Annotated in this window: 134 protein-coding genes (2 of these 134 running past the window's edge); 22 read left to right on the top strand and 112 right to left on the bottom strand. The window is 44.2% G+C overall.

Features of this window, described 5'->3' with window-relative positions; translation table 11 throughout:
• From thrS to citZ, 20 genes are all read right to left on the bottom strand, one after another.
• Positions 1-514, bottom strand: partial view of a threonine--tRNA ligase gene (thrS, locus tag ACQCV8_RS06065; RefSeq protein WP_426843665.1) — the start only. It extends 1418 nt beyond the left edge of the window; only the first 514 of its 1932 coding nucleotides appear in the window; its start codon is at positions 512-514; the stop codon falls past the left edge of the window.
• A 429-nt stretch (positions 515-943) separates the two neighbouring features.
• Positions 944-1786 carry a putative sporulation protein YtxC gene (ytxC, locus tag ACQCV8_RS06060; protein ID WP_426843664.1) on the bottom strand — a complete coding sequence of 281 codons (843 nt, stop codon included), beginning with the start codon at positions 1784-1786 and terminating at the stop codon, positions 944-946.
• Positions 1787-1957: 171 nt separating this feature from the next.
• Positions 1958-2890 (bottom strand): primosomal protein DnaI, encoded by a 933-nt coding sequence (dnaI, locus tag ACQCV8_RS06055; protein ID WP_426843663.1) that lies wholly within the window; start codon positions 2888-2890, stop codon positions 1958-1960.
• Positions 2891-2912: 22 nt separating this feature from the next.
• Positions 2913-4328, bottom strand: a complete 1416-nt coding sequence (locus ACQCV8_RS06050) for a replication initiation and membrane attachment family protein (RefSeq protein WP_426843662.1) — start codon at positions 4326-4328, stop codon at positions 2913-2915.
• A 72-nt stretch (positions 4329-4400) separates the two neighbouring features.
• Entirely contained in the window at positions 4401-4862 is a 462-nt protein-coding gene (gene nrdR / locus ACQCV8_RS06045; protein WP_426843661.1) for a transcriptional regulator NrdR, read from the bottom strand.
• A gap of 64 nt (positions 4863-4926) precedes the next feature.
• Entirely contained in the window at positions 4927-5328 is a 402-nt protein-coding gene (locus tag ACQCV8_RS06040; RefSeq protein ID WP_426843660.1) for a cytosolic protein, read from the bottom strand.
• A 144-nt stretch (positions 5329-5472) separates the two neighbouring features.
• Positions 5473-5853 (bottom strand): adenosylmethionine decarboxylase, encoded by a 381-nt coding sequence (gene speD, locus ACQCV8_RS06035; RefSeq protein WP_035410928.1) that lies wholly within the window; start codon positions 5851-5853, stop codon positions 5473-5475.
• 459 nt (positions 5854-6312) lie between these two features.
• Entirely contained in the window at positions 6313-7332 is a 1020-nt protein-coding gene (locus tag ACQCV8_RS06030) for a glyceraldehyde-3-phosphate dehydrogenase (protein ID WP_426843659.1), read from the bottom strand.
• A gap of 296 nt (positions 7333-7628) precedes the next feature.
• The gene (gene coaE / locus ACQCV8_RS06025) at positions 7629-8228 is read right to left on the bottom strand and encodes a dephospho-CoA kinase (RefSeq protein WP_426843658.1); all 600 of its coding nucleotides are present in this window, start codon (positions 8226-8228) and stop codon (positions 7629-7631) included.
• 14 nt (positions 8229-8242) lie between these two features.
• Positions 8243-8875, bottom strand: a complete 633-nt coding sequence (ytaF, locus tag ACQCV8_RS06020; protein ID WP_426843808.1) for a sporulation membrane protein YtaF — start codon at positions 8873-8875, stop codon at positions 8243-8245.
• Positions 8876-8950: 75 nt separating this feature from the next.
• Entirely contained in the window at positions 8951-9802 is an 852-nt protein-coding gene (gene mutM / locus ACQCV8_RS06015; protein ID WP_426843657.1) for a DNA-formamidopyrimidine glycosylase, read from the bottom strand.
• Between the two features lie 17 nt (positions 9803-9819).
• Positions 9820-12459 (bottom strand): DNA polymerase I, encoded by a 2640-nt coding sequence (gene polA, locus ACQCV8_RS06010; protein ID WP_426843656.1) that lies wholly within the window; start codon positions 12457-12459, stop codon positions 9820-9822.
• 211 nt (positions 12460-12670) lie between these two features.
• Positions 12671-13600, bottom strand: coding sequence for a protease modulator HflC (hflC, locus tag ACQCV8_RS06005; RefSeq protein WP_426843654.1), 930 nt, complete (start codon positions 13598-13600; stop codon positions 12671-12673).
• A complete protein-coding gene (hflK, locus tag ACQCV8_RS06000; protein WP_426843653.1) occupies positions 13590-14567 on the bottom strand; it encodes an FtsH protease activity modulator HflK in 978 nt (325 codons plus the stop codon). The genes hflC and hflK overlap by 11 nt, the downstream gene beginning before the upstream one ends.
• 446 nt (positions 14568-15013) lie before the next feature.
• Complete coding sequence (gene pnpS / locus ACQCV8_RS05995) at positions 15014-16774, bottom strand: two-component system histidine kinase PnpS (RefSeq protein ID WP_426843652.1); 1761 nt, start codon at positions 16772-16774, stop codon at positions 15014-15016.
• The gene (locus ACQCV8_RS05990; protein ID WP_426843651.1) at positions 16767-17489 is read right to left on the bottom strand and encodes a response regulator; all 723 of its coding nucleotides are present in this window, start codon (positions 17487-17489) and stop codon (positions 16767-16769) included. Before ACQCV8_RS05990 ends, pnpS begins: the two co-directional genes overlap by 8 nt.
• 507 nt (positions 17490-17996) lie before the next feature.
• Positions 17997-18470, bottom strand: coding sequence for a MaoC/PaaZ C-terminal domain-containing protein (locus ACQCV8_RS05985; protein WP_426843650.1), 474 nt, complete (start codon positions 18468-18470; stop codon positions 17997-17999).
• Positions 18471-18647: 177 nt separating this feature from the next.
• Positions 18648-19586, bottom strand: a complete 939-nt coding sequence (gene mdh, locus ACQCV8_RS05980) for a malate dehydrogenase (protein ID WP_426843649.1) — start codon at positions 19584-19586, stop codon at positions 18648-18650.
• Positions 19587-19661: 75 nt separating this feature from the next.
• Positions 19662-20933 carry an NADP-dependent isocitrate dehydrogenase gene (gene icd, locus ACQCV8_RS05975; RefSeq protein ID WP_426843648.1) on the bottom strand — a complete coding sequence of 424 codons (1272 nt, stop codon included), beginning with the start codon at positions 20931-20933 and terminating at the stop codon, positions 19662-19664.
• Positions 20934-21080: 147 nt separating this feature from the next.
• Entirely contained in the window at positions 21081-22199 is a 1119-nt protein-coding gene (gene citZ / locus ACQCV8_RS05970; RefSeq protein ID WP_426843647.1) for a citrate synthase, read from the bottom strand.
• Positions 22200-23045: 846 nt separating this feature from the next.
• Between citZ and ACQCV8_RS05965 the strand changes: the two genes are divergently transcribed.
• From ACQCV8_RS05965 to ACQCV8_RS05925, 9 genes are all read left to right on the top strand, one after another.
• Positions 23046-23243: a hypothetical protein gene (locus ACQCV8_RS05965; RefSeq protein WP_426843646.1), complete on the top strand. Its 198-nt coding sequence runs from the start codon at positions 23046-23048 to the stop codon at positions 23241-23243.
• Between the two features lie 14 nt (positions 23244-23257).
• Positions 23258-24427 (top strand): FtsK/SpoIIIE domain-containing protein, encoded by a 1170-nt coding sequence (locus ACQCV8_RS05960; protein ID WP_426843645.1) that lies wholly within the window; start codon positions 23258-23260, stop codon positions 24425-24427.
• The gene (locus tag ACQCV8_RS05955) at positions 24396-24995 is read left to right on the top strand and encodes a replication-relaxation family protein (RefSeq protein ID WP_426843644.1); all 600 of its coding nucleotides are present in this window, start codon (positions 24396-24398) and stop codon (positions 24993-24995) included. Before ACQCV8_RS05960 ends, ACQCV8_RS05955 begins: the two co-directional genes overlap by 32 nt.
• A 5-nt stretch (positions 24996-25000) precedes the next feature.
• Positions 25001-25204 carry a hypothetical protein gene (locus tag ACQCV8_RS05950; RefSeq protein WP_426843643.1) on the top strand — a complete coding sequence of 68 codons (204 nt, stop codon included), beginning with the start codon at positions 25001-25003 and terminating at the stop codon, positions 25202-25204.
• Positions 25205-25224: 20 nt separating this feature from the next.
• Positions 25225-25995: a hypothetical protein gene (locus tag ACQCV8_RS05945; RefSeq protein ID WP_426843642.1), complete on the top strand. Its 771-nt coding sequence runs from the start codon at positions 25225-25227 to the stop codon at positions 25993-25995.
• A gap of 196 nt (positions 25996-26191) precedes the next feature.
• Positions 26192-26374 (top strand): hypothetical protein, encoded by a 183-nt coding sequence (locus ACQCV8_RS05940; RefSeq protein ID WP_426843641.1) that lies wholly within the window; start codon positions 26192-26194, stop codon positions 26372-26374.
• The gene (locus tag ACQCV8_RS05935) at positions 26371-26823 is read left to right on the top strand and encodes a hypothetical protein (RefSeq protein WP_426843640.1); all 453 of its coding nucleotides are present in this window, start codon (positions 26371-26373) and stop codon (positions 26821-26823) included. The genes ACQCV8_RS05940 and ACQCV8_RS05935 overlap by 4 nt, the downstream gene beginning before the upstream one ends.
• A gap of 281 nt (positions 26824-27104) precedes the next feature.
• A complete protein-coding gene (locus ACQCV8_RS05930; protein WP_426843638.1) occupies positions 27105-27551 on the top strand; it encodes a hypothetical protein in 447 nt (148 codons plus the stop codon).
• Positions 27552-27562: 11 nt separating this feature from the next.
• Positions 27563-27961 carry a helix-turn-helix domain-containing protein gene (locus tag ACQCV8_RS05925; RefSeq protein ID WP_426843637.1) on the top strand — a complete coding sequence of 133 codons (399 nt, stop codon included), beginning with the start codon at positions 27563-27565 and terminating at the stop codon, positions 27959-27961.
• A 38-nt stretch (positions 27962-27999) separates the two neighbouring features.
• Here ACQCV8_RS05925 and ACQCV8_RS05920 read toward each other — a convergent pair whose 3' ends face one another.
• From ACQCV8_RS05920 to ACQCV8_RS05705, 44 genes are all read right to left on the bottom strand, one after another.
• Entirely contained in the window at positions 28000-28749 is a 750-nt protein-coding gene (locus tag ACQCV8_RS05920) for an N-acetylmuramoyl-L-alanine amidase (RefSeq protein WP_426843636.1), read from the bottom strand.
• Positions 28750-28763: 14 nt separating this feature from the next.
• Complete coding sequence (locus ACQCV8_RS05915; RefSeq protein ID WP_426843635.1) at positions 28764-29000, bottom strand: phage holin; 237 nt, start codon at positions 28998-29000, stop codon at positions 28764-28766.
• 14 nt (positions 29001-29014) lie between these two features.
• Entirely contained in the window at positions 29015-29281 is a 267-nt protein-coding gene (locus tag ACQCV8_RS05910; protein WP_426843634.1) for a hemolysin XhlA family protein, read from the bottom strand.
• Positions 29282-29347: 66 nt separating this feature from the next.
• Positions 29348-29542, bottom strand: coding sequence for a hypothetical protein (locus ACQCV8_RS05905; RefSeq protein ID WP_426843633.1), 195 nt, complete (start codon positions 29540-29542; stop codon positions 29348-29350).
• A gap of 12 nt (positions 29543-29554) precedes the next feature.
• Positions 29555-31414 carry a phage tail protein gene (locus ACQCV8_RS05900; protein ID WP_426843807.1) on the bottom strand — a complete coding sequence of 620 codons (1860 nt, stop codon included), beginning with the start codon at positions 31412-31414 and terminating at the stop codon, positions 29555-29557.
• A gap of 88 nt (positions 31415-31502) precedes the next feature.
• Positions 31503-32894, bottom strand: coding sequence for a hypothetical protein (locus ACQCV8_RS05895; protein ID WP_426843632.1), 1392 nt, complete (start codon positions 32892-32894; stop codon positions 31503-31505).
• Between the two features lie 11 nt (positions 32895-32905).
• Positions 32906-33718 carry a phage tail family protein gene (locus ACQCV8_RS05890; RefSeq protein WP_426843631.1) on the bottom strand — a complete coding sequence of 271 codons (813 nt, stop codon included), beginning with the start codon at positions 33716-33718 and terminating at the stop codon, positions 32906-32908.
• Complete coding sequence (locus tag ACQCV8_RS05885; protein ID WP_426843630.1) at positions 33715-38247, bottom strand: phage tail tape measure protein; 4533 nt, start codon at positions 38245-38247, stop codon at positions 33715-33717. Before ACQCV8_RS05885 ends, ACQCV8_RS05890 begins: the two co-directional genes overlap by 4 nt.
• Positions 38248-38283: 36 nt before the next feature.
• The gene (gene gpGT / locus ACQCV8_RS05880) at positions 38284-38415 is read right to left on the bottom strand and encodes a phage tail assembly chaperone GT (RefSeq protein ID WP_426843629.1); all 132 of its coding nucleotides are present in this window, start codon (positions 38413-38415) and stop codon (positions 38284-38286) included.
• A gap of 53 nt (positions 38416-38468) precedes the next feature.
• Positions 38469-38822 (bottom strand): phage tail assembly chaperone G, encoded by a 354-nt coding sequence (gene gpG, locus ACQCV8_RS05875; RefSeq protein WP_426843628.1) that lies wholly within the window; start codon positions 38820-38822, stop codon positions 38469-38471.
• A gap of 60 nt (positions 38823-38882) precedes the next feature.
• A complete protein-coding gene (locus tag ACQCV8_RS05870) occupies positions 38883-39062 on the bottom strand; it encodes a hypothetical protein (protein WP_426843627.1) in 180 nt (59 codons plus the stop codon).
• Positions 39063-39076: 14 nt separating this feature from the next.
• On the bottom strand, positions 39077-39685 hold the full coding sequence (locus tag ACQCV8_RS05865) for a major tail protein (RefSeq protein WP_426843626.1): 609 nt from the start codon (positions 39683-39685) through the stop codon (positions 39077-39079).
• Positions 39686-39697: 12 nt separating this feature from the next.
• Positions 39698-40072: a hypothetical protein gene (locus tag ACQCV8_RS05860; RefSeq protein WP_426843625.1), complete on the bottom strand. Its 375-nt coding sequence runs from the start codon at positions 40070-40072 to the stop codon at positions 39698-39700.
• Between the two features lies 1 nt (position 40073).
• A complete protein-coding gene (locus tag ACQCV8_RS05855; protein WP_426843624.1) occupies positions 40074-40466 on the bottom strand; it encodes an HK97-gp10 family putative phage morphogenesis protein in 393 nt (130 codons plus the stop codon).
• A complete protein-coding gene (locus ACQCV8_RS05850; protein ID WP_426843623.1) occupies positions 40463-40837 on the bottom strand; it encodes a phage head completion protein in 375 nt (124 codons plus the stop codon). The genes ACQCV8_RS05855 and ACQCV8_RS05850 overlap by 4 nt, the downstream gene beginning before the upstream one ends.
• Entirely contained in the window at positions 40818-41114 is a 297-nt protein-coding gene (locus ACQCV8_RS05845) for a phage head-tail connector protein (protein WP_426843622.1), read from the bottom strand. The genes ACQCV8_RS05850 and ACQCV8_RS05845 overlap by 20 nt, the downstream gene beginning before the upstream one ends.
• A 16-nt stretch (positions 41115-41130) precedes the next feature.
• Positions 41131-42273, bottom strand: coding sequence for a phage major capsid protein (locus tag ACQCV8_RS05840; protein WP_426843621.1), 1143 nt, complete (start codon positions 42271-42273; stop codon positions 41131-41133).
• Positions 42274-42285: 12 nt separating this feature from the next.
• The gene (locus ACQCV8_RS05835) at positions 42286-43035 is read right to left on the bottom strand and encodes a head maturation protease, ClpP-related (RefSeq protein WP_426843620.1); all 750 of its coding nucleotides are present in this window, start codon (positions 43033-43035) and stop codon (positions 42286-42288) included.
• Positions 43032-44165 carry a phage portal protein gene (locus tag ACQCV8_RS05830; protein WP_426843619.1) on the bottom strand — a complete coding sequence of 378 codons (1134 nt, stop codon included), beginning with the start codon at positions 44163-44165 and terminating at the stop codon, positions 43032-43034. Before ACQCV8_RS05830 ends, ACQCV8_RS05835 begins: the two co-directional genes overlap by 4 nt.
• An 80-nt stretch (positions 44166-44245) precedes the next feature.
• The gene (locus ACQCV8_RS05825; protein WP_426843618.1) at positions 44246-45880 is read right to left on the bottom strand and encodes a terminase TerL endonuclease subunit; all 1635 of its coding nucleotides are present in this window, start codon (positions 45878-45880) and stop codon (positions 44246-44248) included.
• Positions 45877-46236: a P27 family phage terminase small subunit gene (locus tag ACQCV8_RS05820; RefSeq protein WP_426843617.1), complete on the bottom strand. Its 360-nt coding sequence runs from the start codon at positions 46234-46236 to the stop codon at positions 45877-45879. Before ACQCV8_RS05820 ends, ACQCV8_RS05825 begins: the two co-directional genes overlap by 4 nt.
• A gap of 96 nt (positions 46237-46332) precedes the next feature.
• Positions 46333-46590, bottom strand: coding sequence for an HNH endonuclease (locus ACQCV8_RS05815; RefSeq protein WP_426843806.1), 258 nt, complete (start codon positions 46588-46590; stop codon positions 46333-46335).
• A gap of 31 nt (positions 46591-46621) precedes the next feature.
• Positions 46622-46759 (bottom strand): hypothetical protein, encoded by a 138-nt coding sequence (locus ACQCV8_RS05810; RefSeq protein ID WP_426843817.1) that lies wholly within the window; start codon positions 46757-46759, stop codon positions 46622-46624.
• A gap of 82 nt (positions 46760-46841) precedes the next feature.
• Positions 46842-47105, bottom strand: a complete 264-nt coding sequence (locus ACQCV8_RS05805) for an HNH endonuclease (RefSeq protein ID WP_426843805.1) — start codon at positions 47103-47105, stop codon at positions 46842-46844.
• A gap of 110 nt (positions 47106-47215) precedes the next feature.
• Positions 47216-47455: a hypothetical protein gene (locus ACQCV8_RS05800; protein ID WP_426843616.1), complete on the bottom strand. Its 240-nt coding sequence runs from the start codon at positions 47453-47455 to the stop codon at positions 47216-47218.
• A gap of 161 nt (positions 47456-47616) precedes the next feature.
• On the bottom strand, positions 47617-48801 hold the full coding sequence (locus ACQCV8_RS05795; RefSeq protein ID WP_426843615.1) for a hypothetical protein: 1185 nt from the start codon (positions 48799-48801) through the stop codon (positions 47617-47619).
• Positions 48802-49097: 296 nt separating this feature from the next.
• Complete coding sequence (locus tag ACQCV8_RS05790; protein ID WP_426843614.1) at positions 49098-49862, bottom strand: phosphoadenosine phosphosulfate reductase family protein; 765 nt, start codon at positions 49860-49862, stop codon at positions 49098-49100.
• Positions 49863-49893: 31 nt separating this feature from the next.
• The gene (locus ACQCV8_RS05785) at positions 49894-50208 is read right to left on the bottom strand and encodes a hypothetical protein (RefSeq protein ID WP_426843613.1); all 315 of its coding nucleotides are present in this window, start codon (positions 50206-50208) and stop codon (positions 49894-49896) included.
• Positions 50199-50627 carry a transcriptional regulator gene (locus ACQCV8_RS05780; protein WP_426843612.1) on the bottom strand — a complete coding sequence of 143 codons (429 nt, stop codon included), beginning with the start codon at positions 50625-50627 and terminating at the stop codon, positions 50199-50201. The genes ACQCV8_RS05785 and ACQCV8_RS05780 overlap by 10 nt, the downstream gene beginning before the upstream one ends.
• On the bottom strand, positions 50627-51049 hold the full coding sequence (locus tag ACQCV8_RS05775; RefSeq protein WP_426843611.1) for a hypothetical protein: 423 nt from the start codon (positions 51047-51049) through the stop codon (positions 50627-50629). Before ACQCV8_RS05775 ends, ACQCV8_RS05780 begins: the two co-directional genes overlap by 1 nt.
• The gene (locus tag ACQCV8_RS05770) at positions 51042-51218 is read right to left on the bottom strand and encodes a hypothetical protein (protein WP_426843610.1); all 177 of its coding nucleotides are present in this window, start codon (positions 51216-51218) and stop codon (positions 51042-51044) included. Before ACQCV8_RS05770 ends, ACQCV8_RS05775 begins: the two co-directional genes overlap by 8 nt.
• On the bottom strand, positions 51196-51420 hold the full coding sequence (locus ACQCV8_RS05765) for a hypothetical protein (RefSeq protein ID WP_426843609.1): 225 nt from the start codon (positions 51418-51420) through the stop codon (positions 51196-51198). Before ACQCV8_RS05765 ends, ACQCV8_RS05770 begins: the two co-directional genes overlap by 23 nt.
• On the bottom strand, positions 51410-51706 hold the full coding sequence (locus ACQCV8_RS05760) for a hypothetical protein (RefSeq protein WP_426843804.1): 297 nt from the start codon (positions 51704-51706) through the stop codon (positions 51410-51412). The genes ACQCV8_RS05765 and ACQCV8_RS05760 overlap by 11 nt, the downstream gene beginning before the upstream one ends.
• Positions 51685-52002: a nucleoside triphosphate pyrophosphohydrolase family protein gene (locus ACQCV8_RS05755; RefSeq protein ID WP_426843608.1), complete on the bottom strand. Its 318-nt coding sequence runs from the start codon at positions 52000-52002 to the stop codon at positions 51685-51687. Before ACQCV8_RS05755 ends, ACQCV8_RS05760 begins: the two co-directional genes overlap by 22 nt.
• A complete protein-coding gene (locus ACQCV8_RS05750) occupies positions 51999-52688 on the bottom strand; it encodes a sigma-70 family RNA polymerase sigma factor (protein WP_426843607.1) in 690 nt (229 codons plus the stop codon). The genes ACQCV8_RS05755 and ACQCV8_RS05750 overlap by 4 nt, the downstream gene beginning before the upstream one ends.
• Positions 52688-53128: a single-stranded DNA-binding protein gene (gene ssb, locus ACQCV8_RS05745; RefSeq protein ID WP_426843606.1), complete on the bottom strand. Its 441-nt coding sequence runs from the start codon at positions 53126-53128 to the stop codon at positions 52688-52690. Before ssb ends, ACQCV8_RS05750 begins: the two co-directional genes overlap by 1 nt.
• Before the next feature lie 11 nt (positions 53129-53139).
• Positions 53140-53316 (bottom strand): hypothetical protein, encoded by a 177-nt coding sequence (locus ACQCV8_RS05740; protein ID WP_426843605.1) that lies wholly within the window; start codon positions 53314-53316, stop codon positions 53140-53142.
• Positions 53297-53794: an HNH endonuclease signature motif containing protein gene (locus tag ACQCV8_RS05735; RefSeq protein ID WP_426843604.1), complete on the bottom strand. Its 498-nt coding sequence runs from the start codon at positions 53792-53794 to the stop codon at positions 53297-53299. The genes ACQCV8_RS05740 and ACQCV8_RS05735 overlap by 20 nt, the downstream gene beginning before the upstream one ends.
• Positions 53795-54253 (bottom strand): hypothetical protein, encoded by a 459-nt coding sequence (locus tag ACQCV8_RS05730; RefSeq protein ID WP_426843603.1) that lies wholly within the window; start codon positions 54251-54253, stop codon positions 53795-53797.
• A gap of 98 nt (positions 54254-54351) precedes the next feature.
• The gene (locus ACQCV8_RS05725; RefSeq protein WP_426843602.1) at positions 54352-54516 is read right to left on the bottom strand and encodes a hypothetical protein; all 165 of its coding nucleotides are present in this window, start codon (positions 54514-54516) and stop codon (positions 54352-54354) included.
• Positions 54506-54712 (bottom strand): hypothetical protein, encoded by a 207-nt coding sequence (locus ACQCV8_RS05720; protein WP_426843601.1) that lies wholly within the window; start codon positions 54710-54712, stop codon positions 54506-54508. Before ACQCV8_RS05720 ends, ACQCV8_RS05725 begins: the two co-directional genes overlap by 11 nt.
• On the bottom strand, positions 54709-55998 hold the full coding sequence (locus tag ACQCV8_RS05715; RefSeq protein ID WP_426843600.1) for a replicative DNA helicase: 1290 nt from the start codon (positions 55996-55998) through the stop codon (positions 54709-54711). The genes ACQCV8_RS05720 and ACQCV8_RS05715 overlap by 4 nt, the downstream gene beginning before the upstream one ends.
• Before the next feature lie 13 nt (positions 55999-56011).
• Positions 56012-56719, bottom strand: coding sequence for a conserved phage C-terminal domain-containing protein (locus ACQCV8_RS05710; RefSeq protein ID WP_426843803.1), 708 nt, complete (start codon positions 56717-56719; stop codon positions 56012-56014).
• Between the two features lie 149 nt (positions 56720-56868).
• Positions 56869-57075 (bottom strand): helix-turn-helix domain-containing protein, encoded by a 207-nt coding sequence (locus tag ACQCV8_RS05705; protein WP_426843599.1) that lies wholly within the window; start codon positions 57073-57075, stop codon positions 56869-56871.
• Between the two features lie 202 nt (positions 57076-57277).
• Between ACQCV8_RS05705 and ACQCV8_RS05700 the strand changes: the two genes are divergently transcribed.
• Positions 57278-57517, top strand: coding sequence for a helix-turn-helix domain-containing protein (locus ACQCV8_RS05700; RefSeq protein WP_426843597.1), 240 nt, complete (start codon positions 57278-57280; stop codon positions 57515-57517).
• A 47-nt stretch (positions 57518-57564) separates the two neighbouring features.
• Positions 57565-57765 carry a hypothetical protein gene (locus ACQCV8_RS05695; RefSeq protein ID WP_426843596.1) on the top strand — a complete coding sequence of 67 codons (201 nt, stop codon included), beginning with the start codon at positions 57565-57567 and terminating at the stop codon, positions 57763-57765.
• A 26-nt stretch (positions 57766-57791) separates the two neighbouring features.
• On the opposite strand, the gene ACQCV8_RS05690 is transcribed toward ACQCV8_RS05695, so the two are convergent.
• The 11 genes from ACQCV8_RS05690 to ACQCV8_RS05640 all read right to left on the bottom strand — a co-directional run bounded on the left by ACQCV8_RS05690 (position 57792) and on the right by ACQCV8_RS05640 (position 61420).
• Positions 57792-58001, bottom strand: coding sequence for a hypothetical protein (locus tag ACQCV8_RS05690; RefSeq protein WP_426843595.1), 210 nt, complete (start codon positions 57999-58001; stop codon positions 57792-57794).
• Entirely contained in the window at positions 57998-58216 is a 219-nt protein-coding gene (locus tag ACQCV8_RS05685; protein WP_426843594.1) for a helix-turn-helix domain-containing protein, read from the bottom strand. Before ACQCV8_RS05685 ends, ACQCV8_RS05690 begins: the two co-directional genes overlap by 4 nt.
• Positions 58213-58605, bottom strand: a complete 393-nt coding sequence (locus tag ACQCV8_RS05680) for a DUF1642 domain-containing protein (RefSeq protein ID WP_426843593.1) — start codon at positions 58603-58605, stop codon at positions 58213-58215. The genes ACQCV8_RS05685 and ACQCV8_RS05680 overlap by 4 nt, the downstream gene beginning before the upstream one ends.
• A 15-nt stretch (positions 58606-58620) precedes the next feature.
• Positions 58621-58827 (bottom strand): hypothetical protein, encoded by a 207-nt coding sequence (locus ACQCV8_RS05675; protein WP_426843592.1) that lies wholly within the window; start codon positions 58825-58827, stop codon positions 58621-58623.
• A 112-nt stretch (positions 58828-58939) separates the two neighbouring features.
• Complete coding sequence (locus tag ACQCV8_RS05670; protein WP_426843591.1) at positions 58940-59233, bottom strand: hypothetical protein; 294 nt, start codon at positions 59231-59233, stop codon at positions 58940-58942.
• Between the two features lie 119 nt (positions 59234-59352).
• Positions 59353-59997 (bottom strand): ERF family protein, encoded by a 645-nt coding sequence (locus ACQCV8_RS05665; RefSeq protein WP_426843590.1) that lies wholly within the window; start codon positions 59995-59997, stop codon positions 59353-59355.
• Positions 59990-60136 carry a hypothetical protein gene (locus ACQCV8_RS05660; RefSeq protein WP_426843589.1) on the bottom strand — a complete coding sequence of 49 codons (147 nt, stop codon included), beginning with the start codon at positions 60134-60136 and terminating at the stop codon, positions 59990-59992. Before ACQCV8_RS05660 ends, ACQCV8_RS05665 begins: the two co-directional genes overlap by 8 nt.
• Positions 60133-60609, bottom strand: a complete 477-nt coding sequence (locus ACQCV8_RS05655; protein ID WP_426843588.1) for a siphovirus Gp157 family protein — start codon at positions 60607-60609, stop codon at positions 60133-60135. The genes ACQCV8_RS05660 and ACQCV8_RS05655 overlap by 4 nt, the downstream gene beginning before the upstream one ends.
• 64 nt (positions 60610-60673) lie before the next feature.
• Positions 60674-60952, bottom strand: a complete 279-nt coding sequence (locus tag ACQCV8_RS05650; protein WP_426843587.1) for a hypothetical protein — start codon at positions 60950-60952, stop codon at positions 60674-60676.
• Positions 60953-61010: 58 nt separating this feature from the next.
• Positions 61011-61184, bottom strand: a complete 174-nt coding sequence (locus tag ACQCV8_RS05645) for a helix-turn-helix domain-containing protein (protein WP_426843586.1) — start codon at positions 61182-61184, stop codon at positions 61011-61013.
• Between the two features lie 41 nt (positions 61185-61225).
• Entirely contained in the window at positions 61226-61420 is a 195-nt protein-coding gene (locus tag ACQCV8_RS05640; RefSeq protein ID WP_426843585.1) for a helix-turn-helix domain-containing protein, read from the bottom strand.
• Between the two features lie 154 nt (positions 61421-61574).
• Between ACQCV8_RS05640 and ACQCV8_RS05635 the strand changes: the two genes are divergently transcribed.
• Positions 61575-61913, top strand: coding sequence for a helix-turn-helix domain-containing protein (locus tag ACQCV8_RS05635; protein WP_426843584.1), 339 nt, complete (start codon positions 61575-61577; stop codon positions 61911-61913).
• Here the strand turns inward: ACQCV8_RS05635 and ACQCV8_RS05630 are convergent.
• Positions 61903-62037, bottom strand: a complete 135-nt coding sequence (locus ACQCV8_RS05630) for a hypothetical protein (protein ID WP_426843583.1) — start codon at positions 62035-62037, stop codon at positions 61903-61905. The genes ACQCV8_RS05635 and ACQCV8_RS05630 overlap by 11 nt on opposite strands.
• A gap of 406 nt (positions 62038-62443) precedes the next feature.
• On the opposite strand from ACQCV8_RS05630, the gene ACQCV8_RS05625 reads away from it, so the two are divergent.
• Positions 62444-63514 (top strand): tyrosine-type recombinase/integrase, encoded by a 1071-nt coding sequence (locus ACQCV8_RS05625; protein ID WP_426843582.1) that lies wholly within the window; start codon positions 62444-62446, stop codon positions 63512-63514.
• Positions 63515-63693: 179 nt separating this feature from the next.
• Here ACQCV8_RS05625 and ACQCV8_RS05620 read toward each other — a convergent pair whose 3' ends face one another.
• Together ACQCV8_RS05620 and ACQCV8_RS05615 are read right to left on the bottom strand one after the other, a co-directional pair.
• Positions 63694-64011 carry a hypothetical protein gene (locus ACQCV8_RS05620; RefSeq protein ID WP_426843581.1) on the bottom strand — a complete coding sequence of 106 codons (318 nt, stop codon included), beginning with the start codon at positions 64009-64011 and terminating at the stop codon, positions 63694-63696.
• 7 nt (positions 64012-64018) lie between these two features.
• Positions 64019-64483, bottom strand: a complete 465-nt coding sequence (locus tag ACQCV8_RS05615) for a DUF441 domain-containing protein (protein ID WP_426843580.1) — start codon at positions 64481-64483, stop codon at positions 64019-64021.
• 86 nt (positions 64484-64569) lie between these two features.
• Here ACQCV8_RS05615 and ytvI point away from each other — a divergent pair, with 86 nt between their 5' ends.
• Positions 64570-65676 (top strand): sporulation integral membrane protein YtvI, encoded by a 1107-nt coding sequence (gene ytvI / locus ACQCV8_RS05610; RefSeq protein WP_426843579.1) that lies wholly within the window; start codon positions 64570-64572, stop codon positions 65674-65676.
• A gap of 46 nt (positions 65677-65722) precedes the next feature.
• Here ytvI and ACQCV8_RS05605 read toward each other — a convergent pair whose 3' ends face one another.
• The 8 genes from ACQCV8_RS05605 to dnaE all read right to left on the bottom strand — a co-directional run bounded on the left by ACQCV8_RS05605 (position 65723) and on the right by dnaE (position 76542).
• A complete protein-coding gene (locus tag ACQCV8_RS05605) occupies positions 65723-66109 on the bottom strand; it encodes an FxsA family protein (RefSeq protein WP_426843578.1) in 387 nt (128 codons plus the stop codon).
• A gap of 81 nt (positions 66110-66190) precedes the next feature.
• Positions 66191-67951: a pyruvate kinase gene (pyk, locus tag ACQCV8_RS05600; protein ID WP_426843577.1), complete on the bottom strand. Its 1761-nt coding sequence runs from the start codon at positions 67949-67951 to the stop codon at positions 66191-66193.
• A gap of 51 nt (positions 67952-68002) precedes the next feature.
• Entirely contained in the window at positions 68003-68962 is a 960-nt protein-coding gene (gene pfkA / locus ACQCV8_RS05595; protein WP_426843576.1) for a 6-phosphofructokinase, read from the bottom strand.
• A gap of 240 nt (positions 68963-69202) precedes the next feature.
• Positions 69203-70180, bottom strand: coding sequence for an acetyl-CoA carboxylase carboxyl transferase subunit alpha (accA, locus tag ACQCV8_RS05590; protein ID WP_426843575.1), 978 nt, complete (start codon positions 70178-70180; stop codon positions 69203-69205).
• A complete protein-coding gene (gene accD, locus ACQCV8_RS05585; protein ID WP_426843574.1) occupies positions 70180-71040 on the bottom strand; it encodes an acetyl-CoA carboxylase, carboxyltransferase subunit beta in 861 nt (286 codons plus the stop codon). Before accD ends, accA begins: the two co-directional genes overlap by 1 nt.
• 103 nt (positions 71041-71143) lie before the next feature.
• Complete coding sequence (locus tag ACQCV8_RS05580) at positions 71144-71767, bottom strand: FadR/GntR family transcriptional regulator (protein WP_426843573.1); 624 nt, start codon at positions 71765-71767, stop codon at positions 71144-71146.
• 14 nt (positions 71768-71781) lie between these two features.
• Positions 71782-73017, bottom strand: coding sequence for an NAD(P)-dependent malic enzyme (locus ACQCV8_RS05575; protein WP_426843572.1), 1236 nt, complete (start codon positions 73015-73017; stop codon positions 71782-71784).
• 162 nt (positions 73018-73179) lie between these two features.
• Positions 73180-76542: a DNA polymerase III subunit alpha gene (gene dnaE / locus ACQCV8_RS05570; protein ID WP_426843571.1), complete on the bottom strand. Its 3363-nt coding sequence runs from the start codon at positions 76540-76542 to the stop codon at positions 73180-73182.
• Positions 76543-76755: 213 nt separating this feature from the next.
• Between dnaE and ACQCV8_RS05565 the strand changes: the two genes are divergently transcribed.
• The 3 genes from ACQCV8_RS05565 to ACQCV8_RS05555 all read left to right on the top strand — a co-directional run bounded on the left by ACQCV8_RS05565 (position 76756) and on the right by ACQCV8_RS05555 (position 77907).
• Positions 76756-77088, top strand: a complete 333-nt coding sequence (locus ACQCV8_RS05565; protein ID WP_426843570.1) for a YtrH family sporulation protein — start codon at positions 76756-76758, stop codon at positions 77086-77088.
• Positions 77085-77588 (top strand): sporulation membrane protein YtrI, encoded by a 504-nt coding sequence (gene ytrI / locus ACQCV8_RS05560; protein ID WP_426843569.1) that lies wholly within the window; start codon positions 77085-77087, stop codon positions 77586-77588. The genes ACQCV8_RS05565 and ytrI overlap by 4 nt, the downstream gene beginning before the upstream one ends.
• 94 nt (positions 77589-77682) lie before the next feature.
• A complete protein-coding gene (locus ACQCV8_RS05555) occupies positions 77683-77907 on the top strand; it encodes a hypothetical protein (protein ID WP_426843568.1) in 225 nt (74 codons plus the stop codon).
• 2 nt (positions 77908-77909) lie between these two features.
• On the opposite strand, the gene ACQCV8_RS05550 is transcribed toward ACQCV8_RS05555, so the two are convergent.
• The gene (locus ACQCV8_RS05550) at positions 77910-78857 is read right to left on the bottom strand and encodes a DHH family phosphoesterase (RefSeq protein WP_426843567.1); all 948 of its coding nucleotides are present in this window, start codon (positions 78855-78857) and stop codon (positions 77910-77912) included.
• Between the two features lie 149 nt (positions 78858-79006).
• Here ACQCV8_RS05550 and ACQCV8_RS05545 point away from each other — a divergent pair, with 149 nt between their 5' ends.
• Positions 79007-79321, top strand: a complete 315-nt coding sequence (locus tag ACQCV8_RS05545; RefSeq protein ID WP_426843566.1) for a YtpI family protein — start codon at positions 79007-79009, stop codon at positions 79319-79321.
• 19 nt (positions 79322-79340) lie between these two features.
• Here the strand turns inward: ACQCV8_RS05545 and ACQCV8_RS05540 are convergent, their stop codons facing one another.
• The 4 genes from ACQCV8_RS05540 to ACQCV8_RS05525 form a co-directional block, all read right to left on the bottom strand.
• A complete protein-coding gene (locus ACQCV8_RS05540) occupies positions 79341-80657 on the bottom strand; it encodes a DRTGG domain-containing protein (protein ID WP_426843565.1) in 1317 nt (438 codons plus the stop codon).
• 234 nt (positions 80658-80891) lie between these two features.
• Positions 80892-81572, bottom strand: a complete 681-nt coding sequence (locus ACQCV8_RS05535) for a metal-dependent hydrolase (RefSeq protein ID WP_426843564.1) — start codon at positions 81570-81572, stop codon at positions 80892-80894.
• A gap of 148 nt (positions 81573-81720) precedes the next feature.
• Positions 81721-82836 carry an alanine dehydrogenase gene (gene ald / locus ACQCV8_RS05530; protein ID WP_426843563.1) on the bottom strand — a complete coding sequence of 372 codons (1116 nt, stop codon included), beginning with the start codon at positions 82834-82836 and terminating at the stop codon, positions 81721-81723.
• A 225-nt stretch (positions 82837-83061) separates the two neighbouring features.
• Complete coding sequence (locus tag ACQCV8_RS05525) at positions 83062-83829, bottom strand: SDR family oxidoreductase (RefSeq protein ID WP_426843562.1); 768 nt, start codon at positions 83827-83829, stop codon at positions 83062-83064.
• Between the two features lie 102 nt (positions 83830-83931).
• On the opposite strand from ACQCV8_RS05525, the gene ACQCV8_RS05520 reads away from it, so the two are divergent.
• Positions 83932-85248 (top strand): cytosine permease, encoded by a 1317-nt coding sequence (locus ACQCV8_RS05520; RefSeq protein ID WP_426843561.1) that lies wholly within the window; start codon positions 83932-83934, stop codon positions 85246-85248.
• Between the two features lie 278 nt (positions 85249-85526).
• Here the strand turns inward: ACQCV8_RS05520 and ACQCV8_RS05515 are convergent, their stop codons facing one another.
• From ACQCV8_RS05515 to sppA, 14 genes are all read right to left on the bottom strand, one after another.
• A complete protein-coding gene (locus ACQCV8_RS05515; protein ID WP_426843560.1) occupies positions 85527-85688 on the bottom strand; it encodes a hypothetical protein in 162 nt (53 codons plus the stop codon).
• A 48-nt stretch (positions 85689-85736) separates the two neighbouring features.
• Positions 85737-87143, bottom strand: coding sequence for an argininosuccinate lyase (gene argH / locus ACQCV8_RS05510; RefSeq protein ID WP_426843558.1), 1407 nt, complete (start codon positions 87141-87143; stop codon positions 85737-85739).
• Positions 87140-88345 (bottom strand): argininosuccinate synthase, encoded by a 1206-nt coding sequence (locus ACQCV8_RS05505; RefSeq protein ID WP_426843557.1) that lies wholly within the window; start codon positions 88343-88345, stop codon positions 87140-87142. The genes argH and ACQCV8_RS05505 overlap by 4 nt, the downstream gene beginning before the upstream one ends.
• A 366-nt stretch (positions 88346-88711) precedes the next feature.
• Positions 88712-89899 carry an acetate kinase gene (locus ACQCV8_RS05500; RefSeq protein WP_426843556.1) on the bottom strand — a complete coding sequence of 396 codons (1188 nt, stop codon included), beginning with the start codon at positions 89897-89899 and terminating at the stop codon, positions 88712-88714.
• A gap of 236 nt (positions 89900-90135) precedes the next feature.
• Positions 90136-91326: an NRAMP family divalent metal transporter gene (locus ACQCV8_RS05495; RefSeq protein WP_426843555.1), complete on the bottom strand. Its 1191-nt coding sequence runs from the start codon at positions 91324-91326 to the stop codon at positions 90136-90138.
• A 68-nt stretch (positions 91327-91394) separates the two neighbouring features.
• Complete coding sequence (locus ACQCV8_RS05490; protein ID WP_426843553.1) at positions 91395-92147, bottom strand: 5-oxoprolinase subunit PxpA; 753 nt, start codon at positions 92145-92147, stop codon at positions 91395-91397.
• A gap of 1 nt (position 92148) precedes the next feature.
• Entirely contained in the window at positions 92149-93141 is a 993-nt protein-coding gene (locus tag ACQCV8_RS05485) for a biotin-dependent carboxyltransferase family protein (RefSeq protein ID WP_426843552.1), read from the bottom strand.
• A 1-nt stretch (position 93142) separates the two neighbouring features.
• Positions 93143-93850 (bottom strand): 5-oxoprolinase subunit PxpB, encoded by a 708-nt coding sequence (pxpB, locus tag ACQCV8_RS05480; RefSeq protein ID WP_426843551.1) that lies wholly within the window; start codon positions 93848-93850, stop codon positions 93143-93145.
• Between the two features lie 507 nt (positions 93851-94357).
• Positions 94358-95329 (bottom strand): class I SAM-dependent methyltransferase, encoded by a 972-nt coding sequence (locus ACQCV8_RS05475; protein WP_426843802.1) that lies wholly within the window; start codon positions 95327-95329, stop codon positions 94358-94360.
• 275 nt (positions 95330-95604) lie between these two features.
• Positions 95605-96105, bottom strand: coding sequence for a thiol peroxidase (gene tpx, locus ACQCV8_RS05470; RefSeq protein WP_426843550.1), 501 nt, complete (start codon positions 96103-96105; stop codon positions 95605-95607).
• A 199-nt stretch (positions 96106-96304) separates the two neighbouring features.
• Complete coding sequence (ytfJ, locus tag ACQCV8_RS05465; protein WP_426843549.1) at positions 96305-96781, bottom strand: GerW family sporulation protein; 477 nt, start codon at positions 96779-96781, stop codon at positions 96305-96307.
• Between the two features lie 12 nt (positions 96782-96793).
• Entirely contained in the window at positions 96794-97489 is a 696-nt protein-coding gene (locus ACQCV8_RS05460; RefSeq protein WP_426843548.1) for a DUF2953 domain-containing protein, read from the bottom strand.
• Positions 97490-97588: 99 nt separating this feature from the next.
• Positions 97589-98083, bottom strand: a complete 495-nt coding sequence (locus ACQCV8_RS05455; RefSeq protein ID WP_426843547.1) for an RDD family protein — start codon at positions 98081-98083, stop codon at positions 97589-97591.
• Positions 98084-98099: 16 nt separating this feature from the next.
• Entirely contained in the window at positions 98100-99095 is a 996-nt protein-coding gene (gene sppA, locus ACQCV8_RS05450) for a signal peptide peptidase SppA (RefSeq protein ID WP_426843546.1), read from the bottom strand.
• A gap of 280 nt (positions 99096-99375) precedes the next feature.
• Between sppA and ACQCV8_RS05445 the strand changes: the two genes are divergently transcribed.
• The gene (locus tag ACQCV8_RS05445) at positions 99376-100176 is read left to right on the top strand and encodes an NAD kinase (protein ID WP_426843545.1); all 801 of its coding nucleotides are present in this window, start codon (positions 99376-99378) and stop codon (positions 100174-100176) included.
• A gap of 80 nt (positions 100177-100256) precedes the next feature.
• On the opposite strand, the gene ACQCV8_RS05440 is transcribed toward ACQCV8_RS05445, so the two are convergent.
• The 5 genes from ACQCV8_RS05440 to ACQCV8_RS05420 form a co-directional block, all read right to left on the bottom strand.
• Positions 100257-101852 (bottom strand): amidohydrolase, encoded by a 1596-nt coding sequence (locus ACQCV8_RS05440; RefSeq protein WP_426843544.1) that lies wholly within the window; start codon positions 101850-101852, stop codon positions 100257-100259.
• 286 nt (positions 101853-102138) lie between these two features.
• The gene (mbcS, locus tag ACQCV8_RS05435; RefSeq protein WP_426843801.1) at positions 102139-103716 is read right to left on the bottom strand and encodes an acyl-CoA synthetase MbcS; all 1578 of its coding nucleotides are present in this window, start codon (positions 103714-103716) and stop codon (positions 102139-102141) included.
• Positions 103717-104074: 358 nt separating this feature from the next.
• Positions 104075-104284 (bottom strand): alpha/beta-type small acid-soluble spore protein, encoded by a 210-nt coding sequence (locus ACQCV8_RS05430; protein ID WP_123918434.1) that lies wholly within the window; start codon positions 104282-104284, stop codon positions 104075-104077.
• Positions 104285-104373: 89 nt separating this feature from the next.
• On the bottom strand, positions 104374-105582 hold the full coding sequence (thiI, locus tag ACQCV8_RS05425; protein ID WP_426843543.1) for a tRNA uracil 4-sulfurtransferase ThiI: 1209 nt from the start codon (positions 105580-105582) through the stop codon (positions 104374-104376).
• A gap of 3 nt (positions 105583-105585) precedes the next feature.
• Complete coding sequence (locus ACQCV8_RS05420; protein WP_426843542.1) at positions 105586-106731, bottom strand: cysteine desulfurase family protein; 1146 nt, start codon at positions 106729-106731, stop codon at positions 105586-105588.
• Between the two features lie 202 nt (positions 106732-106933).
• Between ACQCV8_RS05420 and brnQ the strand changes: the two genes are divergently transcribed.
• Entirely contained in the window at positions 106934-108283 is a 1350-nt protein-coding gene (brnQ, locus tag ACQCV8_RS05415) for a branched-chain amino acid transport system II carrier protein (protein ID WP_426843800.1), read from the top strand.
• Positions 108284-108570: 287 nt separating this feature from the next.
• Here brnQ and ezrA read toward each other — a convergent pair whose 3' ends face one another.
• Positions 108571-110280 carry a septation ring formation regulator EzrA gene (gene ezrA, locus ACQCV8_RS05410; protein ID WP_426843541.1) on the bottom strand — a complete coding sequence of 570 codons (1710 nt, stop codon included), beginning with the start codon at positions 110278-110280 and terminating at the stop codon, positions 108571-108573.
• A gap of 332 nt (positions 110281-110612) precedes the next feature.
• On the opposite strand from ezrA, the gene hisJ reads away from it, so the two are divergent.
• On the top strand, positions 110613-111419 hold the full coding sequence (gene hisJ, locus ACQCV8_RS05405) for a histidinol-phosphatase HisJ (RefSeq protein ID WP_426843540.1): 807 nt from the start codon (positions 110613-110615) through the stop codon (positions 111417-111419).
• On the opposite strand, the gene refZ is transcribed toward hisJ, so the two are convergent.
• Positions 111409-111730, bottom strand: the 3' portion of a protein-coding gene (gene refZ, locus ACQCV8_RS05400) for a forespore capture DNA-binding protein RefZ (RefSeq protein ID WP_426843799.1). Its footprint extends 290 nt past the window's final position; 322 of the gene's 612 nt are visible here — the last part of the coding sequence; the start codon falls outside the window, past its right edge — the gene reads right to left on this strand; the stop codon is at positions 111409-111411. The genes hisJ and refZ overlap by 11 nt on opposite strands.

Genomic DNA, 111730 nt, shown 5'->3' with positions numbered 1-111730 from the left:
CCGTTTCATTCTCTGGAATGGCTTCAAGCAGCTCGAGCTTCAGGCTGTCTCCGATTTCCTCAAAACGCTTTTGCGCTTCGCTTCTGGAAACCTCGATCCGGACGATTTCCAGATTCTCGTTGATGATCTTCTGCATTTCTTTTTCAATTTTCGGCAGATCCTCGGAAGAAATGGATTCTTCCATATCAATATCGTAGTAAAATCCGTTTTCGATAACCGGCCCCACCCCGAGCTTAACATCTCCATATAGCCGTTTAACGGCCTGTGCAAGCAAGTGGGCTGAGCTGTGGCGCATGATTTCAAGCGCATCCGGAGAATCCTGTGTAACGATTTCTATGGACCCGTCATCAGTAATGGGTGTGCGCAAGTCCACCAGCTCACCATTAAGTTTTCCAGCGAGGGATTTTTTCTTAAGACCGGGGCTTATGGATGCCGCTATGTCTTCGGTTGTGGTTCCTTTTGCAAACTCCTTGACGGCTCCGTCCGGAAATGTAATGTGTACGGCTTCAGACATCCTGATCACTCCTTTTGGTTTTTAAGCTTTTTTATACAGCACTGCTTCATGCGGAGGTTCGACCGTTAGTAAATCGATCCCTCTTCAGCAGGCAAAATAAAAACCCGTCCCTGTAAAAGGGACGGGTTATGTATATAGATTCATACAAACCTTCATCGTGGTTCCACCCTAGTTCCCGGCAAGGTGCTCTTTCTCCTGTGCTCGGCTCTAAATTCTGTAACGGGAACACCCGTCAGTCATTAGAAGGGGGTAAGCCCGTTCACGACCGAAGTTCAAAGGGGGTAAGGTGTGCCTTTCCGGTTAAAAAGGTTTCAGCCAGCGCCTTTTTTCTCTGGGAACCATTCACGCATCCTCATGTCCTTATCAAAACTGATTGTGGTTGAATTTGATTCGATTATAGACTGTTTCCAGCAGGAAATCAAGACAGGATTAAGGGATTTTCTTGGATTTTAAATAAAACGAAACTTCGGGGTGAAGCAGGACCCTCTCCTGAAAGACATTTTGAATGGTTTGAATCATCCCGTGGCCGGGGTCATCTGTATAGACGAATATTCTTTTTGGAGCAATGCTTACAAGTGGTGCAAGAAGCGCGGTATCAATGTATACAGGATGATGATACAGAAGAGCACGGTCCGTCATGCGCCGCAGCTGCACGTCTGTCAATTCGCTGTAGTCATCGCCGTAAAGAAGAAAATGGCGGCGGTGGAAGATGTGAATTTCCGGCAGAACCGGGTGCTTTTGCAGGAGATAGTCACGGAGCAGCTGAATAAAGTTCTGGTATTCCTGTTCGAGCTTATATTCCTCAATGGCTGCTTCAGCGTATTTATGCAGTTTCTGCTTATACGTGTGAAGGCGGAAAAGAAGAAATGACTCGAACGAAAAACTGATTCCAGGCTTAATAAAATGGCTGAGAGCTTCTTCAATACAGGATCTTTTATTTGAAAACTTCTCGATGTTCGGAATCTCCGACCGTTCTCCCTCCATAATGGAGTGAGCGATGCTCAAAATCTGCTGCTGTTCATCCTCATCCGTAAAATAGTATTGACTTGAAAGAATCTCGATCATGAATACATTCTCCCATTTTTCAGCTATATATTCCGCGAGTGCAGGAATGAGAAAGAGTGCAAACCCATTCTCAGAGGGATCCCGGGCAATCCTAATTTTTTCAGGTTGAGCCTGCTGGACGGACATCCCCGTATACTCTGGCCTGCTTGTGAGCCAAGCATATAAAGAATGAGCAATTTTTTCAGATTCAAAGGAAATTTCAAGCAAAGTTTGTCCCCCCTCATAGCGAACATCTGCTTTATGTATATGGAAGCAGATGTTTGTTTAGAAGAAGTTTTTAAAGGAATTTTCAATAGGGCCCCCTTCCTTTTGCTCCCCCCAAAAACAGCAGTACGCTCTAACCATGGAAAACAAAAAACTGCCCTTATTTAAGGACAGCTACTGACGCCGGTTGGATCCTTCAAGTTTGACGGGATCCGCCAAATATTTCATTCGTTCGATTATGCGGGCTGCCTTCACTTTTTCTTCCTCTCCCCTCTGGGTGTAGGAAAGATGATGTTCAAGCTCCTTCAAATCAAAATTAGAAGTGAAAAACGTAGGCAGATTTTCGGTCATGCGGTATTGCAGGATTACTCCGAGAATTTCATCCCGTGTCCAGCTGGACATGGATTCCGCCCCAATATCATCAAGCATCAGCACCTTCACTTTTTTGACCGCATCCATTTTTTCTTCAAGCGTCGAGTCCTGGATGGAGTTTTTCAGTTCCCTCATAAATTCAGGAAGATAGACGAGCATGGATGGCACGCCCTGATGAGCGAGCTCATTTGCGATTGCTCCCATAATGTACGTTTTCCCAACTCCGAAAGCTCCATGCAGATAAATTCCTTTCTGCCGGCTGTTTTGATTTACTGCTTCCATGAATTCTTTTATAAGCCCGAACACTTTAACCCGGCTGTGATCATCAAATTCAATATCCTGGAACTGTGCCTGAAGGACATCCTTAGGAATGTAGAGGCTTTTAATAAGAGATTCGTGCTTTTTTCTCTGATCCGACATGATTTTCGAAGGGCACTGATCATATTGCAAATCGATGGTTTTGCCCTGCAGAATCAGCTCTGGATGGTAGCCGGGGATGATGTTTTTGCATTGCTGCAAACTCGGACAGTCTCGGCATTCCTTGCTTTGCTGTATATACTCATATAATTTATTTAAGCTCCGTTCAATGACTTCTTCGTCTATTGAGCTGCTGTGAGACGAAATGAAGGCTTGAATTTCAGAGTTGGCGAGCACCTCTTCCTTTAGAGAAGAAAGCCGGCTTTTAAAATCAGGACGGTTCGTTACATTCTTCATTGATTTTCCGATTGGCTCCATTTACGTTCACCTCTTATCCGGTTCAGGATTCTGAATTAGGGGGTTTTTTATAATTTTTAATCCATTCGGCCATTTTTTGCTTTTCTTTTTCCAGATCAGAATCCTGACTGGATTTGGCTTGTGCCTCATGGGTAGTTTGAGCGGGTTCCTTCTCCTTCATCCAGTCAGGCAAAAGCTCGCTCCGGACCGGTTTGCGCTTGCCTGCTGAAGGCTTGTTTTTGCCTTCTGCCCATTCAAGGTATTTCTTATGTTCTTTTTTCGCAAGCTGCATGGCACCTTCTACTGTCGTTACTTTTTTCCGTGCCCAATGTCCCGCAATCGTCTGAACAAATCCTTTTGAAAGCTTCATATCCGCACGGAGCATGACATAATTAATGAGAACGTTGGCCACACCCGGCTGGAGTTTTTGCTGGAGCATGACTTCTTCAATAATCTGCAGATCTGCAAGCGTCGGCTCTGCACCTTCATATAAGTCCTTCATGTACTGATAAGGCGTCATAGACTCCAGCTGACGGATCATGATTTGCTCCTGCGTCGGTTCGCTTTGATCAGATACGGTCCGGTCTGCAGCAGGCTGCACCTTATTGATTTCAGCAAGTTTAGGTGTTTTCTTCCCATATTGAAAGCCGTACCAGTCGCGCGCATATCTTCTGAGAAGTTCACGGTCAATCGTTTCATCCGGCTGCAGTGCATCCATCAGCAGGTTTTTCATGTTAACAGGATCGATTCCATAAACATAGGCAAGCTTGATGATGGTCTCCTTTACTGGTCCGGTAACGGATTTTCTCGAAACAACCGACTCAGACAAGCCATCCAAAAGCAAATCAAAATCAAAAACCGAAGAGGACAGGCTTGGTTCACGGCCATTTGCTTCTCCGATAAATTGCCTGTCCGGCTGGGACTCTGCCTCATTCAGCATGCTCAGCTCACTCGGCTGAAGAGATTGAAACACTTCATCAAAAGAGCGGGTTACATTTTCAGCCTGCTCAGGGGGCTCATCGGAAAAGAAATTTTTCAGCTGCATATACGTTGTGTTTCCTACCCGGTTATACAAATAAATGTTCAGCATGCCATCCGTGAAAAATTCATCCGGCTTCAAAGGAGGCTGCAGCTCATAATAAAACGTTCTGTTCCCATCTTCCTGACGCAGAAATGATGTAAGCAGACCGATCCCTTCAAGTTTGATTCTTTCAGCATAAAAGCTTTTCAGATTCATTTGGGTCAAAGTCATAAGACGGTGATGGCTATGCTCTTCTCCCCAAAGCCGATCCTGCTCAAGCTCTGCCCATAATGTCATATAAAGCCCAAGAGCAGCGGTCCCGATCAGGGGCTGGTAAAGCAAGGTCACTAGCTTCCGGTCAAATTCATGCAGGATGCCGCTGCACCTTGCACGGTACCGGTCTCCGGGTATTAATTCTGTCCAATGATAATCCTTCACTCCGTATGCCTCCCCATTTTGCAAAAGAATAAAGATGGGGAAAAGGAGCCGGATTATCCGTGTTCCGTACTCCTACTTGCTTTCCCTCTTAATTAAATCCTTTAACTCATCTATAAAAACATTAATATCTTTAAACTGCCTGTAAACCGAGGCGAAACGGACATAGGCTACTTCATCCACAAGGGCGAGCCGGTCCATCACCATTTCTCCCACGCTCCCGCTTTTCACTTCCGATACTCCATTGTTGCGCAATTCCTTTTCGATATCCTGGACGATCTCTTCCAGTTTTGTCAAAGGTACAGGCCGCTTTTCACAAGCCTTAATGAGGCCGCGCAGCATTTTTTCCCTGCTGAATTCCTCCCGGGTCCCTTCTTTTTTTACCACAATGAGCGGGATTTCCTCGACCTTCTCAAAGGTCGTAAACCGGTATTGGCATTCCTCGCATTCCCTGCGTCTCCGAATGGCTTTGCCTTCCTCAACCGGGCGGGAATCAAGCACCCTTGTCCCCTGATTGTGACAAGTTGGACACTTCATTTTTATACAGCTCCAATCCATATACATGGTAACCGGGCTTAGCCCTTTATGAACTATCGTTTGATTATTTGCCGGAATTCAGTCCTGATCCAACAAATTTTAATTCACTGTCCAGTTTTTGATAAAACTCCAAGATGACTTTCTTGCTGTAGCCAAAGTCAGTTGGGAGGACTGTATCTGTTGAGACCGAAAAATCCACCGCTGTTTCAAAAGGCCTTACGGAAATAACCGTGGCGACAAGCAGCGCTGATTTCGGCTTCTTCACCTGGACGCTGATTTCTCCGCGCTCCTCTGATACAGAGGTAACCGTGCATCCTTCTCTTGAAGCGGCTGCCGACTTTACAGCCTCTAAAGCTTTTTTTGCGGTCGTTTTATAATAACGGCTTCTCAGATCGTTAATCATATGTGCTTCAGATGTTTCACTGTGTGATGAAAGAAACGCTTGAATTTTTTTAAATAGGCTCATGGAAGGCTTCTTCTCCTCTGCTACACCCGCAGCCCGGGCATCGATATGTATTTACCTCTATCATACTGTTTTTTCCGGATAATCAAAAGAGGTGTGAAAGAATCTTCACACCTCTTAAACCAATGACTTTATCAAACTTTGAAATTACTGAGCTTTAGCTTGAGACTGTTTCACTTGAACAGGTCCCATTCCGCGCGGGATTTCAATATTCTCGCGTGTTTGGGCGCTAAGCGCTTCAGCAATGTAATCGGCAGCAATATTCGGATTTAAATCTCCGCATGTATATACATCGATGCTTGCATAGCCATGCTCAGGAAAGCTGTGAATGGTTAGGTGGGATTCAGAAATAATAACAACCCCGCTCACACCTTGTGGAGCAAATTTATGAAAAGCTACCTCTCTAACTTCGGCACCAGACTTTAAAGCAGCATTTACAAACGTTTTTTCAATATAATCCATGTCGTTCAACTTATCGAAATCACAGCCCCATAGTTCTGAGATTACGTGTCGTCCCATTGTTTCCATAGTCATGGATCCCCCTTATTCATATTTGGCAATGAATGAAATTCTCCGCACATTGGCATGCCATACTACCACGGGGGAAAGTTAGTCCTAAGAGGTCCTAACCCTTTAAGTAGCCACATTACCTTGCTCTCAAGAAGTTCACGAAAAATAGTATACTTCCTTTGAAATCATTTTGCAACAGACTTTCGCAAAAAATATTTTCCTCATTTTAAGAACATCCTGCAAGTTTCAGAAACTTTGAGAGTCTGATCGTAAAGCGGCCTCATGGTGTATGAACTGATGATCCTTATCATTCTTTTGAATTCGCCGGACTTCAAAGCGGATCCCGGTTTTTTCCCGGCCGCTTAATCCTGAGGCAGGAAATCATTTTTCTGCCGCCTTTCATCCTGCAAAACGGTCAGCATAATTCCTGCATAGAAAAAGCTTAGCGAAAAATCGCTAAGCCTTCAAGGATGCTGTTTATACATTCAGAGGCTTCCTCAGGCGGGCAGCGGCCAAGTTCACTAAATCGACCACCCTGCAGGAATAGCCCCACTCATTATCATACCAGGCCAAAACTTTCACTTTTCTTCCTTCCAAAACAATCGTGGATAGTCCGTCAATAATTGCCGAATGAGGATCCGTATTAAAATCCACAGAAACGAGGGGCTCGGCGGTAAAACGGATGATGCCCTTCATAGAGCCTGCAGCGGCTGTTGAAAAGGCCTCATTGATTTCGCTTGCCGTTGCATCCCGCTTCAAGTCAACAACGAGATCAACTAAAGAAACGTTTGGCGTTGGAACCCTTAATGCCATTCCGTGCAGTCTCCCTTTTAAATGCGGAAGGACGAGAGCCAAAGCTTTTGCTGCCCCAGTTGTTGTCGGGATGATGGATTGCGCGCATGAACGGGCGCGTCTCAAATCTGTATGGGGATTATCAATGTTCTTCTGATCATTTGTATAAGCGTGAACGGTAGTCATCAGTCCATTGTCAATGCCGAACTGCTCATCCAGAATCTTCACTACCGGTGCAAGGCAATTCGTTGTACAGGACGCATTTGAAATGATTTGGTGCTCATCCTCCAGCATATCCTCGTTTACACCCATTACAATTGTTACATCTTCATTTTTACCGGGAGCGGTTAGGATGACTTTCTTTGCCCCGGCGTGGATATGGTCCATCGCCTTTTCTTTAGAGTTGAATTTCCCGGTCGCTTCAATGACGATATCAACTTTTAGTTCTTCCCACGGAAGCATTTTAGGGTCGCGGTTATTAAGCAAGAGAATTTTGTGACCGTTTACAATTAAGTGGTCGCCGGCAGGAATGACTTCCCCGTCAAACTTCCCGTGATTTGTATCATATTTTATCAAATGAGCCAGTGTTTCAGCCGGATAGCTGGCATTGATCGCAGCGATTCGAAAGTGCTCTCCCATGACCGCTTTGCGGAACACCATTCTCCCAATTCGTCCAAACCCGTTGATGGCTACATTTACGTTCATATAAATGACCCCTTCCGCTTTTGTGTTATACTAGTAGTGTTAATTATGTAATTAGTATATCATATTTGTGTTTTTTGGAAAGATGAAAACAACCAATTCCAGCTTTTTTTTAATTGATCCTGTAAAGCATCCTTAAGAGTATGATCCTTCCATCATAGTCTGCGTCAAATGGGCCGTAAGTCAGTACAGAAATCCCGGTAACTGCGCCTCCAATCTTTCAAGAGTCATTTAAAACTTCTCCATTAGGTCCTTTTAGAAAACAAAAAACCCGCCGATAGCTCAAGGCGGGGTTCATGTCATTGGATGTTCCATTTTCTGAGAATTTCATCCAGCTGATAAAAGCTGTTCTCCATCGTTCCATTGTTGTCAATCGTTTCATCGGCCAGAGCTCTTTTTTCCTCGAGGGGCATCTGCGAGTTTATCCGCTGTCTGGCTTCAGCCTGACTGTAGCCGTTTCTATTCATAAGGCGCTCCAGCTGGACCTCAGGGCTTACATAAACGAGCAGACTCTTATCTGCATGATGCGCCAGTTTGCTTTCAAATAAAAGCGGGATATCCAGAATGACGGCTTTATGGCCTTCTTCCAAAAATTGATCTCTTTGACGAAGCATTTCTTTTCGAACCTCAGGATGGACAATGGCGTTGAGCTGCCCACGTTTTTCCCGGTCCTTGAATATCAGGCTCCCAAGCTTTTCCCTGTTAATGGCCCCGTCTGCATGCAGCACAGTTTCTCCAAAAACTTCTAAAATGCCTTTGTATGCTGGCATTCCGGGACCCACTGCTTCTTTCGCTATAATATCCGCGTCGACTATCGGATAGCCAAGCTTTTTGAGATAAGCGGAAATGGTGCTTTTCCCGCTGGCAATTCCTCCAGTTAGACCTATCACCATGTTCATTAAATATCGTCTCCTTAAAGCTTCCAAACCCCTATAATAATCAGCAGAATCCCCGGCAGGCAGCTGAATTTTTCAATCCAGGACCATCTGGAAAAGATATGGCCGGATTGTATCCCGGCAAGCAGAAAAGCCGAGCTCATGACAGCAGCGGTAATGCTCATGACGAAAGGCGAAAAACCGAGCAATGCTGCGCCAAAGCCTGCACCGAACGCATCAAAGGATAAGGCTGCTCCCAGCAGCAGAGCCTCTATGCCTGTTATATGGCCAGAACCGTCAAGATCGGCTGTCGATGGCCGTTTTAAGATATGGATGACAATTCCAAGGGACTTGATCTCAAGATTAAATAAGGTTTTTTCTCTTTCTTCTTTTGAAAGATCTTTGGACGGCTTAATAAATTGGTATAAAACCCAGGCTCCAATCGCAATCAAAATGATCCCGCCCATCCTTTTCGTCCATTCCGGATCGATAAATGAACTGATCAGGTGGCCAAGAAGCATAGCCGCAAGCAAACTGAATGCCGAGCACAAAGCGATGATCAGCAGAGATTTTACAGGAATCTTCATTTTCTTCAACCCATAGCTGAACCCTACAGAAAAACTGTCCAAACTAACCGCGAAAGCCACGATCATAAGCGAAATGGATGTCATATAAAACACAGACCCCTTCCTTCGGTTCTCGTGCATTATATGACATATGCCCATCAGAGGTGCCGTACAGGCCTGCTACACATCCGCACTGATGCCTGGTTCCATCGGCTGGCAAACCGGGCAATAGTGGGTTCCTCTGCCGCCTGTTGTTTTCTTCTCAATTAACGTTCCGCATTTTTTGCACGGTTCGTTTTTTCTGCCATAGACGAAAAGCTGCAGCTGAAACATCCCGATTTTCCCTTGAGAGTTGATGTACGAGCGGATTGTGCTTCCCCCTTGCTCAACTGCCTCATGCAAGGTGGATATGACGCTCTCCTTTAACCGGGATATTTCATCAATGGACAATTCCTTTGCAGGCTTGTCCGGATGAAGACCGGCCCGGAATAATGCTTCATCCACATAGATGTTCCCCAGTCCGGTTACAATCCGCTGATCTAAGAGGACGACTTTTATCATCCGATTGGTACGGGAAAGCTTTTCTGCTAAATAGTCAGCAGAAAACTCTTCTGAAAATGGTTCGGGCCCAAGCTGGGACAGCGGCAGATTCTGCTGTTCCATGCCTTTTTCAAAAAGATGCATCGTCCCGAACTTCCTGACATCATCGTATCTCAGGTGAGAACCATCCTTGAAACGGAAAATGACATGGGTATGCTTTCCCGGTTCATCCTGTGATTCATAAAGGCTGTATTTTCCTTCCATCCGGAGGTGGGATACGAGCACGTAATCATCTAGTGAAAACATAAGGAATTTTCCGCGTCTTCCAATATCCCTGATCGTCTGGCCTTTCAGTGCATCCTGAAATTGCAGAACATCATCCGGCCGTTTGATCATTTTTGGCCATCTTACTTCAATCGCTTCAATTTCCTTTCCTTTCACCAGTTCGGATAGGGTTCTTCTGACTGTTTCAACTTCCGGAAGCTCCGGCATTATCATCACTTCCTTTATTACTTGGCGTCATACCAGGAATCGCCGTATGCATAATCTACTTTAAGCGGCACGTCCAGTTCAACCGCATGCTCCATCACTTGAGGAACAAGTTTTTTCAGTGTCTCAATTTCTTCCGGCGGAGCCTCAAAAATCAGTTCATCGTGCACCTGCAAAAGGAGGTTGGCTTGAAGTCCCTGTTCCTTGAGCTCTTTAGCCATATCAATCATCGCTTTCTTAATGATATCCGCAGCACTGCCCTGGATTGGGGTGTTCATCGCCGTCCGTTCTGCAAAGCTTCTCAGGTTAAAATTGCGGCTTGTAATTTCAGGCAGATAGCGTCTGCGCTGAAGCAAGGTGGCTACGTACCCTTTCTGCTTCGCTTCTCTAACGATATCATCCATGTAATCTTTTACCCCGTCAAAGCTTTCGAGGTAGCGGCTGATAAAATCCGCAGCTTCTTTCCTTGTGATTCCAAGGCTTTGGGACAGGCCGTAATCACTGATTCCATAGACAATACCAAAGTTGACGGCTTTTGCCTGCCTTCTCATATTCGGAGTGACCTCATCCATGTTTACATGAAAAACATCCATGGCTGTTTTTGTATGAACATCCATATCGTTTTTGAAGGCCTCCATCAAATTCTCATCCCGGGCAATATGAGCAAGCACCCGAAGCTCGATTTGGGAGTAATCGGCAGCGAAAATGACCCAGCCCTCTTTTGAAGGGATAAAGGCTTGCCTGATTTTCCGGCCCTCTTCAAGCCGGATTGGAATGTTCTGCAGGTTCGGATCGGTTGAACTGAGCCGCCCTGTCTGGGTCAGAGCCTGATTAAACCTCGTATGAACTTTGTGTGTATCTTCATGTACAACCTTCAGCAAACCCTCGATATAAGTGGACTGAAGCTTGCCAAGCTGGCGGTAAATCAAAATTTGTTCGACGATTTCATGACGGTCTGCAAGCTTTTCAAGAACGTCTGCTGAAGTCGAATAACCCGTTTTGGTCTTTTTCACAGGAGGCAGCTCCAGCTTTTCAAATAAAATGACTCCCAGCTGCTTCGGTGAATTAATGTTAAATGCTTCTCCCGCAAGCCCGTGAATTTTATTTTCAAGAGCCTGGAGCTTGCTCGTTAAATCAGCGCCCATCTCCTGCAGTTTACCGACGTCTACTTTTACTCCGAGTGCTTCCATCTGAGCGAGAATGATTGCAAGCGGCAGCTCAAGATCATGGTACAATTCATATTGTCCGTTCTCACGAAGGCTTTGCTCCAGCTTGCCGCTTAGCTGCTTCAGCGCCTCCCCTTTCCGCACTAAATGATCGGCAAGCACTTCCTCTGCAGGAAGCTTCCGCTTTGCCCCTTTGCCGTAAACAGATTCATCTGATCTTGCACCGCTGATCCCATTCATTTTTGCAAGACCGGCAACATCCTCCACCGTTTGGGAAGCGTCTAGGATGTAGGATGCAAGGAGTACATCAAAGTCCACTCCAGCAAGCTCGATGCCTTTCCATTTGAGGGCAACGATGGAGCGCTTTGCATCGAATACGATCTTCCTTTTGTCCGGATCCTCTGCCCAGTTTTTAAAAGCATCCGACTCCATGGCCAGATCATACGAAAGGAAGAAGCGCCCTGCATCATTGATGATGGAAAATCCTGCAATGCCGCTCCGGTGATAATTCTCATTCCAGACCTCCACTGTCAAAATCGAATCATCTGAGAGCATCTCCTCTGTTACTTCTTTTGCTGCAGCAAAGGAAAGGTCCTCCATTTCTTCCGATTCTTCTGTTTCAGATCCTGTATCAAACTTATCAATGAGTGTTTTAAAACCTAGCTCTCTGAAAATGGGGAGAACATCCTGCGGACTGTACCCGCTGTAAAGCAAATCATCCAATGTAACGGTTATGGGAGACGTTCGGTTAATGGTTGCAAGCTCTTTGCTCATTACGGCATCTTCTTTATGCATTTCCAAGCGCTCCTTCAGTTTTTTCCCTGAAACCTGGTCAATGGAAGCAAGCACGTTTTCAATGGTTCCAAACTCTTTGAGCAGCTTGATCGCGGTTTTTTCTCCAACACCTTCTACACCTGGTATATTATCTGAACTGTCGCCCATCAAACCTTTCATGTCCACGATTTGGTCCGGGGTCAGGCCGTATTTTTCTTCTACGAAAGCAGGAGTATAAGAGTCGACCTCCGTAATGCCTTTTTTCGTAATGGCAACGGTCACATTGGAACTGGCGAGCTGCGTCAGGTCTTTGTCTCCTGAAATGACTTTCACCTCAAAGCCGTCTTCCTCAGCCTGCTTTGAGAGCGTGCCGATAATATCATCCGCCTCATAGTTTTCCAGCTGGTAGCGGGGAATTTTGTAGGCATCCAGCAGCTCATGAATGAATGGAAATTGTTCAGAGAGCTCAGAAGGGGTCTTTTGCCTTCCGCCTTTATATTCGGAGTACGTTTTGTGTCTGAATGTGGTTTTGCCCGCATCAAAAGCAACGAGGATATGTGTCGGCTGCTCCTCCTCTAAAATTCTGCTCAAAATCATGGTGAAGCCGTAAACGGCATTCGTATGTATCCCTTTATCGTTATTCAGCAGCGGCAAAGCGAAAAACGCGCGGTATGCGATGCTGTTTCCGTCAATCAGAACCAATTTTTTCCCGGCCAACATGTTTCCTCCTTAAAGCGCAAGCGCTTTGAAATAATCGTTCGATCAAACCAGTCTGCTGCTTGGCGTTGAGCTTTCTGAACTCTGCGCCTTCTGCTCCATCCAGCAGGTGTTCGATCATCCTGAACTAAACAAAACAAAAGCAAAAAGCCGCCCTATTCTTCCTCATATTCTATCATGAGATGACAGAGAAAGAAAAACGGCGGCTCTATTTTCAGTCCGTCTGCCCGAGCAGCGTCTGAGCATATGGAGAATCCAAAGGAATGATTAAAACAGTTTCTCCATCAATTGTCTTTTTATAGGATTCAAGCGTCCGGTACAGGCTGTAAAAACCTGCATCGGCTGAGTAAGCTTCGTTATAGATTTTTGCTGCTTCCTGCTCCCCCTGGCCTCTGATGATGTCTGCCTCTGATTCCGCTTTGGCCAGTGTTTCCTTCACCAGCTTATCGGAATTGGCCGTGATCCGGTTCTTCTCTGCATCGCCTTTAGATAAGTATTCCTGAGCAGTGGAATCCCGTTCTGAAACCATCCTCGTATAGACGGATTTTTCATTTTCCTCCGGCAGATCTGTTCTTTTGATTCGGACATCCGTTACGGTAATTCCGTATTGGTCTCTCTCAAGCAGATTATTGACTATATCCGTCACTTTATCATTCAAGCTTCCTCTTGAAGATTTTTCATCATTGATGATTTCATCATAGTTCAGCTGTCCGAGCTCGGACCGGATGGAGGAGAATACAAATTCAGCCATTTTCGCTTCGGCATTCACGATTGTACGGGCATTTGAAATCAGCTTTTTCGGGTCATCAATTTTCCAGACCGCATAGTTATCAATAATCATCCGTTTTTTATCGCGGGTATTAATTTCCGCTTCTTCCACATCATAGGTCATTTGATATTTGGGGAGCGAAGTCACGGACTGTACTAGCGGAATTTTCATGTGCAGGCCCGGCTCTTCTATAATCTGCACCACTTCCCCAAACTGTCTTACGACTTTGTATTCGTTCTCCTTAACGATAAACACGTTGGTTAAAAGAAGAATTAAAATGGCCGCAATGACAACAAGGAAGAGCCCAAAACGAATGTATTTTGTATAGATGGGAGGCATTTTTTCCTTAAAATTGACTACATTTTTACTTTCCATCTTTACCGCTCCCTTCCTCTGCTGCAGGAGGCACTTCACTTGCCTTCGCTTTTGACGGATCGGTTATAGGCAGATATTTCATCGTGCTGCCGTCGTCCTTCATGAAATAAATTTGTGCGTCTGGCAAAACCTGATCAACGGTTTCCAGAATCAGACGCTTTTGCGTAACTTCTTTTGAATTCTTATATTCCGTGTACAATGCTGTGTATTTAGAGGCTTCTCCAATTGCTTTCTGAATTCTGGCTGTCTTGTCCCCTTCAGCCTTAGAAATGATGGCATCCTTCTCTCCAAGGGCCTCTTCTCTTTTCTGATTTTCATATTTCTTTGCTTCGTTTATTTTCGTATTCATTGTTTCTCTGGCATCGGTTACATTTGTAAAGGACTTCCGCACTTCTTCGTTAGGCAGATCTACATCCTGAAGCTTGACGGCAAGGATTGAAATACCGATATCGTATTTTTTTATCAGTTCTCCAAGCAGCTGCTGAACGTCCTTTTCAATAGCGGTTTTCCCGGATGTAAGAGCGTCATCAATTTTCGAGCTGCCGATGATGCTCCTTAAGGAAGCTGAAGTAGAGTCATATAAGATTTCTTCCGGTTTTTCTGATGAAAAAAGAAACTTTTCAGGATCGGAAATTTTCCATTGTACGACCATATCCGCCAGCACAATGTTCTCATCACCGGTGATCATTTTCGTTTCAGCGGGAAAATCTTTTACATCCCCATCCTTCTCCTCATACCCAAACTGCAGACTGAACGTTTCTTTGGAAAGCTTTTCCACCCGTTGAACCGGCCATGGCCATTTGACATGCAGGCCTGATTCTGTAACGGTATTCTGCACTTCTCCCAGTGTAATAATGACAGCCTGATCGGATTCATCGACTGTAAACCATGTTGTGAATGCCAGGATAATAGCAATGACTACCGCAGCGGCAAGCCCGGTTAGTGTATACAATCGCTTTAAGGTCATTCGTACCGCCCCCTTTTCTTTGTCTGCTCTTAATACGTATATGTAAAGAAAAAGTTTCATATTATGTAATTTTTTAGAATATCTTCTTGCGTGTACCGGGGATCATAATTAAGGAGCCCGCGTGCCTCTCCCGTTTTTTTGATTTTATTGCCATCGATCAAATCAAACAAAAAGCTCTGTTAAACCTGGCTGATGATTTCCGCTTCAGCCGTTCGCTTATCCAAGCGCTGGCCTTTGCACATGCAGAGCACCTGCCCCGCTGCTCTTTGCACGGATTCTCACGCCTTTTGCTCCAATCAACAGGTGGTATAAATCACCACAAAAAAAGGGACGAAAGCAGTTAAGCTTTCGTCCTAAGATTGGCTCCTTGGATGAAGGGGTTTTCATCTATTATATTATCAACGATATGTTAAGCAAGAATAAACACCTTGTAAAAGTATTGTAAACTATTGGGCTCTATTCCGCTTATTAAATTTAACCGTAAACGTTGTCCCTTTGCCTACTTCACTGGCGACTTTAATCTGACCCCTATGGGCTTCTACAAGATGCTTAACAATGGCAAGTCCGAGCCCGGTCCCTCCTGAATTGCGGCTCCTCGCTTTATCCACCCTGTAGAAACGCTCAAAAATCCTGGGAATTTCCTCTTCGCTGATCCCTATTCCAGTATCAGCAATTGTCACAACAGCGTGATCCTTCTCATTTCTCAGTGTTAAATGAACGTTGCCGCCCTTTGGTGTATACGTAAGGGCATTATTAATCAAATTGATGAAGATTTGCTTGATCCTGTATACATCTCCAACGGCCGGAATGATTTCAGCTTCACTGTCCACGGTAAGAGAGATTTCTTTTTCCTCTGCTTTACTGGAAAGAATCGCCACGATATCATCAAGAATTTCATGAAGATCGCAATCATTAAAGGTAAGCTTAAATGCCTGCTGCTCAATCTTCGTGAGGTCAAGAAGATCCTGGATAAGCGACTGCAGCCTGTCGCTTTCTTTCAAAATGATGGAAAGGAAATACTCAAGCGTCTTTTCGTCCGACATCGCCCCATCAAGCAGTGTCTCAGAAAATCCCTTAATTGATGTAATCGGTGTTTTTAATTCATGGGAGACGTTGGCTACAAAATCCTTCCTCATCTGCTCCAGCTTTTTAAGCTCTGTAATGTCATGAAAGACAAGGACAATCCCTTTCCATTCATCATTTGTTCCAATTATCGGTGCACCGTAAATTTCAAAATGCCGCCGGTCAATGCCAATCGCGACCTGAAGCTGTTTTCTTAGCCTGACTTCAGTCATAAAAATTTCTTCAATTATATCAATAATTTCCTTATGCTCAAAAGCATCATAGTAGAGCCTGTACAGGAAATTATCTGCCTCTGCATGAAAGGTTTCTTTATAGGCACGGTTAACAAGGTTGATGTATCCCCTGCCGTCAATCAGGATCAGCCCGCTTCCCATATTTTCAATGAGGGTTTCCAGACGATCCTTCTGCATTTCCTGGGCTCTGGTCATATCCTGCAAATTACGCGCAAGGATATTTATGGATTGGCTGAGCATGCCGGTTTCATCCAGATGATCCTCATAGGTTCTTGCCTTATAGTTCCCTTTCGCAAGCTCCATTGCCACCTTCGTCGCACTTTCTATCGGCTTTGTATATTGAGATGTAATCTTGAAGCCGAGAAGGAGAATCACAATCAGCGAGAGACCAAGGCTGGTGACGAGGAGCCCCCATATCTGCTGATTTACCTGTTTGAGGGACTCAATTGGCGTACTTAAAACGAGATAGCCGGTTTTCTGTTCACGATCCTTAAACTCGATGGCATAGTAGTACAGCCGCTCTGCCTGACCGCTCAGTTTCATTTCATCCTGATCATTCATGAGAGAGTTAAAGGCTTCCTCAGCAAGCTCTTCATGATACAGGCTTTTATTTCCCGCGTCATGAAGGACCTTTCCATCCTGGTTCAGGATGGATATATGCGACTGAGCAGCATCGCTTGCTTTTTCAAGAAGAGCACCGGTTCTTTCTGACTCAATTCCGGATTCGGTTACGATCAGCTCAGCCAGCCTGGCTTCTTTCTCAATCCGCTCTTTAAACGTATCCACGTAATAGCTGTTGAATATTTGTCCAAGCAGAAGCCCCAGCCCCACTAAAACCGCTATAATTAAAGTAATTAGTGCAAATAGCAGGCGGGACCGGAATTTATTCATCCGCCTTTGGCTCCTCTAGCTTATACCCAAGTCCGCGGATGGTTTTGATGTAAAGCGGTTTTTTCGTATTTCTTTCAATCTTTTCCCTTAAATGACTTATATGTACATCCACAATCCGGGTATCTCCTGCGAAATCATAATTCCATACCGCGCTCAAAAGCTGATCCCTAGTTAGCACTCTTCCCTTATGCCGGGCGAGGTAGACAAGAAGCTCAAATTCCTTCGGTGTAAGCTCGAGGCGCTCCTGGCTGTAATAGGCTTCATAGTGCTCTGGAAGGATCCTCAAATCTCCGATTGTGATCCGTTCGGATGATTCTGTATCCTCTTTCGGTTCAGAATCTGCTGAAAATTGAGTGCGTCTCAGGATGGCTTTAATCCTGGCGACCACTTCTCTTGGGCTGAAGGGCTTTGTCATGTAATCATCAGCACCAAGCTCCAGGCCAAGTACCTTATCAAACTCATCATCCTTTGCCGTAAGCATGAGAATGGGCACCATAACCTTCTGCTGCCGAAGCTGTTTGCATACTTCGATTCCGTCCATCTTTGGAAGCATCAAATCCAAAACCATGAGATCCGGTGATTCTGTCAGCCCTTTGTGAAGGGCTTCGCTCCCATCCATAGCCGTTACGACCTCATAACCGGATTGTTCAAGATTATATTGAAGCAATGTTAAAATGGAATGCTCATCATCCACTACTAGAATCTTCTTACTCATAAGGGCCTCCAAATCGTTTTTTCCATCATGGCTTTTTCCGCCATCTCCTCTATTATAGTCAAAGATCAGCCCACTACAAAAGGGGAAGATGGCAACTTGCCAATATATTTTATCGAACTTCCGGGATAAGTCCTCCTATTCAAGGGTGTGAAGAGCCCGCCCGCCCGTACGGGGGAGGTAAATTTCAAATGGCGGCCGCCTTATATTTATAGTGAAAAAATCCTATGATCCGTTCTTTGACTAGTGATGGGTGCAGGGTGAGCGGACTAACGAAAGCGACGTGCGAAAACGAAGCCTGCGGCCTTTGCACACGTAAAGGAATCAAGGTATTGGAAGAACCTCCATTCGTTCGCTGGAACACAGAGAAGCAGCTCGCTTAAAGGCGAAAGGCTGGGTTCGCCTTTAAGCCCGTATAGGAGGCAGGTGGAGTGTATTTCATATATTTACCCGGAATTAAGCTTAGAGCAATCAAAAAAGCCTGATACGATGATCAGGCCTCCCTCCAGCTTAAAAGTTATGAAACGCTTCGCCATCCATAGATTCCGGATAAAAAGGGGGAATCACTTCAAGCTTTCCGGACACAGCCAGCTGCTCCCGGTCATTCAAGGCTTCTATAGACACCACAATTTTCCCTTCATCCCGATCTACTTCCCTTATCTCAAAGAAGAACTGGATGACTTCATAATGGTATACCGCTTGATGGAACTCAAGCTGCTGCTTCGTCACATGGCTTCCGGGACCCGGAAAATACTTGGATATGGCGGAGGTGATAAATCCGGAAAGCATGACAGCGGGTACAATTGGTTTTTTAAATGGCGTTAAAGAAGCGTAGTCGTGCTGGACATAAAGCGGATTGGCATCATTTGTAAGGCCCAGATACAGCAATAGGTCTTTATCCTCCATTTTTTCTGTCAGTGTTAGCTTTTCCCCGCATTGAATTTCCTCTACCGGCCTTCCCAGCTTTCGTTTTTTTCCAAGCACTGTGAACGGTCCCCCCTTTTTTATGAAATCGCTTACAATTCTATTTTTTATTGTAGCAAATTGGAACTCAAGGCCGCAAATGACTTAGCTGTTATCCGTTTCCCTCAAGTCATGCTGTTTATGCCTGCAATTCATAATAAAAGAAATTGGAGCTTCCTCCAATTTCTTTTATCTCGTTTAGTTGGCTAAAACTTTCATAACATTTTTCACAGATTCGGCGGATTTGGCCAGAGCAGCCCGTTCCTCTTCTGTCAGTTCAAGCTCAATGATCTGCTCCAGCCCATTTCCTCCAAGGATGACAGGAACGCCTAGGTATATGCCTTCGAAGCCATACTCTCCTTCAAGGTAGGCAATCGCAGGGATTACACGGCGCTGATCCTTAATAACCGCTTCTGTCATCTCGACCAGTGACGCGGCAGGTGCATAATATGCACTCCCATTGCCAAGAAGGTTTACAATTTCCCCTCCGCCTTTGCGTGTTCTCTCTACAATGGCTTCAAGGCGTTCTTTCGGAATCAGTGTTTCCAAAGGAATTCCGCCAGCGTAGGAATATCTGACAAGGGGGACCATGTCATCTCCATGCCCTCCAAGAACAAATCCTGTTACATCTTTAACTGACACCTTAAGCTCCTGTGCTACAAATGTACGGAATCTCGCTGAATCCAAAACCCCGGATTGTCCGATTACCCGGTGTTTTGGAAAACCGGATTCAGTGAAAACCGCATAGGTCATGGCATCAACCGGATTTGTCAGAACGATAATCGTGCATTCCGGTGAATGTTTAGCAATCTCTTTTGTTACGCTTCTCATAATTTTTTCATTTGTTGCCACTAAGTCATCTCTGCTCATGCCTGGTTTTCTGGCAATTCCTGCTGTAATGATCACCACATCGGAATCTGCCGTATCCTCATAGCTGGAGGTGCCTGTAATGCTGGCATCGAAGCCTTGTACAGGGCTTGCTTCAAGCATATCCAGCGCTTTGCCTTTTGTAGGGTTTTCCATTTGAGGAATATCTACCAGAACCACATCGCCTAATTCTTTCTGGGCAAGAAGAAAAGCAGCAGTTGCTCCCGTAAAGCCGGCTCCAATTACAGAAATCTTTTTGCGTTTATTCATTTCCCCAGCTCCCATCTATTAAAATAGTAAAATCAGGCAATGCCTTTAGCGGCATTGCCTGTAATGAAATTTTGATTATCCCATGTTTTTGATGAGCTCGTCCCCGAATTGAGAACATTTTACTTCTGTAGCACCATCCATAAGACGGGCAAAGTCATAAGTAACGACTTTAGATGCAATGGTATGCTCTACAGATTTGATTACTAGATCAGCTGCTTCATTCCAGCCAAGGTGCTCAAGCATAAGCACGCCTGAGAGAAGCACGGAAGAAGGGTTTACCTTATCCATTCCTGCATATTTTGGAGCTGTTCCGTGCGTTGCTTCAAAAATAGCATGGCCGGTTTCGTAATTGATGTTTGCTCCCGGAGCAATACCGATTCCTCCCACTTGTGCAGCGAGAGCGTCAGAAATGTAATCACCATTCAGATTCATGGTCGCAACTACATCGAACTCGCTTGGACGTGTAAGGATTTGCTGAAGGAAAATATCAGCGATTGAATCTTTAATGATGATTTTCCCTGCTGCTTCTGCTTCACTCTGTGCTGCATTGGCTGCATCTTTGCCGTCTTTTTCAATAATTCTGTCATACTCAGCCCATGTGAAGACTTTGTCCCCGAATTCTTTTTCAGCAAGCTCATAGCCCCAGTTTTTGAATGCACCTTCCGTATATTTCATGATGTTTCCTTTGTGTACCAGTGTTACAGATTTGCGTCCATGATCCAGCGCATATTGAATGGCAGCGCGGACAAGGCGTGAGGTTCCTTCTTGAGAGACAGGCTTAATGCCAAGACCTGAAGTTTCAGGGAAACGAATTTTGTTCACACCCATTTCATTTTGAAGGAAAGAGATCAATTTTTTCACTTCGTCTGAACCATTTGCATATTCAATTCCCGCATAAATGTCTTCCGTATTTTCACGGAAGATGACCATGTCTGTATCTTCAGGTCTTTTAACCGGGGAAGGCACCCCTGTGAAATAACGTACCGGACGAAGGCAAGTAAACAGGTCTAATTCCTGACGAAGAGCAACGTTTAATGAACGGATTCCTCCTCCAACCGGAGTCGTAAGCGGCCCTTTTATGGCAATCATGTACTCACGGATTGCGTTCAGTGTTTCTTCAGGCAGCCAGCTTCCTGTTTCGTTATAAGCTTTTTCACCTGCTAAAACTTCTTTCCAGACGATTTTCTTTTCGCCGCTGTATGCTTTTTCTACAGCCGCTTCAAGAACGCGGGACGCGGCTGCCCAGATGTCCGGACCGATTCCGTCTCCTTCGATGTAAGGGATAATGGGCTGGTTTGGTACATTCAATTCCCCGTTAAGTACTGTAATTTTTTCACCGTTCGTCATGTTTGTTACCTCCCGTATATGTATAGTGCCAACAATAAAATGGTAAAAGAGGTTAACTTTTCAGTCAACCTCCAAACCGGCCGCTGCTGATGAAAAATTTAATGGAACCATTCCATGCAGCTAGCTGACGGCTTTTCATTCTTCAACTTAAGAGCGCTCTTCAATAGGAACGTATCTCTGCTTATCCGGTCCGATATAATCCGCACGCGGACGGATCAGGCGATTGTTCTCATATTGCTCAAGAATATGGGCGAGCCAGCCTGAAACCCTGCTTACTGCAAAAATTGGTGTAAACAAATCGTGGTCAATGCCGAGGCTGTGATAAACAGAAGCGGAATAAAAATCCACGTTCGGCGGCAGAGACTTTTCAGAAGTGACCACTTCTTCCACTTTAAGAGACATTTCATACCACTTGCTTTCACCTGTCAGGTTGGAAAGCTTTTCAGACATTTCACGTAAATGCTTTGCCCGCGGGTCTCCATTTTGGTATACACGGTGACCAAAGCCCATGATTTTTTCCTTGCGGGAGAGTTTTCCCTGAATATACGTTTCAGCGTTCTCCACATCCCCAATTTCTGTAAGCATCTTCATAACAGCTTCATTCGCTCCGCCGTGCAAAGGACCTTTCAAAGCGCCGATTGCAGCGGTCACGCCCGAATAAACGTCGGAAAGTGTAGCGACGCATACACGTGCCGTGAATGTTGAAGCATTCAGCTCATGATCAGCATGAAGCACGAGTGCTTTATTGAAGGCTTCAATTGCTATATGGCTTGGCTCTTCTCCTGTCAGAGTGTAAAGGAAGTTCGCTGCAATCCCGTAATCCGGACGGGGTTCAACCGGCGCCAGACCCTTACGGATTCTGCTGAATGCCGTAACTAAAGTAGGAAGCTTCGCCTGAAGGCAAATCGCTTTGCGGTAGTTTGCTTCTTTCGACATATCATCCGCATCCGGATCAAACAGGCCGAGCATGGATACTGCCGTACGGATTGCTGCCATAGGATGTACTTCAGTAATTGAATATTGCTTAAAATGCTCGATGATTTGATGAGGGATGCCTGCATTATCAGAAAGCTGGGATTTAATCTCAGCCAATTCTTCCTTATCAGGAAGTTTCCCGTGCCACAATAAAAAGATTACTTCTTCAAAGCTTGCATTATCTGCGAGGTCATCAATGTTGTACCCCACGTAAGTAAGGGTGTCATCGATGATTGAGCTTACTGCAGAAGTAGTCGCTACTACCCCTTCGAGACCGCGAGTTGCTGTCATATCCAATCTCTCCTTTGCGCAATTTTCCCTGATTCAAAGATTTAAAAGGAACGCTCTGTTAAACTTGGCTGTTGACTGCAGCCGGCATGCGTCCGCTTAACCCTGGGCGGGCGGTGAGCCTTCTCCCGGCTTCGCCGCTGCGGGATTTTCACCTGTCCCTGCTCATAGCTCCGAGTCTCACGCCTTCCACTCTAATCAACAGGGTTGAAAATCAACACCATCCTTTAACAAAGCCAAGATTAAAAGAAAGGCGAAGCCCTTCTCCTACTCTATTAAAACATAAATGAATGAGCGCTTGCTCAGCAAGCATCCATGATTGAAAGCGATTAACCGGAAAAGTAAATGCTTACATTTTCACATAAGCTAATAAATGGAAACTCCTCCGTGAAACTCTCTTTCTATTGGAAAGGCATACATTCATTATAGCAGCCTATTGTCATTATAAACAATAATCTGACAAAAGGAAAATAATTTTTACTGCTGATATACATTGCATAGATTCCAATAATAACGGTACTTGTTGGGGTTTTGTGAAATTTTCCGATGTACATTAATGTTTTTGTGGTAAAAGATGTGGTACAAGCGTGGGGCATAACCCACGCTTTTTTTGTTGGTATACCAATACAAACTCTCACTTGGATCTCTTCTGGTATACCAAATGGTACACCAAATATTTTTAGTGGACAGACATCATCTGGTATACCCGTTAGTATACTAATTCCATCAGCAGCACCTTACCAGTTGGTAACGTATCTGGTATACCAGCATTAGTATACTTGTTCAAGCAAATAGCCATGATTTTAAAGGATTTTTAAAATTTGTTTAGAGAAGAAGGGAGAGAGTAAAGTGGGTGGAATAATAATGATAGGGACGGTCGGGACCGCGATCATAGTAGTGGCAGCCGCAGAAAATCATTTGATTAAGAAAGGAAAGTTTGTAGAGTCAGAGATTATGGGGAACATCATACACTCCTGTCTAGCAACTGGAGGAGTAATTGCCTCTATATGGTTTATTCTGTCCACAATTGGACGGTTTATACTATGATTCAGAAGTTTTTTATGAAAGCTCGTCTAAAAAATGCATTCAGGCAGGCAGGATTGAAACATACTGTGGAAAAAAGAGGACAGAGATACACGCTCCATCCATCCGTGAATGTGGTCGAGAAACACAGGGATTATGACTTCTACATCTTTTACCTCCCGTTGGGCATGAACCCCGGAGAACTAAAGAAAAAAGAGTACGTTTTAACACAAGTTTTCGGGTCTAACTACGAACTTAAGGGGGATGGCACCAGGTACACGCTAAAAGTTTTTACGAGGGAAGCTGAACCGTCTTACACGTTTGATTATGAGAGTCTTAAGGTGCTGTTAGTTGGACGGATGCCCATCCTTGCCGGCAAAGATAACCTGGGAAAAATGCATGCCTTTGACATGGTCGATCACCCACATCTGCTGATTGCAGGGGAAACGGGATCTGGAAAGAGTGTAACGATCAGGATGATCATCACCTCTCTCCTTTTAAGCTGTCGTGACAAAGTGGACTTTTATCTGGCTGACATGAAACGAAGCGAATTCCACTTGTTCAGACACTGCGAATCGGTGCAGGCAGTCATGACGAAAAAGAGCGAACTGCAAAAGTGTTTGACGTATCTTCAGAAAGAAATGAAATTAAGAGGAGATTTACTTGATGGAAGCGAATTAGACCACATTGACAAGTACAATGAACAATTTCCTGAGAATAAAAAGAAGTATATTTTACTGTGCATTGACGAAGTGGCGCTTCTAAAGAAAGAAAATAAGCTCATGGATATTGTAGAAGAGATATCCTGCATCGGCCGGGCACTCGGGGTCTTCCTGATCCTATCCATGCAGCGGCCGGATGCGAAGGTATTGGAGGGTCAACTTAAAAATAATTTAACCGTCCGTTACGCGTTCCAGCACTCCGATAAGATTAACAGTGACATAACCCTTGGCCGTGGCTCAAAAGAGGATGCGAGCAAACTGGAGCGCCCTGGACAGTTTTATTTTAAGAGCAATCAGACTCTAAATGTCCAGGCGCCTTTTTTATCTCTGGAAGCAGCCAAAGGACTACTGGAGCCCATTAAGTTGCGTCCGCATATCATTGACACGGAAGCAGAAATAATCGAAGAAACTACAAGCGATTTTGCGCCTTTGCAACTAATTGGGGAGGGAGAGTATGAAGACCCAGAGGGACCATCAAATCCTTGAAGATTTAAAGAAATTTAGAGTATTAGACCGCAATCAAATAATCGGCATGCACTTTAACGAGAGGAAAGACCCGGTGCAAAGTTGCAATAAAGTAATGAAACGACTGGCGAGGGACGGAGTAATTGATGTAGATCCAACAGCAAGGCCTTATAATTATTTCCCGTCACCTTCCTCCATCAAAAAGAACAGCACCAAAATACCACACTTTAAAGCCATAGCTGATTTTTACATTGAGCTCTGTCAGACCATCAGGCCCAAAAAATTCGAGGTTGAATATCGCACCGGTCTAAAAGGCAGCATTGAGCCTGATGTCTATATGATCTGGAATAACAATCCTTTTTTTGTAGAAATCCAAAGGAATATATATACAAAAAAGGTGATGAACAGTAAAATCGAGAGGTATGCTGCTTATTACTCAGATGGGGATTGGAAAGCTAAGATGAAGCATTTTCCGTACATTTGGATTATTACTGAGCACCTGTATGATTTAGATCCGGATCCATTAAGAGTCTTTCAGTCGAAAAACGTTGAAGAAATGATCGAGACTTACATGAAAAGGAAAGGATAGTTCTGATGTATCACATCATGTTGACTTTTCAAAGAGGGTTGAAGACAGCTGTCCAGGTAATGAATTTTCACAGAGAACAAATCATTACTTTCACTTTAGATGAAATGGAAAATGAAGATTTTCCGAAGGATCTCAAAGAGTATATACTTCCGAGATTGGACGATATCAAAGAAGGTAAATGGCATTACACTGGTGAGCACAAAAAATAACAACAACGGGGGAAAATGAATTGAAAAAAGTATTAAGCAGCTTGGTTTTTGGCGGAGTGTTGGTATTGTCAGCTTGTGGAAGCAATGAAGAAGCATCCAAACCAGCAGAGGAGCCAAAAGCAGAAGAAGCACAAACAGAAGCTGAAGCAACTCCTGTGGAAGAAGAAGCAGCTGCTGCAGAAGCTAACGAAGCAGAAGCAGAAACTGAAAAAGCTGAGGATACAGATACTCCCGTTAGCGAAACGGAATCCGGAGAAAAGTACCAAGAGGGCTTCGGACAGATGAAAGTTGTCGGCGTTGGATACAATGAAGAAATCGGGATTGATGGATCGGACGCGCCGGTAAAACCCGTTAAGATGGGCGACATGAATCTCTATATCAATGGTGGGGGGATTATGGATATCGAATTAGATGAAGAAGCCAAATACATGTTTGACGATCAAGATAATGTGCGTGCCATCATTATGGATTTGAAAGCAGAGAATACCGCTGATAAAGACGTTACCTTTCATCCTAATCAGTCCATTATCGTAACAGACACAGGGGAGCAAATTGAGGCAGAAATGATGATGATGGGTGAAGCTGGCGGGGACTTTTTAGGTAAAGTGACAAAAGAAGGGCAAGCATGGTGGCTGGTTAAAGACCTAAATAAAGACATCAAGAAGTTTACTCTAATTGTTAGCCCTGCTTATCTTACAGACTCCATGGAGGAAATGGGAGAAGAGCAGAGAATTGAGTTTGAAGTCGTATCCTTCGAAGAATCAAAAAAGCGAGAAGCAGCCAATAAATAAGATGAAGGTCCCCTCTCCAACCGGAGGGGATTTTTTTTATGTAATTCCTGAAATCTTTATTTTTATCCACTCAAAACCGCAATTTGCTCTAGTGAAATTGCCTTTTTGCCTACCAAACTCAGCTGAAATTGCCTTTTTCGTGATTTCCCATACGGTTTCGCAAGCAGTATGATGATTTCGAAAGGGAGTGGAATTGATGGATTTTAGACAGGTTAAGCATTTTGAATCGTTTGAAGTTGAGGTCTTTAGTAATGGAGAGGTTTATGCAGCTATGGTGTTTCAAGGGGAGGATGATCCGAAGATAGTATCAGTAGAGGCAGATTGTAAGCATAATGCAATTGAGAAGGCCGTGAAAAAGTACATAGGAGAAGATTTATGAAGAAACTTAATTTGACGGGCAGGCGGTTTGGACGGCTAATAGTCCTTAATTTAGTCGGAAGTAAAAAAGGGAAATCTGTATGGACTTGTCAATGTGATTGCGGCAAGGAAATAACAGTTACAGGTGTTAGCTTAACAATTGGCGAGACAAAATCTTGCGGTTGCCTTAAAAGAGACTTAGAAACCGAAAACTTACGCACTCAATATGATAATAAACGTGTAAATGGAATTGTTAAGCCGTTGTTTAAAGGATCTGAGCCTCGTAAGGATAGCAGCACAGGTTATAGAGGGGTAATTAAGTATCAAACAAGAGTATCTGGAGAGGTGCGGTATAAAGCGCGCCTAACTGTTAAAGGAAAAATATATTCAATATCGGGTTTTAAAACTCCAGAAGAAGCTTATTTTAACGGCAGGCTGGCTCTTGAAAAGAAGCACTTACCTAACGATTGAGTCCTTTACCGGACTCGTTTTTTATTTATAGCTCTGTTAAACTTGGCTGTTGATTTCCGCTGCAGGCGCTCGCTTATCCTTGGGCGGGGTCTTACCTGTCCCGCTGCTCTTAGCTCGGAGTCTCACGCCTTCTGCTCCAATCAACAGGTGTGAAAAATCAACACCATGCTTTAACATAGCCTTATTTATAAAAAAATCTAATAAAGGGGTTGCAATGCGATACCGCACAGATTATAATAAGATTAAGAAATGCGATAACGCATAAAAAGGAGGAAGTAACGATGAAAAACGTCATGGTAAAAGCTTGGGAAATTGCTCGTAAAGGTCAAAAACAATTTGGTGGCAAGATTAAAGAATACTTTGCTCAAGCTTTGCAAATGGCGTGGAACATCGTGAAAAAAGAAATGACAAAAACAAACTTTCCTCAAACTTTTAACAAAATCGAAAAGGCTGCCGAAAAGCAAGCAAAGGAATTTTTTGCGGAGTATTTAAACACAATGAAAGCAAGAAACGTCGAAGTGGAAGTTACAAGCTACAGAACAGCTACACTGGTAGCAAACGGAAAAAAAGTAAAGGTCGAATATGACTTTGGTCAATCAGGGCGCCCAGCAGGATCCGCCAGAGACAGAATACCATATTACTTTCGCGTGGATCTTTACAACGATAAAGAACAAAGGAGCACAGCGTTTGGCAAGGACATGAATTTCTTAATCGCAGATTATCAATAAGGGGAGATCATATGTTGGATAACATCATCGGGGTTGAGGAAGCCGCTAAAATCCTTAACATCTCGCCGGGAACGGTAAAGAATAAATGCGCTGCAGGGGATTTGCCAGCGAAGAAAATCGGAAAAACATGGATTATGGATAAAAATCAACTGGAGGAATGGAAAATGAGTAAATACAATCAATTAAATCAATTTAACTCTACCATCATTAAATGGGAAGAAACCGAATTGAGAACGATCGGAAACCCATATTTAGGTGACGACAATGAAACATACCGAGCTATCGCAGTTGATGCGGAAAATAATGAGTATGAGGTCATTTGGGAAATCAATCATCCAGATTTTGAAAATCTTACGGATGAGTCAGAAGCCTGCAGCTGGGAAAGTCCGATACGTGTGACTGAGATATAATAAAAAAAAGCCTCCCCGTATAGGAGAGGCTTTTTCAATTACATTTGTTTCTTAATTTCATCGATGTCCTCCGCAAAGGCTTTTCGCACTTTGTTGAGGTCCCGATAAAACATGTCGATTGTGTTTTTAAGCACCTGGTGAAAGTAGATGTATTCCTCGGCATTGCCACCGTCTGTAAGCTTTAAGCTTTTTAAATAATCCACAACTTTTTGTTGGTTTTCAGTTAACGCCAAAGCATTCCCCTCCAATTCTTGAATTTTTGGTGCAATGACTGCTGACTTCACGGTTTTCTTCTTAAAACGATAAGCTGCTACTTCGGCAAGAAATTCCCCTTTATCAATCCCTGTGCCTGGGCAAGATTTAGGAGCATGCTCTCGATGAAACATCAATTGAGCACCATTTTCATGGATCAAGTATGCTTGCAATTCAATCATCGCTTGTAGCTGAGCGCCTTCTAATTTGTCGTTTCCTTTGTCAAAGTTCCCCACAACTTCCGTCATAAATGAACCCGTGTTGTATCCTGAAATTCCTGCTGGAGCTACATGGAATGGTCGGCCGGTAACAAATTTCCCGTCTGGCATCAAAGAAACATGCTGTCCAATATCAGACCAACCTCGATCATTCATGTGAAAGTTCTTCATTCCCTGCTGGAGCTGCATGTGATTACTGCCATTAAAATTGCTATGGTCCGGCCTGAAAGTATGGTGAAATTGGGAGTATTTAAACTTAATCCCGGTCTTTTTAATACGAGCAATCAATTGTGCTGCAGTCAGTATTTCAAATCCCATCTTAACCCCTCCGTTTAAAGCAGATTATTTCGTTCCAAAACCCTCTTTTGATCCTGCGCTTCTTTGCTGACATAAGTGTTTTTCCAAACGGCCCGAGCATTAATAATAAGAGCAACAGCTGCACCCAGAAGGACCACAAAAGCATTAATGCTTTCTTGATTAAGCCATTCAAAAGCAATTCCGACTGACGCCAAAAACAACAGCAAGGCTGTTAAAAATCCGCTGAGTAATGTAAAGATGTCTTGTTTCATTTTTGTTTCCTCCCTCATTTTTGTAGCATCATGTAAAAGATGGCGATAGCTCCCCCAATGACCCCTGTACAAATAGCAGTCACAATAGCGCCTGTGATGGTTCTTTTAATCCAAGTCGTGTTATCCTCAATCTTGTTTAACTGCGTGTTGATGATAACGATTTGCTGGTCATGCTTATCCGAAGTACGTTCCAGGACATTCACCCGATTTTCTAAGTTTTTCATTTCCGATTTAAGCTCAGTTAGTGGCATATCTAAAGATCCCTCCGCTGTCTGTGGCATAGTAGATCCCCCCTTTCTCTGCCCCTTTGAAATTCCGGATCACCTCCTCAAGCAAAATAAAAAGTCCTATAAAAGGACTAGTTCACCATTCTCATATTTGTACAAATCAATGGTTTCCAGTTGCTCCGTGGTGGCTTCCACGCTTACGGTATACTTCTTAGACCAATCCACACCCGTCGCTTCTTCCAGCAGGACAGGATCACTGGACGTGGCACTAATGATAGTTCCTTCGTCATCTAAATTTAGCCAGATGGTCCACATTTCTATCACTCCTTAACCGTACATGTGGGACGGTGCCATTTGCAGATAAGCTTGTGTATTATCGTGATTGGATCTAAATCGGATGTAATAAAACTTGGTCTTCCCGGTTGGGGTACCCATATCAATGGTGATGGGAATATTCTCGCTCAATCCACTACTCGTTTTCGTCCACGCTACTTGGTTGTCGGATTGGTCAAAGACTGCTACAAAGATAGTCGAATTGCCCTGATAGCTCTTACCGTAAAAATCAAGAAACAAATACCTGGACGTGTGACGCAGCTTAACATACGTAAATGCTTTATAATCCACTCGTATGGTTCGATAAAATGAGCCGTCCAAGACCACGCTGCCATCGTCCTCTATCGCTGGAGGTACCGGGGTTGTAACGCTGTAATCCCAATTGGCCTCCCCGTTGTTTATCAGTTTAAATCCATCTGGTCGCTCAATTGTCATGGCTCCTTTTGCTATATAGAGCCCTGAGCTGTTTATTCTTACAAATTTATTCGGATCGTTTGCATCGATGGCAATTAAATGATTTCCGTCCCAATAAAAAAGATCACTGTCTCCAATGATCTGAATGTTATTCGTAAAGATTTGTCCGGCCGTTAATAAGCTCGTATTGATGCCTAAATGAGTGATCGCCTCATCGAATGTTAATCCTCCATTAGAGGTAATCCCTAATCCGGATGACCGGTATGCGACAAACTTGTTCGGATCCTTTGGATCTCGAGCGATGATTCCCATTCCAGGTGGATACTCTAATTCTGTTAAGGAATTGTTCAGCATTTCAGTTGCACGTTTGACCGCTTCATCGTGAACGTTGTAACGCAGCTTTTTGCTGTTTTTATCCCATATCTGATCAAGCAAGGATTTTTGATAATCAACCAGCTGATTTGCAAATGTCTTTTTGTAGTTGGCTAAAACCACTCTAGGTGATTTACTTGTATCCGGATGCGTTTCAATTTCCATGATACGCAAGTCCACATTAACCCCTAACTCTTCTAGTATGGTCGGAACCACATCCCCTCTTTCGGGAACTGGCTTAGTGTATCCGGCATCTTTTATAACGGTAAACTCAAGCTCCATCGATACATCCGGTTCATCTTGGATGGATCTAGCCAAGTGTTCAAGCAGCGTGCTTTCTTTAGTGATGGTTTCATTCGAATATTCCGGTGCTTCTTTCAGCTCGATATTCCCCTCATCGTCGGTGTACAAATGAGCGTTAGGGCTTGTATATTCCGCGGATACAACTGGAGTTCCGTCTTCGTTGAGCTTACCTGTCCCTCGGATGAACGTAGACAGATTACTCGTATCGATATTCTTTCTGAAAGTTGTAATGTTGTGGTTGTGGCGAAATTGCATGTCAATATAAGATCCGATTTGCTTCCGGACTCGAACTTGGGTCCCAATCACTTCAAACTCTGCTTCAAAAGATTCAATTACTTTATTAAATAGTGCTAAGCAATTGTCATTCCCGAAGTTCTCGAATTCTTTTGTTGAAAAAGAATCAATAACCGCAAAACTATATCTCGTACCGGTAAAGATAAACGACAGCAATACATTGATGGACTTTGCGCCTGTGGTAAGCGTCGTGCTGCGTCTGATATCGACCAAATCATAAAACCGGTGCCTGGCATTCGACACCACTTTAACAGGAGTGTTTCTGATAAGGGTTTCCTGCATGCTTTTTATTCTGTATTCTTGACCTTTATACTCAATAAAATTTTCATTCTCGACCTTAGAAAAGATGTGTTCATTCTGTTCGATCTTAGGCAAATAAAAAGAGAGTGTCCCAAGTTGGTTCACTCCCTCTTTTATGATCAGATCTTTATAGTCCGTCAGGATTTCACTTTGACGCTTGCGATCTGTGATGATTAAAATGATCAGTCACCCCCTTACCCCCGCCTGATGAAATTAGCATTTTAACTTATTGTGCAGTTTGTCCAATAGTTAATTTAATTCACTTAGATTTGTACCACTTATTATTAACGTTTATTAGCCATACCCCACCATATTGATTAAGTGTTAAGTCGGTTGCACCTTCAAAGAAAATATTCCCCGTACCATGTTTTAATGTAATTGCTCCTGTAGTACCATTTAAGAGGAATAATTGCTGTCCATCTGCTCCGACAATTGTGTCGATATTTCCAATTGTTGATAAGACTAAACGTGAGTTACCTAAAGTATCGACACTTGAAGCTGTTTGAGCATCTGTTCTCCCTTTGCTAATAACTCCTTTATCAACTTCTAGTTGCGCATACTTAACTTGTACAGTTGATTTTTGTAGTAGAATCGCACTATCAGTTGTGCTACCAGCTTTCTTTTCGATTTCAAGTTGCGCACCACTACTGCCCATTGAAATACGAGCATAATCGGTGTCGTTGCCATAACCATAGATACGATAACCATTAAATAAACGATCCGTATTCTTTATAGCAATTCCTCTGGTACTCTCGATTCCAAGTGCGCCAGAAGAACCTTGTGCTATTGTTGGTTGAGAACTACCTATATAAAGAAAACCCCATTTACCACCAGACGCTGGGTTTTCATAAACAATCTTTCCGAATTTTACGTTTCCATCTTGGGCAGTAAAAGCTAAATCAGCAAGTGTATTTTCGTAGGCTGAACCAAACCCGGCTTTAATGTTTATAATAAACTGGCCTGTATTATGCACACCTTTATCATTCATTTGGTCAAACATATAATACATGCCCATATCTTGATATTGAACTTGGCTGGCTTCAAAATCTGACGCAAAAATTTTAAATAATCCTCCAACTGCACCGGTTGCTCCTATTGCTTGAAAGTTAGGCATTACGCAAAATTTTGCTGGTTTGCTTGTTCCTGCTGTTGGTTTTAATCCTAAACCTTGAGCTAAAGGCGGTCTAAAAAACTTTAAGTATGATCCATCTGCCGGTAAAACAAAGTAATTACTATCTCCAGATGTAGAAAAGTAAGTACCTCCATCTTTTGAAACTTGTTTATCATTTAAAACCGCAATTTTATCGGCTGCATCTCGGTTCTCGGCATCAATTCGCGTTTTTAGTGTGCTGTATGTCTCTCCGTCAATCCCTACCCTCGCTTGTGCAGCTTCGACTGACGAATCGCCCTCTACTACAATTTGATTAAGTTGAGCCTGGACACTGTCTGCTTTTAGCACAGCTTCATCCGACTTAATTTCAGAAGAGGATGATGTACTGAGTGCCTTTGTTGCAGTACTCTCCGCTAGATTTGATTTACTTTCAATTTCATCCATGTCTTTTCCAAGCTTGGTCATATTCTCATTGTAGTCATTTCGGAATACGCGACCTAAGAGCGCATCTACTAACGGGAGCAGTTTATATCGTGACATGTGCGTACCTCCTATACATAATAAAAACGGAAGTCGAAGGATATTTCGAAGCTTCCGCTTGTGCCTGATAATTTAAATTCATTCCATCCAGGATCCAAAGAAATCAAACCACGGTTGGTATCGTTAAAAACGTTGACACCATTTTTTAAAGATCTTGTTCGATTGATTTCGAGCGTGTCTGCCTGCACCGTCGTCTTATGATATTTCCAGGTGTCCAATGTACTAAGGTTTCTGATTTCGAGATTGTCAGACGGCCCGGTATATCTAATAATAAGTGGGTTTCTTTCAGGGTTAACCACTTCTGTTCCGGCATTAAAAATGCGAAAGGTTGTAGTCTCGTGAATGTAGCTGACATCTTCCAGGACTAAACCTTGACCCACTTGCCATAAGTTAGAATCAAACGTAAACAAATTAAGGGTTGAACCGATTGATTGTGCATACGGTTTTTCCGAGAAGAAATTCAACTCAAATTGTCCTGTTTTAGGGTTAATGTACTCAGGTGTGAAAAGTGTAGAATTTCTAGCAATCCACCGCTTACCCGGTTGCCTTTTGTCGATAATAAAGTACTGTTTACGCGGATCAAACAAACGGTATATTTCATCACGCAACATTTGATAATCCACGTGATCGGCAGCCTTCATCCAAAACTTTGTTTTTAATATCCGGGAGTTAATTTTAGTGCCGGCAATGATTGTACCATCAGTGTATTCGTTATTTTCTTCCTGAAAAGAAGGAGAGAGTGATTCAGGAATGAAACTTAAGCAAGTCAGTCCATACGCCTGCAAATCAATCTCTTGGTTGTTCAAATCTTTAAGAATGATCATGCTTTCACTCCATTCTGAATCATTACTCCTGATAGGTTCGCTTTCTGTTTTCCGTCAATATAATCAAAAATCAAATCCGCCACTCGATAACCGTCTATATTCACCGCTGCTGGATTCACCGTCACATCATTGGATTTATTTAAAATAGCTAACAATAGTTTGTTTTGCTCTAAGAGAGCTTGCAACATACTGTCGTTGTCATTGCCTCGTCCAGCGCCAGGTAATTGATGAGGCCTCTTATTACCTTGTATATCTCTCCCTGCAAGCGCCAGGAGTTTCATGGCATCTGTTCTCCGGCTAGGGTCTGTCGGTATCACCCACTCAGGGAAACCACCCTCAGCAAGCCTATACAAGCCGTCAGAATTAATTAGCCCGCCTGAAGCATACCCTTTATATGCTCCACCTTTAGCCATCGATTTAATGCCTGGCACGTTAAAGACATTGCCGTATCGGCTCTTGATGTATCGGATGGCAGCCACCGCATTATGGACAGGGTTAAAGATGTCATTCATCCCCGACTTTTTATGAGCGTTAAATGTAGGGCCGATGGTCTGCATCAAACCTTTAGACGGGATTCCACGCTTTGCATTAATGTCCCAATTATTGACCGCTCTCGGATTTCCTCCAGATTCTTTCATCGCAATTGTGGAGAGAGGGCCCGCCCATGACTGAGGTACCCCAGTAGCAGCAATAGCCGCCATGATCCACTGCTTCACGTTTCCGGATACTTTTCCGCTACCTTCAAAAAAGGAGCCGATGTTCTCAATTTGCTTTGTTAAAAAGCTTTCCATTGAACCTTTGACTTTATTAAAGCCGCCAACTCCAATGTTTTTCAGCATGCCCGGGAATTGTGGTGTTTGGACCCCAAACAGTTCCAGCGCTTTCTTAAATAACTTTTTAGGATCAGAAATATAAGACCAAACATCCAAGGCACCGTCTTTGACTTTACCTGCAGCATAGGTCGTTGCATCCCATGCTTGGCCGGCCGCTTTTGTGGTAGCACCCCAAGCCTGACCTGCGGCTTTTGATGTATTGCCCCAAGCAGAATCAAGCCAGCCGATTCCGGATGCGTAAGCTGGGAACAGTCCACTCAATAAGGATTCTGTCTGCTTATTAGGCAATACAGACGTTCCTTTCGGGAGGTTGAGAAGTTGGGAGCCTTTTTCTCCAAGTATTGTGTATCCCATACCAGGAACATGAGCGAACTCTCTTCCTTTTTCACCGACAACAGCCGGGCCCCCTGGATGATTGTCTGTGCCTTTCGCATACTTCGGAACTTTCCACTCAGGAACAGTATTCGTGATGCCGACTTTGCCGAGCACCCAGTTTACTCCACCGATCACGCCGTTGATTCCTGTACCCAATAAACCAGCCATAGCGTTGATGACTTTTTTCAGTCCATCTTTGACCTTTCCGGCCATGTTCCCAATACCGTCACCAATCTTCTTTGGTAGTTCCGCTGCTCTTTTGACGATGTTGTCAAACTGACCTTTGATGGCATCATAAATCCCTTTGAATATGCTTTTGGTGTTGGTCAATGCTGTATTCCAGGTAGTCTTAATCTTCGTCCAAATGCCTGTGACCAAGTTGGATACAGTGGTTTTTATACTATTCCAAATGTTCGACAGCACACTTTTTATTGTGTTAAAAATGGTGCTTGTTGTAGTGCTCAGCGTTCTCCAGGTTGAGCTGACAAAGTTGACAATCCCTTTAACTACAGATGTGAAAATGGTTTTAATCGCATTCCATATCGTACCATAGAAGCTTTTCATCGCATTAAAATAGGCCGTTGTTAATCCCTGCAGCTTGCTCCAGCTGCCTTTAACAAAGTTCACAATTGCGTTTATCACCGATGTGAATATGGCTTTTACTCCATTCCACATTGTCGAAAATCCTGAACGGAATGCAAGGAAGAAAGCTTTCGCACCGGTAAGAATTTTTCCGAACATACTCAGCTGTATAAAATTCCAGATGAAATTGATCGCTCCGAAAAACATTTGTTTGATGCCTTCCCACATCTTGCCGAAGTCCCCTGTGAACAACCCAGAAAAGACTTTGATGGCTCCCATGATGATATCAAGAGCGCCCGTGATGACGCCTTTAATGTTGTTCCATACGCTTTGGATGATTATGAGAATTGCCGGCATGAGAAATTCAATCGTCTTAAAAATCCCCATGAAGATTCCGCCCACGATTGTTCCTAAAAACTTGGCCGTGTTGATAATGAAATTGAATATATTTTTAAAGGCTTCCATGATCTGAGCCCCGTCTGTCTGGACGAACGATACTACCTTGCCAATGATTTCACCAATAAATTCCGCAATGGCATTGAACCCAGCTTGTACATTGGTTTTGATTCCCTCGATGATCTGAGATATCTTGGTTACTACTGACTCCGAAAGACCAATGGCGCCCAAGAAATCTATTGCTTTTGCGGTATCTCCTCTAAACAGAGCAAAGATGCCCTCGATTGCATTGCTGATATTACGTTTGAATTCCGAGAGTTTCGCTGCTATGCCATCTGCTTTTTCGGTAAAGCCTTCAGTAAACCCAAGGTTCTTTAGTATATCTCGACCTTCCGAACCATCGCCCTTGAACAAGGCTGTAATCCCTCTCCACGACTCGCTGAAATTGCCGCTGAAAGCAGAAAAGTTTTGGGCGAAGGCATCCAGTTGTGAAATCAACCCTTCTGATAATCCAAGACTCGCCAGTATATCCCGCCCTTGCTGGCCGTCCCCTTTAAACAGTCCTTTAATTCCATTGATAAATGTTTCCACTTCACTAAATGCTTCTCGAAACCAATTTCCGATGCTGCCTATAAACTCCCTGAAGGATTCGGAATTTTTATAGGCGGTCACAAAGGCAGCACCTATCCCGATCACAGCAGCTACTGTTAAACCAATGGGCCCGGTTAATGCGGCCAGTCCTAATCTCAACCATTTAAACAAACCGCCTGCTCTTGCGATGCTCGCAAACATAGGGGCGAAGGCTGATGTAATGTTACCGATGGCGCCAATTAAAGTCCCAACCACCACCAGCACAGGTCCGATAGCCGCTGCGATCCCTGCAACCGCAATCCCTGCTACTTTGGTGCTGTCTGACAGCCCCTTGAACCATTCCACACCTTTTTGCAAAACACCCAGGAGTTTTTCCATGACAGGAGCTAGTGCTGTTTCAATGAGCTCCCATAGGTCAGCACCCACCAGTTTTAGATTCTGCAAAGCAACCTGGAACTTCTGCGCTCCACTCTGAGTGCTATCAAACGTGCTGTCCACAATGCCTTCTGATCCCTCAAGGGAAGTCAAGAGTTCTTCAAATTCGAACCGGCCGCCCTTTATGGCATCGGCAAGGTCAGGACCCGCTTTTGCTCCAAACGCTTCAATGGATAATGCTGTGGCCGCGGCAATGTCCGGCGCCTTTCCAATTTCAGCAAGGGTTTTCTTAAACTCTTCCCGTGGATCCTTTCCTTCCTTGCCCCAACGGGATATGGATTGCTTCAAACCAGACATAGCGATTTCCGCATTGACCCCGGCCTTTTCCCAGCTGGCAAAAAGGGCGACACTTTCGTTCATGTCGAAGCCAAGGGCACGCATCGGAGCCCCATACTTGGTGATGGATTCAAGCAGCTTATCCGCGCTGACCCCTGTGATCTGAGCAGATGCCGCCACAACGTCTAAGACTTTAGCGTAATCATCTGCTTCAATTCCTGCGTCTCCCATCGCTCTTGCGACCAGCTGCACCCCTGTTTTTGCGTCCACTCCAGTAATGCTCGCGAACTTCAAAAAGGCTTCTGTTGATTCTTCCAGCTTTTTGTCTGTAAAAGCAAACCGGGTATTGACTTCGCCCAATGTATCACCAAGGGACGCGGATTCTACAGGAAAATTCCCGTACACGTTTTTAAAGGATCCCTTTAGGCTATCCAGTGTGTCACCGGTCGCTCCTGTGGCCTTTATGACGTTATCCAAGCCTTCATCCACTTCGTAAAAAGACCGGTTAGCTGCAAAGGCCATACCAGCTAAGGGAGCCGTGATGGCGACAGACATGGTTTTCCCCACACTCTTAAATGTGTCACCCACTTTGGTCAACCGGGAACCAGCTTCTTCGACTGACTCACTGAGTTTTGTCCATCCGCTGGCAGAAACCTCTTGCTCTCTCCTGAGCTCCTGTAATTCCTGTGTAGCATTCTCCACATAGCGCTCCAGATTGTTTAAGGCAGCTGCTTGATTGTTGTATTCCCTTGCTGCTTTTTCCGCCTGTTTGGAGCCTTCTCCGTGTTCCCGAACCATCTTCTCGTACTCTGCTTTTGCTTCCTGAGTGATTCGTTTTTGCAGATTGAGTTTATTGTTTAATCCCTGAAGACGTGTTTCGTATTTACCGACTGATTTATCTCCTCGATCAAAAGCAGACATATTCGCTTTCATTTCACTGTTGACCGTTTTAAGCTTATCCTTTAATCCTGTTAAGCCACGATCCAATGCCAATGTGTCTAAATCTAACCCAATAGATAACCCTTGAATGCGTTCGCCCATTTTTGTCCTCCCTTCTTTTGAAAATGAAAAAAGTCTTTAACCTCCAAATGCAGAAATTAAAGACTTTTCTTGTTTAGGTTTGTTTTGTTCTTTAAGCAATTCCACGACAAAGTGATAAGGCATGCTAAGCACCTCATTGATGTCCTTGCCGTCCTTGACCAGTTGCAAGATCAGTTTATCTAAGTATTCTTTTTGTTTTTCACTTGTGAAGTCGGCATCACTCAGCCTCTCTTCTCCAAGAACTTTTTTGTCTCATCAGTCTGTTGTCCTTGAGCCACAAATAGAATTTGTTGCTGCAGGATTGTGATGGCATCCGGAGCATGCAAACCGTTTTCCAGTTCTTCTTTTGTAAATTGATTTTTGTAAATGTCATTAGCAACAAAATCAATCAGCTTGCCAATGAGTTCCCTCTCGCTCATTTCCTGTTTTCCTTTTTCAAAATCTGATGTGAGATCCATTGCTTGATACACAACAGATAGAGGGATAAATACAGGGGTTAAGTATTTTTCCGTGATGATTTCGCCTTCCCTTACGTCTTTTACCAGTTCAATCATATTTCTTTTTAAATTTGCCATGATTTGTTCCCTCGCTTCTGTATTTTAAAATCAAAAAAGAGAGTAGTTGTCACTACTCCCCTAAACTTCCTTGATGACAGGTTTGCCAGCTTTGTTCTCGCTGGATAAAAGCTCAGAGATCCGGTCATCCTCTACCTTTTTGTTCGCGGGTTTTGGAAAACGGTCCCCTTTTTTATAGAGCTTGCCGTCATCCTCCATGTCCTTGAATTTGATAAGAGCTTCGTATTTTGGCTTGGCCATAATAGCTTACCTCCTTACACTTGTGGTGTAGCATCAGGATAAGCGGCGCCGAAGATCTTTTGAAAAAGAGCGTCCCGTTTAGACGTAGAATCTTTTGCGTCATAGCCAAAAAGAACAGATTTTTCTTTTGAGAATCCTTCGACTTCCCGGTCCATGAATTCAGCTGTTGTTTCTTCAGATTGGAATTCCACTCCATCTTCTTTCGTTTGCCCTGCAATATTCGGACGCATAAACATTCCTTTAGTCAGTCCGACCCATTCTTTGCTGCCGTCCTCATACGTTTTAGCAAATACAACCGCTACATAGGGAGGTGTATCTTCGCTTCCGAAAGAGTGGATGTCATCCTGGGAGGACTCCAATCCATAAAGAACTTTTTTATCCTCGATTGGAATCTTATGAAAAGCAGATGATACCGTTACATTTCCGTTAGACGTTGCAAGCTCGGCTGTTTTGTTATCCCCGAACGCTCGAACGATTTCTGAAGGCATTTCCACCGTGATGTTTTGAAGGAATTTAACACGTTCTATTTCACCTGTAATAACGGCTGTATTGGTTTCGTCCAGCACTCCGTAATAAAATTCATCTACACCTGTTGATGCTTTATAATTTTTGTTTTCTGGCATTATTAGCCCTCCTTATTGGTTTACATAGATTTTTCCGCGATATCGTCTTGCATCACGAAAGATTCCAAAATCTTTGTCGTACTCATCGGCTCCGCCGCCTGTTTGGGCAAATCCAAGAACCGTCCACATAACATTTCTGATCTGTTTAGCGATTGATTCAGTGTCTTCTAGACTCCTAGACCAAACCTCAATCTGAAACAGATAGTCATCTGTAAGCCATTGATTGTCTGCGTAATCGCTGGGTAATGGCACATCCAATGGATCCACAATGATGTAAGCCCCCGAAAAATCTCCAGCTGCAGGGTACTCATAAAACTTGATCCGGTTTTCGGTTTTGCTTTTGATAAGAGAGTCTGCCATCAACGCTTCATAAATGGTCTGCAGCATATCAAACTCCCCTCCTTATTGAATCCCGGATCGCGTTTTTATAAGCGGTCTCTGCATTTCGGAGCGCTTTAGCAATAGCGCCTTTACCTCTGGGATTCGGGTTTTTAACGGTACCAAATTCGTTTAGATGAATAATCCGGTACCGATTATTTGGGCCGCTCCAATGGACTTTAATCGTCCGCACACCTGATATAGACATGGGATCAGACAAAGTGATTTCTTCAAGTGATGCTCCAGTGTCTTTGAAAGCTTGAAACTCTTTCTTCAACTCATTTACAAACACCGCTGCACCACTCTTTAGAGCCTCATCACTGATTTCTTGCATTCGTTCTTTTCCGTATCGTTTTTCCAATTCATTCAGGAGCTTGTTTAGTCCATCTACCTGTACGCTCATTGCGATAACCCCGCAATAATGTCGATGAAGCGCCGGTCCTGCATGTTCGGCTGGACTTTTTTAATGTTGTATCGTTTACCTCGGTACTCCAAGGCATCAATTTCTAAAAAGTGCTTATTATTCGGGATGTATTCTGATTGTGGATCTCGAATGGTAATGGTCACATCCGATAGAGTCCCGTTTGACTTTGCGAGCTCTAAATCTCTCATCCACACTTGGTCAATTTTTGCCCAGGCACGAAAAAGAGTCCGTGCTTCGGTTTCCCCTGGCATCGGACCCTCTTTGGCCTTGTATTCAAAAAATAAAATGGGCGTTCTTAAATCCCCGTTGCTTACTCGTGGGGATTTGTACTTAAATTCCTGCATCTTCATCACCTACTGGCTCCGGAAGATTATCTAAGCCAAAGCTATTAATCTGGCTTAAGAAATTGTCATTGAAATATTCAAGTGCGTCATTAAAGGCATAGCGAGAGCGTTCGAAGACAAGCTCTTTCCCACGGTCATCCAGATTGATATCGAACTCCCCGCACTTTGCTTTAATGTCCGCATACGAGGTCCTCAGCAGCGAAGATAGGTATCCATCCTCACTACTATGAGTGATTCTCATACGGTCTTTAAATTCTGCTACTAGATCCGTTGTGATGTCCAATTACATCACCTCCGGGTTAGACTTGAGGAACAGATTCGTCAATCGCAAGATCAAGATTATATACCTGTGCGGCATAGTTATCTTTCGGCTTACCAGTTGCATATTGCTTGGCAATGTAAAGTGTTGCATCTTCCATGGCAAGGGTTTGGTCAAACTTCTTCATTTCCATAGCCCCACCAATAGCTGCTGTGTATTCGTTTCGAACAAAGAATAATACTTTACCTTGAGGTACGAACATGGATTCAGTCATGGTTGGATTGAAAGGCAAGCTTGTAACATAAGCTCCAGCTGCATTTTGGATGGTTGCATTCGCTTGAATGCCAAAGTTGTCAAATGGATTCACAACCATAATCACTCTGCCGGCTACATTGCGGACTTTATCTTCTCCGTTCACAGGACGAATAGACAACTTTTCTACGACACCTTTGAGCTCATTGATAGTCATACGTCCAGGTTTGAAAGTGAGGGTGCCTGCTGCGGCTTTGTCAGGGTATACACCATTCGTCACGGCTCCATCAAGGTCTTTCAAAAGACCAATCGGCATGTCTTTTCCTGTGCCTGCTACATATCCGCGCTCTAGTCCCACAGCCATCGCTTCTGAGATCATCGTACGAACATATCGCTCTACCCACACCGGACCAAGGTTCAGCATGTCATTGGATAGTGGTACAAAAGCAGTCAATTTAAGCTGAGTGATGGACTCTTTGCGGAATGTTGCGTTTAGCTGACCTTTGATATCTCCGAATAAAGGCCCCCACACAGCTGCGCCTTCTGGGTCACCGTAGATATATTCTGTTACAGCTCCAAGATTTTGGATACCGATCTCCTGAAGCAATGGATGGGCTTCTACGAGATCATCAAAAATACGTTCTTGGGTCGTCACAGGAAGAGTGTCCGTGTCTTTAAAGCCACCCTCTTCAATAACGACATTAAAGAATTTTGTTTCATCACTCGTAAGCACGTTAGCGCCACGAGCCTGCATGATCGCACGGTCTCCCATGGATGCATTGACTTGATTAAGGATATCGCCTTGAACATCCTGAGCAAGAGCTTCTAGCATGCTATTTAATGCTTTGGACTGTTCCTCCGCATTTCCGTTTTGTGTAGCTGTAGCAAAGGCCTGTTTCTTTTCTTCAAAAGTGTTAAATCTGATTGGCATAAAATTACCCCCTTATAATTGTAAAAAGAGCGTGCTGAGATTCTGGTTACCAGGTTCCGCAGCAGGCTCTTCTTTTGGTTTTAATTCATTAATGATTTCCGATTTCATTTGAGACAACATGTTTTTTATTTCATCCATTGTGACAGTAGGCGGTTTCTTAAGGGCATCATTTCTCACTTTGTTGATGACTTGCTGTGGCAAAGCACCTGGAGCACTCGCAATCATGCGGACACTTGCATCCTCGAACATGATCTCATCCACCAATCCTTTTTCTTTGGCGGCTTCAGCTGTCATCCAAGTTTCCTCATTCATCAGATTCAACAGGTCCTCTTCAGACATACCGCTTTTTTGACGATAAGCTGCCGCAATGGATTTATTCGTGACTTTCAGCATCTCAGAAGCTTTGTCCATGTCTCTGTGATCTCCCCACGCCACCATAGCTGCGTTGTGCACCATAATTTCGGCTGTTGGGGACATCCTCACGGTATCTCCGGCCATCGCAATGACGGAAGCAGCAGAAGCAGCAAGGCCTACAATTCGAACTTCCACATTTCCCGGATAATCTTTAAGCTCCGTATAAATTTCAGAGGCATCATAAACAGATCCACCACCAGAATTAATTGTGACTTGAACTGGCTCACCTGTAAGACCTTCCAATTCAGCGGTTATGTCTTTAGGACAGGTGGATTCGTATTCAAATAAATCATAAATCCACTTATCGTCATTGGAGATGATGGCCCCTTTTACGCTGATTTTCTTCACTCATTCTCACCTCCTTTAAGCGCTTCTGAGCTCTCTTGATAGTTTTTGGTGATGAAGTATACATCCATCATTGGATCATCCACCCTTTCAAGACCTAAAGCCTCACGCAGCTCGTTTCCATTTAATGTTCCGGAGGACCTTAGCTTATCAACGGCCGTTGCAATATCAAACATATTGCTGTAGGAAATACGCTTGGTTTCGACCTTTTCACCATTCAGGTAATCAGCCCGGTCAATCAATTTTGCATTGAGCTCGTCCCTTATTTTTTTAAGCAATGGATCGATGCAAAACGTCATGTAATTTCGGGTGAGTTTTTCGATGTCTGCCATATCCCCTCGAATTAGCGGAATAGGGATGCCTAACGCCTGGGCAACCTGGTCTAAAAAGCCACCTGTTACTTTATTGACTTCATCCACACTCTGAGAAGCTCCATTGCTTTTTTCATCGTATTTGAATCCCTTTTGTTGGGGCACAATGGCTACGGATTTTTCTGTAATTGCTTTATAAACTTTATTGATGTAGTTTTGGATTTTCTCCTGTTGTTCATCGTTTTTAATACCGGCTGTTTCAATGTCAACAATTCCTCGAATTTGGTTCTTTCTTTTTTGCGACTCCACAATCTTACCGAATAACTCTCCGTAATCCGTGTAGAGGCTATCCAGCAGTTTGGTCATATGATCGTTGTTGTATTTAAAGTACAAAACATCTCTCATCTGGAACGTCCTTGAAAATTCGTAATTCTTTACCTTCACTTCTTTAAATGTGTCCTCTACCATAGCAAATTCAGAGTGGATAAAAGAGTCCGCAATCAACAGATCCTTTGTATCCGACTGGATGATTAAACATTCATTGTCATGAATCAGCTTGTGGATCACCGTTTCCCAAAACTCATTTGCGGAATCATTGATATTCGGCCGGACGTTTAACCGATAATACATTTCGTCCTTAATGACCTTTTTATCTTTCTTCACATAAAACTCGGTCTGGCTTATTGTCCGGCCAATCATATTGACGCATGTTTGTATCGCCAATTTTTTTAAGTGGATTTTTGTGGACGCACTATCAATCAGATCAAAGTCATATAAAAATTCAAGTTCACTATTTTTCTTGAAAATATCCAGTAATCCCAATATCTCACCTCCTTCTCTAAAGTGACCCGTAACCCAGGGCGGGAGATAGGAGGGATCACTGTCCTTTCCGCCTCAGCAGGCTAAAAATCAATATCTGCTAGATGGAACTCACCATCTTCTTCAAGTAATTCGTCAGCTTTCCAAAGGGCGTGGATAAATGCTTGGAACCCATCGGTTTTTCGCTTGAATTCATCCTTTTTCAAATACTCTTTGTTCCCATCTGCTTTTGTTTTTACGTAGATGTTATTGGTATACCATCTCATCAATGGGTTATTGCCAAAGATTATATTGTGCTTGGCGAACGCTGTTTCAACTCGGGGAGCCAGCAAAGAATGAATCGCTTTTGGATTCCGGATGTACTCAATTTCAAATCCTTCTGCTTCCAGTGCAGCCTTTACTAAGTCAAGGCGGAAAGTATCGGCCACTATTTTGGTGAGTCCATACATTTCCCGCTGCTCCACGAACCAATCCACAATATGAGAAATTTCGATGACCGGGCCCTCCACTAAAGAAAGCAGGCCTTCCTTTTCCCAATCCTTGATTGGCGCCTCCAGCTTCACTGCATCCAAAAATCCCTTCCTTACAAATGAATGAGTTTTCCAAATGTAATCCTCCCCTATTTTGAATAGCAGCCCCACTGCGGCAAAGTCTTTAATCCTCGCATAGTCTAAACCGCCGATACAAGTCCTGTGCAACATGTCTGGGATCGGTCTGTTCGTGGCCATGATTTCTTCCCACGTTGCTACAGACTTTTCTAAATCCACTTCCGGAAGGTTCATCCTCTTGGTCATGAACTCTTCTCGGCCGGATGGATTGTTCTTCAGCTGCCGATATTGGGTTTGAATTTTTCTTAGTAACCCTTTTGCATACAGGCTCAGAGGTTTAGAAAACATAGGATTGGCTTTTTCCCACATTTCAGGTTTGTCTACTTCTTTCGGGTCATCGATTTTGCAGATGAAAGGAAACATGGGATCTTCGAGCTCTTTCCCTTCAAGAATAGCCATTGCCCGTTCTTTGGTCTTATCCAGAAACCCGTCACGCACATATCCATCAGTTCCTATATAAAATTCTCTTGAGTTAGCAACCTTACCTAAACCAGAAGAGAATACATTTACAGTTTCGAAAGTGGCGTACGTGTGGATCTCGTCATAGATAACGCACCCATCCCGCAGACCATCCTTGGTGCCGGCATTGGAAGTATGGTATTGAACAATGCTGTTTGTGTCATATCCTTTGATCTCGACCTTGCTGCGGTAAAACATGTCTTCCAACACTGGTTTGTTTTCAATGGTCTCGTATATTTCCCTGAACGAAGTCTTTGCCTGCTTCTCATTGTTCGCCACAATTGAGACGTTGTAGCGATCGACTCCGTGCAGGGGGCTGATGAAGAAGTGTGAGAGGGCTGAAATTAACCCGTTCTTTCCAGCCCCCCTTGCCATAAACAGCAAAAATTGCTCATAAAAAACAGCGTCATCTTCCTTGTAATAAAGGAAAACAAACGCTGCTAAGAATTTCTGGAACCGTTCTAATGGAAAGTACCATCGTTCCGAGAACTTTATGAAATTTTCAAGCATGGTTTCATTAAAATAAATATCGTCTCTTGTTAGTACATGTTTCTCCAGGTAATCAATCAGCATGATGCGCTCTTTATTCAGCTTGATTTTCCCTGTCCGGTAGAGACGGATATATTCATCTACATGGACATTGCGAATCATAGGAGATCAGCAGCTGAGCGCTTTTTTTCTTTTTCGTCTTCTGCAATCTCTTTAGGTAATAAAGCAAAAAGCTTATCACATGCTGTCGTGTACCGATTGACCATGGTGTTATAAGATTTTTGGGAGGGGTTTTCCACATACATTTTTTGCTGGCCATTTTCAAACTTATAGGTAGGACCCCTTCGCTTGATGTCATCCTCTAATATCTGCAGTGTGATGGTCATGAACGCAACGCGCTCAATTAGCCGCATAGCTGCTTCGCGTTTTTCTTCTGAGATATGGCGAAAGATTTCCTGCCATCTTTTTACTTCTTGAGCAATTAACTCGTCCTGCCTCGGACTGCTTAGCTTCGCCATTGTGTATACCCCCTCCCTTATGCGCTATTTTGGCGATAAATCCGGAAAATCGACCCCCCTCCTCGGTCCCCGAGATAAATATTTTCATCGAAGATATTAGGCGGGGGGTATGTCCGTTGTCAACTTGTCAGATTTAAGCACATTGCAGTCACGACAAGCAAGTTTTACATTATTCCAAGTGTGAGTTCCACCTTTTGAAACTGGAATGACATGCTCAATTGTTGGTGCTTTTTTGCTATTCTTGTCACACTGCAAGTCCACTTCATCATTGCATAGGTAACATCGATTGCCATCGCGACTTATTAACTTAGTAATGGTAATATCTGAATCAATCGGTCCGTTTTTCTTATACATTTCATTACGTAAAGCTTCTTTCTTCCTCGAGTTATACCTTACTTTGCAGGAACTGCCGCAGTACTTCTGGTGCATCTTGGTCTGATCGAACATGCATCCACATTCCACACAAACCTTTGATGTTAACACCGCTGTCCTTTTCTTGTGATCTTTGTTCTTTGCTTTCCATGCTTTGAGCCTGCACTTAGTGCTGCAATATATTGCTATCTCCTTCAACATGCTTATATCTGAATGACAAAGTGCACAAGTTCTTACCACATTTCATCATTCCATTTCTGCACGTGTGGTTTGAATACTCGTCCATGTATCTTGTTGTGGTGGGATAGGCAAAGAGTTTCAAGGTTGTCCAGCTCCATAGCAAGTTCAGGATGATGCTCGATCTCTTTCCTATGGTGGACATTCAATTGAATAGACTTACGTTCACCTGGTTGCTTTAAGGAATCTACATGCACTCTCCCTTGTCGCTTACATTCCTGGCATTCATAGTTGTCACGAACCAAAGCTTCTTGTCTCATCGATTGCCATTCTTTTGATTTATAAAACTTCTTCTTCTGTTCCTTGGTTCTGTACTCCAATTAATCACCACCAAAAGAAAAAGCACCCTCGAAAGGATGCTCTCGTTGTATTAATATTTGTAAGTACTTGAAAATGTTTCGGTATAAGATGGTTCTGATACCTCAATAGTACTATAAAGAATTTTGTTGCTTTCAATGGAATAGAATACGTTTCCAGATCTATCTTGGAAGTTAATCGTATCTCCTGAGCAATTGTTAATTAGAGTTACCTCTTCGTTTCCATCTGATTCTACAACTCTAGACACATAAAAATCTTTCCCGAGATAATACTTTATTGTGTATTTCTTCAATTACCTCACCTCCTCCAAATGAACTATTCGGCAGGCGTGATTATTTTCCTTCTATTTCCTTTTAATTTTCCCGTTTACCCGTCTATAAGTATCTCGCCTAACCCCCCATGATCTCATCCCAATCCACACGCTCTTGCCTTTTCTTTTTCTTCTTAAACAATTTACACATAATGAATTCTCATCACAGCGTCCTCGCTGTATTCGAGGACTTCAAACCGTTTATGTGCCGTTGTGTATCCATGGTCATCATGATAGCCGTCTATTTTATTCGCAGTTGGCATCCTTCTTTGCACCACTCCACCTTTGTCAATAACCCGTTCGGTATGAAGGTGGCCGGTGAATATCTCCCTGGTCTTAGCTTTGGCCCATTCGAATAGGAACTCGGTCGAAAAGTTTTCGGTGAGCTTATCCTCTTTCTTTTTGTCCCCATGATTTACTCCTATGAAATTGTTGCCGAGCATATGGGCTTTTCTTTCTCGGAAGCTGCTGTCTACATCTGCCTGCGGAAAACGTATCTTCAGCGCCTTAACAAACGCCCAAGACATGGACTCATCATGATTGCCTTTGGAGTACATAATCTTCACATGCTGGCACCTTTTTAAGGCCAGTTCAATTAAAGGGATGTAAAAAAGCATAGCATCTTCCCACGCTTTCTCCATGTCCACTTTATCGATTGGTGTGCCATTAGCGGTGGTTCCTTTAAAATTATCGTTATGCAGCATATCCTGACCAATGATGAAAAGAACTCCTTTGTATCCTTGTTCGATTAAGCCGGCAATCCTGCGTTGGGTAGGTAAATAGTATTCGTAATCACTGATACCGAAATGCATATCGAATAGCGGAAGGTTAAGATAATCTGTAACTCGGATGTACTCAGGTTCAATAAATTTTTGCGGGATGGCCTCTATCCTTTTAATCGCGGTTTCCCAATTAAAACTGATTTGTTTCGGCTTCACCGTAATCTTACTGGCATAAAGAGTCATGACCCCATCTTGCTTGCTGTAGCTGTTCCAGATGTTATTCTTTGCAGTGACCAATTCCCACGACTGAGTTTCAAAGCCATGCGCTTTTAAGAGGTATTCCGGATTCTTTTGTTGTGCAGCTGTCATCTGTAGCAGTTTGTCACTCTTATGGGATCCGTCTGATGCAATCTCATGTGTTTCTTTATAGGCAATCGGGATAGAAGGTTGAGCCTGTGGCTTCAAGCGCGGAATCTTTTTCTGGACAGACCAGTAACTAAATTCCTTTTTGTACAAAAGGCTCATTTCTTCTGCTATTTCTTTAGTAGATAGTCCTCGTTCTTTAAACTCAATTAAACTAGCTTCTTCTTCCGCGCTCCAAGACACATTCTCACCTGCTTCTCCATGCGCCGTTCCGTTTTAGATAGGTCGGCTTATTGACTCCCATCAGTTCCAAGAGCTCTTTTTTGCTAAGCTTTTCTTCTTTCGGTTTCTTCGGTTTTTTCTTCATTGTTCTCTCTCCATGAAAAAAGCCCACCGGTTGGGTGAGCTCTTCTTATTGTTATTGGACGGAAGCACAGAACCCACGCAGTCGCAGTTCCCATACTCCCTGATAGTATCAGTATAGCTTGATTTGACAGGCTAAAAGTCGCATGTTAGTCGCATAATCTTCGTATAGCTCACTAACTGATCTTTATTCCAACGTGTTCTTCTAAAGATATAGGCTGCTTACCTTTCATGAACATGGTGTGTCCAATCTGCTTCTCTAATTCAACATACCGTTTATACAGTTCTGGTCGTTGCTCTGCGCCATGTCTTAAATCATTCACACAACCCATAATACAAAACACACAGCTTAATCTTTCGTTCTTAGAGTAAGCCCAGAAAGGCTCCTGACCTGCTCCACGAATGGACTGAAATACTTCTTCGGTCGTGAAATGAAATATAGGCAGCCAGTCATAAACATGGCGAATCACACGATTATTACAGCTTTGCATTTTGTTGTAAGAAAGAGGTTTCTTCTTCGCCCTGGAAGATGACTCTTGCGCCCGTAATCCCATACAGTTAATGGCTATTGTGGCTCCACGTTCTTTCAAGTCGTTTCGGATGAACTTGAATATCGGACCTCTTTTCAAATCACTTGTACATTGCCTGTATGCAGCACTCGGCCATTTACCTCTTTTCTCAACCATTTCAAGAAAATCTTTTTTCGCTTTTACCACCCAAACCTTATGTTCTGTATTCTCAAAGATGTGGTCTTGCACACCTTGCCATTCAACCTCTCCAAGATCGGCACGAACAACAACGATTTGTTCATCTGGAACCACCTCTTGAATGAGTGCGTACATGGCTTGTGAATCTTTCCCTCCAGAATGAGAAACATAGAATATTGCTCCATCGTCAATGAAACTTTTAATCTCTTCTGGACAGTAAATTGAGGTATTCATTTCTCACTCTCCTTCCTGCACTGCATGAGTCTTAAACGTCTCTGCCTTTATCAATCCAAGTCCAGTAATGGCCAGGATGCCATCCCGTCCACATCGCTTCTTCATACAGCCATCCGTGGACATGTTGGTAACACTTATACGTTCCGTCCTCCAGGGTACACAGTGACGGTTTCTTCTCTGATAATGGATTCTTAACCAGATCCGGGAAGCAAATGGCGACTAACTTAGAGTTATCTATCACCTGCCCGTCTATTGTTTCCCATACAGTGTTCAGTACAGCTTCTATATCATTATCCTGTTCCATGATCTCGAAGACATCAAAGATGGAGATCTGCTTTACCTCCATCCTAATACTTCCGCAATCGCCTCAATCACCGTGTCTCTCCACCTAAATGCTGTTGCCCGGTTCACATGCAGCTCATTCGCTATCCCGTCCCATGTCTTTAGCTGTGGCTTCGTCCAGTATTTTAACTGGACCAGCTGGCGGTGAGTCTCCGGTATCTTCGTATATACATCCTCTATAGCCTGTGCGATTTGCTCCAACTGCTGCAGTTTCTTGTGTGTCAAAAGACGCGTGGCAATCCGCTCGGTGGGAGATGAGATAAAGCTGCTTCTTCCTCCTCCAATATTCTCATCGTCACTCTCTTTGCAGAACATGATATTTTGACGGAGGAATTCGATTTCCTTTATGGTGTCCTTGTAGTCAAATAATTCGGATTCAATATGTTTAAAAGTGGCTTTCCTCACTTTAGTCGCTATTGTCATCACGCTCCCCCCTCCGTACTGATGCCCTTGATCATGTCCTTTATAGCGTTCCTGGCTCCTTCATAGCTCAAAGCAAAACCTTTCCAAGCAATGTGCTGTCCATCATACCCTGCAGCCTCAGTGAGCATGTGTCCCTTAGCGATTCTCGCCTCGTATTGGGCATCCTGACCGCTTTTACCATCTTTGCGAAGGTTTGCGTAAGCCGTTCCCTGCGATACCTCCGCCATGCCCTCGTAATACTTCGCTTTGTTACGGAAGTAACCAGCTATTGTCCAAGCATGCCGTTCCACTTTCGTATAGAGGTATTCAAGTTTTGCTAGTTCAAAGGGAGCCAGACTGTTTAATCGTTTATCCAGCTCCTTGATCTCGGCGATGGAATTATCATGGGATTTTTTTGTGTCTTGGTAGGTCTTGTCATCCATCAGCATCCATCCTGTTTACAAATTCTTTTGTAATCTTTTCTGCTGTCTTTTCTCCGATTCCCTTAACAGAAGTAAGAGATTGCATAAGTTTTGCAAAGTGTTCAATGTCACTTTTTCGCTGAGCGGCGGCCCCTGCAGCATAGCCTTTATTCCATGCGGGATTTAGCATACTTTCTTCTCCACCATCTGTAGGCATTGCTTTCTTCTACGAGCTTGCCGAGGTTATAAGCCAGTCCTATTAAGATAACAGCTGCTACGACCAAGAAAATATTTTTGGCCAATTCAGGGTGCTTTGCCAACAATGTCATTAATCCTACCGGTACCGCCATGATCAGTAATCCTAATAAAGTGAACAGGATTTTATTCCACATGCTTCATCAGCTCCTTAAATTTGTCTAAGGTCATCACCACTAACCACGGCTTCCGATCTGCTTTAAGTGCAAGGGCGTCTGGTTTTTCTCTTTCATCGAGCAACCAGTTATAAAGAGTTTTAAATCCTTCTTTCCTTGCCTTCACTTCAAATTCCATTCCTAATCCTTCTACATCGTTAGAATATTTACCGCCTAAAGCTCCGGAGAGGGGCTTTCTTTCCCCTCCGATTAGCTTAGCTAGCTCTGCCTTTGTCTCTCTGCGACTTACCCAACGCGATTTACCGATGCTTCCTCTGAGAAGCCTTCCGGATACCTCCGCTTTAGCTTCTCGATGTTCTTCTCTGCTACCCTGCCGAGATCCAAGTCATACACACTTGCCAACTGAGACAGGTACCAAAGCACGTCTCCAATTTCCTTTGCCAGTTCCCCGCGATTCATTTCATGACCGTGAAATTCTGATTTCTTGATGAGATCCGCAATCTCTCCGGCTTCTCCAGTGACTCCAAGTGCATAGTTTAATTTTTCATTTATGTGTTTGTTAGCTGTTCTTCCTGCAAGTTCTTGATATTCGTTAAAATTCATGCTCCCACTCTCCTTTTTCTTCGGGTTGCTAACCCAGCTGCTTTCAAATTGTTTTTCTCCCGATCTGGATTGATTTTGATAAATGCTTTATGCAGAATCTTAAGTATTGCTGAGGCGCTCTTATAGTTGTATTTTTCTGCGATCTCGCTGTACGAATATCCTTCAGCAAAGAGTTTTAAGATTTGTTTTTCCTTTTCTTCCAACTTGCTGAAATTATCGTCCCAAAAAACTTGGGTAATTGCTTGTTTTTCTACATTTGCGAATGGATCGATCAAAGAATCCTGAAAAGTTTCGTCATTATTATCATGTCGTTGAACATCCAATGAGCAAATGCTTTCGTAAACTTTTCGTTTTTCTGACTGTTCTTTGTTTATCAGATGCCAGTATTCTGACTTAATGTTCATAAAGGCAAATGTTTTAAACGACCCTTTTCCAGGATGATAATTCTGTATTGCTTTCAAAACTCCGATGTTGCCCAACTGGATGAGGTCTTGTAAGTGGTATTTTCTTAAATCACTCCAACGGTCAAACATTTTGTTAACTAAATGCTTTATGAGGTATGCGAATAGATTTCTTTCGAACCCCTCCATGACCACTTGTTCCAAAAGGTCTTTCGGGCAATCTATATCACTTTGAATGATTGTCCATAATTGCTGGTTAGTGGCAGACTGTAAGTTCATATCCATCAGAACGGAAGATCCTCATCCGAAATATCAATTGGCTGCCCATCATTCTTAAACGGATCATCGTTGCCAGCAGGTGATTGGTTCCGCTTTTGACTGTAGCTACTGGATTCATTGCCCTGCTTTTTGGGCTCCAGAAACTGCACGCTGTCTGCAACTACCTCAGTGACGAATATCCGTTTGCCTGACTGGTCCTCATAGCTTCTGCTTTGTAGTCTGCCTTCCACTCCAGCCAATGAGCCTTTGTTCAGGAAGTTGGCTGCGTTCTCAGCTTGCTTCCGCCATACTACGATGTTCAAAAAGTCCGCTTCTCTTTCTCCCTGCTGATTGGTAAAGGTGCGGTTTACAGCTAATGTAAATGTCGCTACCGCTTGTCCTGATGGAGTATATTTCAGCTCCGGGTCCTTTGTAAGTCTGCCAACTAGTACCACTCTGTTAATCATGTAATCTCCTCCTATTCATCTTTCCATACGTACCGACTGCCGCGCTTCACAAGCACCTTGTGTCTCTTGCTGTATTCCGATTCCTGCCGAGCCTCTTTCTTCCCGGCACCCTCTTCAAAAATGGTTATGATCATGAGCTCCTCACGATCCAATGTAGCTCCAGAATGTTCAGTGACCCTTCTCCCCATTCGCTTCACGCTCCATGAATTTTTCGAATGCTTCCTGTGTCGTGTTCGGTAATAATCCCTCTTTGAAGAGGTCGAACCGATCCGCCCAGTACCAGCTTCCGTAAATCGCTTCCCGATCTGCCCGGAGACTGTCTGCAAAGGTACGGCTTCTATGGGCTTTATTGTGATGGGTCTTACAGAGGGGAAGGAGGTTTCGGTATCCTCCCTTTCCTCCCTGGGAACGAAACTTCAGATGGTGCATTTCAATGGCTGGATTCTCACATTCGGCACATGCTTCACCGAAGGCTTTTATCGCCCGGCCGTATTCCTTCTTGGTGATTTTGCTCCGGGTCTTGCTGTTCGGTACCGCTCGTCCTTTTGTTAGCTGAGGCTTTTTCCGCTTCTTCGGTTTCTTCACCTTGAAGTCTGGGGTGTCCGGTTCTTTCTTGGGTGATTTCCCCAACTGTGAGTCTTTTGAATAAGGGCGGTATTCAAACATTCACAGTTTCCTTTTCAGTAAGGCTGTTAGAAGATTGTTTTCATCTTGCAAGCTTGCAATCTCGCTTTCTAAGTCATCACATGCAGAGTGGAGTGGTATGGCTGTTTCTGCTTCTAATTTGCTAATGTGCTCTTCCAGCTTGCTAATCATGCTGTCTTTTTCCCGAATCATATCTTTCAATTTTGAAATGATACTTCCATATTCATCAACTTGATTCTGAATCAGCTCATCATTCGTCTCAGGAACTTTAGCGGGTGCTGCTGGCTTTTCTTTCTTGCTTTCAACTGGCTGCCCTTCCCATACTTTGATCCGATTATATAGAGTGGGTAAGCTTACGCCCATAGCTTTTGCTATTTCATTCTTGGTCTTTCCTGCAGCCACATCCGCTTTATAATTCTCGTGCGTGTACATTTTTCGTCCCCCTTTATTTCGATACGCTTCCAATTCTTCTGGAGTCATGTGCCAGACTTTGACTGAAGAATCCCAATTGTCCTTTTCACCTCTGCGCCCGAACTTTTGGGCCCCTGATCGGTGAGGTGATACTTTAGTTGTTCTGCTCATTCGCTCAATAATTCCTCCAGATCTTTTTGGAACAGCACCACAGTCAGGCCGGCGAGAGCAGCTGCCACCTTGTCTCCGTTTTGCTCGAAGGTGTGCTGCCTTTGCTTCAGCTTAGCAATCCGTTTCGTCAATGCCTGTATCTTAACTTCGTTAACCGACATTTTGAGCCCCTCTTTCATATTCGGATAGGTATTGGTTCAGCTTGTTCGTAAAGCGCTCCTGGAGATAATAGGAGAGCTTCTCTTCGCTGTCATCCATGGTCAGGACTTTCTTTTCGTGCACCAGGTATTCGATTAATAGCCGCATGGAGTAATGCTGATCCGTCAAAGCATCTTGATAATAGTCTTTGACTTTCATAGAACCTCCGTAAAAACGTTGGTGGCTTTCTGAAATTTAAAGTTAAGTGTGCCGGTCTGCCCCTGCCGGTTCTTAGCAAAATTAACTTCCACTATATTTTTTAAGTCCGTATCTTTGTTGTAGTAATCATCCCTGTACAGCAGTGCAATCACATCAGCGATTTGTTCAATCGTCCCCGACTCGGTCAAGTCACTCATATTCGGCCTTTTATCCTGGCGGGCTTCTACGCCCCTGCTTAGCTGGGAAATCACGATAAACGGAACCTTAAACTCAACTGCAATGTTCTTCAGGTCAATCACAATGTCTGATATATCATGATGCTTGTTTCCGCTCGGATTCATATGGCGAATCAGCGTTAGGAAGTCCAGTCCGACTACGTGCTTTTTATCAGGATGATTTCTGATGTTTCGCCTTATTGCTGCCCTAATCTCAGGGATTGTGTTCTCCCGCCGAATGTCAAAATTCATATTTTCGATGATGCCAATCGCTTTTGAATGGCGCTCCCATTCGTCATCTACAAAGGTTTTGTTAGGATTTCTCATTTTCATGAGGTTGATTCCGCCCTGCATGGCGATCATCCGGTCGATCACCGGCCCCTCCGCCATTTCAATCGAGAAGAAGGTTCCGAAGGTATCGGGATCTTTCCTCAGTCCATTCATGAAACTGTTAAGGACGAATGCTGTTTTTCCCATCGATGGCCTTGCTGCTACAATTATTAAGTCAGTTTTCTGCCAACCGTCTGTAAATTTGTTAAGGTTCAGGAACCCTGCGTTGATTCCGCTGAGCCCTGTTTTCAGGCTTTCAAGATGCTCACTCACTCGGTCAGCAAGCTTCTGTTTAAAAGACTGGTGATTCTTCACGGTACTTCCTTCAAGCTCTGAAACCTCTTTGATCAGCAGGGATAAATCCTTCACTTTATGAGTTTCTTTTGTGCGCTCCAAGAACTCTTTGACTGCATCCTGTGCTTCCTGCACCACATGAAAGGATAGAACATTTTGCTGGAACCCGTTGAATCCGTGTATAGATGGAACACCAGCTATCAAATCCGCCAGATAATTCCGCCCTCCGAACTTAGCAACCTTTGATTCTCCCAGTTGCATGAGTGAAAGCATGCTGATTTCCTTGCCTTCTTTCAACAAGTCCTGCATAGATTTGTATATTTCCTGATGTCCACTGCTTAGAAATTGGTGAGGCAAGACGGTCGATTCATCTAGTAATGTAGGGTCTTTAAGGATACAGCCCAGAAACATCGCTTCGTTTTCAAAGGCCACTTCAAATTTGTTCATCTTTATCCGTCCTTTAGAAGAGCAGTTCGGGAGATTCAAGAAAAGTTTCTTTCGTACTCCCCTTCGTCTTCTTTGCTTTCTGAAGCCTTTCATCAAACTTATTGTTAAAGAGTGTAGAGGGCTGCAGGTAGTCATCCCCTTTGTTTCCGTTCGCAAAGGTTTTCCCTTTCCAATTCGTACAGCAGTAATCAATGACGAGGATTAAATCCTCTTTCGTAAAATTTTCATTAACCCTCGCCTTGATCAGATCTCTTGTTTTCTTGGTTGTGTCTTTAAAGTTAGTTCCAGCTTTTTCATTTAAATAATTTATTACGTCGGCATATATGTTTATATTCTTTTCATTCTTTACATTCTTGTTAGTTGTTAGCTGCTTGTTAGGTGCTTGTTGATTGCTTGTTAGCTGCTTGTTAGGTTCATCCTCTGAACCTTGATATAAGCCCCAGTTAACAATGGTTATGAGTCTATTTCTGTTTGTTGATTCGTTTGTTAGAAATTCAAATTTTTCTAATCTTTTTAACGCAGTCCTGACATTCTGAATGGTGATTCCTTTGCCGCTTTTGTGCGTAATTGACTCGAGACTTGTGACAAACTGTCCCGGTTGTGCTTTGAAGCTTTTCCCCTGCCACTCCCATTCTCTCCCTTGATGATTGGCCATCATAAGGAGAGTAATAAGGATTGTTTTTTGCTCAGGAGTAGAATCGAGCCAGATCGGCTTGTGCATCAGGCACCGGTGAAGTTTAATCCATCCCTGCACATTTCCACCTACTTCCTGTAAAAAAAGGATGAATATTTGATTAAAAGTGTGATATACTTATAACAACTAAATTTTGTAACGAGCGAGTCTGGTGTTGGTAGCACCAGGCTCTTTTTTTATTTCTTGATAACAATTAAATCTTCGATGCTGCATTTCAACACCTCGCACAAAGTACCAATGGTATTGAAGTACAGGGACTTCTTTTCTCCGTTTAAAATCTTCCTTATGGTTGTCCTGGAAATTCCGGTCCTTTCGTGCAAGTCCTCGATCCTGCGGATGTTTTCTTTTGCCATCATTTCCAGCAATCTTACTTTGACCTCCAAACGCTCACCTCCTTATAATGGTATTATACACTCAATTGTGGGACAAGTAAACACAATTGTATTTATTGAATGCCGAAAAGTGTTTTTACTAGAACGTATGCTCCTGATACAATCCGACTATTTTTGTGTCAATTAAAATTTACCACTTGCTAAATCTAAAATGTATATAATAATATTATAAATAGGTATAATCAATACTGAAATGAATACATTTGTATCGGAGGTGAACATAATAATGATTGTAAGAAATAATTTACGTGTCTTAATGGCGCAGCATCGGATGTCTATGCAAGATGTTCATGAAAAGACTGGATTGAGCCGAACCACTATATCTAAGCTTTACAATGAATCCTCAGCAAAAATCGGTTTCGAAACCATCACTGCCCTTTGTGCACTCTTCGAATGCGACGTGAAGGATCTGCTTTACCTTGAAGAATCGTAATACATTATTAATGTGTTACACACCATCTAAAAAAAGGAGCGAATCAAATGGCACATGTTCGATCAAATTGTAAGAACCCTTCTACATCTATATCTTGGGATGAAGCTGTACTCTCTATGGTGGATGACTACCGCTTTGCCAACCGGAAAGATAACCGCAGCGCTGCTGTTCAGGAGCTTGTAAAAATGGGCTTAAAGTATAAAGCTGCGCTGGATCGGAAGAGAGCGAAAGAAATTACTGGGGGATGATCATACGATTATCCTTTTTTGTTTTCTCACCCAAACTCCTCCTCATCCTCTTTAATCCGGAATGAAATTATATAATTGTCACCAGCTGACTGTTCCATGCGCCTGCGATACACCGGTAGCGACCAAAATCGAACTGTTTTTTCAGTAACTCCCATATAGGCTGCACACTCCCGAACCGTTCCCAAGCATACGAACTGATCCCCTTTATACACTGCGTACTCATTCGCCATATTCAAGAATGAACTCCCTGTCTACGAATGTTCTTTTTGACAACTTGACGAACGGATGAGATGACATGCGGGGCGTCCTTTGCTAAATTTCTACCCTGCTCCCATTGATCATAAGTGATTTTCTTTACGCCTAACTCTTCAGCAAATTGTTTACGGCTCATATGGATAGAGAGTCGGTGATGACGGATAAAATCTGCGAACTCTTGAGCTGTGAGGTTCATTCCGCTTCCTCCTTATCGTTAATGCCGGGTATGGTGATTCCTAAAATATTCAAGGCTACCGGAATACCTGTTATTATGCCGTCTCTGCGCCCTGCAGCCCATGCGCTTAAACCCTTATCGCTTTTATAACCCTGATACCATTCCAGCAGCCTTTCTTCCGGTGTCTGCTCGACTGTGTAGCCGTTGACTAGGGCGGTCATGTATTCGATTGGTTTTTCTTCTGCGTACTCTTCCAATTTAACGACATCTTCTACAGGTCGTTTGTCTTTATAAAGCTGAGTCCAGTTATTGAGATATAGGTGTTTACTAAGTGTTGCATTATCCGACATCGACCAAACCTTCTCAATCGCTTCCGCCACCTCTTTCGGCAGCACAACTTTTTCGCTCATTCTGCTTCCTCGCTTTCAAATTCTAATTTCAATTTTGTTCTGACAATCTATGTTTTCACAATAAATGTCAATTGATTTATCTACGGTTCCAAAATATCCTTTATAGGTATCTACATTGATTTCGATATGATCTCCCCATCGTTTTGATTTGTTTGTAAAAACTTGTTCCCCTCCGCATTTATCGCATTTGATTGTAAAACTCACCTTAACCCCGCCTTTCATTCTGATTCCTCGCTTTCTTGTTCATTAAGATAGTTTAAATACGATTCTTTATGTTCAATGCTACAAAATCTCTCGCTGTCCAGAATTGGTTTCCCGCACTCTCTGCATTTGTTCACTTCAGCCCCGCCTTTCTCATGCAGTCTATGGTTTGTTGCAAATCGGAAATTTCTTTCGCCATATCTGTAATGGTTTCTTTCCGCCAAGCATCCTCAACCGTTACACAATCCAGTTCAACTGACAATTTCTTGATTTCCTCCGCTTGCTGCTGGATGGTTTTAAATGAGCGTTCTAATTCTTGGGTTAACCAGGTAAAATCATTACCTAGTTCCTTCCTGCCTTTGTGTTCTTCAATGTCGTAACGTCCCCATTTTCCTGCTATTTCCTGCAACCGTTCCTGGTTGTTCATAAGTTAATCAATACCCCCCAAAATACGCTTGTTAGGATGGATCCAAATAACATATACATGATCGCCAATTCTGTCCCGTTCATTTTCTTTTCCATGCTGCTTCCTCCAGTACAGGGAGATTAGGCCCCCTGTTTCTCTTCCTTCGCCTTGTTGATCCAGGAGTCCAGTTTGCCAATGGTGTCAGTTGCTTCTTGAGCATTCAACTTGGTGACATCCTGAACTTTAAGAGCAGAATAAACGTCTTTATCGGTTTTTCCTCTCAACTGGGCGAACTCAAGGACCTTTGTCTTTAGCGTACCGACCTGAGCAGATGAAATCAGTTCAGGAGCCTGGTAGCTTTTCGCCTTCTCTTGGAAAGTATCCGGATCATCTTTGTCTGTAGCGATATTGAATGTTTTTAACATGAAATACTTCTCGGCATAGGTCAGGGCTTTGCCGACCCCTTTCTCAGCGTTATCTACTCCCTGACCGTACCAAGTACATGTAAGTCTTTCATCAGGATTATCCGCATTGATCCAGACGAACTCAATATCAAGCTCGGTCATATATTCCTTTGCGCCTTTTGCGGTTTTGCCCTCAATCAGATTGTGGCCAATCACTTTTGGAATGAGCAAGACACCCACTTCATCCATTTTTGCACGTACAGAAGCTAACACTTGGGAGCTGCCAGTGTACTTGTATTGATGGCCTTCTGACTCCTTCTTCAAATAGGGAACGGACTTACGAACCTCAACAAGTTTTTGATACAGGTTTTTCTCAGACATACAATTCCACCGCTTTCACTTCAACCTCAGAGCCTTCGTTTCTCCATGAATTGATTAAGGAGAAAGGGATCTCTCTTACACCATCTGCCACTTGAACAAAGAACCGATTATGAGCATGAAACACCACGATTTTATTCATCGAATTCTCAAGCTCCTTCCTCTGTAGATTTCTGCGCCAGCCACTTGCTTTCCAGCTTTCAAATCTTCGAGCACAGCCTTCTTATCAAGCTTGTGGGGAACTGGAACCATATAGGCATCTAATAATTTTTCGTCAATAATTTTTACACTTGGAGGATTGTTCTGGATGGCAACAGTAAGTGTGGGGCGCTTAATCTTGTCCATTCCGGCTACCTCCAGTTGTTCTTGGAGATACGTTTTCAAGCTCGTTATGCGATTCTCTACAGCCTTTCTCCGGTTCGCAAGACGAGTTTCCTCGGACTTGATGACTTCTGCTTCCGCATCCAATGTGCGAATGAGCTTCGCAATGTTTTCCGCTTTCTCTTCAATGCCTTCCTCAATTGATTCCAGCGTATCTTTCAGAACAACCGGATCCGAATCTTCCATCTCCAAAACCGAGCGGTAGCTTGTAGCCAATTCATATAGCGTTCCCATTACATAACCTCCTTCAAAGTGGCAACTTCGTTATCTAGCAGCATATCTGCAAAGTGATGAAGATTCATGCGGACTCGCTTTTTAGTTCAGCAATTTGTCGTTCTAAATCTGCGATTTTTTCGCTCATTTCTTTCGTATAAAAAGTGGTAATTTTAAATTTTCTATCCGGCTCATAGGAAAGCCAATTTGAATTGCCTCCTGTATCTTGTGCACACCGATCGGTAAATTCACTCATGACCTCCACTGCTGCTTGCATCCCTTCAAACCCATGGAAGGATACATTGATTGTTGCGCCCATATCTATAGCCTTTTGGAGCATTTGAAGTTTGTGTTCAGTTGACATATAAAAACCTCCTATTTAAATAAAGGATTTGTGAAAAAACCAGCGAATAATACTTAAGTCAAACAGCTTCTTCCTGCTTTTCCAGCCACTCCATAAATTTTTGGGATTTTACTAAACGCCGGCCCCCAATTTTCATTAAAGGGAACCCAGTTTGTCTCATGATTTCATAAGCTGTTGATAACGAGACTCCCAGATATTCTTTGATGTCTTTGGCATTCATTACCGGTTTCAAAGTAGTCACCTCCTGGTGTATAATCTCGATTATCGAGATGTTTAATCTAAAAAAATAGACGGGTTAACAGACAGACCTTTTTTGCAAATGTTTTCAAGGTCTTCCACAGTCAGACGCTGTTGACCATTAATTAATTTAGAGAATTTTTTTTGATCAATACCGGCACGATCAGCAACAAACCCGTATTTAAGACCTTTGTCTTTGATGTAAATCTTTAGCTTAGAAGCAGCGTTCATTACAGTTATCCACCTCCTTTCTCGATTATCGAGAACTTATAACCATATATTACATCTTGATTTTCGAGAAGTCAACGCTTATATTCTGTTTTTTAGAGAATAAATATTCTCGCTTTGTGAGATATGATATTATTCATTGCAGGGAGTGATCATTGTGCAAGTGGGAAATCGTTTGAGGAAAGCAAGAGAAAAGAAACGACTTAGTCAAATTGAGGTAGCCAGACGGACACCTATTAGTAATAAAGCGCTAAGCAGATATGAAACGGATGGGGCCGAACCTGATTTTGATACATTGAAATTGTTAGCAGACTTATATGAAGTGCCTGTCTCTTATTTTTTTGAAGAAACCACTTCAGAAAATATTGATCTTGTTGATTTATTAACAGAGAAAAAACTAATGTGGGGGAACGAAGAATTAAACGAGGCAGAGAAAAAACGAGCAATTGAAATTTTGAATATTTTGTTCAACGAGAAAAAAGACACTACTTCATAGGAGTGTCTTTTATAAATTCATATATCTCATCCGTTTTTTCATGGCCAAACACATCCAAACATATTTTTCTCAAGTCCACTTGATTACCCCTCAGAATAGCTGCCAGTAAATCATGAATTTCCATTATGCCACCCTCTCATAAGAACGTTTGTTCTTATTGCTATCTATACCCATATTAACATCTAATGGAAACTATGGGAATATAGGAGCACGAAGTTTTTGCAAGGTTATTTCAAATCCCGACAAAATAAGACAAGAAACAGGGATTATTTTATAATATTCCCGTCCTTGTCTAGCGTTACTTGTCTAACCGTGCTCCTTCTTTTGCATTCAAAGATCGCATAGAACGTATATTGATCTGCTCTCTTTCGGTACTCAAAAATATGCAAATATTTGCAGGTTGTTCGAATCCTTCTGAAATAGTACACAGCAATCGGGGTTAGTTTTTCAAAGATGTCCATGGCGCTGTAAATACTACAAGGTAGGACAGCGAAAGTCTATAAGTAAATCATGGTAAAGAAAGGAACATTATGGCATATTTCAGAAAATTATCCAACGGAAAATGGAGTTTTACAGTAGATGTAGGCCGGGATCCGCTCTCTGGCAAGCGGAAACAGGTCACTCGCGGAGGATTTAAACTAAAGAAAGATGCAGCTGAAGCAGCCGCGCAGGTAGCTCAGGAATTTAAGAACAAAAAACCAGGCTCACTTACATTCGAAGAATTATACGGATTGCTCCTTCGTTCCAACGAGTCCAAACAATCGACGATTTCTCAACGTAATTATATTGTAAAGGCACATATTATTCCGTACTTCGGTAAAAAGAAAATCGATAAGGTGAAGCCAATGGATGTAGAGGGATTCATTCATTGGTTGAAGGGGAAGGGATTAAAGCAGAACAGTATCTTTAATATCCGAGGATACCTAATGGCTATATTCAATAAAGCTGTGGAATTGGAACTATTAGATCGCAACCCTGTTACCCACATTAAGGTAAGGAAAGAGAAGTCAAAAAAAATGGCGTGGACTGTTCAGGAAGCCCAAGTTTTCCTTTCGGAAGTCCAAGATCGTTCCATATACTGGCCTGTATATTATTTTGCTTTATATTGCGGTATGAGGATTGGCGAGATCGCTGCTCTCCAATGGAAAGATATTAATAATGGCATGGTATCCATCGAGAGGACGGCAGCGCAAGTGGACGGGAGATGGATTATCCAAACACCTAAAACAGAAGGTTCTGTTAGGGAAGTACCATTAAATGATTCTCTGATGCATGTTATTACAGAATGGGAAAAAGAAAAAAAGAATGACTGGCTGTTCCCTGGGAAGGATCAGTTCATCATTCCAAACACTATTCGCAACGACTTTTACCGATTAATCGAAGAGATCGGAATGCCGAAAATCAAATTCCATGATCTGCGGGCTACCCATATCACCATGTTACTTGATGCAGGTGTCCCCGTCCATATTGTTTCTAAAAGAGTGGGCCACTCAGATATCAGTATGACACTGAATGTTTATTCCAGAGTCCATGACGATAAACTCAAAGAATCATCTGATATGATCGAAAAATTATTAAAACACGAAAAAAGTGGTAAATAAATGTGGTATATTGAAACGAAACCCTCAATGAACCCATATACAGAAAGGTTATTCCGTTTGGACTCACAATAATCTGACATTTGTGAATCGAAAGCATCGAATTGGCTCGAAAAAAATTTGGCAAAAAAATTTTAATTAAGAGAATTCGCTGCAGCAGCGCCTTTCATGTTTGCTAATAATCAGTTAATTGTTATACCGGTAACAATAGGAACGACAACCGAGCATGCCCGCTGACGCCTGAAAGAGGGTGCGTATTGGGCAAGCCGTGCCCGGAAAGCTGCATCTCCCGGACGCCCTTTAAACAGTCCATTCCCCCTGCTGGTTACCGTCCCGGCTGACTTCCATGCCATTTTCTGCTCCAGACCCGCTGACAGAAGGAAGATTTCCTGCATCCTCTCTCTTAACGCTTTTATCTCTGAGGCGGCGGAGGCTGCTTCAAATCCCATTTTCACAAAGGTCTGGAAGGTGAGCATCAGGATAATAGCTCTAAGAAACATGTGACAGTCAGCCGCTTCCAAAAAGCTTCACAAACTGCATGACCAGGTAAGCAATGCCCGCACCAATCAGAGGTCCGACAGCTACACCATTAAACAGGGCTACCGCGAGAATCGTTCCAAGAACAAGAGCTGCTGTTATATGGGGGTCCTGCGCGAGGAGGGTTACACCGTTTTTGGCGATGAGTGCAACGATAATTCCGGAACCGAGGGCGATCCATGCATAATAGGATTTAAGGGCTTCCCCCATTTGCTTAAATCCGATATCTCCGCTGGCGATCGGGACAAGTACAGCTATCGTGATGACCGTCACACCCCAATTGATACCTTTAGACTGGATAAGAGGAAAAAGTTTCGCATCAAGCCCTGTCCATTTAAGGGCGAGCAGAAAACCGACGGCGATCATCAAGGATTGATTTTTGGCAAAAACACCTATTGCCAAAAGGATTAATAAAAAAGCAGCAGCTTGATTCAATGGGTTTCCCCCTTTATTTAGACATGTTTCCGGATTCCTTGAGTAAGTATATAGTACAACCCTTCCTTGAAAAGGAGGAGGATTTTTTGAATCAATTAGCGGGTACCGCAGGCAGAGGATTGATAGCGGCGGGTGCTTTAGCTGGAATATGCCTACTGGTTTACTGGATTCTTCCAGTCATGTACCCATTTGTCCTTGCCTTTTTCCTTGCCTGGTTTATTAAAAAACCGGCCGGCTGGATTCATCGGACCACAGGTCTCCCTGCTGGGTTATCAGCGGGATTGGTTCTAATCAGCCTGATTACCCTGTTCTCAGGGCTCGGTGTCCTGATGGCGATTGAATTCATTGCCGTCATTCAAAAAGCCGCAGTATCCCTGCCCGCCTATTTGAATCACATGTCAGCCGCGTTCAGGCATATTCTTTCATATCAAGCCTTCCCTTTCATCGAGAAGATTTCAGAACAGTTTTCAGCTTTAACCCCCGGTCAGCAGTCTGCAATTCTGGCTGAGCTGCAGCAGGCAGGCGACAGCTTAATCAACGAAGCAGGGAGCATGCTCAGGACTTTGTTAAATGAGATCCCCGCCATCCTCTTATGGCTTCCGAATGCTGCAAGTGTACTCGTGATTATTATCATAGCCGCATTTTTCATCTGCAATGATTGGGACCGGGTTATCCTTTTCATAAACAGAAGGCTTCCTCAGTCTGTTTCTAAGAGGCTGGATCAATTCGGTTCAGAATTAGGAAAAGCCCTGGCAGGCCTCTTAAAAGCCCAGCTTCTTTTAAATATGGTGACGATGGCGGCAGTTTTCCCCGGACTTCTGCTGCTTGGAGTGGAGAATGCCTTATCCATCAGCCTGCTTGTCGGCCTAGTGGACTTTATACCCTACGCAGGGACTGGAACCATCTTCATACCCTGGGTGCTTTACCTCCTTTTGATGGGACAGTCAAAGCTTGCCAGCGGACTTGCTGTTCTTTATCTTGTCATCATGATGGCCAGGCAATTCCTTGAACCGAGGATTTATTCCAAATCCATTGGCCTTAACCCCTTATTGACCCTTATGAGCATTTATGCAGGGTATAAGTGCTTTGGATTGCTCGGTATGGCCCTTGGACCGGTCGTTCTGGTCATCCTGCAAAGCTTGTATAAGCTTCGCTTGTTCCATGATATTTGGAAGTATGTGGCTAATAAATAGCAGGCTGAAAAGGACGGATCTGTTCATCCGCCCTTTCAGTCTGTGTTTATCTTATAATCGTGATCTGGTTCCGGTTCATCCGCTTTCGGATTATCTTGTACAGGAGCGGCTTTACGGTATTTCTCGTTGCAGGAACAAGCAGGAAGAATCCGGCCAGGTCTGTGATAAATCCGGGAGTCATCAGCATAAGGGCCCCTGAAAGAATGCATACGCCGTCAATCAGTTCATTCCCCGGGATATTGCCTGTATTCATATTCTGCCGGGCTCTGTTCCAAGTTTCAAGCCCCTGCTTCCTGGCCAGCCATGCCCCTGCCAGACCGGTTGCTATGATAAGAAGCACAGTCGGAATGAGTCCCAAAGTTTTTCCCGACCAAATAAGCAAGCCAATTTCAAGCGCAGGTACCAAAATGAGCAAAAGAACGAAAATCCGCAAAATGTACCGCCCCCCTACAAGGATGATTTTCTGACCGATGTAAAAAAAGAGAAGGAACAGCGTCCTTCCCATCTTGTATCATTAGATGACACTTGCATGGCCTTTATAAATGGCTCCGCGTGTGCCGTCCACAGTAATTTCCATGCCATCCTCAAGGACAGCCGTTGCGTTTTGGACGCCAACGATTACCGGAATCCCAAGGCTTAGGCCAACAACAGCCGCATGGCTGGTCAAACCGCCTTCTTCAGCAATCAATGCAGAAGCCTTATTCAATGCTTCCATCATATCACGGTCTGTTCCTCTTGTAACGAGAATCGCTCCGTCCTTCATTTTTGCTGAAGCTTCCTCAGCATTATTGGCTACAACCACTTTGCCAAAAGCGGATCTGCGCCCGATTCCCTGGCCCTTTGCTAAAATGTCTCCAACGATGTAAACCTTCATAAGGTTCGTTGTGCCTGCTTCTCCAATCGGTACTCCAGCAGTAATCACAATCAAATCTCCGTGTTTTACGATACCGGTGTTGATGGATTCCTGAACGGCATTTTCAAGCATTTCATCTGTGGAGGCTGCTTTTTGGCCGGTTCTGGAGTAAACTCCCCAGACAAGGGCAAGCTTTCTTGAAACGGATTCACTTGATGTGATGGCAGCAATTGGCGCTTTAGGACGGTACTTTGAAATCATACGTGCTGTATGTCCGCTCTCTGTCGGGGTAACGATTGCGGCCACGTTCAGGTTCAAAGCAGTATGTGCTACAGACTGGCCAATCGCATCTGTTATCGACATGCCTGTCTCCTCACGGCGCTTCGAAAGTGTACCTTTATAATCAAGGGCCTGCTCAGCTCTTGAAGCGATATTGTGCATCGTTTGAACGGCTTCTTTCGGATATTGGCCGGCAGCCGTTTCCCCGGAAAGCATAATCGCATCTGTGCCATCAAAAATTGCGTTCGCTACATCACTTGCTTCCGCACGGGTCGGACGCGGATTGCGCTGCATGCTGTCAAGCATCTGAGTAGCCGTGATGACAGGCTTTCCAAGCGCATTGCATTTTTTGATCAGATCTTTTTGTACGAGCGGAACTTCCTCAGCAGGAATTTCAACACCCAAATCTCCGCGCGCAACCATCAGCCCGTCAGAAACTTCAAGAATTTCGTTAATGTTGTCTACGCCTTCCTGATTCTCAATTTTAGGGATGATTTGGATATCAGCCGCTTTATGCTCTTCCAGAAGCTCGCGGATCTCAAGTACATCGGACGCCCGGCGTACGAAGGATGCAGCGATAAAATCAACTCCCTGCTCGATGCCGAAAACGATATCTTTCGCATCCTTTTCAGTAATTCCCGGCAGGTTCACGCTGACACCTGGAACATTTACGCCTTTTTTGTTTTTAAGCGTACCGCTGTTCATGATTTTCGTTCTGATTTCTCCAGCTGTTTTATTGACTTCAAGCACTTCCAGACCGATTAATCCGTCATCAAGAAGAATCGTGGAACCCGGATGCACATCTTCTACAAGGCCTTCATAGGAAATGGAGAATTTATCAGCGGTGCCGGTTACTTCCTGCATGGAAACAATGATTTCGTTCCCTGTTTCCAGTTCAATTGCTCCATCCTGCATAGAGTGCGTGCGGATTTCCGGACCTTTTGTATCAAGGAGAATGGCTACGGTTTTGCCTGTCAGCTTAGAAGCCTCGCGGATGTTTTTAATGCGGTTGCCGTGCTCTTCAAAATCACCGTGGGAAAAGTTAAGACGGGAAACGTTCATCCCCGCTTCTATTAAGGCTGTAAGCTGTTCTACTGTTTCACTGGCCGGACCGATGGTACAAACGATCTTAGTTTTGCGCATGCAAATAATTCCTCCTAGTTCTATTATGGAAACGATACCAAGCAGACTGCATTAAATGGATAGCTCCTGGGAGAGCTGATACAGCTTTGGATCTACGGTATGTTTTTGTTCCAGAATTTCAATGATGTCATGATCCACTAACTGGTTGCTTTGGATCCCTACGCAGCGTCCGCCTTTTTCTTCAAGCAGCAGCTCAACAGCGTAAGCACCGAGACGGCTCGCAAGGACACGGTCAGCAGCAGTAGGCGATCCTCCACGCTGTATATGGCCGAGAACAGAAACCCTTGTCTCAAATTTTGTAGCTTCTTCAATTTTTTTACCGAACTCAACGCCGCTTCCGACACCTTCGGCGACAATGATGATGCTGTGTTTTTTACCGCGGTCATGACCCCGCTTCAGACGGGCTACAACGTCATCCATATCATGGTCCGCTTCCGGGATCAGAATGGTTTCTGCCCCTCCTGCAAGACCTGACCATAGCGCGATGTCTCCGGCATGGCGTCCCATTACTTCGATGACATACGTCCGTTCATGCGATGTAGCTGTATCACGGATTTTATCGATAGCATCGATTACCGTATTCAGTGCTGTGTCAAATCCAATTGTCAAATCCGTTCCCGGAATGTCATTATCAATTGTCCCCGGTACACCCACACATGGGAATCCCATCTCCGTCAGCTTTTTGGCTCCCATATAAGAACCATCGCCTCCGATGACAACCAGACCTTCGATTCCATACTTTTTAAGCTGTTCGATTCCTTTTTCGCGGCCTTCTACCGTTTTAAACTCAGGACATCGGGCTGTATATAGCTTTGTACCTCCACGGTGGATGATATCTCCCACAGAGCCGAGCTCAAGCTTTTCAATATGTCCGGCAATCAATCCGGCATAGCCGTGATAAATCCCGAATACTTCTACATTGTGGTAAATAGCTTTACGGACAACAGCGCGTACCGCTGCGTTCATCCCTGGGGAATCTCCTCCGCTTGTCAAAACGCCGATTCTTTTCAAACTTCCTCACCCCAATAGGTAATATGTATGTGCTTTAAAGATAACATGAAGAAATTAGCTGTACAAACTCAAATCGATATTTGTCGAAAATTCTTCATGCCTTGCTAACCGTATTTATTATACAATATTTTTTTAGAGAAAGAAAAACATTGTTGGAATTTTTCAGGTTCCTCTTAATACCAGCATTCCCCTTCCTCCAAAAAATAGAAACGTGTCCCTTTTTTAAAGGGGCACGCCTCGTTAATGCAAGTTCAGTATTTCTTCTGCGAAGGATACCTTGCCGATGGATTTATATTTCCCGTAACGGTGTTCAACCAGCTGGCTGCGGTCCATTTTAGAAAGAGCCTGGATGGATTTTTTTAAATGTTCCTCAATTAATAAGGCCTGCTCCTGTACATCTCTATGAGCCCCGCCTTTTACCTCGGAAATAATTTCGTCGACCACTCCCAGCTCTTTCAAATCCGGAGCTGTGATCTTCATGGATTCTGCAGCCCGCTTCGCCTGGCTTGAATCCTTCCATAGAAGAGCCGCAGCCCCTTCGGGTGAAATGACGGAATAGGTGGAGTTCTCGAGCATGAGCAGATGATTTCCGACACCGATCCCAAGGGCACCTCCGCTTCCTCCTTCCCCGATCACGATGCAGATCACCGGTACAGAAAGCCCGGCCATTTCAAATAAATTCTTTGCAATGGCTTCACTCTGGCCTCTTTCTTCCGCTGCTTTTCCGGGATAGGCACCTTTTGTATCAATAAAGGTAACGATAGGACGTCCAAACTTATCCGCCTGCTTCATCAGTCTTAACGCTTTTCTGTATCCTTCAGGATGCGGGGAACCGAAATTTCTGCGGATGTTTTCTTTCGTATCCTTTCCCCGCTGATGTCCGATAACGGTTACCGGAATTCCCTGAAACCTGGCAATCCCCCCGATGATGGCTTCATCATCCCCAAAAAAACGGTCTCCGTGGCATTCAAAGAAATCCGTGAACAGCAGATCAACATAATCCAATGTTGTCGGTCTTTTCGGATGCCTTGCAATCTGAACTCTGTCCCAAGGGCTGATGTTGCCGTATATATCCTTCTCAAGCTTCTCCAGCCTTGCTTCAAGCTTTGTGATTTCTGATGAGAGGTCCACGTCTGCAGTCGATGTAAAATCCTTAAGCTCGGCAATTTTTTTCCTTAACTCCACTACGGGCTTTTCAAATTCCAGCTCTCCAACCATTAGTGTACGCCTCCTTGATGAAGATCCAAAATTCTGGCGAGTGTCTCTTTCATTTCAAGTCTGGAGACGACCGAATCAAGCTGACCATGCTTCAGCAGGAACTCAGCAGTTTGGAAGTCTTCAGGCAGCTCCTCCCGAATGGTTTGCTCGATAATCCGTCTTCCGGCAAACCCGATCAGCGCACCCGGCTCAGCCAGATTGTAATCCCCCAGAGAGGCAAAGCTTGCAGATACTCCACCTGTAGTCGGATGGGTCATAACAGAAATAATCAGTCCGCCATCATCGCTGAACAGCTTCAGAGCTGAACTGGTTTTAGCCATTTGCATAAGGCTTAAAACTCCTTCTTGCATTCTCGCACCGCCTGATGCTGTAAAAATGATAAATGGCAGCTTCCGGGCTTTTGCCTGTTCGACTGCACGCGTAATCTTCTCTCCAACGACAGAACCCATGCTCCCCATTCTGAAGCTTGCGTCCATTATTGCAGCAATTGTCCGGATACCGTCAATGGTTCCTTCTCCCGTCACAACCGCTTCATTTTGAGCGGTCTTTGCACGGTCTTTCTCAAGCTTTTCCTTATAATCCGGAAATGCAAGCGGATTTTGTGAAATCATATCCTTATCAAATTCTTTAAAAGACTGTTCATCAAATAAGCCTTTTATTCTCTCTTTTGCATTCATCTGCATGTGATAACCGCAGTTCACACATACTTTAAGATTTTTATTCAGTTCTTTAGTTAAAAGAATTTTTTTACAGTTCGGACACTTTGTCATAATGCCTTCAGGAACATCCTGCCTTGCTTTTTCGGATGGGACGGAAGCATATTTCTGTTTCTTTTTCTTGGAAAAAAGATCCTTGAGCAATTTAAGTACCTCCCTAACGTTACCATCTCTGCATCTGCTTGGATGCAGACAAGTCTCTTTCATAAATTTAGCGAAATCGATTCGCATTTTGTGTAAAACCTTGTCAGCCGGGCTGAACTATTTTATTCTTGCTGATTTTCTCATGGGTCTGCAGCACGAGATTTTTATTCCCGAGAATGAGCCCTGATAACAGTTCTTCATAAACGGGGAGAGGCAGATCCATATGCCGGCTTCCCGCTTTCAGATAATCTGAGAGAATGGACCATGTCCGGTACAGCAGATGATTGTCAGCTAATTTGATCAGCTTGCCCATCAGCTCTTGCGGTCCAGCCTCTCCATTTCTTAAATCTTGTTCAAGATGAACGAGCGTTTCCTTGACGGATGACTCCATTATTTTTAGGAGAGCATGTTTTTCTATTAAGGCACTCATTTCAAGGATGTCTTCAACAGCCTTGCAGTCTTCAAGCACAAATAGGCCGAGAACACTTACGAGATGATTTTCACGAAAATCTTTAATATAGGTGCCCTCTCCCCTTTTCGTTTCAATCATGCCAAGCAGCTCCAGCGCTCTTAATGCTTCTCTGACAGAAGAGCGGCCGACATCCAATCGGTCGGCCAGCTCTCTTTCAGATGGTATTTTATCTCCAGGCAATAGTCCGTCCTTTTTTATGATCAGTCTGATCTGCTGAAGAGTTTCTTCATAGACTCTTGATTTGGGACCAGGCATGCCATTCCCCTTACTCACTCTTTGCCAATGATGCTTAAGTTTCTGGTTTTTTCAGCAACGTCTTCCGGTGTAACTTTGATCCTTGCCACTCCTGTCTCCATAGCGGCTTTGGCTACGGCTGCTGCTACAGCAGGAGCAACCCTAGGATCGAAAGGAGCGGGGATGACATAATCCGGACGCAGATCGGATTCCTGAATCAGGCCGGCTATCGCTTCAACGGCCGCCATCTTCATCTGTTCATTTATATGCGTGGCCCGTACATCCAGTGCGCCCCTAAATATTCCAGGGAAGGCCAAAACGTTATTTACCTGATTCGGGAAGTCAGAGCGTCCTGTCCCGATAACCATCGCTCCCGCTTCCTTCGCATCCTCCGGCATGATCTCCGGAACCGGATTGGCCATTGCAAAAATTATCGGATTCTCTTTCATGCTCTTCACCATTTCCTTAGATAAGGCTCCTTCTACAGAAACACCGATGAACACATCCGCACCTTTTATTACATCCGAGAGAGAACCGCCGACCCGTTCACGGTTTGTAAATTTCGCAACCTGATCTTTCACATCATTCATTCCTGCAGGGCGGCCTTCATAAATAGCCCCCTTGGAATCACACATAATAATGTCCCTTACTCCGTACCGGTAAAGAAGCTTGATTATCGCAATACCGGCTGCGCCTGCACCATTCGCAACAACTTTGATCGATGACATCTTCTTCCCGGCCAGCTTCAGGGCATTCAAAAGCCCGGCTGCCGTTACGATTGCTGTTCCGTGCTGGTCGTCGTGAAAAATCGGAATATTGGTTTCCTTTTTCAGCCGCTCTTCAATGACAAAGCAGTTCGGAGCTGCGATATCCTCCAAATTGACCCCGCCGAATGTAGGCTCAAGCAGCTTTACGGTCTCTACAATCTGATCGATGTCAGTCGTGTTCAGGCAAATCGGGAATGCGTCCACTCCTGCAAAGCTTTTAAATAACACTGCTTTCCCTTCCATAACCGGCAGAGCCGCTTCAGGTCCGATATTGCCCAGGCCAAGTACGGCTGTACCGTCTGACACAACAGCCACCATGTTGCCTTTCATCGTATAATCATACACTTTGCTTTTATCATCATAGATTGCTTTGCACGGCTCTGCTACGCCCGGTGAATAGGCAAGGCTTAAATCCTTGGCATTTTTGACCGGCACCTTTGATTTAGATTCCAATTTCCCTTTGTTGACCCGATGCATGTGAAGCGCTTCTTCTCTTAGAGACAATCCTCTCACTCCTCATCATATTCCCATCCAGTGGTCTGACCACCTATGTAATATAAAAACTATAACATATGCCGATGAGGCAGACAAAAGCTTTTTCATCCTTGCCCTTCACCTCGGTTAAAAGCGCACAAAAGGGTGGACAATTGCTCCTCAGCCCAGCCGCTATTTAAGCACGACCTGATCCTCTCCGAGCAGGTCCTTCAGCATGGAAATGCATTGCTTCCCGGCAGCAGCCGTTTTATATCCATTGAGCTGAACCGTTTTTTTATCCTCAGGATTGTACAAGTAAACCGGAGTTCTCCCTTTAAACCGTCCGAGTATTTTTTTAAGCTCCGCCATTTTTTCATAATTCCTGTCTTTGCTTTCAATCTTTAGGAACAGTGTCTGTTCCGGCTCCATTTTTTTCACTTGCTCAAGCAGCTCCGCTTTTTGAATAATAAATTGAATGCCTTCTCCCCGCCATTCCGCCTTTCCTTCAGCAAGCAGCAGGACTCCTTTATCCAGCACTTCCGAAAGTTTTTCGTATTGTCCCGGAAAACAGACGCCCTCCAAATCTCCCGTTTCATCACTTAAGGTGAGAAAAGCCATTAAATCCCCTTTTTTCGTCCGGATCGTCCTCAGCTTTGAAATATAGACCCCTGTACGGACATAGCTGCCCCTTTTTTTATCCAGCTCATCGAGTTTTACTGTTTGAAGGGATGTGAGCAAATCCTTATAGCTGCTGACAGGATGGTCCGAAAAATAAAATCCGAGAGCCTCTTTTTCAAACTGAAGCTTCTCAGCGATCGTAAAAGGCTCGACTTCTATGTATTTGGGCTTCAGGTCAAATTCTTCATCGAACCCAAGTCCCATCTGACCGTCGCCTTCATCCGGCCGCATCAGCTCGGCATGCTCCAGAGCCACATCCAGCGTCGCAAGGATGGATTCCCTGCCGATCCCAAACTCATCAAACGCTCCGGAAAAAACGAGGGCTTCCAATGTTCTCCGGCTTGCTGTTTTAGAAGAGACTCTCATACAAAAATCGAACAAATCGGCAAAGGGCTTTTGGCGGCGTGCTCTGAAAATATCTTTGACTGCTGCAATCCCCACGTTTTTGATTGAGGACAGGCTAAACCGGATTGCTCCATTTTCAAGCTTGAACGGAACTTCACTTCTATTTACAGACGGAGGCAAAATGACAAGTCCTTTGCCTCTGGCCTCTTTAATATATTGGGCTATTTTTTCATCATTGCCAGCAGCACTTGTTAAAAGAGCCGTCATAAAGATTTCCTGATAATGGGCTTTTAAGTAAGCAAGCTGGAATCCAATCATGCTGTATGCAACCGCATGGCTGCGGTTAAACCCATAATCAGCAAAACGGACAATCAGGTCATAGACTTCATTAGCCGTGTTCGTACTGTAGCCTTTTCTTAAGCAACCCTCGACAAAGTGGGTTCTTTCCTCATCCAGAACGCTTTTCTTTTTCTTCCCGACCGCTCTCCGCAGCAAATCTGCGTCTCCGAGGGAAAACCCGGCCATTGCTGCCGCAATCTCCATAATCTGCTCCTGATAAACAATGACGCCGTAGGTCGGTTTCAGGATTTCCTCTAAATCAGGATGAGGATAGCTGATTGAAGTCCGTCCATTTTTCCTCTCAATGTAGTTCGGGATATTTTCCATCGGACCGGGTCTGTAAAGAGCGTTCACCGCTGCGATATCTTCGAGGCTTTCCGGCTTCAATCTCCTGAGGACACTCCTCATACCCTCTGACTCTAGCTGAAAAACACCTGTCGTATCCCCTTCCCCAAGCAGCTGAAAGGTTTTTGAATCATGGTAATCAATTTTTTCAAAAGACAGGGCAGTACCAGTCTTTGATTTAACCATCCTTACGATCGATTCAATGAGGGTCAAGTTTCTGAGCCCGAGAAAATCCATTTTCAGCAGGCCGAGCTCCTCTAGATAATCCATGGAATACTGGGTTAAATAGACATCCTGATGCCCTTCCCTGATTGGTATAACCGAAGTAAGCGGCTCCTCGCTGAATACCACACCCGCCGCATGGGTGGAAACATGCCTTGGAAGCCCCTCAATTTTCCCGGCCACTTCCACAATCCTCGCAGCTGTTTCTGAATGCTCGACCTCCTTCAGAAAAGCAGGGGATTCCTTTAACGCTTTTTCCAGCGTCATACCTGCACCGGAAGGAACTTTTTTCGCCAGACGGTCCGCCTCTTTTGGAGACACGCCCATGACCCTCGCTGTATCACGTATGGAGGCACGTGCAGCAAGCGTTCCAAAAGTAATAATCTGCGCGACACGGTTGGAGCCGTATTTATCCGCCACATATTCAATCACTTCGTCCCGTCTTGTATCCGGGAAGTCGATATCAATATCAGGCATGCTGATCCTTCCCGGGTTTAAGAACCGTTCAAATAACAGGCGGTGTTTAATCGGATCCACATCTGTAATCTTTAATACATAGGCGACGAGCGAGCCTGCCGCTGAACCTCTTCCGGGACCGGTAAGGATTTGCTGCTCGTGTGCATATTTCATAAAATCCCACACGATCAGGAAATAATCGCTGAAGCCCATCTGTTTGATCACATCGAGTTCGTATGTAAGGCGCCTGAACACGGCTTCACCGGGATCTGCATAGCGTTTCTTTAAGCCTTCAAGGCAAATCCGCTCTAAATATTGATCTGCCGGTTCTCCTCTGGGTGAAGGAAAGGACGGGAGCCGCGCTTTGCCGAGCTCAAGCTTCACATTGCACCGGTCAGCAATGGCCAGTGTTTGCTCCAATGCTTCCGGCATGTCCGAGAAAAGATCGGCCATAGCCCGGGCTGGCTTTAAATACCTCTCTTTGCTTTCCTCTGAAGAATCCTCTTCTAATTTTTCACCCTTTTGAATTGCAGCAAGGCTCTTGTATGCTAAAAAATCCGCCCGCTCCAAGTAGTGCACATCATTTAATGCCGCCAGTTTAACCTCTGCTGAGCTGGAGAGTTCTGCAATCTGTTTGTTGAGGTTCTCTTCCGTTTCGTTCCTGTCCGTTTTCTGGATCCCTAAAAAGAAGGAATCCTTTCCAAACACAGAGAGGTAATGGAGGGCTGCGTTTCTGGCCCCCTCTGCTTCTCCGTTAGCAAGGAGGGTCTCGATCCAGCCTTCCTTCCCCGGTGAAATAGCAATAATTCCCTCTCGATAGCTTTTCAGCCACCGGTCTGGAATTCCGTCCTGGGATTTCGTCTGAAGAGCACTGCTGATCTTCAGCAGATTTTGATAGCCTGAATAGTTTTCAGCCAGAAGAAGGAGAGGGTAGCCTTGCGGAATAGCTTCACCATGGGGGAAAACGGATGCGGTAAGACCGAAAATCGGCTTAATCCCGCTGCTTATGCATTGTTTATAGAAGGCCACAGAACCGTACATTACTCCCAGATCAGTCAGCGCAAGGGAGCGGAAACCAAGCTCAGAAGCCTTTTGCACAAGCCGGTCCAGCCGAACGGAACTATTTAACAGACTATAGGAACTTTGTATTTGGAGATGTACAAACGGCATCTTAATCCCATCCTAACTGCTTTCATTATCATTGCCCTGCCTCAGCGGCAGTATCTTTTACATAACTGCGATTGAACAGCTGTCCTTCATTGCCGGTTTTAAGAGTTTCACTTTATTATAGAACAAGCGTGCGCTCTTAACAAATCCCTTCTCAACCGCTGAACATACTTTGAACAGTCTGTCCATATATTGAAGCGAGGGGATGATGTGCAAATGGAAAAAGAATTTCTGCCTGCCTTTATCGATAGCTATTTTATTGCCCTTGGCGTTTTGTTGGGAGGAAGCATCATCGGGGGGATCGGTGCCTATCTATCAGGAGAACCGCCGATGACGACCATCCTTGAATTTGCGAACCGGCTGAAAATATGGGCTCTTGTCGCCGCAATCGGCGGTACATTTGACGCTTTTTACAGCTTCGAGCGAGGGCTGTTTAACGGAGAAACCAGAGATATCCTAAAACAGGTTATGCTGATCGTCTCTGCAATGGGCGGAGCCCAAACCGGCTGGCTCCTCATTACATGGCTCACACAGGAGCATTTGCGATGAGAATTCCGCCCAATTACAACCAGCCCGGCTGGCAGCGGTTTTTTGCCGGGATGATGGCTGGAGCCGTGGCTGCATGGATTATTTTTTTGTTTACGTACGGAGTCCTTCAGGAAAAGCAAGTCCGCTTTATTGAAAAGCAGAAATCAGCCATTCTTGACTTAAAAATGGAAAACAGCATTTATCAGGAGGACTCACGGGAACTGAATAAAGAAATTGCCAAAAAGCTGGTGGTGCAGGAGGTAAATGTCAACCTGGTCAATGGAAGCAAATTTAAGCTTAGTCCATTAACTGTTCATAAGATCGTTATTGAGGCGAAAGAGGATCTTTCAGATTTAATTGAAAGGGATCTGGAAAGCATATTTGAGAGCAGGAAAATTATAAAGAAGGCGATTGAGAATAAGGTGTATCCGATTGATGATAAAGATTACCGGCTTGTTGTAAAAGAAATGACTATTTATACAACCATCTATTTGGAAGTAGAGGTTTCATTCGTAAGTTAAGTGTATTTTTTGAATTTTTATTCATTTCTATCGCAAAATGCTCTTTCGTTGGATACAATGGATTTACAGACATTGTGTAAAAGGAGGAGTTCTTATGGAGATTCTAAGCCAGAAATTGTTCATCAAAGAAAAGGTGGAAAGAATGAAAAACGGCTATTCAGCCTATGCTGAATCTCCCGAGATGGCAAGCCTGCTGAAAAAAGAAATCAGCAAGCTTAAAATCAGGGTTTATGAGGATGTCACAGATATTGGATCATGGTTCATTCCGGAAGCTTTAGAGGATGAAGATCGCAAACGTCTCCCTAAAACTCCTCTGTAGCATTACCGCTTGTTATACTCCCGGCATACCAGTTCCAGTTCTTCGACTACCCGATCTGCTTCGTCCCAATTGTGAATGGAGGCTCCGGCAGCCAGCGGATGCCCGCCTCCCCGGTATTTCTTTGCCAGTTCATTGATCACAGGCCCCTTGGATCGAAGGCGAACCCTGATCTGGTCCTCTTCTTCTACAAAAAATACCCACGCTGTCATTCCCTCGATATCACCCAGAATGCTGACAAGCTGGGAAGCTTCAGATGCAGATGTACCATATTTCTCAAGCAAATCCTGCCTGATGATGACGCTTGCTGCCCCAGATGGAGAGACTTCAAAATTTTGAAGCACATAACCGCTTAGTTTAGCCACATTCATTTTCGTTTTATACAATTCGCTGTATAGCGCGTTTAAAGAAAAACCGTGATCAATCAATTCACTTGCATACTTAAAGGTACGGTCTGTCGTACTTGGAAACAGGAATCTTCCCGTATCTCCCACAATTCCAGCATAAATAAGCTCGGCCCCTTTTTCGCTGATCACCAGCCCATTTGGCTTACCCTCCAGATAAAGCTCATAGATCATCTCACTGACCGAGCTTGCTGCTGTGTCCACCCATATAAGATCTCCATACTTGTCTTCATTTGGATGGTGATCAATTTTAATGAGCATTTTCCCGGAATGATAGCGCTGGTCGCTTATTCGTTCCTGATTCGCTGTATCACAGACAATGACCAGAGCATCCTCATAATCTTCATCTTTTACTGTATCCATCTGGTAGAGAAACGCAAGCGACGGCTCTGTTTCGCCTGTCACTAAAACGCGTTTTTCAGGATAAGACGCCTTCAGCACTTCCGCGAGTCCGCACTGCGAACCCAATGCATCCGGATCCGGACGGACATGCCGGTGAATAATAATCGTTTCATACTGATTGATCGCATCAAAAATTTTATCTCTCATCTCTTTCTCCTTTACCCTCTTTATATCATTAATTAAAACACAACCCTTACGGAAACTAAAGAAGGCAATGAGCCGATAAAAGAAAAGATGGAAAAACGGAAAGGCCGGAGATAAAATGAAGAGGAATAGAAGACGTTGGGAGGAATAGCATGCCTGTTCTGGCATTGATTATTTTTATAGCATTTGTGGTCTATCTCTCTTTTAAAGTTACGTTCTTCCGGTCAAAAAGACCGATGGAGCGCGCGTTTATTTCCGGTAAATCCAGTATGGCGCTCGGGTTCATGGTATTTTTTTTCGGCGTCAACCAATTTTACCTGAACCGATCCTCCGTCTCGATTGCAATCGGGATCGTTTTCGTTGTCATTGGAGCGGCAAGTATTTGGACTGGCTATCGAACGAGAAGTCATTTTAAGCCCCTGGCTGAAAAAGAACGGGCGGACATGCAAAAAAGAGGACCTGCCTAATTAGGCAGATCCTCTTTTTTCAGCTTCGTTCCATAATCTGGACCATCATCATTGCCTTTCCGACAATCACACCTTCGTTATAAACGTCTACATCCATCTTTCCAAACTTTCGCCCGACCTCAAGGATACGCGGATGGATTTCAATCAGCGTCTCCATTTGCACGGGCTTCATGAAGAAAATCGATAGATTCTCTACTACGAGATCACCTTTTTTCTGTGACCTCAGAAGCCTGTTTGCAGCTTCTGTAACAAGAGTAGTAAATACTCCATAAGAGATGGTTCCCAAATGATTGGTCATCTGCGGTGTTACGCTGCATTTATAAACATGCGCATTTTTCGATACATCTGAATCGACAAATTGATTGGTTACAATATCATCCAGCTTTTCTCCAATCTGCGGCTGCCGCTGAATCACCTGCAGCGCTTTTAAAACATCCTGCCTTGAAATCATTCCTTCAAGCTTGTTCTGGCTATCGGTCACCGGCAGTACTTCAATTCCTTCCCATACCATCATCTGAGCAGCAGAAGCGACAGAAGTCTTCCCATTTACGGTAATCGGATTCCGTGTCATTACTTTTTCGACTGTGCTCGTCCGGTCGTGGCCCATGATGTCTTTAGAGGTGACCATTCCGAGGACTTTACGGTTCCGGTCAATGACAGGAAATCGCCCATGCCCGCTATCCTGATTATACGTATACCATGTCTCGATCTTATCCGTGCTCTGGAGGCAGATCGTCGCATCCGCCGGTGTTAGAATATCCTCCACAAGCACAATCTCTTTTTTTATGAGCTGATCATAAATCGCCCGGTTAATCATCGTTGCCACAGTAAACGTATCGTAGCTTGTGGAAATGACGGGGAGCTCCATTTTATCGGCAAGCTTCTTCACATGATCCTCTGTGTCAAAGCCCCCGGTTACAAGCACAGCGGCACCTGCTTCTAAAGCAAGCTGATGCGCATTCGTCCGGTTTCCGACAATTAATAAATTGCCCGCGCCTGTATAGCGCATCATCGCCTCAAGCTTCATCGCGCCAATGACAAATTTATTCAGTGTTTTATGAAGGCCTGCCCTTCCGCCCAGCACCTGGCCTTCCACCACGTTGACCACTTCGGCAAAGGTCAGTTTCTCAATATTCTCTTTTTTCTTCCGTTCAATCCGGATTGTGCCTACACGCTCAATCGTGCTTACAAACCCTTTGTTCTCCGCTTCTTTTATGGCGCGGTACGCTGTCCCTTCGCTCACATTCATTTCTTTTGCAATCTGCCGGACCGAAATTTTTTCGCCGACACCCAGCGTATCAATATATTTTATAATTTGCTCATGCTTTGTCGCCAAGCTTTTCACCCTTTGTGTGCACATATTTCCAATATTTATTATAAGCCTGGCAGGGCCGCAGTTTCAACGAAGGTTGTAAATTTGTAAGAAATTACAAATATAACAGGAGTCCATTCTGCCTTAGTTCGGGTAAGCAGCTTCAAGCAGACGGCGGGAATGAGCCTACTCCATGCAAACTTTTAGTAAAAGCAAAAGGCAGAATTCCAAAATAGGAAGTTCTGCCTCTGTATGAGTTTAAAATGTCAATTTATCACCGGCATGAAGGATTTGTCCAATGCCCTCCGGAAGCAATGAAACAAAATACTCCGGATTCTGTTCAATGACCGGGAAGGTGTTGTAGTGGACCGGGACCACTTTTTTTGCTTTCAGCCACTCAGCGGCTGCTGCAGCATCCTCCGGCCCCATTGTAAAGTTATCACCGATAGGCAGGAAAGCCGCATCGATCGTGTGGCGTTCGCCGTACATTTTCATATCTGAAAAGAGACCGGTATCTCCTGCATGATAAATGGTTTTGCTGTCCGCTGTAAATAGAATTCCTGCAGGCATCCCTGTATAAACGATCGTTCCATCTTCTTCCTCAAAGCTGGAACCATGGAAGGCCTGAGTCAGCTTAACGGTGCCAAAATCAAATTTGTGAGAACCGCCGATATGCATAGGGTGTACTTTTAACCCCTTCGCCCCTAAATAATTGGCAAGCTCAAACGGGGCCACAACCAGTGCGTCATGCTCCTTCGCAAGCTGGACGGTGTCCCCAACGTGATCACCATGTCCATGTGTCAGTAAAATAACATCAAGCTTAACATCTTCTGCTTTTAAATCACACTGTTCATTTCCAGTGATGAACGGATCAATAAAAATTGTTTTTCCATTTGCATGAATCTCAACTACAGAATGTCCATGATACGTTATTTCCACAATAAGCACCCCGCTGTCATAGTTTTTCTCACCAAAATAAAAGCACAACCCATTTTGGCGAGCTCTTCCTATAGACTGTTATAGCACATTTAGCAGAAATGCAAACATTCAGGAAATTGTTTTTTCAATCCTTCCCTGCAATCGATGTTTATTTAATAAAATCATCAGCAGACTTGTAAGGGTATTTTCCTTCTAGTGCTATTACCTTACTGGCAACATATCCCCCGCACGTATTCAATCCCATTTTCAATGATTCATTTTCTTTTAGAGCACGCTTCCAGCCTTTGCAGGCGATCTGAATGGCATATGGGTACACAGCATTTGCAAGGGCAAGAGCCGATGTTCTCGGAACAGCTCCCGGCATGTTCGCAACGGCATAGTGAAGCACACCATGTCTTACATATACCGGATTTTCGTGAGTGGTGACAAGGTCACCCGTTTCTACAATTCCTCCCTGATCAATCGCGATGTCCACGATTACCGATCCGTTCTCCATTTCCTTCACCAATTCCCTTTTAATCAGTTTTGGAGCCCTGGCTCCCGGGATCAGCACTGCTCCGATCACAAGGTCGGCCCACCGGACCGATTCTGCAATGGAATAAGGATCCGACAGATAAGTCATCACCCTGTCACCGAACAAATCTTCCAGATACCGAAGCCTGGAGGCGTTTGTATCTAAAATCCTCACTTCCGCCCCCAGCCCGGCTGCAATTTTAGCAGCATTGGTTCCGGCTGTTCCCCCGCCGATAATGGTCACTCTTCCGCGCTGAATCCCCGGAACTCCTGATAGCAGAATGCCTTTTCCGCCTTTATGTTTTTCCAGAAATTCCGCACCAATCTGAGCCGCCATTCTTCCGGCCTCCTCACTCATGGGAGTAAGCAGCGGAAGGGTTCCATCCTGCAGCTGGACGGTTTCATAAGCAATCGCTGTAACCTTACCCTGTATTAGCGCCTCTGTCAGCTTTGGTTCAGCTGCGAGGTGAAGAAAAGTAAATAAAAGCAAGCCTTCCCGGAAAAATGGATACTCAGAGGGGACCGGTTCTTTTACTTTTATCACAAGATCAGAAAGCCAAGCATCTTCTGGTTTCTGAACAATAATCGCTCCCGCTTCCATATAGTTCCGGTCAGAAAAGCCCGCCCCTGCTCCGGCGCCTGTTTCTACGGCCACATGATGGCCCTTCTCCACCATTCCGTAAACTCCTGCCGGTGTGACCGCCACTCTGTTTTCATTATTTTTGATTTCCTTTGGTATACCGATTTTCATTTTCTCTTCCCCTCCTTAATTGGGAGTGCGAATCAAAAAGTCAAACTTACACCGTGCTTTTGCACAGGCATAACAGGCCTTTCCAATACATCCCTTCCCTCATTTTCATTTGCTCAGCTAGCACTTTTATTTATAATATGAACAGATTCTCTGTTTGGAAAAGCTGAACAAAAAAAGGGCGAAGCGAAAAAAAAGAACGGACTCCATGTATTCATGGAGCCCGCTTTACTGCTGCTCTTGTTTCCTTCTAAGGACATCTGCCCCTCCATTCGCGTCAATGATCGCACCAGTGATAAAGTCTGATTTTTCATCGCAAAGGAAGGCAATGATTCGCGCTATGTCCTCTCCTGTACCGGAGCGTCCAATAGGGGTTTTCGGATCGTGCCATGCACGGGCATGTTCGATATCGGATTCTTTCATTTCTCCTATAATATTTCCCGGGGAAACCATATTTGCTGTAATGCCATTTTCGGCTTCTTCATAGGCGATGGACTTCGTTAAGGATACGAGACCTGCTTTGGCAGCACTGAAGGCAGAGCGGTGCAGCCATCCAGGGGCATTGCCTGCGTCCTGGAATCCGTAAGTAATCAGCCGCCCGAATTTTTGGCGGCGCATAACCGGTACAGCTTTTCTGAACAAATGAAAGACGGCACTCAAATTCCCCTCAATCATGCTGTACCATTCGTCGTCCGTATAATCTGCAAGTTTCTTTCGCTCAAAAATATAGGGACCGGCATTATTGATCAGGCAGTCAATCCTGCCGAAAGAGGAAACGGAAGCGTCAATAATCGAGTCGAGATCTCCTTTTCTTGTCACATCTCCCTGGAGAAGAAGCAGCCTTCCGGAGAGATGCTGAAACTCTTTTTCAAGTGCTTGTGCTGCCTTTGTGTCGCTTCTGTAGGTTGCGGTGACTGAGTACCCTTCACGCAGAAAAGCTTCAGTTACTTTTTTCCCGAGCCCCTTTGTTCCGGCTGTAATGATGGCATGCTTCATCGATTATGCTCCTTTCGAGCAGGTAATTGTAGTAGATGTATTGTATGGCAGGATCTTACCTGTAATAATATAGACGGTTATGAATTTTCAGGAAGCAGGTTGATGAATATGATTCCGGCAGACCAAAAACCGTTCAGCAGGCTTGAGCGCATTGGACTTGATGCGGTTCCTCCCGAGTTAAGAACAACGGGCTGGATTGAATACTTTATTATTCAGTTTACCTTTTCGTTTAATGCAGGCAATGTATTGCTGCCTGCATTAGCTGTTATGGAAGGAGGCTTAACCTTTTCCCAGGCGCTGATAAGCTGTATGTCTGGTGCATTTTTTGCTTTTTTGCTCGTCTCCTGCCTGTCTCTTCCCGGTTCTGTAAGCGGACTCCCGGCTCAATACGCCATCCGGAGTATGCTTGGCAGCCGGCTTGGCCAGTATGGCGCATCACCCATTCGCTCAGTAATTTCCCTTTATTGGTTTTCCGTACAAACGATAGGGGGAACGTGGATGCTTTTGGAAGGTCTAAGCCGGTTTGGGATAAACGGCATTCCCTTCCCCCTGCTAGCTGTGTTGCTTGGGGCAGTTATGATTGGGATTACGGTTGTCGGTTTTCAGGCAGTTAAAAAAGCCACCATCTATTTTCTTCCTGTTTTGCTTGCAGGAGAAGCAGCCATTCTCTATTTATACTTTACTATAAATCCGGCTCAAGCTGCATCTGGAAGTGCTCAGCAATCCAGCGGAAGCGTTGGAGCCATGCTGATTTTTGCCGGCCTGGTTTTCGTTCAGTATGTGGCCGGGGTCAGCGCGTCTGCGGATATGACCCGGTATGCCAAATCACCGAAGCACGGTTTCTGGGGTATGTTTGCGGGGAATTTCGCCGGTTTTTCCGTAACGGCTTTTTTGGGAATCTTCAGTGCGGCTGCTTTCGGTGAAATCAATCCGTTTTTGTCCGCCTCAAAACTAACGGACTCTTATTTGCTGATTGCCCTTCTTCTTGCTGCTTCGATCCTGTCTCTCATTTCCATCAACTTAAGCAATGCTTATACCGGCAGCTTCAGCCTGCTTAATACATTCCCCTCGCTCGGCAGAATTCGGAGCGCCATCCTTTTTGGCATTGCAGGTGCAGCCCTTAGTACGATGCCTTCAATCGTGACAGAAGCGAAGGAATGGATCACGCTGCTTGGGGGCTTCGTTATACCGCTTTCGGCCGTCATTTCGGCGGATTTTTTACTAATTAAGAGAGCTGTCATTCCAGAAGCCGACCTGATAATGATGAAAAAAATAAACAAAGACGCCATTTGGGCACTATTATTCGGAATCTTAGTCTATTGGCTTATGCCGCAAGAAGCTGTTCCGGGGTTCATCAGTTTTGCTTTAACAGGTATTTTGTATGTGGGAATAGTCAAAACCAAACGGTTCTTAAGATAGGCGTCCCTGAGGCTCTTGGGGGCATTTGTAACTGGTTAGCAAAGCGGGGACCTTTTAGTTTTTGTCCGGCACGTGCGATTGGCCTCCAGTCAACTGCCGGTGGAAGCTGTTTGGGAGCCCTGATCACCCGATGTCCAGCTGCTATTCTATGTTATTTCAGGAAAAGATTCGGCCGGTTCACTTCGTCAATTCATCGTTTTTCCTGAAACCGCCTGCCCGGGTACTTCCGCCAGGCAGACATTAAAAAGCCGGCATCCAATGATGATGCCGGCTTTGCTTTAGATTTCATCCGCTTTTTCCGCTTGATCCTCTGTGAAGCTTTCATCAAAGTTCTGCTCCACTACACCGCTCTCATAAGCGTTTTTAATTTGCTGGGAGGTTTCTTCCTCAGCTGCAGAATCATATTGAATGGATGCGTGATTCGGTTCTTGTTTTTTCACAGGACAGGCCTCCTTCCGCCATATTGGGTTCCTGTCCTAGTGTTTGGTTTATTTCCCTTGACCTTGCAAGGAAAGTTCTTCCTTTTGGAGCTTTACTTCCGCTTTTTTCAAGCCCTCTTTTACCATTTCAAAGCCGGTTCCGCCCTCGCTTAACCGTTTTGCTACCGCCTCATACGGATCGATCGCCCGGTACAGATCCTCGCTAAAGAGAGAGGAGGCAGCTTTGTACTCTTTCAATGACAAATCCTTTAAAAAGCAGCCTTTTTGGATGCATTGAAAAACGAGCTTTCCCGTAACCTCGTGAGCTTCCCTGAAAGGCATGCCTTTCTTTGCCAGATAGTCTGCAAGCTCCGTAGCATTTGAAAAATCCTGGTTTACCGCCTGGCCCATGCGGTCTTTTTTAACTGTCATAGTGGAGATCATTCCTGAAAAAATTTTCAGGCTTCCTTCCACTGTTCTGACTGTATCAAACATGCCTTCTTTGTCTTCCTGCAAGTCCTTATTGTAGGCAAGGGGCAGTCCTTTCATAACGGTTAGGAGGGAAAAAAGATTCCCGTATACACGGCCGGTCTTTCCGCGTATCAGCTCTGCCATATCCGGATTTTTCTTCTGCGGCATCATCGAGCTTCCGGTTGCGTAGGCATCATCCAGCTCAACAAACTGGAATTCCTGTGAGCACCATAAAATGATTTCCTCGCAGAGTCTTGAAAGATGCATCATAAGAATGGAGCTGCCGTTTAAGAATTCAAGGATAAAATCCCTGTCACTGACCGCATCAAGGCTGTTCTCATAGATGCCTTCAAAGCCGAGCATATCCGCGGTATAAGAGCGGTCTATAGGAAAGGTGGTTCCCGCCAGTGCACCTGCTCCAAGCGGAGACCGCCGAATTCTTTTCAACGAATCCCTGAAGCGTTCTTTATCTCTTTCCAGCATCCAAAAATAGGCGAGCAGGTGGTGGGCAAACGAAATTGGCTGCGCCCGCTGAAGATGAGTATAGCCCGGAAGAATGGTGTAAATATTCTCTTCCGCTTTTGTCATCAAAACTCGCTGTAAAGCCTCTATATATTGAATGATGGTTTGAACGTGCTCATCCAGATAAAGGTGCATATCCGTCGCGATTTGATCATTCCGGCTTCTGCCAGTATGAAGCTTTCCTCCGGCCGGACCAATCTCTTCAATCAGATGTTTTTCGAGATTTAAATGAATGTCCTCATATTTTGCAGAAAAGGCAAGCTCGTCTTTTTTTACTTTTTCCATAAGAGTATGGAGGCCATTCACAATAAGCTCTGTTTCCTGCTGGGTGAGGATTCCCGTCTTCCCCAGCATTTTTGCATGGGCTAAAGAGCCTTTTAAATCCTCCTCTGCCAGCTCCCGGTCAAAATCTATAGAGGCACCGAACTCATCTACCCATTCCTCCGGTGTTTTTTGAAATCTGCCGCCCCACAGTTTCGTCACGCTTTCACCTTCTTTTGGTTTTGAACGATGCTGCTGACCTTTGTAGGCAGTCCGTACAAGGAAATAAAGCCGACAGCAGCCTGATGATCAAAAGCATCTTCAGAAGTGTAAGTAGCCAGTTTTTCGTCATATAGCGAAAACTGTGATTTGCGTCCTTCTACAATGGCATGGCCTTTAAACAGCTTAACGCGGACCGTTCCGCTGACATGCTTCTGAGTCTCTTTTAAAAAAGCTTCCAGCGGAGCTTTAAGCGGAGAAAACCAGAGTCCGTTGTAGATGAGTTCTGTAAGTTTTTGCCCGATGAAAGGCTTAAAGTGAGCGACTTCTTTTACGAGTGTTAAATCTTCAAGCTCCTTATGTGCCTTAAGCAGTGTTACAGCACCCGGACACTCATAGATTTCTCTCGATTTAATTCCGACAAGACGATTCTCGACATGATCAATTCTTCCAACGCCATGTTTTCCCGCTAATTCATTCAAATGCAGAATCATATCAGAAAGAGAATAAACGATTCCGTTTACCGCTGTAGGCACCCCTTTTTCAAACGCAATTTCTATGACATCGGGCTGATCCGGTGTTTTTTCAAGCGGGGCTGTCAGATCATAGGCTTCCTCAGGCGGAGCAGCCCAAGGATCTTCCAGCACGCCGCATTCATTGCTTCTGCCCCATAAATTCTGGTCGATGGAATAAGGGCTGTTTAAGTTAACCGGAATTGGAATTCCGTGCTTTTGTGCATAATCAATTTCTTCTTCACGTGACCAGCTCCATTCGCGTACCGGCGCAATTACTTCCAGGTCTGGATTTAATGCTTTAATGGATACTTCAAAACGGACCTGATCATTTCCTTTTCCCGTGCAGCCATGGGCAACAGCTGAAGCTCCTTCTTTCTCAGCAACTTCCACAAGCTTTTTCGCTATGAGAGGGCGTGAAAGTGCCGATACTAACGGATATTTTTCTTCGTACATAGCATGGGCCTGCAGGGCAAGCAGTGCGTACTCCTCGGCAAACTCCTGCTTGGCGTCGATGACGTAAGATTCTGACGCACCAACTTCAAGTGCTTTGCTTTGGACGAACGCAAGGTCTTTTCCTTCCCCTACATCCAGACAGCACGCGACAACTTCAAACCCGCGATCTTGCAGCCATTTAATGGCAACAGAGGTATCAAGGCCTCCGGAATAGGCTAAAACAACTTTCTGGTTCATACGAATCTCCCTCTCTGAATAGGTGTGTATAAAAATACTTTTGAATTAATAAAAATACATCTTAGAGAAGACTTTAACAAGAATTCTCCTGTTTTTCAACCCTTATTTCCAACCTTAAAATGGTTTTTTGGATGGGAGCGCATACATATTAGCCTTCAGAAAAGAAGAGTCTGCTGGAAGATCTAAACTTAGTACGGGAACTAAGCTGCATACCGGAGATGAACCATTATCCCCCCTTCAAATCGTTCAATGCTGAAAGCATTATATGCAGGCTCGCTTGACCTTTGTTCGTATGCTCTCCCTTCTCCATTTAGGACCTTCTCGCCTGAGCGAAAAAAAAAGCCCCCCGCAGGGAGCTTGGAATGGTTATTTTGTTAGGCGCTGTACATCACGCGCAATCATCACTTCTTCATTCGTTGGGATGATCATGACTTTAACCGGGGAATGCGGATAGCTGACGAAACGGTCATCGCCGAATGTGTCATTAAGCGCAGGATCCCAGTAGATCCCCATGAATTCAAGTCCGCGAAGAACACGGGCACGTACTTCAGCACTATTTTCTCCGATGCCTGCTGTGAAAATGATCGCATCTACACCGCTCATACGGGCAGCATAGGAACCGATGTATTTATGGATTCTGCTTGCAAACACTTCAAGAGCTGTTTCAGCCCGTTCATTTCCCTCTTTTGCTGCCGTTGTAATATCGCGAAGATCACTGGACAGACCTGAGACTCCAAGGAGGCCGCTTTTCTTATTCAGGATGTTCAGGACTTCATCAGCAGAAGACCCTGTTTTTTCCATTATAAATGGAATCAGAGCCGGGTCAATATTTCCTGAGCGGGTTCCCATTGCAACACCCGCAAGCGGTGTAAAGCCCATGGATGTATCGATGGATTTTCCGCCTTCGATGGCTGCAATGCTTGCCCCGTTTCCAAGATGGCAGGAAATCAGACGCAGCTGTTCAAGCGGACGTCCAAGCATTTCAGATGCACGTTCTGACACATACTTATGGGAGGTACCGTGGAAGCCGTATTTACGGATTCCGTAATTCTCATAGTATTCGTACGGAAGACTGTACAGGAAGGATTGCTCCGGCATCGACTGATGAAAGGCCGTATCAAATACCGCAACAGCAGGTACGTTTGGCAAAACCTCATGGAATGCTTTAATTCCTACTACGTTTGCAGGATTGTGAAGGGGAGCCAGGTCGGACAGCTCTTCGATTTGTGCAAGTGTCTCTTCTGTAATCAGAGCGGAATCGCTGAATTTCTCTCCGCCGTGTACGACCCGGTGGCCGATTCCTTCAATCTCAGAAAGCGATTCAATAATCCCAAGATCCGTGAGCTTGGATAAAAGAATTTTAACCGCTACGGCATGATCTGGAATATTGGTTGTTTCTGTTTGTTTTTCACCATTAACAGAAATGGCAAAGGTCGCATTTTCAAGTCCGATACGCTCTACGAGACCTTTTGTTACCACATCTTCACTTGGCATATCAAACAGCTGGAATTTAAGTGAAGAGCTTCCAGCGTTAATCGCAATTATTTTAGCCATTGGTTACCGCTCCTTTGAGTAATTGTCCTGAACTTCCTTACGGACAATCTGTCTTTATCATTTGTAAATAAACCGAAAAATATCTGACTTTTCCATTTAAACATTGCCCGCTTCACATTGCAATATAAACCGGAATGTGCAATCGTTTACAACTAAAAGTCAATGTTTTCGGATTTTTCCTGACATTTATGCTTATAAAAGAAAACAGTTTGGCAGCAGCGCCAAACCGTTTTTCACTAAAATAATTTTGAAAAATTTGTGCTTAGTGTAGAAATGCTAAGGATTGTCATAACAATTACGATGAGGACTCCGAAAATCGTCAGCACAATTGGATGCCTGTAATCTCCCACGATGGTTTTCTTATAGGCTGCTATGAGCATCACAGCTAAAGTAACCGGAAGAATCAAACCGTTTAAGGCACCTGCAAGCAGCAGCAGCTGAACCGGATTTCCAAGTGCCACAAATACTGTGGTGGAAATAATGATAAATCCAATAATGGTTGCTTTCTGGTATTTATGTATAACCGGACTGAAGGTTTGAATAAAGGAAACCGATGTATAAGCTGCTCCAATGACGGACGTAATGGCGGCTGCGAGGAGCACCACACCGAAGAACTTATATCCCATTTCCCCTGCTGCATGCCTGAATACGGAGGCAGGCGGATTCGCTTTATCTATAGCCAATCCTTGAGCAACGATGCCAAGAGATGCAAGGAATAGGAAGATTCTCATCAATGAAGCCACTGCGATTCCAGTGACAGCACTTTGGTTAACCTGAGGAAGCGCCTGACGCCCTTTAATTCCCGCATCCAAAAGACGATGGCCTCCTGCAAATGTAATGTACCCGCCAACCGTGCCTCCAACAAGCGTCACAATTGCAATAAAGTAATCTTTATCTGTGTCAGGCATAAAGGTTTTTGCCACAGCTTCGCCAAGGGGCGGCTGGCTTGAAAATGCCACATAGATTGTCAGCAAAATCATCAGAAAGCCCAAAATTTGCGCAAATTTATCCATAAGCTTGCCGGCTTCTTTAAATACAAAAACCGTAATGGCAATAGAAGCTGCAATGATTGCTCCCATCTCCTGATTAATCCCGAATAAAACGTTAAAACCAAGCCCCGCACCGCCAATATTTCCAATATTAAAAGCGAGGCCTCCAAAAACAATTAATATAGCGACCAGCACTCCCAATCCGGGAAAGACCATATTCGCAATATCCTGAGCTCTTTTCTCTGAAACAGCAATAATTCGCCACACATTGAGCTGTACTCCAATATCCAGAATAATCGTAATCAAAATAACAAATCCGAATGAAGCGGCTAACGTTTCTGTATAAAAAGTAGTCTGGGTCAAGAACCCTGGACCGATGGCGGATGTTGCCATTAAAAACGCGGCCCCTAGAAGTACGCTTAAGCGGCTTTCCTTCATACGTTTTCCCTCCTAATCCATTCTGCTGATTATAGCCAGTATATTTATCCCGAACTCCCTTTCCCTTATTAAAAGGCCTGCAGGATAATCCCGGACTGCTCCAATTCGTTTCTTATTGCTGCTGCAAATGAAAGCGCATGGATCCCATCACCGTGTATACAGACAGTATCTGCAGTTATTTGAAATTCTTCCCCTTCTGCGCTGACCGCTTTTTGATCAATGATCATCTTTTTTACCTGTTCGATGGCTGTCTGATCATCCTCAATTAAAGCATTAGGGTGTGTTCTTGGTGTGAGTGCACCGGATTTCTGATAGGTCCTGTCTGCAAAGACTTCGCTAGCCGTTACTAAGCCGGCCTTCTTCCCTTCTTTTATCAGCTCGCTTCCGGAAAGTCCATATAATACAAGAGATGCGTCATACTTATGTACCGCTTTTGAGATGGCACCTGCTAATGCTGTATCCGATGCTGCCATATTGTAGAGAGCTCCATGGGGCTTAACGTGATGGAGTTTTCCGCCCTCTGAGCGGACAAAGGCATCCAATGAACCGATTTGATAAAGCACTATATCATAGGCTTCTTCAGGTGAGATCGCCATTGACCTTCTTCCAAAACCCTGAAGGTCCTGCAGTCCCGGATGAGCACCGATTGCCTTCCCATTTGTAAGAGCGAGCTGAACCGTTTTTCTCATAACGGATGGATCCCCGGCATGAAATCCGCACGCAATGTTAACGGATGTGACAAGGGGCAGAATATCGGCATCATTCCCGATGGAATAGGATCCGAAGCTTTCCCCTAAATCACAGTTTAAATCAACCTTCATGCTAAAGAACCCCCTTTTTATGCTTATCCTTTACCATTAATCGGATAAAATCAATTTCCTTTTCCCTTTGGATATAAAGTTTTTGAGCTTCAGTCAGATTTGTTTTTACAAACTTTATTTTCTCGCCAGGCTTCAGCTGCGCAAGCATAGGGAGATCGTCTGAGATAACCTGGCCGATTTTAGGGTAGCCTCCTGTCGTTTGGTGATCTGCCATTAATATGATTGGCTGACCTCCGGACGGAACTTGAATCGTCCCGAACCCGACCGCTTCGGAGAGTAATTCTCTTTGTTCTTTCAGTCTTAAGGAAGGCCCTTCAATACGATAGCCCATCCTGTCAGACTGGCTCGTAATTGAAAATTCGTTCTCTTCAAATCCTGTCTTGGAGTCTTCAGTGAACCAATCATATTCTCTGCCCTCTATGTACCGGAATATTTTTCCTCTTCCGCTGTAATAAGGCTTTATGTACCAGCCTGCAGGAATTGCTTTTGCATCTGAGCCATCAAGAATGATGCTCTCAATTTGTTTTGATTGATTTATTGCCAGCTCGTCATTCTCTTTAAGCGCTCTCCCGCCAACTCCTCCGATCCCTGCTTTCAAGTAGGTGGACCGGCTGCCAAGCTCCGGGTTAATCTTGAATCCCCCGGCTGCTGCCATATAGGTTCTGCAGCCCGAAACAGGTGCTCCAAACTCAAGTTTAGCTCCAGCTTTAACATAGACAGGCCTCCAAAGCGGAATGGACTGACCGCTTATTTTAGGAGAAAGATTGCCTCCCGTCAACGCTATGATTGCATCTTCGGTAAATTCAATAGTGGGACCGAGCAAAGTCATTTCGATTGTCGCTTCATCATCGGGATTTCCCGTTAAAATATTAGCCATTCTGTGGGCGTATAAATCCATTGCCCCGCTTTTTATAATGCCGTACTTCTGAAAGCCGTATCTGCCTTGGTCCTGTATGGTGCTCAGCAGACCGGATTGGAGAATTTCTAAACTCATTTTACGACTCCTTTAGTCGGAAATATTCATCTTTGCTGATTGGATAAAATTCAACTGTGTCTCCAGCCTGCAGTAAGACAGGGGGGTTTTTAGCCGGATCGAACAAAGGCACCGGGGTCCTTCCGATAATTTGCCACCCTCCGGGAGTTTCAAGCGGATAAATACCTGTCTGTGTCCCCGCAATCCCCACCGATCCTGCCGGAATTTTCCCTCTCGGCTTTTCCTTCCTCGGTGCTGCAATTTTCTCATCCATGCCTCCCAAGTAGGGAAATCCAGGTGAAAACCCAATCATATATACCGGATATGTACCCTGTGAATGCAAGGAAATGACCTCTTCTTTGCTGATGCGGTTGTAATTAGCTACCCACTCCAGATCCAGTCCGAATTCTTCATCATAGCAGACTGGAACTTTTACGGTTCGGGAGCCGGCAGACTCGGTCTGTTTGTTCCTGAGGGTGAAAAGAAGCTCCTCCATTTTCTTCTGAATGAAGATATGGGATTCTTCCGGGTTATTTTTAAAATACAGAAGATCAAAAATTATGGTTACGTTCGTAAAAGCAGGTATGTATTCGATCAGCCAAGGATAGTTCTGCTGATCGAGCAGATCTGTAAACTGCCTGATTGCAAGGCGTATATCACCGCTGATTTCCTTTCCCAGTTCAACCAGCATTGCCCGCTCACTGACTGGAAAAAAAGCTGCATGTGTCATTGCGCTCCCCCTTCTGCCTAATGGTCTTATTGTACAGAACCCATTTTTTTTGCACAAATCAATATTTGACAAATCATATGGTGCTGTTTGTATTTTTTCACAGCCCAGCGCATTCATGCAAAATGACCACGCATCTATTAGTTTGATGCAAAGGTCAAATCCTACCTTAAAATAACACAAAATAGAGCTGCCTGATATCATCCTTTTCGTTCAGCATTCTGATGGAAGGCCAGCACCGGAGAGCTCATACTTTCTGCTTACGGGATGAGTGACTCTGTTAAAAAGAGGATTATGGAACCGTCTATTGACAGTTCATGAAGGTTTCTGCCTTTAGAACCAGCCATATGATCCTGGTTCTAAAAAGGTTCATGTCATCCTCTTCTTCAACTTAAAAAAGAGCTGACCCGAAAGGATCACGTCAGCTCCTTTTTGGGCCAGCTCTGCTGATTCCATGCAGCATAGTTAATGGATTAGGGACATAGCGTGATCATGCCAAATTCCCCTTAGTTAGCGGCTGCTGCTGAACCATTCATTTATTTGCTTCATCATGGACTGCATTCCATCAAAATTTGAAAATTTCGGCAGATCTGCGAGAAGCGCCTGCTTAGGAGGCTCGGCTCCCTCTCCCTTTTTCTGGAGAATAAATACACTTTTCGCATGCTGCTCCCCTTTAAACATCGACAGTGGCAGTTGAAGCAGACCCTGGATATAGGCTTCTTCTTTAATAAACGCATTCAGCTTTGGCGCCTCTTTCGAACTGAAAAGCTGATTCGGAATGATAAAGAATAAAAATCCTCCAGGTTTTGTATAATTCATGCTTTGCTCTATAAAAAGGTGATGCGCATAAGAATGGCCTTCATCCGCTTTTAATGCGTAGGATAAAGCTCCTTCATCATTCGGGTAGTACCCAACCGGCAAATCGCAAATAACCGCATCTGCAGGATCTGCAAACAGATTTTGGAGGCTGTCCTGATTAAAGAACTGAACCGGATGTTTCTGCAAATTGGCTGAAATATAGGAAAGCTGCAGCAGCAAATCATCAATATCCACTCCAGAGCTTTCTACTTGATGATCTTTCAGCTGATTGAGCACGGCTGTTAACAGGTTTCCTGTTCCCACAGCCGGATCCAGAAGAGAAAAAGAAGACTTTTCACTCATAAAGCGCTGAACCAGATACCCGACAAAAAGCCCGACCGAATCAGGAGTCATCTGATGATTAGGATGTGCACCCTCTTTAAGGCCCTTTAATACGCATAGCTGAAATGCTTTTCTGATCTCTTCTTTTGTATATGTATCAAGCTGGATGCCAGCATAGATTTTCCTTAATTTTTTGGCTGCAATCTCACTCAGTTCATCCTGCAGCACGTCTCCATGAAATATGTTCTCTCCCGTTTCGGCGACAGCTTCTACATAGGAAAGATCCAGTTCCTCAGCCAGTTGCTCAGAAGATTCATTAAGTGCCGTAAACAGCTTTTCCATATTTGATACGGTTTCCATTCATTTTTCCTCCTAGCGCATACTTCCTATCATTTTAGATATTCAGGACATGAAAGACAAGACTTATGCCAAAAAAATTCGTTCGGCCAAAAAAACCGGAGGAAAAATTTTATTAACACTTAAAAAGATCAGTTTCCATTAATACATTGTTAACCGTTCTAAATATACATCTACCTGTATTAACAAAGAAAACCCCGAATAACGGGGCTTTCTTTCATAAGCCCATTATCCGGGGTACCGTCTGTTACAAACCATGATCACTCTGCGGATTTAGCTGCTTCAATCGCTGCTTCATAATCAGGGTGATTCGTAGCTTCTCCAACATATTCTGCATAAACCACTTCATCCCTGCTGTTAACGACAAAAACAGCCCGTGCAAGCAATCGAAGTTCCTTTATAGCTACTCCGTATGCTTCTCCAAAGGATAGATCACGATGGTCGGACAGGGTGATCACATTCTCCAGTCCATTCGCGGCACACCAGCGCTTTTGAGCAAATGGAAGGTCACAGCTGATCGTAAGCACGACTGCCCCATCAATTCCGGAACCTTCTTCATTAAATTTTTTCGTTTGAGCATCACAAACTCCTGTATCAATAGAGGGGACGACCGATATGAGGCGCACTTTACCTTTTGTATCCTCAAGCGTTACTTCTGACAGATCATTCGCTACTACGCGGAAATCGGGAGCCTTGTCGCCTTTTTTCAATTCTGCTGCTGGAAGGGTGACCGGATTGCCTTTAAACGTAATTGTTGCCATTTTCATTCCTCCTCTAATTCTATGTATAGGTTTATGATAGCCGGTTAAAATGATCATTGCAAACATTAGCCATTAACATTACTGAATTTTACAAAAACAAACCCATCAGCAGTGGATTACTATTTTTTAAATACGGAAACGCTGCAGCTTTAATGTACATAAAAAACCCGCATTGCCATGCGGGTTTTCCATGCTTCGATCAAAAGTCAATGTCATCTCTCATTGAGGATTGCTGATTTTTATGTCCAGACTCATTTTTCTTGAACATCTTTTGAATTTTCTCCATTGTTTGTGGAGCTGAATCAAGAATCTTCTCGTATAGATGGGTGCTTTCGTCAAGGTGAAGCATTTTGATTCCATTATGCCCGACAATTAAGAAAGCAATCGGGGTTATGGAGACGCCGCCTCCGCTTCCTCCGCCAAACGGCATGCGGTTACGCGAGCCTGTACCGCCTCCGTGCGATGCCTGCGGCTGTGAAAAGGAGTGCTCTTCTCCCGATTGCTGGCCAAATTCGCTTCCTCCTGCCGCAAAACCGAACCCTACTTTAGAAACGGTTAAAATAACACTTCCATCAGGTGTTTCAACCGGATCTCCAATAATTGTATTCACATCAACCATTTGTTTCAGACTCTCCATTGCAGTTTGCATGAGTCCCTGAATAGGATGTTCGCTCATTAATGATGCCCCCTATGCACTTTTATTTTGCTGCCCAAACAGTTTCGATAAAGGTTTATTGGTAAAGTGCGTCTTACCGCCTTTCCAATATTTAACGAAACGCAATCCTCCGATAATAGCATGTCCGAGCCTGAACCGGAACATACATACAACCATCGTATCAAGGCATAAACCTTGAAAAACAGGTACAACAGACAGTACAGGAGACGTATTGAGCTTCATAAAATTTTCTGCTGCACCGCACACCAGCCCTTTTAACGTCCAAACCATCCCTGCAGCCGATCCAGTCGAAGCCGCATCACCTGTTCCGAACCTTGAATGCCATTCCAGGGTGGTGATTTCGATATGCTTTAGAAATTTAGTAATGATTGAATGAAGCCCAATAATGTGCTCCGTCAGTTCCTTAAAATCCTTGAGACCTGCTTTCACATCATTTTCCGTTATCTTTTCCTCTTTAGCCTTACCGCTGTTTTCATCTTTTCCGGTACTTTTTTCTTTTACCGCATCGACACTCAAATCACTGACATTGAACTTGATCACCGGTATTTTGTATGTATAACGAAGAACTCCAAACCAGGCCCTGAACGAAATTTTCAGCTCATCGTTCCTTGCTATCCGGCGGTACTCAAATGTTATGGACAGCCTGGTAAATAACAAGAGTACAAAGATTGCAGACAAAAGCATCAGCATCCCGTAAAGCCAAGACATATCATACCGCCCCTTTCAGCATTCCATTATCGCCTAATTTCCGTTCCTGTAAACAAGTCAAAAAAAAAACTGCTTCCCTTGAAGGAAGCAGCAATCGAATTACTTATTTCGATAGATATTTTCGTGAATGACAGATGTATCGGCAAATAAATCATGCAGTGCTTGTTTTTTTGGCGTAAAGCCCGCAACTAAATACCCAAGCCAAATGGTCTTGCTGATGTATCGCCCAACCAGCTCTCTAAATAGAATGGTTCCCCATGAGAGAGGCTTTTCTTCTTTAAAAGAGACCACACGGATACCAAAAATCATTTTCCCAAGCGTCTGGCTGAAAAATTTCGTCATCAGCACAAAGTAGGCGAAGAACACGAGAAGCTCCAACAGGGGCTGGGGAGAAAACATGGTCCTTCCCCCATCCGTACCTGTGAAAACGAAAATCGGATTAATTAAAATTGCGTTGATTCCGGCTACTGCCGCGAGATCTGTCAAATAGGCCCATAGACGAATCCAAAACCCTCCATATACCGGTTCTGCCCGTACAGATTCAGAAGGCTGGACAGAGGGGCGGGCTGCCGTATCATCGAACGTTGTGTCCACTAAAGCTTCCTCCCTTTTATTCTGAATACATGTACATTAAACGGCTGTTGGCCGGCTTGGAGAACAGTTCATACAGTCCAAGCATTTCATACTCGTCGCTGAATACTTTTTTAGCACCCAATGATAAAAGTGCGTCAAATCCTGTGCTCTGTTTGTATTCAAAAACTTGTGCACCTGCCAGCTTGTGTTCTTTTTTAAGAGCTGCGATGGTTTCATCCATATATCCGAGTTCATCAACCAGGTTGTTTTCTTTCGCCTGGCGCCCGTCATAAATGCGTCCGTCGGCAATTTTCTCTACTTCCTGCCTGCTCATTCCGCGGCCGTTCGCAATCACGTCAACAAAGCCTCCATAAGCATTATCCACCATTCCCTGAAGAATCGCGCGTTCTTCGTCCGTCATTTCACGGGATGGGGACATAATGTCTTTATAAGGACCGCTTTTGATTGTTTCAAACTTTACACCGTAATCCTTAGCCAGCTCGCTGTAATTGACCCCCTGCATGATCACGCCAAGTGATCCGGTCAGTGTATCTGGCGCGGCAAAGATTTTATCGGCAGCGGTAGCAATGTAGTAGCCTCCTGAAGCAGCTGTTGTACCCATTGAAACATATACCGGTTTTTTCGTTTTTTCCTTTAACGTCATAATATGCTTATGTATTTCCGCACTTTCGACTACTCCGCCACCGGGTGAATTAACATTTAAAATTACCCCTTTAACTGAGTCGTCATTTTGAACGGCTTCAATTTTTTTTAGAAATTCACTATGATTGTATCCGGAGCTTTGGAAGAAAGAGGATGCTTCACCTGTATCCTGAATGACCCCATTAACTTCCAATACAGCAATCCGTTTCTCAGCTGATCCATCTGCCAGAACCTCTTCTGAGAATTCAGATTCATTTTCCGAAAATACATCAAGTGCTGTGCTTTGAATTGCTGTGATCGTGCTGAATATAGCAGAAACAAAAACCAGAACAAGGGCAATCCCAAGTGCTGCCCACCTTTTGCCATTCATTTCATATCCTCCTTGATTTAGGGCTTCGCTGCAACTGTCCGATGCTTACCGCTTCCCGCCCGCTTTAGGGAAACGGCACGACCCGCTGTCCTGCATTCTGCTTCCATTAACATCGGGTGAAGTCATAACCAAGCCTTATTTAAACGATGTACTTTGAATTTATTATCCCCGAAAAAGCAGGCATTCCTGAAAGGATAAATGGTAAAATAAACAACATAACACATTGTATCACAATTTTATCCGCTAAGGATATCATTTCCATTTTGAAGGAGGATGTACGATGACAAATCGCCGCAATGTATTTTTTTATTATCGAAACACAGCCCAGCTTGAGGAAAAAGTAAATTCACTGACCGGTCTTGCTGAACAATACGGATTTACAATCGTACCTCATTTCGAAGAGGCAAACATTATTGTCAGTCTCGGAGGAGACGGCACATTCCTTCAAGCAGTGAGAAAAACGAATTTCAGAGATGATTGTCTTTACGTAGGAATCAGCACGAAAGGTTCTGCAAGCATCTACTGCGATTTTGTGCTGGATGATACAGAAAAGATTATTGAAGCCATTACGACAGAACAGATTGAGGTCCGGAAATATCCGGTCATTGATGTGAAAATAGATGAAGCGGCATCTTTTAAATGTTTAAATGAGTGTACAGTCCGGTCAGGAATTATTAAGACCTTCGTAATTGATGTCCATGTTGATGATCTCCATTTTGAAACCTTCCGTGGAGACGGCATGATTATCTCAACCCCTACAGGCAGTACAGCCTACAGCAAATCAGTAAACGGAGCGGTCATCGACCCCCTGCTCCCATGTTTTCAAGTAAGTGAGCTTGCTTCTTTAAACAACAACCGCTACCGTACACTCGGCTCTTCCTTTGTATTAAGCGGCAGCAGAAAACTGACGCTCGAGATTGCCCAGGATGGAAACGACTACCCTGTAATCGGGGTTGACAATGAAGCGCTAGGCATTCGCAATGTTAAGCAGATTGAAATTACCTTAAGCCCGTCCATCATCAAAACAGTTAAACTGAAGGACAACTCTTTTTGGGAAAAAGTAAAGCGCAGTTTTTTATAAACCGGCTCTAAGCATTTATAGCGGAAAGAAAATGCTCCTGATTAGCACGTTTTCTTTCCGCTTTCAAATTTGAACAGAAATTATAGAAGCTGAAATACCACCTTCCCTTCCGCAACCGTCATCACTACCTTCGTATCCAGCAGCTGATCCGGGTCTTCCAATGAGAATGGATTTCGAGCAAGAATGGTGAAGTCTGCATCATACCCAGGAAGAATCTTCCCTCTTTCATGCTCTCTATGAATTGCATAAGCGCTTCCTTCTGTATACAGTTTGATAGCCTCAAACATCGTGAGTGCTTCACTCATAAAATATCCGGGTTCAGATGGAGTATGAATGCTTTTTCTCGTAACTGCTGCATGAATGCCAAGCAATGGGTCTACTGGCTCAATGGGAGCATCGGACCCTCCCGCGCATCGTATGCCCTTGTCAATCAGTGTTTTCCAGGCAAACGAGCAAGCAAGCCGGTCAGCCCCGAGCTTTTCAATAATCCATGGGAAGTCACTCGCCGTAAATCCAGGCTGGATGTCGAGTATTACCGGCAATTTTTGAAGCCGCTCAATTAAATCAGGCCGGAGAATCTGAGCATGAATAAAACGGTCTCTTTGGCCCACTTTTGCAGGAGGATTTTCTTCGGCAGCAATTAGAGCCATTTCACATGCCTGATCACCGATGACATGAATGGCAACTTCTCTTCCGAAGCTTCGTGCCTTTTTGAAATATTCGTTTAACTCCTCCTGTGAATGAACAGCTACACCGTAAGTATCCGGGTCATCTAAATAAGGTTCACTTAAAAGGGCTGTTTTCCCTCCCAGAGAGCCGTCTGCAAAGACTTTCATAGCCCCATATTCGACGAGCCGGCTATTCTTTACAGGATTTTGTTCAAACTCATCTATGACGAGATGATGGATAAGCAAATGAGCTTTAAATGGCCGTTCATCAGTCAATACAGTTTGATAGGCCTCGATGGGGAGCTGAAGAGATCCATAATAAGATAGATCCTCTGAGTGTCCTCCCGTCAGACCTTTTTCAAAGCAATCTGCAACTGCTTTGCGCAAAGCTTTTTCCAAGTACTCTTTTGATACAGGTGGAATTGTATCAAAAAGAACAATGTCCTGTGCCCTGTCCATAAGCATTCCGTTAAGAGTACCGTCTTCATTTCTTCCGATGATTCCTCCGGGAGGAGCTATCGTATCTTCCTGAATACCCGCCAATTCCAGTGCTGCCGAGTTGGCGAGGATCGCGTGACGGCAGATTCGTTTGAGCACGATAGGGTGATGTTCAGAGAGTTCATCCAGTACCGTACGGTCAAACATTTTCCCCTCCTTCAGCTGATTCTCATTCCAGCCCTCCCCAATGATCCACTCGCCCGGCGGAGTTTCAGATATTTCCCTGTAAAGCGCTTCCTTAATTGCAGCATGGCTGTCCATGGAAGAAAAATCCAATCTCATGAGCTTTTCTCCATGCCCAATTAAATGCATATGACTATCAGTGAATCCAGGCAAAACCGTTTTTCCTTGAAGATTGATATCCTCTTTAATGGAAGAAGAAAATTTCATGCGAAGCTCCTTTTCCTCCCCTGCTGCAATAATTTTATTCCCCTCTGTAAATATGGCCTCAACTGTTTCGTTCTCGGCCGCCATTGTATACGTCTTCCCGCCATGCCAAAGTGTACCCATATCTTACCCTCCATTGCATAACTTTCCATTCAAATACCGAAATTCTAGCACATTCCAAAAACATAATTCAAACATGGAGAATGGGCTTTCCATTGTACCCATTCTGATTTTACTATAAGCTGCTCAGCAAACAGCTGGTCGGGCCGCGAACATCTTCCTCCCTTCACGTCGAGGACGGAACTGCTTTTAGTCGGCGGCAAATTCTCGGTTCACAAAGAAACCCCCAGCATACCGGGGGGTTCATTCCACTATTTTCTTAGCATATACACAACCGATTCTAAGCTAATCAGACACTTTGGCTGCTGAATTCTTTTTGCCTCAGTTCCACTCTTCTTATTTTCCCTGAGGCCGTTTTTGGCAAATCCTCTGTAAATTCTATTTTTCGGGGGTATTTGTAAGGCGCAGTCAGCTTCTTCACATGCTCCTGCAGCACTTTTACGAGTTCCGGATCCTGTTTATCTGCCCCCTCTTTCAAAACCACGTAGGCCTTAACAATGCAGCCCCTTATTTCATCCGGACTGGAGACGACTGCACATTCCCTTACTAAAGGGTGTTTAATAAGGGCATCCTCAACTTCAAAGGGGCCGATTGTATAGCCTGAACTGATGATGATATCATCAGAACGTCCCTCAAACCAGAAGTAACCGTCTTCATCCATTCTCGCACGATCTCCGGTGACATAATAATCTCCCCTGAATTGCATAGCTGTCCGCTCAGGATCTTTAAAGTATTCTTTAAATAACGCAGGAGTGGAACGATGAACGGCGATATCACCTACCTCTCCAGGTTTGCAGAGTTCCGCCTGATCATTAATAATGGCAACCTTATTTCCAGGCGTCGGCTTTCCCATTGACCCAGGCCTGATGTTCATCTCTTTTGTTACCCCGACCAGAAGTGTGTTTTCGGTTTGGCCATACCCGTCCCGCACATCAATCCCGAAATGCTTCCGGAATGTTTCAATGACTTCCCTGTTTAAAGGTTCACCAGCTGAAACAGCACTATGCAGCTGAGAAAGATTATACCGGTTCAAATTTTGATCTTTAGCCATCAGCCTGTATTCAGTGGGAGTACAGCACAGTACATTGATTTGCTGGTCTTGAAGAAGCTGAAGATATTTGCCGGGTTCAAATTTTCCGTGATAGATAAAACCTGTGGCTCCCATTCCCAAAACAGATAAAAAAGGACTCCAAATCCACTTTTGCCAGCCCGGACCTGCGGTTGCCCATACCCTGTCTTCCCTTTTAATGGACAGCCAGCCGGCTGCGGCTGTGCGAAGGTGGGCATATGCCCATCCATGTGTATGTATCACTCCTTTTGGGTTCCCTGTTGTTCCAGACGTATAGGATAAAAAGGCGGTGCTGCTGCTTTTAGTATCTGCAAAGCTGAGTTCTCCTGTCTGGCGGTTCATCTCTTCTTTCAGGGAACGCCATCCTTCCTTCGATTCCCCAATCACCCATTTAAGAAGCGAATCCGCTTCCTCCACCTCATTGGTTTGCTCGGTAAACTGGTCGTAGCAAATCATTCCTTTGACTTCACCATGAGTAATCCGGTAGCGAAGATCCTTCGGCCTAAGCAGTTCTGAGCTTGGAATAACGACGATACCTGCTTTGAGAGCTCCCATGTATACAGCGTAGGCTTCAAGAATTCTTGGTGTCATAATCAAAAGCTTGTCTCCCTGTCGGAGCCCCGCTTCAATTAGAGCGCTCCCAACCCTGTTGGCATCCTCTATCAGCTCTTTATAGGTAAGCTCTTTATGTGTCACCCCATTTTCCCAAATCAAAGCTGGTTTTCCAACGTCCGCGTTTTGTTCTATTTCCTGTACAAGATTATACTTGTCCGGTGCAAGCAAGCTCTCGCGATTCATCATGATCCCCTCCTGTTATTCCCTCTCTTTAAGTATACTAAATATTTTTAAAGTTTTGAATAATATTCAGTCCAGCTAAACAGGGTAAGCATGCAAGCCGTCATTACCTGCTAAACGGCTGGTCTTACATTATTTTACTTAGCTGGGTTTCCGCTGCAGGGTACGCTTATCCAATGGAGGACGCCGAGCTTCCTCAGCGCACTCACCTGCGTGGTTTCACCTGTCCGGCAGAAATTTGCCCGGAGACCCACTTCAAAATGTATAACAAAACCAGATCCTCTTTAACCTGGCATTTCTTAAAGAAAGGTAAATTAAAAAGGAACAGGGTTTCCCCTGCTCCTGTAGCCATAAAATATGATTATTTTTGGTATCCGCTCATGTTTGACTGAGCGTAAGAAACTAGACGCTTAGTGATCTCTCCACCTACAGATCCGTTAGCGCGAGCAGTAGTTTCTGGTCCAAGGTTTACTCCGAATTCAGAAGCGATTTCGTATTTCATTTGGTCGATCGCTTGTTGAGCACCTGGAACTACTAGTTGGTTAGAGCTGCTTTGTCTGCTTTGTGCCATGTGTTCTCACCTCCTTGTGAATATAGAGTGTGTAAAAACACATGGCTTCATGCCTGAGATTCTACTGGTAATTGTTTCTAAATCAGTGATTACAATAGACTGGATGAATGAAGATTTTCATCCGGGTGCGCAGGTTTAAAAACAATCGTTTCTGTCTTTGCGACAGCTGATTGAATAAGCTCATCAAAATCTACAAAGCTTTCATATCTGTCTGCTTTTTCAAGCTTTGGCCTCGTTTTCGGTGCAGCAGGAGTAAATATCGTGCAGCAATCCTCATAAGGCCTGATAGATATATCATGGGTTCCTATTTCTTTTGCTGTTTTAATGATTTCCGGTTTGTCAAAGGATACGAGGGGTCTTATTACCGGCGTCGTTGTCACAGCGTTGATTGCAAACAGGCTCTCAAGAGTCTGGCTTGCAACCTGGCCAAGACTCTCCCCTGTTACAATCGCCAGTGCACTGTTTTGGATTCGGAGAAGATCTGTTATCCGGAGCATCATTCTTCTAGTAGAGGTCATGGTATAGTTTTCCGGCACCTGCTGCTGAATTTGCTCCTGAATTTCAGTAAACGGAACGATATGGAGCTTCATGCTTCCTCCGTATACTGTAAGCTGTTCCACCAAATCGACGACCTTCTGCTTTGCCCTCTCACTCGTATATGGAGGACTGAAAAAATGTACAGCTTCCAGTTCTACCCCCTTTTTCATCGCCATATATGCGGCAACAGGACTGTCCAGACCTCCTGAAAGCATGAGCATTGCACGGCCGCTTATTCCGACTGGCAACCCACCCGGACCAAAGCGGTTCTGGAACATAATATACGTTCCCTCACTGCGAACCTCTACTTTAATTTCATGATCGGGCTTGCGTACATTTACCGTCAGTCCTTCTGTATTGGTCAGAACATGCCCTCCCAGTATGCCGTTTAATTGATCGGCTGGAATTGGGAACGTCTTATCCGCTCTTCTTGCGCTGATTTTAAATGTATCTCCAGGCTGGAATACGGTTCTGATTGCTTCAAGTACGGTTTCTTTAATCGACTCCTCATTGCTGTTACATTTTGCAGCAAGGCTGAACGAATGAATTCCGAACACTTTCTCAAGCTTTATGGAAACTTCGCTGTGGGATTCGCCGTTAAGCTGGATATAAATCCGGTCACGGTTAGATTGAAAGCGCAGGTTGGAGTGGGCTTTCAACACTTCTTTCATATTTCTTCTCAGTCTTTCAACAAATCGGCTGCGGTTTTTTCCTTTAGTGGAAATTTCTCCGAACCGCACGAGTATATGATCAAATTCCATTGTTTACCCCTTTATTTTTAGAATATGCTGAATGGATTCCTGTAAATTTTCATAGAGAGGATGGATTATGGATCGGTCTGATTGCATATCCAGACTGATCCTGACCCCGCTCACCGCTTCCTCTCTGGATTTCCCCATCGCGGTCAGCGTCTGGCTTGGTGCACTTTTCTTCGAAGAACAGGCTGAGGTAGTCGAAACGTAAATTTCTTTTAATTCAAGCCTGTGAACTAAAACTTCTGATTTTATTCCGGGTACTGAAAAATGAATGATATGGGGAGCTGATTGAGACTCCGGAGTGTTCATTACCACTCCGTCTATTTCCTTTAGCCGCTTGATTAATTCCTGTTTGGTTTCATACAGTCTCACATGGTGCTCAGAATAGTCGATAAATGACATTTTTAATGCTTTTGCAGCAGCTGCAATTCCTGCTACGCTTTCCGTGCCGGACCGCAGATGGCTCTCCTGCTCCCCGCCAGATAAAATCGGCATGAGGTGCGCACCTTTTCTTCTATATAATATACCAGTTCCCTTAAGTCCCCTAAATTTATGAGGTGACATGGAACAGAGATCAATGCCGGGATGGGAGAGAGGCAACGGTACTTTTGCTGCTCCCTGAACATGATCTGTATGAAAGGACACATTCGGAAAATGCTGCAAAATATCTGCCAGCTCTTCGATTGGCTGAATCGTACCAATTTCATTATTTACGTGCATGATGGAGACAAGAATAGTATCTTCGCGCAGTTCCTTCTTCATGCTTTCAGCAGAAACTCTTCCATTTTCGTCAACAGGGAGAATGGTGAGCTCGAATCCAAATTCTTTCTCAAGCTGCAAGCATGCTTCCATAACCGAAGGATGCTCGATCGCCGAAGTAATAATATGATTTCCTTTATGTCTCTTATAAAAGGCTGTTCCTTTAATCGCCAGGTTATTGGCTTCCGTACCGCCGGAAGTAAAAATAATTTCCTCTTCTTTTACTTCTAACAGCCCAGCCGTTTGTTTACGTGCCTGCCTTAAAAGATTCTCGGCATCACTGCCCAGTTTATGCAGGGAAGAAGGATTCCCGAAATAATTCCTGGTAGTTTGGATATATGAATCCAGAACCTCTGGATAGGGCAATGTAGTGGCACTATTGTCTAAATAAAGCATTCTCATTCCTCCAAAAGCAGTTCAATGCACACATCGTAATATATTACCATATTGAATGGAATAATGAAATGGAGGAAACTTTCCGTTGACTGCGCTAATTTTTTGAATATAATTAAAATTAAAATAGTTGAACAATTCGACAATTTTCCTATTGCTGTGTTACGATCTTACGGTATATATTGTCGGATTCAGGAGGTTTATGATGAAACAAGGGTTGTCAAAAAAAGAAACGTTTGTTGTTGGTCTTATGCTATTCGCCCTATTCTTTGGAGGAGGAAATATGATTTTCCCTCCATCTTTAGGACAAGCTGCCGGCACAAGCGTCTGGCTTGCCATTGCTGGATTCCTCGTAACCGGAGTAGGGCTTCCTCTCCTCGGAGTCATTGCCATTGGGCTTACAGGGACAGATGTTCAGTCGCTCGGAAGCCGGATTCACCCAATTTTCGGAGTGATTTTTACAGTTGTTCTTTACTTAGCCATTGGTCCGCTATTCGGAATTCCGAGAACAGGAACGGTCGCTTATGAAATCGGTGTTACTCCTTTTCTTCCAGAGGGAGCGGCGAAAAATGGAATTTCTCTTTTGATCTACACAATCGGATTTTTCGGAATCACTTATTGGCTTTCCCTTAATCCAAGCAGGCTTGTAGACCGGATCGGAAAGCTATTGACCCCCGCCCTGCTTATCATTCTTGCTTTGCTTGCTATAAAGACCATCGCTACTCCGATGGGAGTGCCTCAAGCTCCGCAGGCGGATTTTCAAGAGGGAACATTCTTTAAGGGATTTCTTGAAGGATATTTGACGATGGATACTCTTGCCGCTCTTGTTTTCGGGATTGTTGTCATCAATGCTGTGAAAGCAAAGGGGATCACCAGCGGAAAATCCATCGCGAAGGTTTGCATTCAGGCAGGATTGATTGCAGCAGCAGGATTGGCTCTGGTGTATCTGGCTCTTGGGTATTTAGGAGCTACGAGCGTAGATGCGATCGGCTATAAGGATAATGGAGGTCTGATTCTGTCCTCTTCTGCAAATGTGTTATTCGGTTCCCTAGGGAACATCGTACTGAGTCTAGCCATATCATTTGCCTGCTTAACAACAAGTGTCGGCCTTGTTTCAGCTTGCGGACAATACTTTTCGAAAATTCTGCCAGCCATTCCTTATAAATGGATCATATTGGCACTTACCGTCTTTTCAGCGGTGATCGCAAACTTTGGCCTCACGCAGCTGATTACTTTTTCTGTGCCGCTGCTCACAGCCATCTACCCGCTGGCCATCGTTTTGATTCTGCTTTCGTTCGTAGATCGAATCTTTAACCGTGCTCCCGAGGTTTATGCTCTCAGCCTTGCTTTTACAGGCATTGTTAGTGTTATGGACGGCCTTAAAGCTGGAGGAATCCCTCTCGGTGAGACCGGTAAATTTTTCAATGAATTTCTTCCGCTTTTCCCTGAAGGAATCGGATGGCTTGTTCCGGCTATCGCCGGAGCACTGATTGGTTATGCAATTGCCCTATTCAGACGCCCGCATCTGAAAGCAAAAGTTAAGGGCAGTCATTGAACGTTATGATTAGGGACGGTAAACCGGCAAAGTGCGCTGGCGTATAACAGGAGAGCAGTAAATTCGTTAGGTATACTCATTCCTTCCGCTGGCGGCTAAGTGAAAAAGGGGGGCAGTTCATCAAGTGTCACGCTCACACCCCTTTTAAATTTGGTTTGTTCCCGTTGATTTCTATTTTTGCCCGCTGGCGGTGTGCTTCACCCCCTGATTATTATTTTCACAAAGAAACCCACGGTATGCATCGGGCTGCATGAGAAAAAGGACCGCTCTGTGAGCGGTCCTTTTTCTCATTTATTTTTAAGTTCTTCCAAATCTTCCTCGACTAGAGACCCAATTTTTTCAAAGGAACCTGGTTCCACTGTTTCAATGGCCGTCGCAGCTTTTTTCAGGGAGCTTTCGTACTCATAATGCCGGAACAGCTTCTCTGCTTCACTCAGCTCTCTTGACAGGTTTTCATCGCGGCTTCTAAAGCGGTTCCCGTACTGGATGATTTTTTCTACATAGTAGACCTGCTCAATCATATCCTCCGTTTGCTCGCGGACCTTCGCAGAGGCAGAAACGGCATCTTCAAGCAGAACGTTAACGGCTACCATGTCAAGCGGAAGCTCATTTAGTTTTTCGGACACTTGCGACACAGATCGCTTCGCATCTGAAAGGAGCTCTGTGTAAACAGCAGGCAGTCCGGGAATATTGCTTTTACTGACAAGTCTTGCCGCTTCACTTAGAAGCGTTCTAGCCTCACTGAGCTGTTCCCTTGCTGTCAGCTCTTCCTTGCGGAGGGCATGAAGCATCTCTCTGTATTCAGCATGTTCAGCTTTCACATCAGACATTTGCTTTTCCAGTTCAATGAGCTCATCTTTCAGGAGGGAATAAGCGATTTTTTCATTCGCCATTTTATCCTGGATATGAGTGTATCGTTTCTGGAGAGAACTGATCTGTTTATCGATATGGCGCAGTCGGGACGTTTCTTCTTCGCTTAGATGATAGCTTAGCTTTACAGCATCCGTTTCTTCTTTGGAGATCAGTTTTTCGGCATGAAGCTCCTGCAAAGCACTCTCTGTTTTTAATGTTTCTGCCAGAACGTAGTGGTGGGCATGCACTTCTTTTTCCAGCAGATCATACATCGTTTCAATGGATTCATGGATTTCCTGAAGGCTTTCATGAATTCCTTCCGTTTCAAGAAGGCTGATTTTCTCTTGAAACAGGGAAAGCGAGCCGGAAATGCGCTCGGTTTCGCTTTGTATCTGAATGTGGCCGAGAAAATATCCTTGAGAGGCCATTTCTTCGTATCCGTCTTTTATTTCAGAAAGCTGATTCGGAATAACTGTCTGACAGTCGGACAGAAGCGCAGGAATCACTTCAATCTGAGCGCATAATTGCTCCAGAACTGCCGTCTGTTTCGTTAATATTTCTCTGGCAGCGAGATAGTTGCCGGACTCTGTTTCAGATTCGAAAAGTTTAAGGGCTTCATAGACTTCATACAGCGCTGTTTCCAGTTTAGCATGTGCGTTGCCAAAAGTATGGCTGTGTGCAAGCAGCGTCTTCTTCGCCTTTTTGAACTTCTCCCTCACCTCTTCTATTTCACTGCTGTTTCTTTCTTCACTTGTGACAAGCTCATAGATTTCCTCAATAATCTGTTCAATATTCTGCTCGGCGGCATCGAGCATCCGCTCAATATGCTTCAGCACCTCTTTGGATTTTTTAAACCGGTATTTGTCTGCATGATCTTCAGCATCAAATAGCAGCTCTTCCACTTCAGGGAGCTGGGAGGTGATGATCTCATCCCATTCCTGTCTCCATTTTTCAAAGAGTTCCTCTGCCTGGCCAGTCATTTTTAATTCTTTCACTCTCGCCATCTCATCGGCGAGCGAACGATTCATAATTTCAATTTTTCTGGCTTCAAGCCGGTCTACTTCCCGGTATATATTTTTTCTAATAAAATAACCGGCTGCAAAAAAAAGAACGAGCACAGCCAGTAAACCAATAACGACTTCCATAATGGGCCCCCCTGCTGTATATAAGAAAAAGCACAAGCGCAATATTTAGCCCGGTGAGCTGCTTGCGGCTTACAGCGTTTTGTTTTCAGTCTGCTTTGCCGGAAAGGCGTGCTGCCGGCAATCATTGATCCAGCGTAATAGATCTGTTTCTTCTATTCGATAACCGCGGACAGAATTCGTGCTGCCTGCCGGTTTTGCACATTATATGTAAAGCAAGCGCTAAAATTATGTTATTTCAATGTTTTTATGATACCATGTTAACGATATTTTTTGACCAATTTTTTTAATTTTTTACATCCTATTACCTGCTTTGCGCGAAGGAGGAAATAAAATTGAAGAAAATTGACGGCCATGTACATACTCCCTTTTGCCCTCATGGCTCCTCTGATGCCCTTCATGAGTATGCAGAAAGGGCCATCAGGCTTGGCTTCACAGAGCTTACGTTTACAGAGCACGCCCCTCTCCCCGCCGGATTTACAGACCCGGTTCCGGACAAGGACAGCTCGTTGCCGCTGACTCGGATAGAGCAGTATATCCATGACGTTCAAGAGGTCAAAAAGGAATACTCAAAGGATTTAATGATTAAGCTTGGGTTTGAAGTAGATTATATTGAAGGATTCGAAGCAGCTACAGCCAGTTTTCTGGATGAATACGGGGAAGTGATGGATGATGGAATTCTTTCCGTTCATTTTCTTCTGCACCGTTCCTCTTATTACTGTCTGGATTACAGCGAGGAAGGGTTTGATGAGCTTTCCCGACTGACAGGCTCTCCAGAAAAAACGTACGAGCTCTATTACAAGACGGTCGAACGCTCCATACTGGCAGACCTTGGAAAATACAAGCCGAAAAGGATCGGGCATATTACCCTTGCTCATAAATTCAAAAAACTTTTCCCTGCTCCGGAGTGGGATTTCATGACGGTGAGCCGGCTGCTTGAATTGGTCAGAAAAGCCGGCTATGAATTGGACTATAATACGGCAGGCCTTAGGAAAACCAATTGCCGGGTTCCTTATCCATACGAAAAGGCAGCTGTTTTAGCACGGGAAATGGGAATTCCCCTCGTATATGGATCAGATGCGCACATTGCATCTGATACTGGAGCGGATTATGAAACATATGAAGAAATGGTTATAAAATAGCCTGTACTTTCGGTGTGAGCATAAAAGCGAGCCAATTTTCAAGCTCATGAAAATATTGTTTCACAAAGTAATTTTCATGCGGCTGCAAATAGAGGACTTCAGCAATATACTGCGGCTGCAAGAACGGCATTGTCAGCATCGCTTTCAGCTGGACGATAAAATGCCCCACTGGGATTTTATTTAAGCTGCTGTCCGCTATTCCCTCTTCTAAAAGGGTGGCCAGCAAAAACTTTTCTTTCACCATATACGTACTCATTACCTCCCGGATCAGGGTTGTATCCAGGGTGATTTCCCGATACACAAATCGCGTC

The organism is Metabacillus sp. 84, from assembly GCF_050107715.1.
In the GTDB taxonomy this organism is placed as follows: Bacteria; Bacillota; Bacilli; order Bacillales; family Bacillaceae; genus Metabacillus_B.
Note: the sequence above shows the minus strand (reverse complement) of the source record. Positions and strands in the feature narration are given on the sequence as shown.

What these genes read in the sequence shown, in the direction of transcription:
- ACQCV8_RS05640 (WP_426843585.1), bottom strand. Translation starts at nt 61,420, where the DNA reads ATGAACGCTGCTTCTAAGCTAAAGATTTACATCAAAGACAAAGGTCTT.
- ACQCV8_RS05520 (WP_426843561.1), top strand. Translation starts at nt 83,932, where the DNA reads ATGAATATGATTCCGGCAGACCAAAAACCGTTCAGCAGGCTTGAGCGC.
- ACQCV8_RS05925 (WP_426843637.1), top strand. Translation starts at nt 27,563, where the DNA reads ATGTTGGATAACATCATCGGGGTTGAGGAAGCCGCTAAAATCCTTAAC.
- ACQCV8_RS05865 (WP_426843626.1), bottom strand. Translation starts at nt 39,685, where the DNA reads ATGCCAGAAAACAAAAATTATAAAGCATCAACAGGTGTAGATGAATTT.
- tpx (WP_426843550.1), bottom strand. Translation starts at nt 96,105, where the DNA reads ATGGCAACAATTACGTTTAAAGGCAATCCGGTCACCCTTCCAGCAGCA.
- ACQCV8_RS05630 (WP_426843583.1), bottom strand. Translation starts at nt 62,037, where the DNA reads ATGGAAATTCATGATTTACTGGCAGCTATTCTGAGGGGTAATCAAGTG.
- gpG (WP_426843628.1), bottom strand. Translation starts at nt 38,822, where the DNA reads ATGGCAAATTTAAAAAGAAATATGATTGAACTGGTAAAAGACGTAAGG.
- ACQCV8_RS05935 (WP_426843640.1), top strand. Translation starts at nt 26,371, where the DNA reads ATGAAGAAACTTAATTTGACGGGCAGGCGGTTTGGACGGCTAATAGTC.
- pxpB (WP_426843551.1), bottom strand. Translation starts at nt 93,850, where the DNA reads ATGACACATGCAGCTTTTTTTCCAGTCAGTGAGCGGGCAATGCTGGTT.
- ACQCV8_RS05755 (WP_426843608.1), bottom strand. Translation starts at nt 52,002, where the DNA reads ATGAATTTTAACGAATATCAAGAACTTGCAGGAAGAACAGCTAACAAA.
- coaE (WP_426843658.1), bottom strand. Translation starts at nt 8,228, where the DNA reads ATGAACATGGTGATAGGTCTAACTGGAGGAATTGCCAGCGGGAAAAGC.
- ACQCV8_RS05695 (WP_426843596.1), top strand. Translation starts at nt 57,565, where the DNA reads ATGGCACATGTTCGATCAAATTGTAAGAACCCTTCTACATCTATATCT.
- thiI (WP_426843543.1), bottom strand. Translation starts at nt 105,582, where the DNA reads ATGGAATTTGATCATATACTCGTGCGGTTCGGAGAAATTTCCACTAAA.
- ACQCV8_RS05665 (WP_426843590.1), bottom strand. Translation starts at nt 59,997, where the DNA reads ATGTCTGAGAAAAACCTGTATCAAAAACTTGTTGAGGTTCGTAAGTCC.
- ACQCV8_RS05620 (WP_426843581.1), bottom strand. Translation starts at nt 64,011, where the DNA reads ATGTTTCTTAGAGCTATTATCCTGATGCTCACCTTCCAGACCTTTGTG.
- ACQCV8_RS05715 (WP_426843600.1), bottom strand. Translation starts at nt 55,998, where the DNA reads ATGAACAAATTTGAAGTGGCCTTTGAAAACGAAGCGATGTTTCTGGGC.
- ACQCV8_RS05580 (WP_426843573.1), bottom strand. Translation starts at nt 71,767, where the DNA reads ATGCCTGGTCCCAAATCAAGAGTCTATGAAGAAACTCTTCAGCAGATC.
- ACQCV8_RS05820 (WP_426843617.1), bottom strand. Translation starts at nt 46,236, where the DNA reads ATGGCGAAGCTAAGCAGTCCGAGGCAGGACGAGTTAATTGCTCAAGAA.
- ACQCV8_RS05660 (WP_426843589.1), bottom strand. Translation starts at nt 60,136, where the DNA reads ATGAATAAAATCGTGGTGTTTCATGCTCATAATCGGTTCTTTGTTCAA.
- ACQCV8_RS05505 (WP_426843557.1), bottom strand. Translation starts at nt 88,345, where the DNA reads ATGAACCAGAAAGTTGTTTTAGCCTATTCCGGAGGCCTTGATACCTCT.
- ACQCV8_RS05765 (WP_426843609.1), bottom strand. Translation starts at nt 51,420, where the DNA reads ATGTGGAATAAAATCCTGTTCACTTTATTAGGATTACTGATCATGGCG.
- ACQCV8_RS05990 (WP_426843651.1), bottom strand. Translation starts at nt 17,489, where the DNA reads ATGAGTAAGAAGATTCTAGTAGTGGATGATGAGCATTCCATTTTAACA.
- ACQCV8_RS05725 (WP_426843602.1), bottom strand. Translation starts at nt 54,516, where the DNA reads ATGTCGGTTAACGAAGTTAAGATACAGGCATTGACGAAACGGATTGCT.
- ytrI (WP_426843569.1), top strand. Translation starts at nt 77,085, where the DNA reads ATGAGAATTCCGCCCAATTACAACCAGCCCGGCTGGCAGCGGTTTTTT.
- ACQCV8_RS05740 (WP_426843605.1), bottom strand. Translation starts at nt 53,316, where the DNA reads ATGGGGAGAAGGGTCACTGAACATTCTGGAGCTACATTGGATCGTGAG.
- sppA (WP_426843546.1), bottom strand. Translation starts at nt 99,095, where the DNA reads ATGAATGGCAAAAGGTGGGCAGCACTTGGGATTGCCCTTGTTCTGGTT.
- ACQCV8_RS05840 (WP_426843621.1), bottom strand. Translation starts at nt 42,273, where the DNA reads ATGCCAATCAGATTTAACACTTTTGAAGAAAAGAAACAGGCCTTTGCT.
- ACQCV8_RS05685 (WP_426843594.1), bottom strand. Translation starts at nt 58,216, where the DNA reads ATGAACCTCACAGCTCAAGAGTTCGCAGATTTTATCCGTCATCACCGA.
- ACQCV8_RS05680 (WP_426843593.1), bottom strand. Translation starts at nt 58,605, where the DNA reads ATGAGCGAAAAAGTTGTGCTGCCGAAAGAGGTGGCGGAAGCGATTGAG.
- ACQCV8_RS05895 (WP_426843632.1), bottom strand. Translation starts at nt 32,894, where the DNA reads ATGTCACGATATAAACTGCTCCCGTTAGTAGATGCGCTCTTAGGTCGC.
- ACQCV8_RS05550 (WP_426843567.1), bottom strand. Translation starts at nt 78,857, where the DNA reads ATGAGAGATAAAATTTTTGATGCGATCAATCAGTATGAAACGATTATT.
- icd (WP_426843648.1), bottom strand. Translation starts at nt 20,933, where the DNA reads ATGACGAACGGTGAAAAAATTACAGTACTTAACGGGGAATTGAATGTA.
- ACQCV8_RS05855 (WP_426843624.1), bottom strand. Translation starts at nt 40,466, where the DNA reads ATGAGCGTACAGGTAGATGGACTAAACAAGCTCCTGAATGAATTGGAA.
- ACQCV8_RS05565 (WP_426843570.1), top strand. Translation starts at nt 76,756, where the DNA reads ATGGAAAAAGAATTTCTGCCTGCCTTTATCGATAGCTATTTTATTGCC.
- ACQCV8_RS06030 (WP_426843659.1), bottom strand. Translation starts at nt 7,332, where the DNA reads ATGAACGTAAATGTAGCCATCAACGGGTTTGGACGAATTGGGAGAATG.
- ACQCV8_RS05430 (WP_123918434.1), bottom strand. Translation starts at nt 104,284, where the DNA reads ATGGCACAAAGCAGACAAAGCAGCTCTAACCAACTAGTAGTTCCAGGT.
- ACQCV8_RS05485 (WP_426843552.1), bottom strand. Translation starts at nt 93,141, where the DNA reads ATGAGTTTAGAAATTCTCCAATCCGGTCTGCTGAGCACCATACAGGAC.
- ACQCV8_RS05475 (WP_426843802.1), bottom strand. Translation starts at nt 95,329, where the DNA reads ATGGAAAAGCTGTTTACGGCACTTAATGAATCTTCTGAGCAACTGGCT.
- ACQCV8_RS05870 (WP_426843627.1), bottom strand. Translation starts at nt 39,062, where the DNA reads ATGGCCAAGCCAAAATACGAAGCTCTTATCAAATTCAAGGACATGGAG.
- ssb (WP_426843606.1), bottom strand. Translation starts at nt 53,128, where the DNA reads ATGATTAACAGAGTGGTACTAGTTGGCAGACTTACAAAGGACCCGGAG.
- ACQCV8_RS05710 (WP_426843803.1), bottom strand. Translation starts at nt 56,719, where the DNA reads ATGCACAAGCCGATCTGGCTCGATTCTACTCCTGAGCAAAAAACAATC.
- hflC (WP_426843654.1), bottom strand. Translation starts at nt 13,600, where the DNA reads ATGGAAAGTAAAAATGTAGTCAATTTTAAGGAAAAAATGCCTCCCATC.
- ACQCV8_RS05915 (WP_426843635.1), bottom strand. Translation starts at nt 29,000, where the DNA reads ATGAAACAAGACATCTTTACATTACTCAGCGGATTTTTAACAGCCTTG.
- ACQCV8_RS05940 (WP_426843641.1), top strand. Translation starts at nt 26,192, where the DNA reads ATGGATTTTAGACAGGTTAAGCATTTTGAATCGTTTGAAGTTGAGGTC.
- ACQCV8_RS05675 (WP_426843592.1), bottom strand. Translation starts at nt 58,827, where the DNA reads ATGAAAGGCGGGGTTAAGGTGAGTTTTACAATCAAATGCGATAAATGC.
- ACQCV8_RS05780 (WP_426843612.1), bottom strand. Translation starts at nt 50,627, where the DNA reads ATGACAATAGCGACTAAAGTGAGGAAAGCCACTTTTAAACATATTGAA.
- ACQCV8_RS05810 (WP_426843817.1), bottom strand. Translation starts at nt 46,759, where the DNA reads ATGGAAAGCAAAGAACAAAGATCACAAGAAAAGGACAGCGGTGTTAAC.
- ACQCV8_RS05860 (WP_426843625.1), bottom strand. Translation starts at nt 40,072, where the DNA reads ATGCTGCAGACCATTTATGAAGCGTTGATGGCAGACTCTCTTATCAAA.
- speD (WP_035410928.1), bottom strand. Translation starts at nt 5,853, where the DNA reads ATGGAAACAATGGGACGACACGTAATCTCAGAACTATGGGGCTGTGAT.
- ACQCV8_RS05545 (WP_426843566.1), top strand. Translation starts at nt 79,007, where the DNA reads ATGCCTGTTCTGGCATTGATTATTTTTATAGCATTTGTGGTCTATCTC.
- ACQCV8_RS05700 (WP_426843597.1), top strand. Translation starts at nt 57,278, where the DNA reads ATGAATACATTTGTATCGGAGGTGAACATAATAATGATTGTAAGAAAT.
- ACQCV8_RS05500 (WP_426843556.1), bottom strand. Translation starts at nt 89,899, where the DNA reads ATGGCTAAAATAATTGCGATTAACGCTGGAAGCTCTTCACTTAAATTC.
- ACQCV8_RS05625 (WP_426843582.1), top strand. Translation starts at nt 62,444, where the DNA reads ATGGCATATTTCAGAAAATTATCCAACGGAAAATGGAGTTTTACAGTA.
- ACQCV8_RS05890 (WP_426843631.1), bottom strand. Translation starts at nt 33,718, where the DNA reads ATGATCATTCTTAAAGATTTGAACAACCAAGAGATTGATTTGCAGGCG.
- ACQCV8_RS05555 (WP_426843568.1), top strand. Translation starts at nt 77,683, where the DNA reads ATGGAGATTCTAAGCCAGAAATTGTTCATCAAAGAAAAGGTGGAAAGA.
- ACQCV8_RS05735 (WP_426843604.1), bottom strand. Translation starts at nt 53,794, where the DNA reads ATGTTTGAATACCGCCCTTATTCAAAAGACTCACAGTTGGGGAAATCA.
- ACQCV8_RS05670 (WP_426843591.1), bottom strand. Translation starts at nt 59,233, where the DNA reads ATGAACAACCAGGAACGGTTGCAGGAAATAGCAGGAAAATGGGGACGT.
- dnaI (WP_426843663.1), bottom strand. Translation starts at nt 2,890, where the DNA reads ATGGAGCCAATCGGAAAATCAATGAAGAATGTAACGAACCGTCCTGAT.
- hflK (WP_426843653.1), bottom strand. Translation starts at nt 14,567, where the DNA reads ATGACCTTAAAGCGATTGTATACACTAACCGGGCTTGCCGCTGCGGTA.
- ACQCV8_RS05720 (WP_426843601.1), bottom strand. Translation starts at nt 54,712, where the DNA reads ATGAAAGTCAAAGACTATTATCAAGATGCTTTGACGGATCAGCATTAC.
- ACQCV8_RS05805 (WP_426843805.1), bottom strand. Translation starts at nt 47,105, where the DNA reads ATGAGACAAGAAGCTTTGGTTCGTGACAACTATGAATGCCAGGAATGT.
- ACQCV8_RS05920 (WP_426843636.1), bottom strand. Translation starts at nt 28,749, where the DNA reads ATGGGATTTGAAATACTGACTGCAGCACAATTGATTGCTCGTATTAAA.
- ACQCV8_RS05525 (WP_426843562.1), bottom strand. Translation starts at nt 83,829, where the DNA reads ATGAAGCATGCCATCATTACAGCCGGAACAAAGGGGCTCGGGAAAAAA.
- citZ (WP_426843647.1), bottom strand. Translation starts at nt 22,199, where the DNA reads ATGACAGCAACTCGCGGTCTCGAAGGGGTAGTAGCGACTACTTCTGCA.
- ACQCV8_RS05650 (WP_426843587.1), bottom strand. Translation starts at nt 60,952, where the DNA reads ATGTCAACTGAACACAAACTTCAAATGCTCCAAAAGGCTATAGATATG.
- dnaE (WP_426843571.1), bottom strand. Translation starts at nt 76,542, where the DNA reads ATGCCGTTTGTACATCTCCAAATACAAAGTTCCTATAGTCTGTTAAAT.
- ACQCV8_RS05790 (WP_426843614.1), bottom strand. Translation starts at nt 49,862, where the DNA reads ATGAATACCTCAATTTACTGTCCAGAAGAGATTAAAAGTTTCATTGAC.
- ACQCV8_RS05955 (WP_426843644.1), top strand. Translation starts at nt 24,396, where the DNA reads ATGAAGACCCAGAGGGACCATCAAATCCTTGAAGATTTAAAGAAATTT.
- ACQCV8_RS05910 (WP_426843634.1), bottom strand. Translation starts at nt 29,281, where the DNA reads ATGCCACAGACAGCGGAGGGATCTTTAGATATGCCACTAACTGAGCTT.
- ACQCV8_RS05655 (WP_426843588.1), bottom strand. Translation starts at nt 60,609, where the DNA reads ATGGGAACGCTATATGAATTGGCTACAAGCTACCGCTCGGTTTTGGAG.
- ACQCV8_RS05905 (WP_426843633.1), bottom strand. Translation starts at nt 29,542, where the DNA reads ATGTGGACCATCTGGCTAAATTTAGATGACGAAGGAACTATCATTAGT.
- ACQCV8_RS05440 (WP_426843544.1), bottom strand. Translation starts at nt 101,852, where the DNA reads ATGGGTACACTTTGGCATGGCGGGAAGACGTATACAATGGCGGCCGAG.
- pyk (WP_426843577.1), bottom strand. Translation starts at nt 67,951, where the DNA reads ATGCGCAAAACTAAGATCGTTTGTACCATCGGTCCGGCCAGTGAAACA.
- ACQCV8_RS06040 (WP_426843660.1), bottom strand. Translation starts at nt 5,328, where the DNA reads ATGAGCCTATTTAAAAAAATTCAAGCGTTTCTTTCATCACACAGTGAA.
- ACQCV8_RS05490 (WP_426843553.1), bottom strand. Translation starts at nt 92,147, where the DNA reads ATGAAGGTTGATTTAAACTGTGATTTAGGGGAAAGCTTCGGATCCTAT.
- ACQCV8_RS05960 (WP_426843645.1), top strand. Translation starts at nt 23,258, where the DNA reads ATGAAAGCTCGTCTAAAAAATGCATTCAGGCAGGCAGGATTGAAACAT.
- ACQCV8_RS05825 (WP_426843618.1), bottom strand. Translation starts at nt 45,880, where the DNA reads ATGATTCGCAATGTCCATGTAGATGAATATATCCGTCTCTACCGGACA.
- ald (WP_426843563.1), bottom strand. Translation starts at nt 82,836, where the DNA reads ATGAAAATCGGTATACCAAAGGAAATCAAAAATAATGAAAACAGAGTG.
- brnQ (WP_426843800.1), top strand. Translation starts at nt 106,934, where the DNA reads ATGAAACAAGGGTTGTCAAAAAAAGAAACGTTTGTTGTTGGTCTTATG.
- ytaF (WP_426843808.1), bottom strand. Translation starts at nt 8,875, where the DNA reads ATGACATCCATTTCGCTTATGATCGTGGCTTTCGCGGTTAGTTTGGAC.
- ACQCV8_RS05730 (WP_426843603.1), bottom strand. Translation starts at nt 54,253, where the DNA reads ATGACTCCAGAAGAATTGGAAGCGTATCGAAATAAAGGGGGACGAAAA.
- mbcS (WP_426843801.1), bottom strand. Translation starts at nt 103,716, where the DNA reads ATGAATCGCGAGAGCTTGCTTGCACCGGACAAGTATAATCTTGTACAG.
- ACQCV8_RS05445 (WP_426843545.1), top strand. Translation starts at nt 99,376, where the DNA reads ATGACAAATCGCCGCAATGTATTTTTTTATTATCGAAACACAGCCCAG.
- nrdR (WP_426843661.1), bottom strand. Translation starts at nt 4,862, where the DNA reads ATGAAGTGTCCAACTTGTCACAATCAGGGGACAAGGGTGCTTGATTCC.
- ezrA (WP_426843541.1), bottom strand. Translation starts at nt 110,280, where the DNA reads ATGGAAGTCGTTATTGGTTTACTGGCTGTGCTCGTTCTTTTTTTTGCA.
- ACQCV8_RS05850 (WP_426843623.1), bottom strand. Translation starts at nt 40,837, where the DNA reads ATGAAGATGCAGGAATTTAAGTACAAATCCCCACGAGTAAGCAACGGG.
- ACQCV8_RS05950 (WP_426843643.1), top strand. Translation starts at nt 25,001, where the DNA reads ATGTATCACATCATGTTGACTTTTCAAAGAGGGTTGAAGACAGCTGTC.
- mutM (WP_426843657.1), bottom strand. Translation starts at nt 9,802, where the DNA reads ATGCCGGAGCTTCCGGAAGTTGAAACAGTCAGAAGAACCCTATCCGAA.
- ACQCV8_RS05460 (WP_426843548.1), bottom strand. Translation starts at nt 97,489, where the DNA reads ATGTCTTGGCTTTACGGGATGCTGATGCTTTTGTCTGCAATCTTTGTA.
- ACQCV8_RS05495 (WP_426843555.1), bottom strand. Translation starts at nt 91,326, where the DNA reads ATGAAGGAAAGCCGCTTAAGCGTACTTCTAGGGGCCGCGTTTTTAATG.
- polA (WP_426843656.1), bottom strand. Translation starts at nt 12,459, where the DNA reads ATGTTGGCCGGGAAAAAATTGGTTCTGATTGACGGAAACAGCATCGCA.
- accA (WP_426843575.1), bottom strand. Translation starts at nt 70,180, where the DNA reads ATGGTTGGAGAGCTGGAATTTGAAAAGCCCGTAGTGGAGTTAAGGAAA.
- ACQCV8_RS05785 (WP_426843613.1), bottom strand. Translation starts at nt 50,208, where the DNA reads ATGGAGGTAAAGCAGATCTCCATCTTTGATGTCTTCGAGATCATGGAA.
- ACQCV8_RS05750 (WP_426843607.1), bottom strand. Translation starts at nt 52,688, where the DNA reads ATGGATATGAACTTACAGTCTGCCACTAACCAGCAATTATGGACAATC.
- ACQCV8_RS05930 (WP_426843638.1), top strand. Translation starts at nt 27,105, where the DNA reads ATGAAAAACGTCATGGTAAAAGCTTGGGAAATTGCTCGTAAAGGTCAA.
- ACQCV8_RS05885 (WP_426843630.1), bottom strand. Translation starts at nt 38,247, where the DNA reads ATGGGCGAACGCATTCAAGGGTTATCTATTGGGTTAGATTTAGACACA.
- pnpS (WP_426843652.1), bottom strand. Translation starts at nt 16,774, where the DNA reads ATGAATAAATTCCGGTCCCGCCTGCTATTTGCACTAATTACTTTAATT.
- mdh (WP_426843649.1), bottom strand. Translation starts at nt 19,586, where the DNA reads ATGAATAAACGCAAAAAGATTTCTGTAATTGGAGCCGGCTTTACGGGA.
- ytfJ (WP_426843549.1), bottom strand. Translation starts at nt 96,781, where the DNA reads ATGAGCGAACATCCTATTCAGGGACTCATGCAAACTGCAATGGAGAGT.
- ACQCV8_RS05770 (WP_426843610.1), bottom strand. Translation starts at nt 51,218, where the DNA reads ATGCTAAATCCCGCATGGAATAAAGGCTATGCTGCAGGGGCCGCCGCT.
- ACQCV8_RS05420 (WP_426843542.1), bottom strand. Translation starts at nt 106,731, where the DNA reads ATGCTTTATTTAGACAATAGTGCCACTACATTGCCCTATCCAGAGGTT.
- ACQCV8_RS05815 (WP_426843806.1), bottom strand. Translation starts at nt 46,590, where the DNA reads ATGTATAAGAAAAACGGACCGATTGATTCAGATATTACCATTACTAAG.
- ACQCV8_RS05775 (WP_426843611.1), bottom strand. Translation starts at nt 51,049, where the DNA reads ATGGATGACAAGACCTACCAAGACACAAAAAAATCCCATGATAATTCC.